Here is a 112,696-nt window from a genome sequence, read left to right as displayed (position 1 = left end):
GCGCGCCGTCGGCAGCCCAGATCGTGGTGCCCACCCCGATCCTCACTCACCTCGACATGCTCCGGATCCGCGAGCAGTCCGAGACACCGGTGCAGCGCTTCGAGATGCTGTACTCCCCGGTGTTCGACGACACCGAAGCGAACTCGGAAGCGCTCGCCGCCGCCATCGACGGTGTCGCCGACCGTATCACCGAGTTCGCGCGCATTACAGGCGGTATCGCGGTCCTGACCGACCGTCACGTGTCGGCCGACCGTACGCCGCTGCCGATGATCCTCACGATCGCGGCCGTGAACCAGCGACTCATCGACGACGGTGTGCGTCTTCGGGTATCCGTGATCGTCGAGTCCGGTCAGCTGTTCTCGTCGCACCATATCGCCGCGACCCTCGGCTTCGGTGCCGCTTCCGTCTACCCGCTGACAGTGCAGATGCGTGCCGAAGAGAAGTTCAGCGACGATGCCGACGCAGCGTTCCTGAAGTTCCGCAAAGCCGCAGAGAAGTCGCTCATGAAGACGATGGGTCGCGTGGGGCTGTGCACCGTCGAGTCGTACATCGGCGGCGAGTTCTTCGAGCCGAGCTACCTCGACACCGACGACGAGGTGCTGAGCCGGTGGTTCCCGAACGTCAGGACCCCGGTCGGCGGCGTGGGATTCGACACCATCGCACAAGCCGCCGCCGACTGGCACCGGCACGCCCTCGGTGTGCAGGGCGAGACCGACGTGCCACTCCTCGGACTGTTCAAAGAGCGCGCCGACGGCGCCGGTCACTCGTTCGGCACCACCGCGGTGCGCGGATTCGTCGACATGACCGAGGAAGCGGTCACCTTGCCGGTCGAGCAGGCAGGTGAAGCCGATCTGACCGATGCACTGCGCCTGCTACCGCTGCACCGTCTGTCCGACGCACACGGCCTCGACGACGACGCCTACCGCTACGGCGGGTTCCGCGCGCTCACTCCCGCCGAGATCGACGCATTCGACATCACCCCCGGTTACCGCGCCTTCGCACGCACGATCGCCGACGAACGCATGCACCGCCCCGCCGCATTGCGCGACGTGCTCACACTCCCCGCCGACATCACCTATATCACCGGCGCCGACGACTTCCAGCGCGAGATGGGTCGCTTCGCGCGGTACGGCAACAACTCGATGCTCGTGCGCGGGCTTTCCGCGTCCCGCGTCGGCGACAACGAGTTCGTGCTGCGCCTGACCGGACCGCTCTCCGACGACCACACCCGCCCCGAAGCTCTCGCGCAGTCGCTCGTCGCACGGTTCGGCGACACGATCATCGAATACCGCTGCTACGGAGACACACTCACCGTGCAGGCACTCGGGCAGGCCGCCGACTACCTCGGGCAGATCCGGCAGGCGCCGCAGAGCCTGCGGCTCGACCGGATCCAGCCGGCCCACGAGATCACCCGCACCCTCGCGTCCGGCGCAATGAGCCATGGCGCTCTCAACTCGAACGCTCACGAAGCAGTCGCACACGGCACCAACATGGTCGGCGGCATGTCGAACTGTGGTGAGGGCGGCGAACATATTTCCCGCTACGGGACCATCCGCGGCTCGCGGATCAAGCAGTTCGCCTCGGGCCGTTTCGGAGTATGGGCCGGGTACCTGGCCGATCCGATGCTCGAAGAGATCGAGATCAAGATCGCGCAGGGCGCCAAGCCGGGCGAGGGCGGTCAGCTTCCCGCGAAGAAGGTGACTGTCGAGATCGCCGCGGCGCGCGGCGCGACCCCGGGCGTCGAGCTGGTCTCGCCTCCCCCGCACCACGACACCTACTCGATCGAAGACCTCGCTCAGCTCATCCACGATGCTAAAGCGGCCCGCGTCCGGGTGATCGTCAAGCTCGTGTCCTCCGAAGGCATCGGCACCATTGCCGTCGGTGTCGCCAAGGCCGGCGCCGACGTCATCAACGTAGCCGGTAACACCGGTGGCACGGGTGCGGCCTCGGTGACCTCACTCAAGTATGCCGGCCGATCCGCCGAGATCGGTGTCGCCGAGGTACACCAGGCACTGTGCGCGAACGGATTGCGCGACAAGGTGATCCTGCGGTGCTCCGGCGCCCACCAGACCGCCTCCGACGTCCTGACCTCCGCGTTGCTCGGAGCCGACAGCTTCGAGTTCGGCACCACCGCGCTGATGATGCTCGGGTGCGTCATGGCGAAGAACTGCAACGTCAAATGTCCCGCGGGCCTGACCACCAATCCCGAGATGTTCAACGGCGATCCTCGGGCGATGGCGCAGTACCTGCTCAACATCGCGCACGAGACCCGAGAGTTGCTCGCGCGTTTGGGTCTGCCGTCGCTCCGCGACGCGCGCGGCCGCTCCGATCTGCTGCACCTGCTCGATCACCCGTCGAGCGTCGGTGAACTGGACCTGCGCGCCATGCTCGCAGTGGTGCCCGAGGTCCACATCGACAACCCGGTGTACCTGGAGAAGGACTACTCGCTCGACGACGAGTGGATCGCCGCCGTCAGCGGTGCGCTCGAACACAACGCGCTCACGGTGGCGCTCGGCAACGGCGTTCGCCTGACCAACAACAACAAGAGCGTCGGCGCGCAACTCGCGATCGACATCGAGCGTCTGCTCAACCACGAACAGTTCGGCGACGTGCCGTCTGCGCTCACCGACGAGCGTGGACGCCGATGGCTGCGCGACGGCACCGTCACGATCACCACCACCGGCTCTGCGGGCCTGTCGTTCGGGGCGTTCTGCAACGACGGCATGGTGCTCCGCCACACCGGCACTGCCAACGATGGTGTCGGCAAGGGCCAGTGCGGTGGGCAGATCGCGATCTCCTCGCCCGGAGGCGGCACGAACGACCGCGGGGGCAATGTACTGATCGGCAATTTCGCGCTGTTCGGAGCCACCGGCGGTCGCTTGTTCGTCCAAGGCGAGGCCGGTGACCGCTTCGCTGTCCGCAACTCCGGGGCGACCGCCGTCGTCGAAGGTGTCGGCGACTTCGCCTGTGAGTACATGACCAACGGTGCTGTGCTCAACATCGGCGGGTTCGGCAAGGGCGTCGGCAATGGCATGTCGGGCGGGTTCGTCTACCAGTACGACCCTGAAGGCCTGCTCGATGGCAAGGCCAGCGCCGATTCGATCGTGCTCGGCGCGATCACCGGCGACGACCCACAGGCCGCGATCCACAATACGACCGTGCTGCGGCTTCTGCACATGCACGTCGAGGCCACCGGGTCCGAGAAGGCCAGGTTCCTGATCGACAACTGGCAGGTCGAGCAGCAGCACTTTGCATACGGTATGCCCCGGGCGCTACTGCAGTACCAGGACTTCGACGAGATCCTCTCCGCCTCGACCCGCAAGGAACTCGCGGGCGAGGTCGCGGCAGCACTCGTCGCGCACCAAGTGCGCAAGTTCAAACAGAGCTACCGCTCCGGAGATCCCGTCGTGGGTGGTGTGACACCGGATGGCACCGATACCGAAGCGATGTACGCGCTGCTCAACAACTACACGGTGCTTGCCGCCGCGCAGGCGATGGCACTGCAGAAGGTGCCGGGCGCAGCCGGAGCCGACGACCCCGCGGTCCGGAAAGCTGCACGAAACTTGCTGCTCACCGAGGACTTCTTCCTCATCAGCAAGCTCGAACGCTATGCGCTGGAGGCAATCTCGGGCCATACCGATCTACAGCTGGCCGCACTCGTCGCCGACAAGCGTCTCGCCGACTACAAGCAGGCGCTCGCACTGCGCAACGTCCGGTCGGTCGATGCGCCGGGCACCTACGGGTGGATCCTGTGGCAGAGCCGCAAGAATCTGAACATCGCCGGTGATCTGCCCGGCTACGAGGAACTGTTCGCCCGCCACGCGGTGCCCGGTCTCGTCGCCCCGACCCTCGGAGTTCCCGCATGACCGCGCCATTCATTCCCGCGGACGCACCCTTCACCACCGACCAGCGCTCGTGGCTGGCCGGCTTCCTCGCGGGCATGCAGACCCGCCTGTTCTCCGGTGGTCCCGCCAGTGCTGTCGGGACCACCGGCTCGGCCCCAGCGCTGCACATCCTGTACGGATCGCAGACGGGTAATGCCGAATCGGTCGCCGAGGATGCCGCCGCGGCGGCACGCACGCACGGGTTCGCTCCCGTCGTCTCTGCACTCGACGACATCGATTCCGCGGCCTTCGCGTCGCTCGGCCGGGTCCTGATCGTCACGTCCACCTACGGCGAAGGCGAGATGCCCGACAACGCCGAGCTGTTCTGGGATTCGCTGTCGGCCGAATCCGCGCCGCGACTCGACGGTATGGACTTCGCGGTATTCGCTCTGGGCGACACCGGGTACGACGGGTTCTGCCAGGCAGGCAAGCTGATCGACATGCGGCTGGAGCAACTCGGAGCCACGCGCATCGTGCCGCGAGTCGACTGCGACGTCGAGTTCGAGGACGTTGCCGCAGTCTGGATCGCCGAGACTCTGCCCCTCGTCGCGGCCGTCGAAGGCATCACCGGTGACGGGGGCGCCACTGCTTCGGCAGAGCCCGCACCGGCACGAGCGAAGGCACAGTGGACGCGGAAGAATCCTTTTCCGGCCACACTCACCGTCAACCGTTTGCTCACGGGTGAAGGCTCCGCGAAAGAGATCCGGCACTTCGAGTTCGCACTTGCCGACTCCGGGATCGAGTACGAGGCAGGCGACGCACTGAATGTGGTTCCGGTCAACGACGCCGGACTCGTGCAATCGTTGGTCGACGCGCTCGGGCTCGATGGTGCGACGATCCCCGAAGGTCACGACGAGAGCCTCGAGCATCTTCTGATGTACCGGTACGAGATCACAGCGCCGAACGTCGATCTCCTCGAAGCGGTCGAAGAACGCACGGGCAACGAGGAACTCACCTACGTGCTTCGCCACGGCGACAAGGCGGCGCTCGACGAATGGCTCTGGGGCCGAGATATTCTCGATGTTCTGTCACTGAAGCCCGCTCCTGCTTTCTCATCGGAAGAGCTTCTCTCGGTCCTCAAACCGCTGCAGCACCGCGCCTATTCGATCTCGTCGAGTCCCCACAGCGCCGACGGATCGGTACACCTGACGGTCGCTGCCGTGCGATACGGCACCGACGAGCGTGAACGTCGCGGCGTGTGCTCGACGTTCCTGTCCGACCGCGCCGGCGAGAAACCGGTCGGGATCTTCGTGACGAAGAACAAGTCGTTCCGTGTTCCGTCCGACGACACCGCACCGATGATCATGGTCGGGCCTGGTACCGGCATCGCCCCGTTCCGCGGATTCCTGCAGGAACGCCGTGCCCGCGGTGCGACAGGGAAGAACTGGCTGCTGTTCGGTGACCAAAGGCGCAGCTGCGACTACATCTACGAGGACGAACTCGCGGATTTCGTCGCGTCCGGGCTGCTCACCCGCCTCGACCTGGCATTCTCCCGCGATCAGGCCCGGAAGATCTACGTCCAGACCCGGATGAAGGAGCACGGCGCCGAACTGTTCACGTGGCTCGAGGAGGGCGGCCACTTCTACATCTGCGGTGACGCATCGCGGATGGCGAAGGATGTCGACGTCGCACTCCACGAGGTCGTTGCCGAACACGGCAGCATGAGTGCAGAACAGGCTGCCGAGTACATCACTGCACTCAAGCGCGAGAAGCGATACATACGCGACGTCTACTGACACGCATCATGGCCGAATGTCACCTTCATCCACTCGAAGTGCACGAAGGTGACATTCGGCCATTTCGCCTCGGCAGATCAGCAGCCGGGCACTGCGCTGCCGTCGCCCTGGATGGCGAGCAGCGTGCAGAACGTCACGGCGGACACCTTCCACTGACCGTCTTCGAGAAGCGCCTCACCGGACTGGTCGGGTAGGACAGGTGCGCCGTTCATCAACAGAGTCCAGGAGACCGTCGCGGCGTCGTCCCCCGCGCTCGCGACACCTTCGACCGTTGCGGTGGTCGCGGTGGCCTGCGGATCTGCTGCCATCCCCTGCAGCGCGGGGAGGAACTCGTCACCGTTCTCGACGAGGCCCGCGCGTGTCTCCGGCGGTGTCGTTCCGTCGAAGAATGCGACCCAGGCATCGGTGACGGCCTGGGTCGTCTCCGCGTCGGCAGCTGCCCCAGCGGCTCCCGTGGTCTCCTCGGCGTCGGTGGTCTCCTCGGCCTCGGTCGTCGCGGTGGCAACCGTGGTGTCGTCGGTGCCATCCGACGAATCATCGCTGCTGCACGCGGCAACTCCGGCGAAGGCAACAGCGGCGATTCCGGCAACCGCCAATGCCCGGCGGATGGAAAGTGTGCGCACTAGGTGTTCCTTTCGAAGAGTGGACCCTCGTCCACGTGGATGGTGCAGGTGAGTCACGGTGCGGCGGGGTCCGCAGGAAGTCGCTCACTGAGCCGGGCGAATTCGTACGACTGGCGAGCCAGCCAGAACCTCAGGAATCCTGTGATCGAATACCTCAGGAAGACCGCGGATCCCACGACGCCGACGCCGATACCGAGCAACGCGATGATGATGGCGTCGCGCTGAACGAGCGCGTCGGAGGTGTTGTGCGACATGAGGTATGCCACGATCGTCAGTACCGGACCGAGAATCATCAGCGCGACACCGAGTTTCAACCACAGCCCGGACCGGCCGGCAGCGGGATCGGGGATCTTCAGTTCGGTCAGCTCGCGTGCGAACTTGTCGGCACGTGTTTCCGTGGCGGTCATGATGCACTTCCTAGGTAGAGGGACGCGAGCTCGTCGCCGAGTTCGTCCGGTGGACCTTCGATCTGAATTTCGCCACGGACGAGCACCGCGGCGTGGTCGGCGGTATGCAGCACCGCCGTGGCGAACTGTTCGACCACCAAGACCGCGACCCCCTGCCGCGCGGCCTCGGCGACGTGCTCGTACAGTTCGGCCACGATCCGCGGCGCCAGCCCCATCGACAGTTCATCGAGCATGAGTACTGCCGGATCGGTGGCCAGCCCGCGTGCCAGCGCGAGCATCTGCTGTTCGCCGCCGGACATCGTTCCCGCCGTCTGGGATACGCGCTTCCCGAGGATCGGGAATCGCGTGTAGGCAACCTCCTCGATCTCCTCGATCGAGCGGCCCGTGAACGTCATCATCACGAGGTTCTCGCGGACGGTGAGGTTGGGAAAGACTCCGCGCCCCTCGGGAATCAGGCAAACGCCGATCCGGGCGAGTTCGCGCGGCGAGACACCTGTCATGTCCCGGCCACCGAGCAGCAACTGGCCCGAACTGACGGGATGGGCGCCACACGCCACGCGCAGGGTCGTGGTCTTGCCCGCACCGTTGGGGCCGAGCAGCGCCACGATCTGCCCTGGCATCACGTTCACGTTCACGCTGCGCAGCACAGTGATCTTCCCGTAGGCGGCGGAGACGTCGCGCAGTTCGAGAATGGGGTTCATGTCGCTCCCAGGTACGCGGTGATGACTCGTTCGTCGCTACGAACCTCGTCGGGTGTGCCGACGCTGATGATCTTTCCGAGGTCGAGCACGTGGACGGTGTCGCACACCTCCATCACCAGTTCCATATCGTGTTCGACCAGGAGCACCGCTACGCCGTCGTCGGCGACCGTGCGCAGCAGTGCAGAGAAGCGTTCGGTTTCTTCCCGGTCCTGGCCGGCGGCTGGTTCGTCGAGGAGAAGAACGCTGGGCTTCGCTGCCAGGGCCCGTCCCACCTCGACGAGACGTCCCATGCCGGTGGACAGCGCATCCGCGGTCGTACCGGCGATACTGCGCAGATCGAGACGGTCGAGTAGTCCGTCGACGACCGTGGCCGCCATCTTCCGGTCGGGACCCATCTCGGCTGCGACGAGGAGGTTGTCTCGGACACTGAGCCGCCCGAACAGTTCGAGTCGTTGGAAGGTCCGGGACATCCCCAGCCGTGCGCGACGGGCAGGCCCGAGCCTGGTGATCTCGCGGCCGCCGAGAGCAACACTGCCGTTCACGGGCTTGCGCAGCCCTGAAATCACATCGAACAGCGTGCTTTTTCCCGCTCCGTTGGGGCCTATCAGTCCGGTGACATGCCCGGGCTCGGCCCGCAGGCCCACACCGTCGAGAGCTCTGCGTCCCCCGAATGCCACCGTGACGTTCTCAACCTCGAGTTGCGATGGCACGATCGAGCACCTCCTCGTCGTTCTCGTCCCACGGGCGTTGCAGTCCCCACCACTCGACGGGTATCTCCCGCTCCGAACCCGTCCGGGGGACTCGACTCGCACCCCATCCGAACGCGGCCGCTGCTGCGATCGCGATGCCGAGGACGAGCACGTACCCGTTGATCAGGTCTGCGAGCCGCAGCATCCACAGCGCAACGACGGCCACCGCGAGCAAACCCATCGCGAGCGGGTTGCGCAATGCACTGTCGAATCGTTCCCGCAGGGAGGGCACGACACCGTCGTCGACCGAGCCGGATCCGTATGCGAGTCCGGCCAGTGCCGGGAGGGTCTGAACGAAATTCTGTGTCGCGGGTATCAGTGCGACCAGTGCGTTCATCGGTCCGGCAATCATCGCGCCGGTGAACAGGCCGTTGCCGACGACACCGAGACCACCCACCACCGCGATCAGGAAGATGCCGAGACCCGCCACGAAGTTGAACTGTTCGGGTGCCACCGCTTGCAGTTGCATCCCGTACAGCGCCCCGCCGAGACCCGCGATCGCAGCCGAGATCGCGAACACCGATGTCTTCATCAGAAGCAGACTTCCACCGAAGGTTGCGTACGCGGTTTCGCTGTCGCGCAACGCAATCAGTCGGCGCCCCAGTTTTCCCCGTCGAACAGCTGCAACGAAGGCGGTCACCAGTGCCAGGCATACTGCCGCGAACACCGTCAGCTCTGCTGTGCTGTCGAGATGGAATCCGAACAGGCTGGGTCCGACCAGGTTCGCGGATCCCATATTGAAGAAGGCGAAGTCTCTGCCGAAGATCTCGAGTGACGCCATCGGGAAGATCCACCGGTCGAGTACCACGGCGATTGCGCCGGTCCCCAGCGCCAGATACACACCGGACAGCCGAAGCGCGGGCAGCGCCACGAGTGCACCGATCACGGCGGCAACCAGCATCGCCAAGGGTATCGCCCACCATTGACCTTCGGCGCCGAAGTTGGCGCACACGACGGCCCCGATTCCCGCAATTCCCAGTTGGGCAAGCGAGATCTGCCCGGCATAGCCGATGAGGGGCACCATCGATACGGCGATCACACCGAACGCGAAGATCTGACCGTAGGTGATCAGGTCTCCTTCACCGAGCACCGTGGCAAGCATGAGACCGAAGACGACGATGACCACAGCGAAGACGATCGTGCCCCGCACGGTGGGAACCGGAACCTGGGTGAGATTGCGTTCGCGCCCGCGCAGTTTCCGGTGCGGGAAGATGAGCAGTGCGATCAACAGCAGGATCGCGGGCGCTGCGAGTCGAAGACCCGGCAGATACTCGTTCTGCGGCAGGTAGCCGGCAAGATAGGCCTCCATACATCCGACGACGATCGCGCCGACGAACGTCATGGGCAGGCTCGTCAATCTGCCGAAGATCGCGGCCGCATATGCACTGACGATCAACAGCGACAGTTGCATTGCGTCCAGCGACACCATCGAGGCGATCAGTACCCCACCGAGAGCGGCGAGCATGGTGCCTACCACCCAGGCGACCCTGTTGGCCCGCACCGGATTCGCTCCGGTCAGACCGACGAGTGCACGGTCGTCGACGGTGGCCCGCATCTCGACGCCGGTGCGGGTGTTGAACAACAGAACGCGGAGGGCGAGCGCCACCGCTATGGCAATCACCATCGTGATTGCCTGATGCCAGCTGACCGTTGCCGAACCGATGTGGAACGGTGCCCGGTCGGCGAAGAAGCTCGGCAGTGACCGCGGTTCCATCGGGTCCCAGATCCACCGGGCAAGCGCGATGAGTCCGCTCAGCAGCGCAATCGTCATCACGAGTTTCTCGGCGTCACCGAGTCCCTGGACCGGCCGCATCAGCAGTTCGACGAGTATCCCGAACAACGGGGCCAGCACCACCAGAATGACGAGCAGCGCAAGCCATACGGGCCAATCCCAGCCGACGCTGAGCTGCCAGTAGGCGAACGCCGCCATCATTCCGGTCGCGCCGTGCGCGAAGTTGAAGACACCGGTGGTGGCGTAGGTGACCACCAATCCGCTGCTGATGATCGCGTAGATCGCGGCCGTCGACAGTCCGACTATCCCGAAAGCGATGAACTGGTCCATCATTCGAGGTCGTTCATGCTCTTGCCGACATCGGCGAGGGACAACGGCGGAGTCGATGTCCCGTCGGAGAGCTCACGCGCCGGGATGTCGCATCGATAGAGACCGTTGTCGGGTCCGAAATCTGCAGGCTCCCATCCATCGGACGTCGCACGCTCGACGTTGAAGCAAGGCTGCGGTGGGAGCGGTTCCGCCAGATCGTTGGCGACATGAAGTCCTCCGCCGGTCCACGCGGTTTCTTCACGGGCGTTCTCGTAGAGGCACTTTCGTGTCAGGTCGTCGCCACAGGCCGTGGCCGCTTTCGCGAAGAGCAGCCACGACGACCACGCGCGCATCGCGGGAAGTGTGATCTGGCTTCCGGGCGCATATTCGTCGAACAGCGCCTTCAGTTCTTCGACCGCAGGTTCATCGCTCTCGAGTGGGGCGACACCGCTGAGGTCGACGACGTTGTTCTGGTAGTCGGCAGATCTGCCCAACAACTGGATGAACTGGTCGTTGTACGCGTTGTTGTTGGCGTCGATCCAGTCGAGCTTGTAGTCCATGTTGGTGAGGGACTCTTCGAGCTTGGAGAGCGAGTCGAACGTGCCGAGGAAGACGAGGCCGCGGACACCGCTGGACTTGATTGCCTGAGCGTACGGCGTCCAGTCGGTCACGCCCGAGAGCGGGAACAGTTCGTCGTAGACGATGGTGGCACCGAGATCGACGAGTGTCTCCCGGTTGATGTCACCGATCAGTTTGGAGACCGCAGCGTCGCCGTTCAGCATGCCGATGGCGCCCTTGGATTCCGGGTATGCCTCGTCCATCAGCCAGGTACGAATACCGGCGTAGTTGTCGTAACCGGGAATCTTCGAAGGTGATGCCGCGACCTCGAGGTCGGCGCCGGCAGACTTCTCCTGCACGGACTGGGCGGGAAAACTCGGCAGCAGGCACTCGAGTCGCGTCTCGACGCCGAGTCCGTCCAACGCTGCGCCTCCCCCGACCAGGGCGAAGTCGTCACGACACGCTTCGATCATCCGCTGGCGTGGCTCCATGAGTTTCGAGTCGCGCGTATTGGCGACCAGCTCACGACCGTTGATTCCACCGGCCTCGTTGCACCACGAGGTGAACACCTTTGCGGTGTCGACGAATTCGGAGTTCTTGGTGAATCCGATGTCGGAGAACACTCCGACCTCGATCGAATCGGCTGTCACGCCTTGGGACGAGGCTGCGGACGCATCGCCCGGGCCGCATATCTCGGTCAGGTCGCCGAAGTTCGCTGTGGCTGCCGAGTCCGACTGGCCTGAGCCCGAGTCGATCTCCTCTGCGCCTTCCCTGCCACCACATCCGGTCGCGAGTACAGCGAGAGCCGCGAACGCCACGACCACCTTGTGTAATTTCAAGTTCGAGTCCTTCATCCGGGCCGTCGCCGGCCGTGTCGATGATTCGGGCTATCCCCACGCCCGGAAAATCTCAGGGAGAGTGCCCCATCGACAGAACGAATCGATGCCACCCGCCGCGCGTTGCTCAGAAATGCTGCCGTTTCGACCCCTCTGCCCCGTAGTCCCCCCGACCACATCGAGCGCATCCGGTCTGCGATCGACTCACATATGGTGCAACTCACATACTCGTATGTCAATAACGCAATTCTCATTCTTGAAATACGTTATTTCGCCGTGGATAAACTTTCCCTCCCGGTATGTTTTCGGTGGCACCCCCGAGCGCCGATCAGGTGTTGCGCCCGCCATTGACGCCGAGAATCTGCCCGGTGATGTAACCGGCCTCCTCGGAGATCAGGAACGAACAGGCAGCCGCGATGTCCTCGGGGCGGCCCGCCCTCCGCACCGGGGTTCGCTCGATGTGTTCCTCGATGGTGCCACCGAGCAAGCCTTTCCCCTCTGCGCGTCGCAACATCGGAGTGTTCACGAGTCCCGGCGGTACGGCATTGACGGTGATTCCTCGTGGGCCGTACTCGAGTGCAAGTGCCTTCGTGAGCCCGTTGACTCCCGACTTCGCCGCAACATAGGACGACATGAACGGCTGCCCCGAGTGGGTACTCGACGAAGAGATGTTGACGATGCGCCCCCAGCCGGCATCGATCATGTCCGGCAATACCGACTGCGTGCAGTGGAAGACACTGTGCAGGTTGACGTCGATTGCCCGCGACCACGTCTCCCAGGTGAGATTGACGAACCGCTTGTAGACCTCGACTCCGGCACCGTTGACCAGAATCGTCACAGGCCCCAGTCGCTCACGGACCTCGGCCAGCGCCGTGTCGATCTGACCACGATCGGTCACATCGACACGGTATTCGAGTTCCCCTCCCGACGGCGCGATATCGAACACGGCCACCTGATGCCCGTCCTTGCGCAACCGGGCGGCGACAGCCTTCCCGATCCCCGATCCGCCGCCGGTGACCACAGCAGTCCTCACGTCCATGGCTCATCCCCCACGATGGTCGTCCGCTGCATCAAGCGCCCGGATGTGGGATCGTACGATTCCGCACGATGCAGGATCCCGGTGTTGTCCCACAGGACGAAATCTCCGACCTCCCATTCATGCAGGTAGGAGAATTGTTCCTGCGTGCTCCACGCCAGTACCTCGTCGAGCAGCCTGCGACTTCGCTCCGGATCCATCCCGACGACATGATCCGCGGTCGCACCCACCACCAGCGAACGTCGCCCGTCACGACGGTCCCAGATCAGCGACGATTCGTTCTGAGGCAGCATCCGCCACAACGCGACCTGCTCGTCGGTGGGCTCCGGATACACGGTGCGCTGTGCGGCCTCGAAACTGTGGACGACCCGCAGCCCCTCGTATCTCTTCTTCTCGTGCTCGGACATGTTCTCGTACGCTGCGTACGTACTGGCAAACTCGGTTCTGCCTCCGACTTCGGCAACCTGCCGCGCCGTCAGCGTGGTGGCTTTCGCCGGGACCTTGTTCGTGGTGTCGTCGATGTGCCAGCTGAAGGTCCCCTTGAGGTACTGTGCCGCCGCAGTCTTGTCCGGGTCGAGCGAGACCGTCATGATCTTCTCGTTTCGCACCGGTTCCACCAGATCGCCGAGTCGCCGGCTGAAGGCGATCTGTGCGTCATCGTCGAGATGCAGTCCGCGGATGAGTACGACACCCCGCCACTTCAGGGCCTCGCCGATGCGGGCCGCGACGATGTCGTCGTCGAGAGTGTCCACTCCCCGGAATTCCGTACCGAACAACGGGGTGATTGCTACAGACTCCATGTCGGAGCATTCCTTTCACACAGGGTGAGGCAGGCCCGGGACGGCGGCGCTGCACCGCCCCGGGCAGGGAGTTCGAATCAGACGGTCACGCCAGCTTTGTCGAGACAGCGTTCGAGCGCCTCGAGGTACTCGGCGTTCCCATGGAACGGGCCCCTCACACCGATTGCCACTTCGAGAAACGGGCTGTACTCGTCGTTGACGTGGGTTTCCCAGCGTGTGATCTCGGCGTTGTCGTTCGTTTCGAGGAAGCTGTAGGAGAAGAAGCCCATCGACGTTCCGTCGGCAGTCGTTCCCTGCCACCGGGTCTTCCAGACAACTCCGTTGTCGGCAGGCCAGTACTTGAAGCTCGTGGGTTTCCAATCGGGGAAGACGAGGGAATAGGCTTTGGCCTCCATCGTCGCAGCCCGGCCGGTATCAGCGAGCGCTTCGCTGATCAGGATGACCTCGTCACCCGTGAAGTACGGCGAGGTGTAGATCGCGTCCTCTGCGAATTTCCACGCACTCTCGCCGTGTTCGTCGGTGTACTCTTCGCCGTCCTCCACGCCCTCGCGCAGGTATGCGTTCCGGTAGCTCTCGGCCAGTCGCCGGTGCTGGTTCATACGCTCTTCTGGAGACATCTACAGCCTTTCGAGTGAGTGTTTTCCGATTGAAATAGAACGTTATTCGGAGATCTGAACGTCTTCGTAGCTGCCGAGCATGGCGCTCTCGGAAAGCGCCATCTGGAGGTAGACGTCGATATGGGAGATCTTCCCGGCGTCGTCGAATTCGTAAATCGATACTGAATTGACCACGCTGGAGAAATCACCCACGCTGCTACGTTCCTCGAGCTCGAGGAAGACGACGTCCGGTGTTTCGGTGATGCGTCTGAAGGATCCTGCCCACTGCGACGAGCCGGCCCAGCCGGTGAGAAACTCGACGTATTCGGACCAGTTCATCACCTCCTTGAAGTTCCCGACCCGCACGAACCCGTCCGTGGCGACGAGCTCGGCGAGGGGCGCCCAGCTTTCCTTCGAGAAGCCCGGCTCTTTGGCGAGATCCACGAGAGACTTCATGAGCAGGCTGTATGCGAGCACAGTGCGTGCTCGTCCGGTGTAGTCGTCAGCGACGTCGGCGATTTCGCGCAGTTCCATGTGATTGCTCCTCGGGACGGTGTGGTGGGGCATCGACAGACAGGGCCACTCAGGCCTCGGCGGCTGCAGCGAGGTAGCGGTCGATCACCGAGTGGAAGTGCGCCACCACCACTTCTTCCGACACCAGCATCAAGTGATCGAGCGCCTCGTTCCGCAAGCCGCGCTGTTGGCGTGGCATCTGCTCGTAATCCTGATGGAGTGCGTCGAAATACTTGAACTCACCGGGTTCTTTCACCTCGATGGGCGTCGCCCGAAGTGCGCTCCTCATGTCTTCGGGCAGATACATGAAGCTGATGATCTGCCAGACACACCGGTTCGGATCTCCGTCCGGATCCGGCTGCGCGAGAATGACAGTGGCCTCTCCCGCGCGAACAGTCATGAAGAAGTTCGGGAACAGGACCCACCCGTGGTTGTCGCTCATCTGCGCGTCGGTGAGGTCCTCGACATCGAGACCGGAGTCGGTCAGTACCTCGCGGGTGGCCAGCTGCAGGATCGTTCTTGCGGTTACGCCCTCGGGGAAAGACAACGGTTGGCCGTCGACCCGGTAGCTGTTCACGATCTCCTCGAAGCGCGGAAGTACCCGCATCAGCGAAGGAAACGTCTCGGGCAGTTCACGAATCCCCTGGACCTGCTCCTCGGGACCGTACTCGTTGACGTGGGCGACCTCGAACGGCGAGCACGACACCGCGTGACGTTCGAGGAGCCGGTACCGGCTCTTTTCCGACTCGATCGTCATGACGCGCAACAACTGCGGATGAATTCCCGAGATGTGGTAACCCTCGGAGAAGGCGTCGACGACGACTTTCCAGTTGCAGTCGATCTTCTCCCGCACGTCCAGGACGGTGACCATCCGGTCGAGATGGTACGGCGCGAGCATCTCGAGCACTTCGGTGCCGAGATAGTCGGCGAGGGGCTCGGCGTTCGGGTCGGGGTTGAGAAAGATGAATCCTGCAGCGGTGTCCACCGACACCTGGATCAGCGAATTCTCTTTCTTGTCTATCGGATCGAGCGTCTTCTCCGCCAGGATCCCCTTGAGCGTGCCCTCGAGATCGTAGGACCACAGGTGGTATTGGCACAGGAAACCACGCTTGGAGTTCCCACTTCCGGTACACAGGGGATTCCCCCGATGCCTGCAGGCATTGACGAAGCCTCGGATCACGTCGTCCTTGCCTCGGACGACGATGTACGACTGGTCGAATAGCTGGTAAACCTTCCAGTCCCCCACCTCAGGCAAGTCCGCCTCACGACCGACCACCTGCCAGACCTTCATCCAGATCGATTCTCGCTCACGTTGCTGAACATCATGGGATACATAGCGATCCGTGGAAATCTCCATGTTGAATCGACCGGGTTCGAGATCGGCGATCCCAGGCGCGGTATCGACCCAGTCTCCCGGGCGATTCGACGTCACGGGCTGTGTGGACGTCATGACTGCACACTCCTTCTCATTCGACGAACGATGCGTTGCGACACAGATGTTGAAGCAGAGATGAAGCAGGGCGGGACAGCCGTACCGGCGCAGCTGAGCGTCGCTCACGCTGCTCGCGGGGCTGTTCGAGCAGAATCAATCACGTGATTGATTCCATATGATGCAGCTCACAAACGCGCTTGTCAATGCCCGACGACACAGATATCTCCGCCGCGCACCGCACACTGGTTCGACCTCGGACATGCCATGCTTGACGCAAAGTCCGCGCATTCCGGAGGTGTCCGTGTCGTCCGCGTCATCGCAGTTGGGTAGGCCGGTCGGCACCAAGAGCGAGCAAACACGGCGACGAATCCTCGACGCCGCGATGCGTTGCGTCGGAGAGGTCGGGTACTCACGGGCGACCATTCGCGAGATCGCGCGCTATGCGGACATCACGAGTGGCAGCCTCTACCACTACTTCCCCAACAAGGCCGAACTGGTGAAAGCCGCCTTCCTGGAGATCGCACAGGTGTCCGTGCCGCGCTTGTCCGCCGCGGCCGGTCGGGCCGACGGGGTTCTGAACAAGCTCGTGGCAGTACTCGACGAGGGAGCCGCACTCCTCGACGAAAACCCCTACTCAGTGGCGTTCGATCGGGCACTCAGAGTGGAGAGCGCCGAACATCTCCACTTGGGTGAGGACAGCGAATTGATCTTCACGTCGTTACGCAACGTGATCGCGGGAATCATCGAGCAGGCCGCGCGGGAGGGCGCACTCAACACCGACACCGCCGGGGCCACCGATGCGATCTTCACAGTGCTCCGCGGCCTGCACGACCACGCAGCGACGGCCACCCCCGAGCAATACCAAGCCACTCATCACGCCATCCGACTCATGATCCAGGGCACATTGTTCGACTATTCGCGCGTCGAGTCGCTCCACTCGACTACGACCTCGACCTCGACTACGACTACGACTACGACACAGACGTAGCGAAGACGACATGGATGCTCACGCACCCCCGACGGTTACGGCGTTCTACCGATCTCGGTGAGAGTGCTCCATCGTTCACGGTGGAGGTGAATCACTATCACGCAGGCCGGCGTTGGGACTTCACGTACTCGGCAATCGCCGACAACGGCGCGCCGCCCGCAGTCCCACAGTAGTAGGAGCGGGACCATAAATGCCCGCCCCACAGATACCGGGAAAGATGCTCCGCGTGATCACGCCGCAAGTGCCGCGATGACACCCCTTTGAGCGAATTCACCAGCTTCGACAGCTGCACGGTGGCAGGGAAGTCGACGAGCAGATGCACGTGGTCATCCTCGCCGTTGACTCCCGCAGTTCACATCCGAAGTCCGCACACACTTTCCGCATCACTTCCGCGCAGTCCGCCAAGATCGGGCCGGTGAACACACCGCGCCGATACTTTGTGACGAACACCAAATGTGCATGGCAGTCGCAAATCGCTTGTCTACCAACCCTGATAAGATCTTCCTCGCCCATGACACCAAATTCCATCGTCTGGGGTGTGCTCAAGCGATACCGCTACCGCGCCTACCCCACAGGGGAACAACACCATGCGTTGTCGCGACTGTTCGGGTGCTGCCGGGTGGTATTCAACGATGCCCTCGCTGCGAGAGAATCCGCCCGCAGGGCGGGCCGCCCGATCCCGGGCACGAGTTGTCGGCGGCGTTGACCGCCGCGAAAACAACTCCTGAGCGGGCGTGGCTGGCCGAGGTGTCTTCGGTGCCGTTGCAGCAGTCGCTGGCGGATCTGCATCGCGCGTATGCCAGTTTCTTCGATTCTCGTACCGGGAAGCGTAAGGGCCGTAAGGTTGGTGCGCCACGGTTCAAGAAGCGGACGCATCGCCAGTCCGCCCGGTTCACCCGCAACGCCGGGTTCGCAGTGCTCGAGCCGGGCGGGGGTACCGGGCTGGTGCGGTTGCCGAAGATCGGGCGGGTCCGGTACGAGTCGTCGCGGCCGTTGCCGGCGGATCCGTCGAGCGTGACGGTGATCGGCGAGGCGGACGGCCGGCATTATGTGTCCTTCGTCGTCGACGAGCCCGTGCCCGTGGTGGTGCCGCAGCCGGCGCCGGCCCGATGCGCGGGTATCGACGTCGGCCTCACTCACCTTGCGGTGATCGTCTACGACGACGGGACCCGTGAGAAGGTCGACAACCCTCGCTGGCTGCGGACGACGCAGCGGCGCCTGGCTCGTGCCCAACGGGCGTACTCGCGCACCGAGCGTGGGTCGAAGAACCAGGCGAAGGCTCGCCGGAAGGTCGCGGCGGCGCACCGGAAGGTGCGCGAGACCCGTCTGGACCACCATCACAAGCTGGCATTGAGGTTGATTCGCGAGAACCAAGCGGTCGCGCTCGAGGGGTTGTCGGTGGCGGGTTTGGCGCGCACGAGGGTGGCGAAGTCGGTGCATGATGCCGGCTGGTCGACGTTGACCCGGTTGATCAAGGAGAAGGCCGCCGAGCATGGCAGGCTGGTGCACACGATCGGTCAGTGGGAACCGACGTCGCAGGTGTGCGCATGTTGCGGGGTGCGGGACGGGAAGAAGCCGTTGGATGTGCGGGTGTGGGTGTGCCCGTCGTGTGGGTTGGTGCTGGATCGGGACTACAACGCCGCTGTGAATGTGATGCTCGCCGCCGGGCTGGTGGAGAGGGTAAACGCCTGTGGAGGGAGCGTAAGACGTGTGCTTTCATGCGCGGACCCGGTGAAGCAGGAACCCGCCGAACAGACCGCACCCTCTGGTGCGGCTGCGTAGGAATCCTCCGGGTTCACGCGGAGGAGGAAGTCAAGATCTTGGACGTTCCAAAGACCTCCGCGGAGCGGGTGCGGCTGCCTAAACTGGGCGGAAGCGACACGAGGAGCAGGTCGATGTCCGATCGCACCGCATCACGTACTCGGCAGGCGCCCGTTGCGGAAACGCCGGACGCCATACGCAACGTCGCGCTGGTCGGGTGCAGCGCCACGGGAAAGACCACACTCGCGGAATCACTGGCCTTCGCTTCGGGAGCGACCGGTCGTGCCGGTCGCGTGGTCGATGGCACCACGGTCTCCGATTACGAAGAGATCGAACAGCAGCACCGACGCTCGGTACAGCTGGCGGTACTACCCCTCGAATGGAGGGGCATCAAGATCAATTTGATCGACACACCCGGGCATCCCGACTTCGACGCCGAACTCCGCGCCGGGCTCCATGCGGCCGACGCAGCGGTCTTCGTCGTCTCGGCTACCGACGCCATCACCCCTGCCACTCGCGCGTTGTGGCGCGAGTGCGACGAAGAGGCGATTCCACGCGCAATAGTCGTGACCAAACTCGATATCGCGCGGCACAGCTACGACGAACTGCTCGAACAGTGCCATGAAGCGTTCGGACTCGGCCCCGATACCGTGCGCGCGTTGTTCTATCCGGTATTCGACGGGGACCGTCCGGTCGGGTCGATGGGCCTGCTGACCGGCCGCAGCTATGGTGAGCCCGGTCCGTGTCCGGTCTCGAACTCCGCACGCGAGAGCCTGGTGGAGGCGATCTCCGGTCAAGACGACACACTCATGGAGCGGTTCGTTTCCGGCGAAGAACTAGACCCGGAGTCCCTGCAGGACGGTCTCACCCGCGAAATCCTCGCATGCGCAATGCACCCCGCCGTTCCGGCGACCGAGAGCGGCGTGGGCGCGGTCGAACTGCTCGAACTGATCGTCACAGGATTCCCCGACCCCACCCACCGGCTGCGCGGCGCTCCCCCATGCGATCCGGACGCGCCCCTCGCGGCCCAGGTCGTGCGGGTAACCGGAGATTCGTATGTAGGACGAATCAGCTTGGTACGCGTCTACGCAGGAACGTTGCGGCCGGACACGTCGGCGGCGCTCACCGGGAGCGGCCACTCGGTGGAACGGATCCCCGCGCTGACGAACCCGTTCGGTAAGCAACAGCGACCCGTCGGCGAGGCCATCGCAGGTGATCTCGCATGTGTGGGCAAGCTCGCGACCGCACGCCCCGGTGACACCCTCCACGATCCTGATCACCCCGTCGATCTGGCGATGTGGCCAATTCCCGAGCCACTGCTGCCCCTGGCGATCGAGGCGCATTCACGCACCGACGACGACAAGCTGTCCCAGGCTCTGTCACGGTTGACGGCCGAGGATCCCGCCGTGCGGGTGGAGCAGAATCCCAACACCAATCAGGTGGTGTTGTGGTGCACCGGCGAGGCACACGCCGAACTGGTCGTCGACCGGCTGCGCAACAGGCACGGTGTGCAGGTCGATCTCGTCGAGCATCGTGTCGCGCTTCGTGAAACGTTCGCGGCCCCGGCCTCGGGGCACGGTCGTCTGGTGAAGCAGTCGGGGGGACACGGCCAGTACGCGGTATGCGACCTCGAGATCGAACCCCTCCCCGTGGGCAGCGGGGTCGTGTTCGAGGAACGCGTCGTCGGAGGGGCTGTTCCACGGCAGTTCATCCCGTCGGTGGAAAAGGGTGTTCGGGCACAGACCGCCAAGGGCGTCGCGACGGGGAATCCGATGGTGGATGTACGGGTCACGCTCGTCGACGGCAAGGCCCATTCGGTGGATTCGTCCGACGCCGCGTTCCAGGCAGCTGCCGGCCTGGCGCTTCGCGATGCTGCCTCCCACAGTGATACCTGCTTGCTCGAGCCTGTGGCCGCGGTTCAGGTGACCGTCCCCGAGGAGTATCTCGGGGCAGTGCTGGGCGATCTCTCTGCACGTCGCGGCCGGGTGCTGGGGACCGAGTCTCCCGATGCCGGGGTGGCGTTGCTACGCGCGGAGGTTCCCGAACTCGAACTCGGGCGTTATCCGATCGACCTGCGCGCGATCACCCAGGGCACCGCCGACTTCGCCCGCGGATATCTGCGCCATGAGCCGATGCCAGCACCTCTCGCGGCGCAGTACCTCGATGGGAACGCGCCGACTCGTTCGTGAGGCAGGTTTCCCTGCCTGGCGACTCGGGTACCGCCGGAACAGAAGATCCGCACGACGAAAGGAAAACCATGCCCGACCCCGATCGACGTGCACACGACAACGACCTGACCGGCGACAACCTGTCTCAGCTCCTCGACGACATGGAAGAAAACGTCAAGAAGGAACGAGACGACGAGGGAGTCCCGGGGAATCCCACCGACCGCGAGAACACCGAGAAGGTCGAACCGGACGACCAGGCGCCGTCCTGAATCGACGTCCTCAGCCGGCGAGGAACGCTCGTACGCAAGGAGCAACCGCCTCGACATCGACCGCATGACCTGGTGCGTCGATCGTGCACCGAGCGGCATGCGGAAGCGCGCTGGCGACCTCCTCTGCCGCAGCCGCGAAGAACCCGACCGGTAACGCAGGCATGTAAGGGTCGGGGGTGGACCGGGTGAGCACCATCGTCTCCTGCCCGATGCCCGCTAGGCGGTCCGAAGGCGGGCGGCCATTGCCGAGGATTTCCGCGTCGTAGGCAAGCGTCGGCGCGAGTGACAACAGCTCCTGCCAGAACGGCGCGGCCCGCGCACTTCGGATGTCGTCGTCGCCTGCCCCTCCCAACCGCATGAATGCGGCGACAGCATCGTCGGATCGACCTCGTGCGAGAGCGCGGTCGAGTTCGGCGCGGTAGGCCCGCCACCGTTCCACGGCGGCGGGGGCCACACTGTAGGGCAGGTCGTAAACCACGAGTCGCGTCACCGGAAGCCCTGCTGCAGCCGCCTCGAGGACCAGGGCCCCACCGGTCGAAGCGCCGAACAGGTGCGCTGCACCCCCGGCCGCGTCCAGGATCGCCGACAGATCGTCGAGTTCGCGCGAGACCCGGTAGGGCTGAGCATCTCCGCTTGCCGCGCGCCCACGCCGTGCGTAGTTGAACACGGTGAAGTCGCTCGCCAATGCCGGTGTGAGCACCGCGTTCTCTGATCCGTCGTCGAGCGCGCCACCCACGAGAACCACAGGTGGGCCGGTGCCCTCGCGTGTGTACGCGATCTTTGTACCGTCGGCGGACGTCACACGGCTGCCCATGTCCACCAAGGCTAACGTGATCCGGGTCCTCTACCGATCGAGTGTGATCGGCGATTTCAACGCCAACTCGGCGAGTCCGTCGACACGATATCCGGGCCAGCCGTGCAACATCTGCTTCCACCGGTCCGGCACGGCCGTCGCACCCCACCTGGCACCGACCAAACCACCGGCGATCGCTGCGGTGGTATCGGTGTCGCCACCTGCCCTCACGGCAGCCTCGAGCGCGTTCACGAGATGATGCGGTCCGGATGCATCCGTGTGCGTAATAGCCCACCACGCGACCTGCAGCGCGTGCACCACCCAACCGTTCTTGTCGAATACGGCTGCGGTGTCTGCCTTCTCGGATTCATCGAGGAGCGCTCCCCAGTACTCGGCAACGTCAGCGGGCGCACCGTCGAGGTACAGGCGGGCGCCGTCGAAGTTTCCGTGCAGCACAGCATGGCGGATTGCGTACGACCACAACCGGCACGCCTCGATGGCCTGCGGATCGTCGTGGGTCAGGGCGCTGATCTCGGCGGCTGCTGCGACGCACGCGTCGGCGTCGTGCAGGTAGGCGATACCGACGGGTGCGGTACGCATGAGTGATCCGTTCCCGGCCTTCCGTCCCGGAATGCCGCGAGCGCGCTGCCGCATGGCGACCGCCGACGCAGGTCGGGCAGAGAGCACAGCGGCGGTCTGGTTGCCGATGTCTTTCGGGCGGGTGTCGTACCAGCGCACGAACTGCGCAGCTACCGCATCGAGGCCGTCTCCGTGTCCGATCGGCAGGCCCGAGGCGGAGATCTCGGCGATCGCGAGGGTCATCGACGTGTCGTCGGTCCACTCCCCCGGCGCGAACGGGCCCAGCCCTCCGCCGATCATGTCGATCGGCGCATCCGGTCGCGGATAGGTGAATTCGTATCCGGCACCGAGCGCATCGCCCGCGGCAGTGGCCACGAGCACTCCCGCGACACGATCCTTCTGCTGCGCGTCCAGTTCCACAGTCTCCCCTTTGCTCAATATTGCGCTAATGAAGTTAGCGCATCTTTGATTCAATGTCTACGTGAGTACGAATCCGGGGACACCGAGCAAGCCCCTCACCGACTATCCGCGCCCCTCGGTCGCAGTCGACGTGGCCGTGCTGACCGTCGTCGACGAAACCCTGAAGGTGCTGGTGGTCGACCATCCACGAGGACGCGCACTACCTGGGACATTCCTGCATCCCGGTGAGCGTCTCGCCGACGCCGCACATCGCGCGCTCCACGACAAGGCGAGACTCGGGAGCGTGGAGTTCCACCAGATGGCGATGCTCGACGACCCCGCGCGCGACGACCGCGGCTGGGTACTGTCGATGGCGCACAGCGCAGCCGTGCCGTTCGAGCGCTTCCCCACCGGAGCTCAGCTGGTACCTGTCGATGACGCGAGCGGACTCGCGTTCGACCACTCCGAGGTCGTCGGCCTCGCCGTCGACGATCTGCGTCGCCGGTATGCGACGGCGGTCGATCCGTCGGGATTGATCGGCGACGAGTTCACCATCCTCGAACTGCGCCGCCTCTACGAGGTGATCTACGGTCGCAGATTCCCGAAGGACACCTTTCGACGCCACCTGTCGCACGGTGTCGACGCAACCGGCGAATTCAGTCGCGAAGGCGCGGGGAGGCCTGCGGAGCTCTACCGGAGAACAGGTGAGCCACTGCCTCCGAGTGCGGCATCGTTCCTCGCGAACCGGTCCGTCTGATGGGTGCGCGCATCTACGTTGTCACACATCCTGAAGCGACTCATCACGTCGAGGGTCTCGTCGGCGGCTGGTACGACTCCGCGCTCACCCCGCGCGGCGTGATCCACGCGCACGCGATCGCGGCACGACTGCGGGATCTCATTCCCACCGGTGCGTGCCCGGCTCTGTACACGTCGGACCTCGTCCGAGCCACCGAAACCGCACACCCCATCGCCGAAACCTTCGGCGTCGAACCCGTCCTCCTTCCGGACCTGAGGGAGAAGTCCTACGGCGTTGCGGGTGGGCGCCCGCAGGAGTGGTTCGCCGCCCATTTCGTCCCGCCGCCTCTCGTCGGGGAACGCTTGGATCACGACGAAGGAATCGAGGGCGCGGAATCGAAACTCGAATGTGTCACTCGTGTCTACCGGGCCATGGATCGAATCACGTCCGACAACGCGGAACATCGCATCATCGTCACTCATGGCGGCTCGCTCAGTTGGGTCGTTGCCGCCTGGCAGCGACTTCCGATCAGCGCGTGCGCGCATGTGGCCTATCGTGCCGATTCCGGCAGCATCACGGTGCTCGAGCAGGACGATGTCTTCCACAACCGCACTCTGCATACTCTCGGGGATCTCGGCCACATACTCTGACGCCGGCCTGTGGAGGGATCGATAGCAGCCGCGACCGCTGCCAGGGCACACGGGTGCCCTGGTGACGGGAGCTGTCTTTGTGTTCTGTTGCCGAACTACGCGACCAGATCCGGTCTGTTCCCCGGTATCGGTGTGCGGAACAGATCCACACTCGCCGGCGGAATGAACTGCGGCCTGCGTTCTTCGGTGACCTCGACGTCCCAGCCGGTGTGATGCATCAACCGGTGATGATGCCCGCACAACAGCACCAGATTATCCAGATCGGTGCTACCACCATCGACCCAATGATCGATGTGATGGGCATCGGCCCATGCCGGGGGTGTGGTGCACCCCGGAAAGGCGCATCCGCCGTCGCGGACCGCGAGGGCGCGTCGCTGCGCCGCGGTCGCGGACCGATACGTCCGTCCGTGCGCGAGCGGTACCCCGTGATCGTCGAGCAGGATGCGGGTGACCTGACAGTCGCAGGCGAGCATCCGGGCGGTGTCGAGGGAGAGTGGTCCGGCCCAGGGTTCGGTGGCGTAGCCGTGTTCGGAGCTGCGGGTGAACAGTTCTGTCACCGCAGCAGTGGTGGTGAGGTCGTGGATCGACGCGGTGATCGACAGGTGGGTGTCACACCGCCTTCGACGGGAACGACTCCGGTGGTCTCGACCAGGTGCAGCAACTGTGCGAAGGCATCGGCGTGGCGTTTCGACGCGGGCCGGTCATCTGTGATGCCGTTCGTCTCGGGGCGGGGTGCTGCCAGGGGTGAGAGCAGGTGCCGCAGGCGTGCGCCGGTGACCGCGTCGAGGTCGGCTTTGATCACGATGCGTCCGCGGAGGGTGGTGGAGACGAACAGTGCGTTGCGGTCGGTGTCTTCGCCCGGTGGTGGGCCGTCGCCGGTGCCGAAGAGGTGTTCGAGTCGGTGGATCAGTGCCCGCACGGTGGCTTTGGTGGCGATGTTCTGGCTGGCGTGGTCGAGCAGGATGGTGCGGGCTTTGGTGAAGTCGCAGGGGTTCATGGTTGTGGGGTAGTGCTGGCAGAAGTAGGCGATCTGCCGGGCTTTCTCGGCGTCCAGCAAGCCTGCCGAGTAGGCGGCGCGGACTTCGGGTTCGAGTCGCAGGAGTTGCGCGAGTGACGTGATGCGCTGGCATTCGCCGATTTCGAGGTGTGTGGCTGCGGCGAGCCAGTGTGCGGGGCTGCAGTAGTCGTGTTCTTTCACTGTGTCGCGTTCGACCATCGCGATGATCAGGTCCACCCGCTGCACTTGCAGGGCATGGATGTCGGCGGAGATGGCGAGTGTCTCGGCCATCAGTTGTGTGTCGTTGAGTTTCCAGAGTTCCCCACCCATGCTCGAATTCTATAGAACAAATATTCGACTGACAAGACGAAGAGGAACACTTGTTCGATTCAAGATGAATTTTCCGTCGACAGGAAGTACGCACGAACGGCCCCTTCCGTCAGGATGTGCTCACAAGCGCTGTCGCGATCTCCGCCGCCACCTGTACGTTCCCCAAGTACACCGCAATGTTCGTATCGAGCGTGGCACCGCCTGTGCCGCGGTGCATGTGGTCGAGCAGAAACGGCGTCAGATCCTTGCCCTGAACACCTGCCGCCGCCGCCTCCCGCTCCGCCTCGGCGAGCACCCGGTCATGCAGGGCCGGGTCCACCTGCTTGTCGGCAGCGACCGGATTGGCGATGAGCACAGCCGACCGCAACCCGAGATCGTCGCGGGCCCGGGCTACAGCGGCAGCAGCGTCCGATGACTCCGCAGCCTCGATCGAACACCCGCTGTCGCGCACGTAGTAGCCCGGGAAGCGGGTGGTGCGGTACCCCAGCACGATCACGCCGAGCGTTTCGAGTCGTTCGAGTGTGGCAGGCACGTCCAGGATGGATTTCACCCCCGCACTGACGATCAAAATCGGAATCGACGACAGCGCGACGAGATCTGCGCTCTCGTCGAACGTCGTCGCCGCACCGCGGTGGACACCACCGAGACCCCCTGTCGCGAACACTGCTATCCCGGCACGGTGCGCGAGCCACGCGGTCGAGGCCACGGTCGTTCCACCGTGCAGCCTCTTCACCGCAGCCGTGGGCAGGTCGCGGATCCCGGTCTTCACGGTCCCCGCATCCACGGCCTCGATCAGTTCGATCTGGTCGCGGGAGAGACCAACGGTGGGGACACCTGCAACCACTCCGACGGTCGCCGGAGTCACGCCTGCGTCTCGCAATGATCGTTCGGCCTCGAACGCAACCTCGAGGTTCCGCGGCCGCGACAGACCGTGTGTGAAAATCGTCGATTCGAGCGCCACCACGGGCCTGCCCTCCGCGACGGCCGCGCGCACCTCGTCGGCAACGACGATCGTTTCGGTCATACACCGACGATATGCGTCATCACTTTGCTCGGCGTCCCAAACGCGCCAGTACCCGCTCCTGTCGATCGTCGGAACCGGCTTCCGCACCGGGCTTGCAGACACCGTCCATGTAGAGGGAGTCGCCGAAGCTGTTCGCCCCGGCCTCGATCCGGTCGAGTTCGGCATCGGTGAAAGACACCGGGATTCCGGCGCCCTGCGCAATGTCCCAACGATGAACGAGCAGATCCCAGATGTAGAACTGCTCGAACGTCGCACCCAATGTCGTGGGGCCGAAGTATCCCTCGTACGGGGCGGAGACAAGCTCGTCGTCGGTCAGCAGCGCCGCGACGCGAGCGGTGTGCTCACGCCATCCCGCCGCGGGATCGTCGAGTTCGGGACGCTCACCGACATCGAGACCGCGACCGGTGAGGAATTCCCGTTGAGTGTCGACGATGTGGGCGACCACGTCGCGCGTGGTCCAGCCGTCGCAGGGCGATAGCCGGTCCCACGAACCGGGCGCGACGGCGCCGATGAGTGCGGTGAGCGGCGCGTTCGCCTCGTCGTGTCGGAGTGCTGTTGTATTCATGGACGCTGTACTCATGACGTGACAATATTCCCGCGCAAAGGATGCGGTATTGATGAAACCCGACACGGGCGACGATCAGGATCGACAGCCGATCGAACGCGCCCACCTGAACGACCCGGCCGACACATCCAGCAGGGTCTTCCGGTATTCGGCCGCACCCGAGCTCACTGCGTTGATGCGTCGGTACTGGATTCCGGTGTGGTCGGTGCCCGGCGGTGAAGAGTCCGTCCAGCGGGTTCTGCAGTACCCCGTGTGCCTTGCAGTGATCGCACAGGACTATGCGCGCTTCTACGGCATCACGTCGGGACTGTCCCGTACCACGCTCAGAGGCAATGGGTGGGCGGTCGGGGTGATGTTCACCCCGGCAGCAGGCCAGTTACTGACACGCACACCGGTCGCGGCTTTCACCGACCGGTTCGTCGATCTGCACGACATCTTCGGCGACGACGGCGTCCGCCTGACCGACGAGGTTCGTAGCGCGATGGCGACTTCGCCCCGTGCTCCCGAATCGCATCGCGCCGCAATGGACCTGTTCGACGACATGCTCCGGCCATATTCGTCGATCGACGACGAGGGGCGTTTGATCAACCAGGTGGTCGCATACGTCGAGGACAATTCCGACGTTCTTCGCGTCGAGCAGGTCCGAAGCGAGTTCGGCCTGTCGGAGCGGGCGCTGCAGCGGCTGGTACACCGCAGGATCGGGCTGACACCGAAATGGTTGATCCAGCGTCGCCGTCTCCAGGAAGCGGCGGGACGATTGCGTGAGCAGGCTATCCCCCTGGCCGAAATGGCCGCGCTGCTCGGGTATGCAGATCAACCGCATTTCGTACGCGACTTCGCGAAGGTCGTCGGCATGACACCGGCGGTCTTCGCGCAGCAGTACGGGCTCTGACCCGGTCGTCAGGGGGTTTCCCCGGTCGATTCTGTTTCGGCGCTCTCATGCTCGCCGATCGCCTTCGCACTGACGTGATCCGGGTACCAGGAGGTGAACTTGATGGCGCATATCATCGCCCCGGTCTGCAGCACCCAGCCGGTCCAGATGTTGTTGCTGTCGTCGAGAACGGCGTCGCCGTACCAGCCGGCGGCCGCCGCAACCGCGAATGCTACGGCCCATGCTGCAGTGATGATGTAGTTGGTCCTGATGAACAGTGGGGAATCCCAGTACTCGCGTTCGACCATGTCGCGCGCGTACTGGAGGGTGAAAGGCACCCGGATCAGCATCGACCCCACCGCAATGATCACCAGGGTGATGTTCGCGATCTCACCGATCCATTTCTCGAGCCATACCTGACCGTCGGTACTCAGGAAGAAATGCAGGACGAACAGGCCGGCAAAGAAGAGCACGTCGACGGCGCCGAGAAGCTTGAGATTCTTTCCCCGGATCCGATCGGCCACGACGAAGAACACCGAGATGGCGAGCGCCACCGCAGACACCCAGCCGGTGCTGCCGGGCCCTTCGAAGATGGCGAGGAAGATCCAGGGGGCGAGGCCTGTCAGCGGACCGTCGAGCACTTTGTCGACGATCGATGAACCCGCACCTTCCCCCGCCGATGGAGCGCGATTGCTTGTGGTGTTGTCAGCCATGGCTGCCTCGATGTCACGACAATGGGGCCCCGACCCTCATCCGAGGGTAGACCTGTTACTGCGGCCGAATGTCACATTCGTTCACTTCGACTGCATGACGGCCACATTCGGCCCACGTATCCTGACGCCATGGCAGCCGATGCGTCCACGCTCGAAGCACTGTTCGGCGACACCGGAGTCGCCGCGCTCGTCACCCTCAAACGTTCAGGCAGACCTCAGATCTCGAACATTCTCTACCATTACGATCACCGAACACACACGTTCTCCATCTCGATCACCGACTCTCGCGCGAAAACGAGGAACATGCGCCGCGACTCGCGCGTGAGCCTGTTCAAGGACTCTGCCGATGGTTGGGCGTACGCCGTCGCCGAGGGCAACGCCGAGTTGTCCGATATCGCACGCACTCCCCACGACGAGGCGGCCGAACAACTCGTCGCGCTCTACCGCAAGGTTCAGGGCGAGCATCCCGATTGGGACGAGTTCCGCGCCGCGATGGTCGACGAACACCGATTGGTACTGCGGGTACGTGTCGATCGGTTCTACGGCGCCGCGGGTCGATGACACCCCGCCGTCGGGTCGCTGGGGATCGATAGGCTCGGTTGTCCACACCGAGTTCTGAGGAGAACAGTGAGCACCCTGCAAACCCTGGACCGCGGCCTTCGCGCCTTGGAGATCGTCTCTCAACGGCCGGGTGGAATCTCGATCGCTGAACTCGCTGCGGAACTCGATGTCGCGCGTGCCATCAGCTATCGAATCGTCGCGACACTCGAGGCACATTCGCTCGTCGCTCGAACCGAGGATGGACGGATCAGGCTGTCAGCGGGGACGGCGATACTCGGTTTGCGTTTCCACCCCCGCCTGCGCGAGGTCGCCCAGCCTCTGCTGCGCGAGCTGGCGCAACAGACGTCCGCCACCGCGTTCCTTTCCATGCTGGAGGGTGACGAGTGCGTGGTGATCGCGGTGGCCGAGCCCGATTCGGGCATCCTGCGTGTGGGCTACCGGCTGGGCACGAGGCATCCCGTATCGCGGGGAGCGGCGGGTATCGCGATCCTCGCGGGGCGGCCCGCCTCCGAGTCCGACACCGATCAGGTGCGCCAGGCACGCCGGGACGGATTCAGCATCACTGCCGGCGAGCTCGAGCACGGCGCCGTGGGGGTCGCAGCCGGTGTGGGTACGCCGTTGGACCACGACGGACTGGGATTCGAGTCGAGCGTCGGCGTCGTCGCGATCGAAGGTCTCGACACCGACATCGCCGCGGCCGCAGTTGTGAAGATTGCCGCCCGGATCACTGCCTTGCTCGACGTCTGACCGGAACACGACCGGCCATCGAGGGGACGCTCACCGGAGCGTCCCCTTTTTCGTCGTGCCCATGTCCACGTAAGCACCGACCCCGCCTTGACGACACGATGTGACGGCCCTTACTCTGCAAATGTTCGTTCATCGAACAGATATGTCCACTATTAGTAACGCAGAGTTCACCGCCTGGAGAAGCCCATGACCAGTCCGTCGAGCGGAACCGTCCTCGAAGCCAGACGAGCGTCGACCGACGGCCGATGCCCCATCGACCACAGCGCCGTCACATCTCCCGGCGGTTGCCCGGTCTCGCCCCGCGCGGCCGCATTCGATCCATTCACCGGCCCCTACCAGAGCGACCCTGCAGCGTCACTCCGCTGGTCACGGGACGAGGAACCCGTCTTCTACAGCCCAGAACTCGACTACTGGGTGGTCACACGCTACGAAGACGTGAAAGCCGTCTTCCGCGACAACGAACTGTTCTCACCCGCGATCGCACTCGAAAAAATCACTCCCACCTCAGACGAGGCCAATTCTGTTCTTGCACAGTACGACTACGCGATGTCCCGGACGCTGGTCAACGAAGACGAACCGGCGCACATGCCGCGACGACGCGCCTTGATGGAACCGTTCACCCCTGCCGCGCTCGCCCACCACGAACCGATGGTGCGCCGATTGGCTCGCGAATACGTCGACCGCTTCGTCGATGCCGGGCGCGTCGACCTCGTCGACGAGATGCTCTGGGAGGTCCCGCTCACCGTGGCACTGCACTTCCTCGGTGTTCCCGAAGAAGACATGGATACGCTGCGCGAGTACTCGATCGCCCATACCGTCAACACCTGGGGACGGCCGGCACCCGAACAACAGGTTGCCGTGGCCGAGGCCGTCGGGAAATTCTGGCAGTTCGCCGGCACCGTCCTCGACAAGATGCGAAAGGACCCGAGTGGGCACGGCTGGATGCCCTTCGGCCTCCGCGTACAACAGGAACAGCCGGATGTCGTCACCGACTCCTACCTGCACTCGATGATGATGGCCGGCATCGTCGCCGCACACGAGACCACCGCCAACGCCTCTGCCAACGCCTTGCGGCTGCTGCTCGAGCACCGCGACGTGTGGGAGGAGATCTGCGCCGATCCCAGCCTGATCCCCAACGCGGTCGAGGAGTGCCTTCGCCACTCCGGCTCCGTCGCCGCGTGGCGACGCCTCGTCACTGCGGACACCACGATCGGCGGCGTCGACATCCCCGAGGGTGCAAAACTACTGATCGTCAACTCTTCGGCCAACCACGACGAACGCCACTTCGACCAGGCAGACGACTTCGATATCCGTCGCGACAACGCCAGCGACCACCTCACCTTCGGCTACGGCAGCCACCAGTGCATGGGCAAGAACCTTGCGCGCATGGAGATCCAGATCTTTCTGGAGGAACTGACCCGTCGCCTACCCCACATGGAACTGGTTCCCGACCAAGAATTCACGTATCTGCCCAACACCTCGTTCCGCGGACCGGACCACGTTCTGGTCCAATGGGATCCGGCCCGCAACCCGGAACGCGCCGACCCGGAACTGCTGTCTCTCCGACAGCCGGTCAAGATCGGGGAACCCTCGAAGAACACCATCGCCCGCACGATGACCGTCTCGGAACTCGAACACCTCGCCGACGACATCCTGCTGGTGACGCTGCGCGACACCTCGGGGCGACCATTGCCCAAATGGTCGGCCGGGTCGCACATCGACATCGACTGCGGCGCGGTGTCGCGGCAGTACTCACTGTGCGGCGACCGTGACGACCGCACCGCTCTGCAGATCGCGGTGCTCCACGATTCCGACAGTCGCGGAGGATCCCGTTGGGTGCACACCCAACTTGCCATCGGGACCACACTGCGTATGCGGGGGCCGCGTAACCATTTCAAACTCGATCCTGATGCCCGGCGATACGTGTTCGTCGCCGGCGGCATCGGAATCACCCCCGTGATCGCGATGGCCGACGAGGTCAAGGCCTCCGGAGGTGACTACGAGATCCACTACGCTGGGCGCTCGCGCACCTCCATGGCGTTCCTCGACCGCCTCGCACGCGACCACGGCGACCGTGTCCGGATCTATCCGAGCCACGAGGGCACCCGGATGGATCTCGCCGAACTCTTTGCGACCGCAGAGGACGGCACACAGGTGTACTCGTGCGGACCCGAACGCCTCCTCACGGCGCTGGCCGACGCGACCGCACATTGGCCGGACGACACCCTGCATGTCGAGCACTTCTCCTCGACCCTCGAAGCACTCGACCCGTCGAAGGAGCATGCATTCGAGGTTGTGCTGAAGGACTCCGGAATCACCGTCCCGGTCGCCGCCGACCAGACGGTGCTCCACGCACTTCGGGCCGCGAACATCGACGCGCAGAGCGACTGCGAAGAAGGCATCTGCGGCGCGTGTGAGGTACCCGTCCTCGACGGAGATGTCGACCACCGCGACCTGGTTCTCACCAAGACCGAGCGCCTCGCCGGAAAAACCATGATGACCTGCTGCTCCCGCGCCTGCGGCAGCACGCTGACCCTCCAGCTCTGAGCTACCCTTCCGAAAGGCAACCGCATGACCACCGTCGAGAATGCGAACATGCCGTCCGTTCCACCGGACGCAAGCGCACCGACCACCGGCACCCCGTTCAAACGGGTCCTGGCCGGCAGCATGGCCGGTGCAGTACTCGAATGGTACGACTTCGCGATCTACGGCATCCTCGCCGCGACCGTTCTCGGACCCCTGTTCTTCCCCAGCGGTAACGCCGTCGCCTCCCTCCTGATGGCTCTCGCGACACAAGGTCTCGGATTCGTGGCCCGCCCGCTCGGCGGCATCGTCTTCGGTCACCTCGGCGACAAATTCGGGCGCAAACCTGTTCTCGTAGCGACCTTCCTGATGCTCGGGGCGGCAACAGCCGCGATCGGCCTGCTTCCGACCTACGGTCAGATCGGTATCTGGGCGACCGTTGCGCTCGTAGTCCTGCGCATGATCCAAGGATTCGCACTGGGCGGCGAGTTCGGCGCTGCAGTCATCCTCGTCAGCGAATACGGTGAGCCAAAGCGGCGAGGATTCTGGGCCGCTTGGCCCCAGGCCGGCGCGCCGGCCGGTACCGTCCTGGCGACCGTCACAGTGGGCATCCTCGCGGTGGCCTTCCCCGGCGGTGCGTTCGACACATGGGGCTGGCGGGTCGCGTTCCTGCTGGCCGTGCCCCTGCTCGTAATCGGATTCCTGATCCGTCGCGGTGTCGAGGAGTCCCCCGTCTACCAAGCGGCGCAGGAGAAGAGCCAGACCGGTGCCGACACTTCCCAGGAGCGCTCCAGCATCATCGAGGCGCTGCGCAAGCCCCGTCCCATCCTGCACGGGCTCGGGATGCGGCTCGGTGAGAACATCGCGTTCTACGTCTACACGATCTTCGTCATCGCCTACGCGACCACCTACTTCGATTACACGCGCGGCGCGATCGTCACCACCGTCGCGTTCGCGTCGGTCTGCCAATTCGTCGGGATGATCGGCGGCGGCCGGTGGTCGGACCGCGTCGGACGCAAGGTCGCTATGCTCGTCCCCGCTATTTCGCTGGTCGTCTGGGCACCGATCTTCTTCTCGCTCGTGCACACCGAGAGCATGCTGGCGTTGGGTGTGGGTGTGTGCGTCGGTGCGCTGCTCCACGGCATGTTGGCGGGTCCCGAAGCCGCGTGGATCACCGAGCTTTTCCCCACGAAATACCGCTTCGCAGGCTCATCGCTCGTGTTCCAGGGGTCGTCGATCATCGCCGGCGCCCCCGCGCCGTTCATCGCGGTGTGGCTTGTCGACCGCTTCAGTGCCACAGCCGTAATCATCTACCTCATGATCACGATGGGGATCACCGTCCTCGCGGTGGCCACCAGTCGCGAGACGAAAGGCGTGGACCTCGGGAAGCTCGACGAACTCTACTGAGAGTTGCCCATCTCCACCCGCACCCCCACCAGCCGCACCTGCCGTTCGTGATCGAACCGGTCGAGCAGCGATACTGCTGCCGCCGCGATCGCCGAAGGATCTACTGTCGATTCGGGCAGCGCGCGGCTGGTGGTGTGGGTGGTGAACGGCGCGTACCGCACCTTCACCTCGACCCGGATCCCCGGTCGCTGTTCTGCGGCGATGTCCTCGGCAACCCGCTCGCTCAATCGGCGTACATGCTCGGCAACCTCGTCCCAGTCCGTGAGGTTGTGTTGGAACGTCGTTTCCCGACTGTGTGATCGCGCAATCCACGGTTCGCCCGACACCTCTGCGCTGCCCACTCCCCTACCGAGCCCCACGAGCCACGGCCCGGTCTTCGGACCGAATCGCGACGCCATCTCGTCGACAGAAGCGGTTGCCAATTCGCGAACAGTGTGAATTCCTAAGGCATCCAACTTCTTCGCGGTCTTCGAACCGATCCCCCACAACGCGCTCGTGCCCAGATCTCCCATCACCGCGAACCAATTGACGCGGGTCAAGGTGAATTGGCCCCGAGGTTTACCGAATCCGGTGGCGATCTTCGCGCGCAGCTTGTTGTCGCCGATCCCCACCGAGCAGTGCAGGCCGGTCGCGTCGAGCACCGACCGTCGCACCACCGTCGCGAACGTTTCGGGATCGTCGCTCTCCACTCCGAGGAATGCTTCGTCCCACCCCAGGACCTCGACTGTGATGCCCAGCTCGCGCAGAGCATCCATCACCCGTTGCGACATTTCGTTGTAGGCATCTGCGTCGACAGGCAGGAACACCGCGTCGGGTATCTTGCGGACCGCGACACGCAGCGGCATTCCCGACCGCACCCCGAACCTGCGGGCCGCGTACGACGCGGTCGACACCACGCCACGTTCGGTGGGGTCGCCGCGACCCCCGACCACCACCGGTTTTCCGGCAAGGTCGGGGTGACGGAGAACTTCGACGGCGGCAAGGAACTCGTCGAGGTCGACGTGCAGCACCCAATGCACATCGCACACGCTACCGTCGGAGTCGGAGGCCCGAACCCGATATTGTCACCAGCGTGACCGACCGCGATCAACTCCGGAGTCTTGTGCACGCCGAACGGACGGTGCTTGCGGACGACCTTGCGGAACTTCATTCTGCCCAGTGGGCATGTCGGTCGCTGTGCGGACAGTGGACGGTCGAGCAGGTCGTCGCGCATCTCACCGCGGTCGCAAGTGTGGGACCTGTGCGGTGGTTCGGAAGTGTCCTCGGCGCCCGCTTCGATACAGACCTCCACAACGCACGACGACTCGCAGAGCACCTCGGCACCACACCCGATGACACGCTCGCGAACTTTCGACGCGTGCTCACCAGTACCACGGCTCCGCTCGGCCCGACCGCGGCATGGCTGGGTGAGGTGGTGGTGCATGCACAGGACATTCGTCGCCCGCTCGGCATCTCCCGCACACCGGCAATCGCGGTAACCACAGAAGTTGCACGCTTCTATGCGCGAAAAGACTTCGCGGTGAACAGCAGAACCGCGGCCGAGGGACTGCGTCTCACCGCTACAGACAGCGATTTCACCGCGGGTTCAGGGCTCGAAGTCAGCGGACCGACACTGTCGTTGACGATGGCACTCGCCGGTCGCAGCACCTACTGCGACGACCTCACCGGGCCCGGTGCCGACATACTCCGCGCGCGCTGTCCATAACAGATCACCCCAGAATCCGCACTGCAATACACGCGGCGACCACGACGAGCGCCACCACCAGATCACCCGTCCCGAGTCGGGGCCAGGTCCGCGCAACAGGGCGCGGTCCGCGCACCGACAGAGCGTCCCCGAGGTCTCGCACCTGCCGCATCGACACCGACGCCACCGCACCGACCGCATCGATGACCTCATTCCACGACCCGCGCGGTGACGGGATCCCCGCTCGGCCACGAAGCCTTCGCGCCGCGAACAGCATGCGCAGTTCCCCGCGGATCGTCGGCAGTACGCGCAGCGCCAATGCGCACGTGGTCACCCATTCGTCGACGGGGACACGAAACATCCTCAGTGGTGCCAGCAGCACGGGAAGGGCATCGACGAGGTCGGACAACCGCGTCGTCCACCCCACCAGCGACGCAAGAACCAACAGCGCGACACCGAGCAGCGTCCCGCGGATGTACGCGTCGATACCACCACCCACCGCATTGATGACGCCGAAGAAGACCAGGAAAGCGAACACCCACCACGGGATGGTCGGCACCACACCGCGCGGAATGCGCGCGACGAGCAGACCCGCGAGGAGCACACCGACGATGACGCCGAGCCCCGCCCACGACGGCTGGAAACTCACCACCACCGACAGCACCGCGGCCGCAGTCACTTTCGTGCCCGCCCACACGCGGTGCAGGGGTGTCTCACGCGGAACCGGCCGCAGCAGGATGAGGGGACGGCGCTGACGCTGCTTCTTCATCACGCGGCCGCCTTCGTTCCGTCGTCGAGGACGGTGCCGTCCTCGAGGACCACGGTGCGCGAGCACACCTCTTCCATGCCGTGCAGGTCGTGGGAGATGACGATGATCGTGACGTGTTCGACGGTTCTCAGATGCACGAGGATCGAAATCAGTTCGCGGCGTCCCGCGGCATCGAGACCGGCAAGGGGCTCGTCGAGCACGAGCACACGCGGAGCACGCGACAGTTGGGCGGCGATCGCGACTCGTCGCATCTCACCACCGCTGAGCTGATCGATCGGGCGAACTGCGAGACCGGCGCTCAACCCCACCCGCTTCAGGACCGCGGCGACATACTGGTGGTCGGTGCGGTGGAGGCCCGCGACTTCGGATATTTCGCGAGCAACCGTGGGGCGCTGCAGCTGTAGCCGCGCCTGTTGGAACACGAGGCCGACCTCGCCGCGCACCCGTGCGGTGGGAGTGTCATGCACGGTGCAGGTGCCACTCGTGGGTCGCAGCAGACCCGCGATGGTCCACGCGAGGGTGGTCTTGCCGGACCCGTTGGCTCCGACCACCAGCACCCCCTCCCCGCGGCCGACGGTCAGCGACACATTGTGCAACGCGGTGTGTGCCCATGGGGTGCGCGCCGCATACGTGTGGGTGACCTCGCGAAGTTCGAGCACCGGGAGCCACTGCACCGGCGGTGCGGCCATGATCGCCTCGCGCCGCTGTTCGGGCGCCGGCGGCGCGACTGTATGCCCCCGATCCAGATGTACGACGCGGTCGGCGCGTGCAGTTTCGTCGTCCAGGTGGGTGATGAGCACGACTGTGGTGCCACCGGCAGCGATCTCGGCGAGCAGACCGACCAGTGCGGTGCGGCTGTCGGAGTCCACCATCGCGGTGATCTCGTCGGCGATGAGCAGTTTCGGAGTACGCGCGAGTGCGGCGGCCAACGCCAGGCGCTGCTGTTGCCCGCCGGAGAGGTCTTCGGTGGCGCGGTTTCCCATGCCTTCGAGTCCGACGCGGCCGAGCAGCGAGTCGATGTCGATGTCGCTGCTCGTTCCCCAGCGCAGATCCTCACCGACCGTACGGCCGAGCACCTGAGCTTCCGGATGTTGGAAGACCAGCACTGTTCCGCCCGGACTGCCGAGTCCCACCGGGCCGGGACGATCGACGAAACCCGAGGTGGGGTCGAGACCTGCCAGAATGCGAGCGAGTGTCGATTTCCCGGAGCCGTTGGCGCCGACGACTGCTACGAACTCGCCTTCGGCGATCGTCAGGTCCACGTTGCTCAACGCATCGACGGTTGTGCCGGGGTAGCGGTACGAGACCGAGTTCAGCTTCACGGGGAGCGGGCCGGGCTCACGCTCGGTTGTCCGTTGCGGCCATCCCGCCTGTTGCCGCGGCCAGGTACTGCGCTGTGCGACGGACGCGAACATCCCGAACGCCAGCAGTGCCGTCCCGACCACGCCGAGGACGACAGCACTGCCGATCCACAGCCACCAGTAGGTCACGAGGAAATCGATGGTCTCGTTCACTATGCGGCTGAGCTCGGTATCCGCCCCAGCGGCCTCGAACGCGGCAAGCATCCCGCGCATGGTGTTGACCAGTGCCTCGAGCAGCAGGACGCGGGTCTGTTCGAACACAACCAGGAGGCCGACGACCGCCGCCGCCACCGTCAGACCCATCGGTACCGAGCACGCGAAGATGACGAATACCGCCGATCGTCCCCAGCGGCGTTGCGCAAACCCCACGAGGGTGCCGATCGCCGCGAGCAGCACCACCGCCGCGACCGCGAACGGTCCGCCTGCGATCAGTGCTACGACACCCGCTGCGGTGGTGGCGGCGAAGACGGTGCGAACGCGGCCCGTGATGGCGAGAAACGCGACGGGTAGCGCCACCAGAACCTGCGCGATCCCGACCGGGATCAACCCTGCGACCACCGACAACACCGCCGTGAGTGCTCCGAACACTGCCGCAGCTGCGAGCTCCGGCGGCTGCAGTGGTCCTCTGGTTCTGGTTCTTGTCCCCGCGTTCACTGGGCCCAGTCTGCCAGCGTCGACGGGAGCTATTCGAAAGCGCGCTCGAGGGAGTCGAGTTCGGCGCCGAGGAGATCGAGCAGCCGTTCGAGTTTCGGCACGGTGCGGCTACAGGAGGTCAGACCGAACGCGATGTCGTCGTCGGTACTCGTACATGTGATGTTCAGGGCTTGCCCGTCGACGGGTACCGACAGCGGATATACCGCGTCGACGCGCGCACCGTTCCAGTACAGCGGATGGGCAGGGCCTGAAACATTCGAGATGATGATGTTGAACGGTGGTCGCAGCAGCGCGCGGTTCCCCGTGATCATGCCCACTGCAAGCGGTGCAACACCGAGCGCGCTGGTAGCCAGCCGCGACACCGACGGCATGCCCCTCATCGCGTCCTTGCCCTGGGTCGTGGATTCGCGGATCGTCACGAGTCGCTCGACAGGGTCCGCGGTGCCGGTGGCAAGGTTGCACATGAGCACGCCTACCTGATTCCCGGAACACTGCTTGTCCGGTCGCAGGCTCACCGGAACCATCGCCACAAGCGGTCTGTCGGGCAAGGCGTTCTGGTCGAGCAGGAACGAGCGCAATGCACCGGAGGACATCGCGAGCACGACGTCGTTGACGGTGGCCCCTGCTGCCGTCGCGACCGCACGCAATCTTTTCAGAGGCCACGTCCGTCCTGCACAGCGGCGCGCACCACTGATCGGGACATTGACGACGGTGTTGGGAGCTCGGAGAGACAAGGATCCGCCCCGGCCGCGCACCGCCCGGTCCACCGTCCCGCTCAAGGCAGGCACGAGGCCGAGTGCTTGGGAAGCCACGGCCCGTGCCGCCCCGATCACCGAGTCGGCCGGCGGCTGCAGCGTCTCCTCGGATCGAGCGGGCACCAGGGCGTCCACGGGAGCCCACGGTGCGGGCATGTCGATGCGGTCGGAGTCGGCGCTCATCGCGCGACGCAGCAGTTTCATTGCGCCGACGCCATCGGCCAGCGCGTGGTGGATCTTGGTGTAGACCGCGAATCGACCGTCCGCGAGGCCTTCGATCAGGTGCATCTCCCACAGTGGCCGGTCGCGGTTGAGGAGGGTGCCGTGCAGTCTCGACACCAGAGTCCACAGTTCGTCGTGGCCCCCGGGCGTGGGCAGGGCGTCGTAGCGCACGTGATAGGCCAGATCGAAGTCTTCGTCTTCCTCCCACGCCCACTGTCCGAGCGTCGCGAAGGATCGCACGGGACGTTTCCGCCACAGTGGGTCGGCGTCGGGTTCGCCGAGTGCCCTGTCGAATGCGGCACGCATATCGGGTGCGTCGCCACCGTCCGGTGGGGTGAAAAGTATCAGTCCACCCACGTGCATGGGGTGTTCGCGTGACTCTCCGAGGAGGAACATCGAGTCGGTCGGCAACATCGGCAGTCGAACTTGCACGTTTACCTCCGCTCGCTTTCGCGAGCCTGCTGTTGGCGGGCCCCCTGCAGCCCGACCGTGAAGTTATCCATCAGCGCTCCGGCGCTGGATGTGAATTGTCACCAGATTTACGCGAAACTGTGACCTGCAGCCAAGGGTCCAACGCCCTGATTCGGACATTTGCACCGCACTCCGCGCCTTCTGTGTCTCCTGTGGCCCGTGGGACTCCCACCTCCGCCTTACCCTGGGTGAGGTGAGTATCGAAGATGCCGGAACGGCCCCCACAGACGGACTCGCCGGATGGGCGCTCGATCTCATGGATCGGCTCGGCGGGATCGGCGCGGGCATCGCCATTGCGCTCGAGAACTTCTTCCCTCCGCTACCCAGCGAGGTGATCCTCCCGCTCGCGGGCTTCGCGGCGAGCCTCGGCAGCTTCACCCTGTTCGGTGCTCTCTTCTGGACCACACTCGGCTCGATCGTGGGAGCACTGGGGCTCTATTGCCTCGGACGCTGGGTCGGCGAGGCACGGATCCGCCGCGCAGTGGACCGTCTCCCCCTCGTCGACGTCGACGATCTGGATCGGACCACCGAATGGTTCCGGAGGCACGGCCGCAAAGCCGTGTTCTTCGGCCGGATGGTTCCCATCTTCCGCAGCCTCATTTCCATCCCGGCCGGTGTGACACGCATGCCGATCTGGCAGTTCACTGCGTTCACCACCGCGGGCAGCCTCATCTGGAACAGCATCTTCGTGATCGCCGGGTATCAGCTGGGCGAGAACTGGTACCGGGTCGAACCCTACGCGGAAACGTTGCAGTACATCGTGATCGCCGTTGTTGCGGTCGCTGTCCTCTGGGCCGTAGTGCGGCGCGTGCGGTCGCGAATGAAACTGGGTACCGAGGAATAGGATTCGGCGTTCCCCCGAGGTTTCGTATCGGGTAGCAGATACTGAGGGCACACCCACTCTCGCTCCGGAGGCACCCTCATGCGCCGACTCCCCGTTGCGCTGACCACGGTGTTCCTCGCACTCGCCACGGCGGGCGTGCGGCAGCAATGACGGCACGGCCCCCTCCACCGACGAATCCACCACGACCGCCGACTCCGGGTTCGGGGACGGACTCCAGAGCGTTCTCGACCGAGCATTCGCCGATTCCGGACTGCCGAACGGCGACGTCGCCACACTGGATCAGCTCGCGTCCATGACCAGCGGCATCCCCAGCTACACCTTCGACGATGAGTTCCAACAGCAGGTGTTCGCCGACCCGACGGCGCCGTGGACACCCGATCAGCTACTCGACCTTGTGCGGGGCGACCCACCCAACTTCGCGCCGGGCGAGCAATTCAAGTACTCGAATTCGAACACGATCGCTCTCGGCCTGGTGATCGAGCAGGTCAGTGGCCGACCCCTAGAGGACTACTTCCGCGAGGACCTCTTCGACCCCGTCGGCATGACGCAGACAACTCTGCCCACCGACGCGTCGCTCCCGCCCCCTCGTCTGCAGGGCATCACCGAGCAGGGGCAAGCGGAAGGGCAGACCGCCGATGCCACCGACTGGAACCCATCGTGGGGCTGGTCGGCCGGCGCCGTCACATCCACAATCGACGACCTCGAGATATGGGGACGCGCTCTCGGCACCGGCAAGGCATCCTGACCCCGGAAACCCAACGGTTGCGGCTGGATTCGTTTCAGTACAACCTGCCTCCTGCCACTCCCGAACGAGCCTACGGGCTCGGCCTCGGAATCGAGGAAGGCTGGGTGGGACACACCGGGGAACTGCCCGGATACAACACCTATGTGGGATATCTCCCCGAGACCCGGACGGTCCTCGCCGTGGCAGTCAACAGCGACATTCCGACGGCCGACGGTACCGAACCTGTCACCGTCGTCGTCGAGGAGTTGAAAGCAGCGCTTCGGTGATCGTGCCGATACAGCTCGTGGTTGCGCGAGCCGACGCACCGGGGCCAGGCACGCTCGGAGGCCGGATCGGCCCGGGTAGGACGTTTTCCCAGTCCTGGGCCGGGCACACTTTTCATCCGAGCGCAATGTAACGAAAAGAACACAGGGAACGACACCCCTGACGAGGCATGTAGAACAAAGGGGTTCATCGTGGCACACCAGCAGTTGCTGTTCATCGGACGTCCGGACGCGACCGAGGTCGCCCACTGGAGCACCTTGCGCGAGCTGGCTCCGCAGCGAGGGTGGGTTCCCACCCGCAAGTTCGAGCCCGGCAAAGTGACTTGGGCGGTCGCTGCAAGCAGCCTTCTGGCAGATCAGGCAGACGTCGTCGACGCGTTGCGCGAAGCCGACGTCCCCTGCACCACAGCACTCGACGCGATCAAGAACGCGTACAGCTGACACCAGAAGTGGGGATCCGGGCTCGGATCCCCACTTTCAGATACTCACGTGATGCCGCCCGACCGGCAGCACCAGCGGTTTCCCGGAGACAGGATCGTCGATCACGCGACTGTCGAGCCCGAACACCGCCGCGACCGTGTCGCTGGTGAGCACGTCCGACGGATCACCCGCCGCATACAGCCGACCGTCTGCGATCGCGACGAGGTAGTCGGCGTACCGAGCAGCGAGGTTCAGATCGTGCAACACCATGACGATCGTCGTGCCGCGGTCGCGATTGAGGTCGGTGAGCAGGTCCAGTACCTCCACCTGATGGCTCACGTCGAGGAAGGTAGTGGGTTCGTCGAGCAGCAACACGTCGGTCTGCTGCGCGAGGGCCATCGCGATCCACACCCGTTGACGCTGGCCACCGGACAGTTCGTCGACGGCGCGTTCGGCAAGTTCGGTGGTGTTCGTGGCGGCAAGCGCATCGGCGACGGCGGCGTCGTCCTCGCGGCTCCACCTCGACAGGACCCGCTGATGCGGGTGCCTGCCGCGGCCGACGAGGTCCGCGACGACGATCCCCTCCGGAGCGATCGGCGACTGCGGCAACAGGCCCAGGGTGCGAGCGAGTTTCTTCGCGGGGAGCCTGTGTACATCCTTGCCGTCGAGCAGGACATGTCCGCCGCGCGGTGCCAACAACCGCGACATCGAACGCAACAGCGTCGACTTGCCGCACGCATTCGCGCCGACGATGCACGTGATCATCCCGGAGGGTACGTCGAGATCGAGGTTCTCGACGACCGTCCGGTTGCCGTAGCCGAGTTCGAGGTTCTCGACCGTCAGAGTGTGCGATGCGGTCACAGCGAGCCTCCCGCGCGGTTGGAACAAATGATCAGGTAGACGAGATACGGAGCTCCGAGGGCACCGGTCACGACACCCACCGGGTAGCGGGTGCCGAACGCGTACTGGCCGACGAAGTCGGCGACGAGGACCAGCAACGCACCGACGAGCGCCGCCGGGACGAACAGCGACGTGCCCTGCCCCACGATGCGCGCGGCGATCGGGCCGGCGAGGAATGCGACGAACGCTATGGGCCCGGCTGCCGCGGTGGCGAACGCGATGAGTCCGACGGCGGCGACGATCGCCACTATGCGAGTGCGCTCCACGCGCACACCGAGTGCCTGCGCGGCATCGTCGCCGAGCTGGATCATCGACAGGTTGCGGGTCTGCGCCAACAGCACCGGACCGAGAATCGCGAGTGCGACGATCACGGGCACGGTCGCGCCCCACGTTGCCCCGTTGAGGCTCCCGGTCAACCAGCGCATCGTCTCCTGCAGATCCCATGCGGCCGCGGTGCTCAGCAGATACGAGGTGACGCTGTCGAGCATGGCTGCGATGCCGATTCCGATGAGGATCAGCCGCGTCCCCGCGACACCGCCTCGATACGACAGCGCGTAGATCAACAGCGCCACACCGAGCCCCGCGACGATCGCGAAGATCGACACCTGAGTGCTGCCGAGACCGAGCACGATGATCCCGAACGCGGCGGCGGCGCTCGCCCCTGCACTGATCCCGATGATGTCGGGACTCGCGAGCGGATTGCGCAGCATCGTCTGAAAGGTGATGCCGCCCAGACCGAAGCACACTCCCGCGACGACGGCGAGCACAGTGCGCGGCAGGCGGAGTCGGCCGACGGTGAACGTCGCGCCGGAGACGTTCTCGCCGAGGATCACGCGGACGATGTCGGACGGCGGATAGAACGTCTTCCCGAACATCAGGCTCGCCGCGAATGCGGAGAGGACGAGCGCGCCGAGGATTCCGATCACGATGCGTCGACGTCGCCCGCGACGCACTCGGCTTGCGGCGACCTCGTCGACGTCCGACTGGATGGTGGTGAGTGTGGCTGTCACAGTTCTCGGAGTTTCTGCCGGCGGACGATGTACACGAAGAACGGTGCGCCGATGAGCGCAGTGATGATGCCGACGTCGATCTCGCTGGGTCGCGCGACGATACGGCCGACGACGTCGGCGCCCGTGAGCAGCGCGGCACCCACCAGTGCGGAGAAGGGCAACAGCCAACGGTTGTCGACGCCGATCAGGAGCCGGCACAGGTGCGGCACGACGAGACCGACAAAGGCGATGGGTCCGGCGATCGCGGTCGCGGCGCCGCACAGCAGCACCGCTCCGAGCGAGGCGAGCCCACGTGCGAGCGCGACACGCTCGCCGAGGCCCGCGGCCATCTCGTCACCCAAGGCCAGGGAGTTCAGGCTGCGCGCCGACAGCAGGCAGATCACGAATCCTGCGATCAAGAATGGCATCGCTTGCCCGATCACGTCGAACGTCGCACCCCCCACACCGCCGATCTGCCACGAGCGCACGTTCCCCGCGATGTCGTTGCGCGGAAGGATTATCGCGGTGATGAACGACGAAAGGGCGGCCGCAGTAGCGGCTCCGGCGAGTGCGAGTTTGAGCGGTGTCGCTCCGCCTCGGCCGAGCGAACCGATCATGTAGACGAACACCGCGGTCACGCCTGCACCGAAGATCGCGACCCACAGCATGGCGGTCTGCGTCCACAGCCCGAACCACGCCATGCCTACGACCACCGCGAGCGACGCTCCCATGTTGACGCCGAGGATGCCGGGGTCGGCCAACGGGTTTCGGGTCACGCCCTGCATCACCGCACCTGCGAGTCCCAACGCCGCCCCGACGAGAAGTGCGAGTAGCGTCCGCGGGATTCTCTTCGCGATGGCGCCTTGCCCGATGTTGTCGGTCGACCCACCGAGCGCGGCGATGATGTCGGCCCACTCCACATCACGCGACCCGATGGTGACCGACGCAACGACCAGGAGCGCGAGTGCCCCGAGCAGAACGAGGAGCCACGCGGAGTTGCCGAGAGCCGAGCGCCGCGGAAGTGCGGCGCTCGGCGTCGGGGCTTGTTGTACGGAGGTCACTCCGCGTTGGTCTTGCTTGCTGCTTCGGCGAGCATGTCCACGTAGTCCGAGAGCACCCACGAGATGGCGAGCGGAGTCGGGTTCGCGGCGGTGCCGAGCGGGCCGGATCCGTCGAGGAAGACGATCGAGTCGTTGGCGACCGCGGGCATCTGCGACAGCAGTGGGTCTGCCTTCAGCGAGTCGACGAGTGATTGGTCGCCGTAGGTGACGATGATCTGGACGTCATCGAACACGTCGACCTGCTCGGCGCTGACCTTCTGCGAGAACTCGTCGCCGGTGGAGGCATCGGCGACGCTCTTCGGGGTGGCAAGTCCGAGGTCTTCGAAGAACGCGGCACGCGTGTCGTTGGCGGTGTAGAAGCTGACCTGGCTCAGGTCGGCGGTGTCGACGTGGGTGAGGAACATCGCCGCTTTGCCTTCGAGTTCCGGGTGAGAGGCGGCTTCGTCGGCGATCTCGCTCTCGAGACTCGCGATGAGCTCCTGGCCTTCTTGGGCCATGCCCATACCCTCGCTGTTGATCGCGATCATGTCGCGCCATGCAGTCGCCCAGGGGGCTTCGGGATACGCGATGACAGGAGCGATCTCGCTGAGGGTGTCGTAGTCCTCCTGCGTCAGTCCGGAGTAGCCGGCGAGGATGACGTCGGGGTCGGTATCGGACACGGCTTCGAAATCGATGCCGTCCGTCTCGTCGAACAGTACGGGGGTCTCGCCGCCGAGCTCCTCGAGCTTCTCCTCGACCCACGGGAGCATGCCGTTGCCGTCGTCGTCGCCGAAGTTCGCGGCGGCCATACCGACGGGCACGACACCGAGTGCGAGGGGCACTTCGTGGTTGGCCCACTGCACGGTGGCTACGCGCTCCGGCTTCTGCTCGAGTGTGGTGGTGCCGAGGGCATGCTCGATGGTGATCGGGTATTCGCCGGAGGCGGTGCCGGTGTTGCTCTCGGTGGTCTCCGAGTCGGAGCTACAGGCCGACAAGCCGAGTGTGACAGCGACCGCGGCCGCGGCCACTGCCAGGAAGCGCTGTGAACGCATGGGGGACGAACTCGCTTTCGTGCAGGGGGTGCCCACATCCGGACAGATCGGATATTAGGCGAGGTTTGCCTAAATCTAATCTTTGCCGTCCCGAGACGCAATCGCGCGATCGGGCCACCGGTTATCGCGATCGGGTCACGGCTCGTCGCCGTTCAGCCTGCGCGGAACGATGCCGGTGTCGCGCCCGTGACCCGCCTGAACGCCGCACCGAATGCGCTCGCCGAGCGATACCCGAGTTGCTCTGCGACTTCGCCCAGCTCGACGCCGTGTCCGAGGAGCATCACCGCGTGCTGCGCTCGCACTGCCGCCACCCAACGCCCGAAGCTGAGCCCCGTCTCCGCGCGGAACGCCCGAGTGACAGTGCGGCGGCTGACCCCGAGTTCCGTCGCCCAATCCGACAAGGTCCGCGGGTCACTGGGGTCCTCGCCGATCGCTTCGACGATGGGTCGCAACAACTGTGAGGCAGGCACCCGGACCAGCAGCTCATGCTCAGCGGGGACGAGCACGTCGATCACCATATTCTCCGTCAATGACCGCGATGCAGGCTGGAGCGAATCGTCGGCGAGGCGGTCGAGTAGCAGACGCAGCAACGGGGTCATCTCGACGGCCACCGGGCCATCGGACAGTGACGGCGCATGGTCGATGCCGAAATGCGCAGTGCGATACCACGTCCCCGTCGGCATGATGCCCCAGTGCAGCAGACCCGCCGGGATCCACAGTCCGATCGTCGGGGTGATGGTCCAGGTCTGAGAGCCGATCGTCGCGCTCGATGCGCCACGCTCGTTCCACAACAGCTCATGGGTGGGATGCGAGTGCGGCTCGAAACGGGTGTCGCTTCCGATCAGTTCGTCCATACCGGCGATCACGAACGGCACCTCGATCTCTCCTGCTGCGTAGACCGGCAGTGCCCTCGTCTCCACGACTCCTCCTCGCTTCCAGCTCTCGGGATCGATTATGTCGTCCTCGGTCGGCACGATCGATTCCGACCCGAACACTGGCCGTGCGGGAGACAATTGCCCGAACCCCTTCGACCGAAAGGCTCGATCGTGTCCGAGGTCAGTGAAACTTCCGTCCTGGTCGTCGGCGCCGGCCCTGTCGGGTTGACAGCCGCAATCGAACTACGCCGCCGGGGTGTCTCCGTCGTCGTCATCGACAAATTGAAGGCACCCACGCACTACGCCAAAGCCGTGGGGATCCAGCCTCGGACTCTCGAAGTGTGGGACGCGATGGGAGTGGCCCGACCCGCGCTCGATCTATCGACTCCGATGCACGGGCAGATCGTGTTCGTCAACGGCGACGAGGCAATGCGAGTCGAACTCGAACTACCCGACGATGTGCCGTATCACTTCACGTGCATGCCGCAGTATGCGACCGAAGAGGTACTCCGAAGGGCGCTGGCAGAACACGGCACGAAGGTGCGGTACGGCGTCGAACTCACCGGTTTCGAGCAGTCGTCACGAGGGGTCGTCGCCGCCCTGCGGAGCACGGACGGCACCGAGCACGTGTCGGCACGCTATCTCGTCGGCTGCGATGGGGCCCACAGCGCGACGCGCAAGGGATTGGGATCCTCGTTCGAGGGCGACGCGTTTCCCGAGGAGTACATGCTCGCCGATGTCGAACTGGATTGGTCGTTGCCCTCCGGATATGCCGTACGTGCAATGACGCAGGAGAATGGTTCCACGTCCGATCTGATGGTGTGCATCCCGCTACCGGGCGACCAGCGGTACCGCGTATCGTCGCTGGTCGCACCCGATCTGGCCACCACCAGAGGGGACGGCGCGGTCGCCCATGGCCTCGAGGGAAAGAACCCGCCGACTCTCGCCCACATCCAGGCCGTGCTGGACCGCCTGGCCCCGGAGCCCACACGCGCGCGAAACATGCGGTGGTCGTCGGTGTTTCGAATAAGCCACCGGATCGTAGGTAGTTACGGCGCCGGGCGCGTGTTCCTTGCGGGCGACGCCGCGCATATCCATCCGCCCACCGGCGCACAGGGTATGAACACGGGAATTCAGGACGCGTACAACCTCGGCTGGAAACTCGCGCTCGCCGTGACCGGAAATGCTGCCGACGGTCTGCTCGCGAGCTACGACGCCGAACGCCGACCGATCGGCGAGGACGTAGTGGGCCGCACCGTGCGACACGCACGCGAGGGTATCGGAAGCAGCGAGACCGACGTGGAGACAATCATTCTGCGGGAAGCCCAACTGTTGCTGAACTACCGGAACAGCACGATCGTCGGTGGCGCGGCACCTGGCGGCTGCCTCGCTCCTGGCAACCGGGCGCCCGACGCTCGCGAGCTGTGTCAGGATGCGGTGGCCGCACCACTGCGACTGCACGACCTGCTGCGCCACCCGGGACACACTGTGCTGTTGTGGGCCCCCACCGGGCCCGCCGTGAAGGAGTCGGCCGACCTCGCCGAAGACATCGCGGGTAGATTCGGAGGCCTGGTGCGCGGGTACGTTCTCACACCGGACCTCGCGCAGGCCGCCGACGGACGGGTGCTCCGCGACGAGCGGGGCAACGCAGCACGGATGTACGGGTTCGGTGCGCACCCGGAGATCGTCGTGGTACGACCCGACGGCTACGTGGGATTTCGCGGGCCCGGAGCGAGCATGACGACGCTCGTCGCACATCTCGCGAACGTCCTGCATATCGCGGAGTGACCTACGAGGACACCACCATCGGCACGATGAATTCTCGGGCGATCTCCGACAGCTGATGCTGATCGTCGAGGTCGACCAGATCGGTCGGGGCCATGAGGAACGATGCTGCGATCCGCACCATCATCTCCGCTGTGAGATCGACGTTCATCTCGCGCGAAATGGTGCCTGCCCGCTGTTCGCGGCGAAGCTGCCCCGCGACGAACTGCCGTGCGATCGCGAGCATCCGACCGTCATCGACGAGCGATCCTGCGAGGAGTGTCGGTTCGGCGTCGAGAAGACCACCGATCAACGAGTTGGTACGGATGGCCGTCAGCGAGCTCACGAATCCGAGGACGATGCGATCGGCGACGGTGCGTGCGGATCTGATATCGAGGAGGAACCGATCGAAATATCGACGAAATTCGCGCAGCAGCACCTGTTCGACGAGCGCATCCTTCGACTCGAATCTTCGGTAGAGCGTAACCCGTGACAGGTTCGCCCGTCTGGCGACCTCCTCCATCGACGAGCGCTGGATCCCGGAACGGCAGAACTGTTCGTGGGCCGCGTCCAGCAGGCGCGTGCGCACGGTGTCGGCCTCATCGGCGTTCTCGACAGCTTCGAGCAAGGCTCGCTCGAGCAGAGATTCCGAAGCCGCTGCTCGGGCGTGTGGTTGAGAATCCACGCTCACCTCCTGGGAATCCGAGGTTACACGTCGTTCCGTGCGGCAATTTCGGCAAAACTGCACACGTACGTCGTCACACCATGCTACAAAATGATACGCAGTAACGGATTTTGTAACCCTGTTTCTCTCTGCATCTCATCGGGGGTAGATGGCATGACCGATCTCAGTAGGCGAAAGATTCTGCAGGCCGGCGGAGCTCTGAGCGCTCTCAGCGCAATCGCGCTCGCGACGCCTGCCAACGCACAACCCTGGCGGTGGTCGCCGGCGGGCTCGATCCCGGGCACCGGTAGCGGCGCAGATCCGCGAACCGTCTGGGACACCGAAGCCGACCCGCTGGTCGCATCGCTTCTCGACCGAGGCGACGTACCCAGGGTCAATCAACTCCTCCGCACATGGACGAAGAACGGGCAGCCCCTGCCCGACGGACTTCCCGCCGACCTGAAGGATTTCATGGAGCGGGCGCGTCAACTGCCGGAGTGGGCAGACCGCGGCAAGCTCGAGACCGCGGTGCGTTTCAACGAGAAACGCGGCCTCTATCTCGGCGTCCTGTACGGCTTCGCGAGCGGCATGATGAGCACGGTGATCCCCAAAGAGGCTCTCGCCGTGTATTACTCGAAGGGCGGCGCCAACATGAAGCGCCGTATCTCGAAGACCGCGAAGCTGGGTTACGACATCGGCTCCCGTAACGCGTACCTCGACGACGGCGAGATGATCGTCACCGCCGTGAAAACCAGGCTCGTGCACGCTGCGGTACGCCACCTGCTGCCACAGTCGCCGCACTGGGAGGGGGCCGCACCCGAAGACATTCCGATCAGCCAGCACGACATGATGGTCACCTGGCACAGCCTGCCCACAACCGTCATGCGCGTGCTGAAGCAGTGGAAAGTGCCGATTCCGGGCGATGAGTCCGAGGGGTTCCTCCACTCCTGGCAGATCAGTGCCCACATGCTCGGCATCGAGGACCAGTACATCCCCGCGACATGGGACGACGCCGAATCCCAAGCTCGAGCGTCGCTCGACCCGGTCCTGGCACCCACCTCCGAAGGCCTCAAACTCGCCGACATGCTCCTCGATCTCGGCGCCGGACTCGATCTCACGCTCCTCAGCCGGCCGATCCTGGGCGCCCTGACGCGCTTCACACTCGGCGACGAAATCGCCAACTGGCTGAACATCCCCCGAGAGTTGCTGTGGGACAACCTCCTCAATGTGGCATGGGGCCCATTCATCGCGGTGCGCGAGGGGTTGCTTCCCCTGCCGTTGGCACCGGAAGCGTACTGGACCTTCGACGAACTGCTCCGCCAGTTCGTGCTGCTCTACATGTCCGAACTGAAGACGATCAGCATCGAGATTCCGGAATTCAACAACCCGAACTACCCCTGAGGGCTGTTCGCGCGCGCCTGCCGGTCTCCCGCGAGTGCTGTTCGTCTGCTGCCAGGATGAGACTGCCGCGCGCGCGAACCGATCTGCGTCAGCGAGGATCCGGCCCCTCCACCAATGGCAGCGACTCATCCGCGGTCCACGCATTGAGCGATCCGTCATACACCGCAACGTCGGAACGCCCAGCCACCGCGAGCGCATGTGCAAGACCCGACGCGGCGATACCACCACCGCAATATGTCACCGGGTGCACGTCCGGATCGAGCGCACCTGCCTTCTCGAACACCACCCGCAATTCGGCCGTCGGCTTCAGACGCCCGGTCGACGGATCGACGAGGTCACCGAACGGAATGTTGATGCTGCCCGGAATGTGCCCGCGGCGGGGGTACGACGGGCTCTCACCTCGATAGGTCGCCGGGTCGAGAGCGTTGATGATCAGGGTGTGCGGATCGTCGAGCGCACCGCGCACTTCGTCGGTGGAACGCAGCAGTTCGGGACGGCGGTGCGACGTGAAAGTGGCGGCGTGCGGGATGACCTGCTCGTCCGACACCGGGTAGCCCGACGCCGTCCAGGCGGGCAGCCCACCGTCGAGGACGGCAGCATCGTCGAACCCCTCCAGCCGCAGCTGCCACCAGAGACGGGCAGCCCAGATCCCACTCGACTGGTCGTACACCACCACCCTGCGGCCGTCCCCAATTCCGACTGCGCCGGCTGCCGTTGCGAAGCGTTCGGACGGCGCGGCGGTGAACGGCTGGGCGGCATGGTGATCGGAGAAGTCGGTGAACAGATCTGCATACACCGCACCCGGGATGTGGGCCTCGAGGTACGTGGCGAGACCGGGCTCGATATGCACCGACCCGTCCGGTGGCATCGTGAGGTGAGTGGTCGCATCGACGATGACCAGGTCTTCGTCGGCGAGCTGCTCGTACAGCCATTCCGGAGAGACAGTGTGCGGTTTCGGTTCACTCATCGGGTCCTCCTCAGCTCTCGGTACCTATCCAGTAGAGCATTGTTCGGGCTCGGGGCTCGTGTCACTCCTTGACCGCGTAGCCCATGTAGGAGATACCGGTGAATCTCGTTCGTCCGAAGTCCAGCCGCCTGCTCACCTCTCCCCACGGGAGACTGCCACGCGCGCCCCGCACCATGTCCAGTACCCGCAACGGATTCTTCGACCGTGGTCCGAGACCCACGATCTCTCCGACGCGGAGTCCGTGCCTGGTCATGACCTCCGCGAGCTCCTCCGGCCGCACACACATCGCCCAATCGTGGATCGGAGTGTCGAACAGCCGGGACCATCGCCACTCCTGCATGATCTTGATAGCGACGAGTCGGCTGGTCCAGGTCCGGTTGATGGTGTCGAACAAGAACAATCCTCCCGGTTCGAGCACCCGGAAAACCTCGCCGATCACCGCGTCCAGATCGGTGACATGCTCGAGCACATCGCAGCAATACACGACGTCGACCCAGGAATCGCGAACCGGCAGCATCTCGCCCCTACCGCGCAGATAGTCGATCTCGAGATTCCCCTCGGCCGCGTGTCTGCCCGCTGTAAGCAGGGAAACCCCCGACGGGTCGACACCGACAACACTGAATCCGATCCTCGCGAACTCTTCGGCAAGAAACCCACCACCCGACCCGACGTCGAGGGCACGCAGTCCTGTGTATTCGCAACCAATCTTCTTCTCGAGCACCTCGAGGAAATACGCGAAGCGACCCGATGTCAGGCTCCCGTGCAGCATGTTGAGGGGATTGTCCTCGTCCCACCACGCTGCACCTTCACGGTTGTACACATCGTTGTCGATGGGCACGGCAGTCACCTGCACATCCTCGAGGAGATCATCTCGCCCTGCCACCATCGCATGATCCGGCGATCGACATGTGCAATCAGGTGGGATCGACCCGGATCATCGCGATAATCCTCACCGTGCTCGCTACACCCCGGATCAGTTCAGGTAGACGACGACGTCGTCACCGCCGACACAGGTGACCACAGGGCTTCCCGAGCACTTCATGGTCTGGTTCTGCCCGGTGGCAGGCTCGCGCGCCTCTACTGTCACCAGCCCGTATCGCAGAGGCTGATCCAGATAGGAGCGACGCACTTCCTCGGCGAATTCACAGGACATGACCGGGTCTGCGACCGCGGCGCTGGTCACCTCAGGGCTGTCGAACGCGCTGGGGCACGAAGTCGCATTCTGCGGCACACTTTTCAGACCTTCCAGACCCGCGACAGGAGCCGAGGACGAAGTCGTAGCCGAGTCGCCGTCGCCCTCGCCCTGCTGCGAGAGCAGGAAGATCCCGACAACGACGATGGCGATCACAACAACAGCTGCTGCAATCTTCGGCATCGCAGAGTTCGAGGTCTTTCCCATTGTTCACAAGGTCCTTCGATCACCGGCCTGCACACGCAAACCGTCGAGCTCGTCGCGGCAAGCGACCGCGCAAGGTCGGCCGATGTAACCGACTGCATGTACGTTGTACCGTTCGCAAGACTAACGGTATCCATTGTTCGAACTACACGTCCGTGACCTGAGCCACGTGCGGCCCCGCAGGCCGTCGCGGCACCGTCGAGCAGGTCCGAGGTGGTTTGTCACGTCAGATCACGCCGCAGCGGAGCCACGACAGCCGCCGCCGATGCCACTGCCGCATACATCAGCAGCACGAGCGCACCGAGCGCGGGAGTGAGCAAGGTCGCCGCCCCCGACGACATCTCCCCCGCCATGGTGTCGCTCAGGAACGTGAAGTTCGTCAACGCCGATGTCGCCCCTCCCGGCATGAACGGATAGAGAGTGTTCAGGCCCGGCAGGATCATGAGCACCGGCTCGAGGAAGTAGAAGTACCCGAGCACGATCCCGGTCGCGACGAGTTGGCTGCGCACGAGCGCGCCGATCCCCACGCCCAGCAATGTGTAGATCGCTGCGGCCACTACAACGCGAGCGAGGACCGCCGCAAGACCTCCCGTCGTGGTGCCGAGGTCGATGCCCCTCGAGGCCGTGACCACCAACAGAGCAAGCGCCGCCGACGACGACATCAAGAACCCGAATGCGAGGCCGAAGATGCTGTAGACGAGCAGTTTTGCAGCGAGTACCGCGCCTCGCCGCGGAACCGCCAGGAAAGTGGTGCCGATGGTCTTGTGGCGGTACTCCCCTGTGACCGCAATCGTTCCGAACAGTGCGGGCACGAACAGCAACAGACCGGTGAAGCCCACCGCGATCGCCACCCCCTCCGGCGTATCGAGACCGGGCATCGGGGGCGACGCGTTCTCCGGCCCTACCAGTCCGAGCACACCGGTGAGTCCGGCACCGGACAGAACGGCCGCGACACACGCCCACAACGGTAAGCGCGTGGAGAACAGCCGGACGAACTCACCGCGGACCGCGCTCGTCATTTCACACCCGCCCTGTCGGTGAGGGAAAGGAAAGCCTCTTCGAGCGTGTTCCCCGTGGCCACGAGTTCGGAGAGTTCGCCCGTCCACGCGATGTGCCCGCGGTCGATGAGCACTACATCGTCGATGGTGTTCTGCAGTTCGGACAGCGCGTGGCTCGAGATCAGCACGGTGCCACCGCTTGCTGCGAACTCACGAAGGAATGTGCGCAACCATACGATTCCCGAGGGATCGAGACCGTTGGACGGTTCATCGAGGACCAGCACCTCGGGGTCGCCCAGAAGTGCGGTGGCCAGAGCGAGCCGCTGTCGCATTCCCGTCGAGTAAGCGCCGACGCGGCGGTCGGCGAACCGGTCGAGTTCGACCGAGTCGATTACCTCGCCGACTCGCTGCACCGGGTGGCCGCCGAGCGCGCAATAGGTGCGCAGGTGGGCACGGGCGGTGGTCGCGGGGTGCGCAGAGGCGATGTCGAGCACAGCACCGACCGTGCCCGTAGGAAACGGGAGGTCCACGTACGGGACCCCGCCGAACCGTGCGGTGCCCGCATCGGGCCGGATCAGGCCGAGGAGCATCCGCAGGGTGGTGGATTTGCCCGCTCCGTTGGGACCGAGGAATCCGGTCACTCGCCCGGACTCGGCGGTGAAGCTCGCGTCGACAACAGCATCGACCACGCCGAATCTTTTGGTCAGGCGCTCGACTGCAATGCCGGTCATGACGCCGAAGCTCCGTGAAGACCGCGAGCGAGTTCGACGGAGTGAGGGCTGCTGATGAGCAGTTCGTCGAACTCGCCGCCGGCTACGCGGCCGCGCAGCACGATGCGCAGCAATGGCTCACCTCGCTTCATGACGACGAGCCGTTTGGTGCCGCGGGGATGCGTGAAGGTGCCGACCTTGAGGAATCCGGAGATTGCAAGACCGTTCCGGACGCCGAGGACTTCGGAGGTCCACCCTGACAGCACCTCCACACGGATCATCGACGACCTCGGGATCGACAGGTGGGTGCGACGGACGAAGAGTGCTTCCCAGCCGGTGAAGGCGAGGTGCAGGGAAGATTCGGAATGCGATAGGTCGGCCATGGCGGCGGCCCTTCTGTCAGCGGTAACCTGGACTCGATAATGAGAACATTATCAGAGTGAGAACAATGGAGGAAAGGGCCAGATGGACGGCGAACCGTCGATAGCCGACGTCGTGCTGCACCCGGTACGGCTGCGGATCATCCAACAGCTCGGCGGTCGGAGTCTGACCACCGCAGAGCTCCGCAAGGAACTACCCGACGTCACCCAGGCCACGCTCTACCGCCACGTGTCCGCGTTGATCGACGCACAGGTCGTCACCGTCGTGGACGAACGACGCGTCCGCGGAACCATCGAACGCACGCTCGCGCTCGGCGAGCGCATGGCGCACGTGGGTCAAGACGATCTCGACGCCGTGAGCGACGCCGAACTACGCAACGCCTTCGTCTCGTTCCTCGGCATGCTCGGCAAAGAGTTCGACAAATTCATCGACAGCGGCGATCGAACCCTCAGGAACTACCTCGGATTCGGCGCGACACCGCTCTACGTCGACACCGACGACCTCGCCGAAATCCAGGCGAAATTCAGCGAAGTACTCGCCTCCTACCGGACCGAGAAGGACAACGCCGTCCGAATCACCTTCGGAACCACGTTGATCCCTACTCCCCCGGGGGAATCCTGATTACGGGTCGGCGTCGAGCCCGAGAGTCGCGATCTCGCCGATGCGGCAACACGTGAGCACGTCGCAGTTGTCGGACCTTACTGGCACCCTCGCCGACATGAGAGACGCTCGAATGAACAGGCACACACGATGACGGCCCGATCGGGTGAGGAATTCGATGCGGATCGCGCCGTGTCGGACATCGCAGCCGCCCTCGCTGTTTCACTCCCCACCTCCGGGCCCACCGCCGATGAGGGAGAACCGGTCACCGGCGAATGGACGATCACCCGGGGTGCCGGTTTCCTGCTGTTCCCGCTCTGGGAGAGCAACGACTTCGTCGGCGTATACGAACCGGAATGGAACGTCGCGGAGGAGGCAGCGGAAGGTCATCTCACGGCGTTGGTTGCGGAGTTGACCCGCAGCTGGGGCCCTCACCGCACCGTGACGATGGGGCCGGCACTGTGGCAGCCGCCCGCCACCGAACCCTTCCGCACCCTCGTCGCCAAGGATTGCCTCGGTGATCTGGCGGTCTGGGGTCCGGTCACCGAATCGAATTCCCGTTGGGTCGCGGTCTCGCTCAATCAATGCGACGGCGACGCCCCGATGATCCTGACCGCACTGATCACCGACAGTCCGATCGATCCGCTCGAGTAGTCCGGGGCCCGCCGTTCCCCCACCGGCCCTCTTCGGACTGGCACACTCGCGTCCATGAGCGATCGACCCGTCATCATCACTGTCACCGGCCATGCCGAACGCGAGTTCGCCCCGAACCGGTGCACGGTCGTACTCCGGGTGCACGCCGACGGCACGACGCGCGAGCACGCCGCCGACCCGGTCACCTCCGCGATCGCCACCCTGACCGACCTCGTCACCGAGCTGCGCGAACGCAACGACAGCCCTGTCGAACGATGGACGTTCGATCAGGTACGCCACAGCCGGCACCGCCCGTACAGCAAGGACGGCAAGACCCGCCCTTGGCGATATACATCGTCGGCGTCACTCACCGTGACGTTCCATGAGTTCGACGCGGTCGGCGCGTTCGTCGACGCCGCCTCCGAGGTCGAGGCCGTCGCGGTCGCCGACCTGAATTGGTGGATCACCCGCAAGGCCCGCGAGAAGCGGATGGCGAAGGTCCGCGACCTCGCAGTCCGCGATGCCCTCGCCAAAGCCAAGGGCTACACGACAAGCTTGGGCTACAGCGATTTCCGTGCTCTCGCCATCGCCGATCCAGGAATGCTGGGTCTTCAGCCGGGCCCGAGCCCAGGCGCAGGAGGTGCACCCATGATGCGGGCGATGCGTTCCGACATCGCGTCGGCGTCCGAGGAGGGCGGCGCCGGATTCGTCCTCGAACCCGACCGCATCACGCTCAGCGCCGACGTCGAAGCGCGATTCGAGGCGTCCTGACTCGGGAGATTCCGTACCGTGTCGGTGGGAGGCAGACATGACAATCAGCAGTTCGATCCTGCGCTTCGCCGGACCCTTCAACTCCGTCATCATGGCGGCCGCGGACCTTCCGATCATCGGCAGCCGCATCCGTGGCTACATCGCACCGATCACATACGTCGGTCGCAGATCCGGCAGGCTGATCACTTTGCCGGTCAGCTACCGGATCTCGGGCGACACCGTGAAGATCGGTGTCGCGATACCCGACCAGAAGTCATGGTGGCGCAACTTCCTCGGCGACGGCGCTCCCATCAGCATCCAGTTCGACGAGAAGCGGACAGGCCATGCAGTCGCCCGCCGCGACGACCGTGGTCGGGTCGAGGTCGTCCTCCAGCTCGACCCCGCGTGATCTTTGGCGGGTCGGTGTTCGCCCGGCGGACGAGATCCCACCGAGGTGTCCTCGAACGGGAGGTGTCCGGCCTACAGTTGGGCAGGCACCAGCAAACCGGGAGTCGTCGTGAACTCGAACGAGACGATGATGGCGTGGCGGGTAGCAGATCCGCGACCGATCCACGAGCACCCACTGGTCTTCGAATCCGGCCCGATTCCCACCGTGGGTCCGGACGAGTTGCTCATCGAAATTCAGGCCTGTGGAGTCTGCAGGACCGACCTGCACGTCTCGGAAGGCGACCTGCCCGTCCACCGGCGTCACGTGGTGCCCGGGCACGAGGTGGTAGGTACCGTGCACCGGACCGGCGAGGCGGTCAGCGGCTTTTCACCGGGCGACCGAGTCGGTGTCGCCTGGCTCCGGTACACCTGCGGACAATGCCGGTATTGCCTGCGCGGGCGCGAGAACCTCTGTCCCTATTCGCGATACACCGGATGGGACGACGACGGCGGATACGCCGAATACGTCACGGTCCCTGCAAAGTTCGCACTTCCACTCCCGGAGGGCTACGACGATGTCGAACTCGCGCCCTTGTTGTGCGCAGGAATCATCGGGTTCCGTGCATTGGAGCGCGCGGCCGTTCCGGAGGGCGGGCGCCTGGGCATCTACGGTTTCGGTGGTAGCGCCCATATTGCGGCGCAGGTGGCGATGCATCGAGGCGTGTCGGTTCATGTCATGACCAGGAGCGCCGATGCCCGCGCGCTCGCCGAGGAACTCGGCGCAGAGTCCGTGCAGGGCTCGGCCGACAGGCCTCCCGTCCCACTCGACGCCGCCATCGTGTTCGCACCGGTAGGAGATCTGGTCCCCACCGCACTCGAAGCACTCGACCGCGGTGGAATCCTCTCCCTGGCCGGCATCCATATGACCGACGTTCCTCGGCTGAATTACCAGCGGCACTTGTTCTGCGAGCGGGAGATCCGGTCGGTGACAGCCAATACACGCGACGACGCGCACACCTTCCTGCGTTTCGCCGGCGAGCATCGGATCCGGGTGAGCACGGTGCGCTACCGGCTGTCGGAAGCGGAGCGAGCATTGACGGATCTCGCCGACGACCGAGTCCGCGGCGCCGCCGTCCTGGTGCCCGACCACGAATAACCTCCGCCCGCGCTCGTGGTCGCGCCGTGCAGGCACACGCACCTGCCAGGGGTTGGGAGTCGGCCCACGTCTCGCCGAGGTTGTCACCGACCTCGCCACCGCAATCGATGTCCACTCCCGGATCCCCTCCGTCACTCGGCTCCGCCGGATGCAATTATGTGAGTTAGTCTAACCTAATCATCGGACCATCTTTCCCGACAGGAGCACACCGTGCACCCACGCCGTGTCGCACACACAGCACGCGCACTTCTTGCACTCGCACTACTGACCGCACTCACTGCCGCATGTACCAGTAGCGAGACTCCGATGAACGAAGAAACCCGAACCGTCACCGACCGATTCGGTGACGTCGAGGTGCCCGCCGATCCGCAGCGCGTCGTCGCTCTCGGCTGGCAGGAGGCAGACACCGTACTCGCTCTCGGCGTGCAACCCGTCGGCACCGCATCGTTCCCGCTCTCCCCCGACGGGCAGGTACCGTGGCAGACCGATCTGATCGAAGGTGAACCGACGCAGGTCGATACCACCCGAGCCGGCTTCGATGTGGTCGATCTCGACCTCGAATCCATCGCGGCGTTGCAGCCCGACCTCATCGTTGCGACGACATTCGCAGACCTCGAGACCTACCACGGCCGACTGAGCGAGATCGCACCCGTGGTCGGCCCGGAAAGCGCCACGTACCTGACGATCCCGTGGCAGGTCCAAGCTCGCCAGGTCGGTCGCGCACTCGGCCGCGAGGACGCCACCGAAACCCTCATCGACGACGTCCAGACCCACATCGACGATGCCGTCGCACGCAACCCCGAACTCGTCGGCGTGACCTACACACTCGGCATCGCCACACCCGTCGGCTACAAGGCAGTCAACGATCCCGACGATTTCAGCAGCGTCATCCTCGGCGAGTTCGGAATGACACTCACCGACACCATCAGCGCCCTACCCGATACCGGCGACGGTTCCGGATCGGCGACGCTCTCTCCCGAGAATGCGCACCAACTCGACAGCGACATCCTGCTGTTGAGTTTCTTCGCAGTGGGCGGGTCACAGCAGGCATTGTCGGATCCGGTCTTCACGTCGATTCCGGCCGTCGCCGACGGCCGGTACATCGACGTCGAGGCCGCATCCCTCACAGCGCTGCGCAATGCCTCGCCACTGTCGATCGACTACACGATCAGCGAATTGATCGAGGGACAGATCGCACCGAGCATTGCCTCGCACAACTGACACGCGACACTCCGGGGTGCACACACCCCGGAGTTGCCAGATGTCAGATCTCGATGTCGAGGTCGTCGGTCGCAAAGACGCCGCGCCCTGCCTCCATCGACGCCCGCGCCGCTTCGAGCCGAGCGACATCGATTCTCGTGTTCGATGTTCCGCGCTTCCAGTAGCCGAAGACCCGGATGCTGTCGGCAGGCAGCACGAGGTCGTCACGACAGCGGCGACGGATCTCTCGCACACCCTCGCGCTCCCCCGCCGCCCATACCGACGCCCCGGCCGGCACTTTCATCCCGGCGAACGCGGTTGCGAGAGGCCGATCGATGCCAGGTTCAGCGCGCTGCACGGTGACGTAATCCCTCCGATCCCCGAGTTCCCCCTCGGCGAGATCGATCTCGTCGTCGGGGGCGGCAGCGACGAGCACTGTCGGAGCCTCGATCGGAAGGCGAGTGAGGATCCGGATCGCCGCGGGTAGTGCCGAAGAGTCTGCCAGCAGGATGCGCGGCAACCCCGGCCCCGGAACCCGGTGTGGGCGCGGACCGGCGATCGGTACGACATCTCCCGTGCGCACCCGGCCGAGCCACCTCATCGCCGGCGACGATTCACGGTGACGGACGATGTCGAGCGCGACCGTCCTGCTCTCGATGTCCACGCCCGCGACGGTGTAGACCCGGGCGGTGGTCTCGGGCGCTCCGTCGATCCCCGCGAACTCCACCGACTGCTCCGGAACCGACAGTCGAACGGCAATGTTGGGTCCAGCCCAGTCCCGAAGTGAATGCGTTCCGGAGATCGTGCCGCTCACTCGGAGCAGTCCGGCCGCGCGATCGCCGACGGAGACGACAGTGAACGTCGCCTCCTCGAGCCCGGCTCGGTGTTCCGGTGCGCGCAGCACTTCCATCAGATCGGCGATCCGGTCGGCCGTGAACGGCGCCTCGTCCGGCATAGCAACCTCGTTCTTCGTCGTATGGATCCGTCAGATAATGTGAGTGAGTCTAACCTAACAACTGCTCCATGGGAGAATGCTCGGCATGTCCTCACCTGGACGACCTCGGCTCGTCACTCCCGAACGTCTCGTCGATGCCGGGATGCGTATCACGCTGCCCAAGTTGAGCATCCGAGCGATTGCCACAGATCTGGGAGTGAGCGAAATGTCCGTGTATCGCCATGTCGGCGACCTCGACGGACTGCACCGCATCGTCGCCGATGGAATCGTCGCGCGCGCCCCGCTACCGATGCCGACTGCCGACGATCCGGAGGATGCGCTCGTCGACCTTGCATTGGCTCTGCGCGATTTCGTGGTCGCAAACCCGGGGATCGGCAGATATCTCACCGCGCTCACACCGCGCTCCGAAGGCGCCTTGGGCGCGATCGACCGCAATCAGAGGCAGTTCGCAGACCGCTACGGCTGGGATCCGGCGGACGCAAGCATCGCATTGTCCGTCGTTGCCGAACACGCGGTGGCACTCGCGGAGATCAACCCGGTCTCACACCGCGCCGACAGAGATGACGTGCGCCCCTCGAGGGCCGACGGGTTCGACACGATCAACTCCGGAGCACGGAAGCTTGCACACCTCACACCTCGTGAGACATTCACGTGGTCGATGCGCGCGACCGCGCGCGGAGTGATCGCGATGCTCGGCACCGGGCTGTGACGCGTATCCGCGAGGATCCCGGCCATTCCCGCTCACGAGGAGTTCACCAGCGGTTGCGCACATCCTCGGCCCAGCCCACGATGCCGTCGATTCGCACCCGAGCTCCGGTGTCGTCCGCAACCGCGCCGGACCAGTGACCGAAACACTGATGGGTGCGGGACGCGAACACCAACAGGTCGGTGACGGATCTCTTCAGATGCAACGGCGTGAACGTGAGGTCTACGGTGTCACCGGTGACCCTCCACTGCGACATCCAGTCACCCGGATCATATGTCCACACCAGTTCTTCACTGATCTTCGACAGATTCCCGTCGACGACCAGCGCGTTCTCCACCGATCCTGTTCCCTCCGTCCACTTCCCGCCGGCCTGGATTCCGATCACCTTGCCGTCGATGCGGCCCGAGCCGGCACCCCAGTTCCAATGCACCGCGTACGGCCAGCGGCCGCGGCCGTGATCGAGCGTCGCCCACGACTGCCCAGCGGGCACCTCCGAGACAACACCGTCGATGCGGATCGTCCCGGTCGCAGGCCTGGCAACGTCCTTGACGGTGTAGTGGAAGCGCCGGTCGGTCCAGGGGACGACCACGCCGAGGCACTCGTGCCCCTCGGGCCGGTGCGCGAGGACATCGATCTCCACCCGCGCGCCGCGCGCCCGCAGCCGAGTCCCGCCGTCGACCTCGTCGATGTCGATCTGCAGCTTCCCGGTGCGGGACCGGACCGGGCCGTCACCGAGATTGCGCGGCAGTGTCGCGGTGCGGGGTAAACCGATGGCGTCATACGAGATCACGTCTCCGCTCTGGAGACTCAGAATCCAAATACCATGCACGGCAGCGTAACCGATGTCGGACACCACCAGCGTGATCACATGGGTCGGCGTGGTCACCGCCCAGTGTTCCCACCGCTTGTTGCGCCCCTTCCTGCCGCCGTGACCGATGCCGTCGGTCGTGATCAACTGTGTGCGCGTCCACCCCACCGCGCCGGGGTTCAGGCGCCCGTCGGACCGGGTCAAGCTGACGGGTTCGGTGATTTCCCGTTCCGGCACGGCCAGAGGTGACGGTGCTCCCCCGGCGGCGTGGTCGTGCCTGCCGCGCAGCCGCATGTTCGATGCACGAACCGCGGCGGGGTCGACCTTCAGTACCCGACGGTCGTAGGTCATCAGACCGTTCGTCTCTTCTTCGACGTCGGCGAGCTGGGTGTAGACGAAAGCTGCCAGCCCGTTCTCGACCGCCGGGCCGAGCTGGGTGTGCTGCAGGCGCAAGAACGCACGCTCGTAGCTCCACCGGTCGGTGAACTTGCGGTAGCCGAACTCCTTGTTGCTCCACACGTGCCCCGGAACCCGATAGGAGTACCCTCCGTACTCCGACAACACTGCAGCGCGTTCATCTGCAGCGTCCGCTCGCGACAGCCGGTACGGCCGGAAATACACGTGGCGACCGACCATGTCGCCGCCGCCTTGATCGTGCCAGCCACTGGCGTGGTCGACAGGCCGGGTGGGGTCGAGGTCCTTGATCCGCGACGTTGCGGTGACGGCGTCGAATTGGCCCCAGGCTTCGTTGAACGGCACCCACGCGGCAATGCTCGGAGTCGAACGCAGCAGCGCGACAGTCGCGTCGAGCTCCTCGAGGAATTCGGCACGCCCTTCGGCGTCCTGCCGTCCGAACCAGGTGTAGTGGGAGTCGTCCAACGTCACCGGAAGTGCGACCGACGCGGTGACCACGGCCTGCCAGTAACTGCGGCCACCGTTGACCATGTCCTGCCAGACCAGGACGCCCAACCGGTCGCAGTGGTGGTACCAGCGCAGCGGCTCGATCTTGATGTGCTTACGCAACATTGTGAAGCCGAGGTCCTTGGCCGTGGCGATGTCGTGGATGAGCGCTGCGTCCGAGGGTGCCGTGTAGAGGCCGTCGGGCCAGTATCCCTGGTCGAGGAGGCCTGCGTGCAGATACGGTTTGCCGTTGAGCAGCAGCCGGGTTCTCCCGGTCGCGTCGGGTCCGACACCGAACGAACGCATCCCGACATAGCTGGAGACTCGGTCGGAGCCGAGTGTGACCTCCACGTCGTACAGGAACGGGTCGTCCGGCGACCAGAGCCTCACGTCGTCGCCGAGCCGCAACTGCGTCGGCACGCCCACCCTCACGCTGCCGGACACGACGTCGTTGCCGTCTGCTCGGATGGTGACCTCGGCAGTGTCGCCGCCGTCACCGCCTGCCGCCACACGGACCTCGACTTCACCGGAGACCGGATCCGGCACGAGATCGAGCGCCGTGATCCAGCGCTGCGGTACCGATTCGAGCCAGACGGTTTGCCAGATCCCGGATTGCGGTGTGTACCAAATCCCTCCGTGCTCGAGCTTCTGCTTTCCCCGGCTGCGCCAGGAGCTGTCGGTGACGTCTCGGACTCTGACGACGAGTTCGTGACACTCACCGCGCAACGCATCGGTGATGTCGAGGACGAACGGCAGGTACCCGCCTCGATGCCCGCCGACGAGTGTGCCGTCGACCCACACCTCGCAGTCCTGGTCGACCGCCCCGAAATGGAGCAGTACACGATCCCGCACGAAACCGACGGGCAGCGTGACGGTTCGGCGGTACCAGAGTGCTTCATCGGGCCGCAGTGTCCGATTCACTCCCGACAACGGTGCTTCCGGCGAGAACGGCACCACAATCTCCCCGCCCCATTCGCGTGGTCGCTCGGTCACCGAGGCAGCGGTGATGACGTAGTCCCAGCGGCCGTTGAGATTCACATACGAGTCGCGGACGAGCTGGGGACGCGGATACTCGGGCAGGACACTATCCGCATCGAGGCTTTCACCCCATTCGGTGATCACAGTCGGCCCTCCAAAGACTCCGCTTCAGCTGTGCACACACCTCCGCGAACATAGTGGCCGACGCAGTTCTCACGCCGGTTGTGCGACGATTCGGCCTGTTGCCGGGCTACATCTGCCACTATGGGTGCATGTCAGGCCTGAAGATTCTGGGACGCGTGACCGGCTGGGCCTGCATAGCGATCGGAGGACTCCAGCTCGTCGGCGGAGTATCCGGGGAGCCCGGCATGACCGGGGATGCGACGGTGGACTCACACGTGCGTTTCATGGGCCCTGTCTTCGCGGGTTACGGCTTGGGGTGGCTCGATGCCGCGGCCACCCCCGAACCGAACCTCGACCGGATGCGGATCCTCGCTGGACTCATGGCTCTCGGGGGTGTCGGCCGGCTCGCGACCCGCTCCACGCTGGGCCGGCCGCACCGGTTCCACGATCTGTTACTCGCGGTGGAGCTCGCCTCCCCGGTGGTGGTAGAGGCACTGGCCCGGCGCGAGCGTGTTGCCCGTCAGCTGTGACCGTCGAGTTCATCGGCGATGAAGGCAGCCCACGACAGAACCCTCTCGGTATCGAATTGCGGGAACGACATGTAGTCGCGCGCGGCTACCGCCTCCGCAAGTTCGGAGACGTCTGCGGGTTTGCCCGGTTCGCCTTCACCCGATCCCCCGGAGAACAGCCAGACGAGCCGTTGTGTCAGATCGGGGGCATGACGTCTGCACGCGTCCCGCGCACCGGCAGACCATTCACCACCTTCCACTTCGCTCCCGATGACGACGGCCTCGAACTCTGTGGCCCGTTCGAGGTCGGACAGGGTACCCAGCGTCACCTCGAATCCCCGTTGGGTCAGCGACTCGGCGATGACCGACGCGGCCTGCCACGCAGTGCCTCGAGTGTTTTCGGTTGCGATGAGGACGGACATGCCCACCGGGTGCCCCGGCAACGAGGCGGGGAAACATCACCGTCACGCACGTCCGCCACGACGGCCGGCGCCGGGATCAGTCTTCGGTCACGTCGAGTACGACGTCGATGTTGCCACGTGTCGCGTTGGAGTACGGGCAGACCTGGTGGGCCTTCTCGGTGAGTTCGAGTGCCTTGTCGTGCGTGAGGTTCGGCAGTGTGACCTCGAGGGTCACGGCGAGCGCGAAACCGCCCGCATCGGTGGGGCCGATGCCGACGCGCGCGCCGACTGCCGAGTCGGTTGCGTCGGCGCCTTCCTGGCGCGCGACCATCTGCAGGGCTGAGTGGAAGCATGCCGCGTATCCCGCTGCGAACAGCTGCTCGGGGTTGGTACCCACGCCATCGCCGCCCATTTCGGTGGGGATCGAGAGGTCGAGGTCGAGCTTTCCGTCACCGGTGCGTGCGTGACCGTTGCGTCCTGCGCCGGTGGCCAGGGCTTCTGCGGTGTAGATGATGTTCATTTCGGGTCTACCCTTTCTCGGAGGTTCCGCCGGTTGCGTCCTGCAACGCGGCGGTCAGTCGGTGGAGCGTGTCCCGAAACGCGACCAGCTCGTCGACCTCGAGCCCGCTTGCGCGGGCGACGCAACCGGGGATGTCCTCTGCGTCCTCACGCAATGCGCGTCCGGCATCGGTGAGGTGCACGACGACTCTGCGCTCGTCGTCGCGTTGTCGCCTGCGTTCGACGAGGCCCGCGGCTTCGAGGCGTTTGAGCAGCGGCGAGAGAGTGCCGGTGTCGAGGTCGAGCGCGTTGCACAGGTCGTGTACGCCTCGTACGTCGCGTTCCCAGAGTGCAAGGAGCACGAGGTATTGCGGGTACGTGACGCCCAGCCGCTCGAGGTGCGGCCGGTACACGGCTGTGGTGGCGCGCGACGCCCGGTAGAGCGCGAAGCACACCTGCTGGTCAAGCGCGAAGTGATCGGACACGTGAATAAAAGTAGCGCACCGTTATATTGTGCGCAATAGAACGGTGCGCAATCTACTGGATGAAGTGGATCACGATGCGGGCCGGGCGGGGAAGGGCACCGCGGTCACAGCTGAGTCAGTCGTCGAATGGCATTGAGCGGCAGCCTCAACCACGTCGGCCGGTTCCGCGCCTCGTACACCACCTCGTAGACCGCTTTGTCCACCTCGTATGCGCGGAGCAGGACACCGGCCTCTCGCGGATCGGATCCGGCGGTAGCGGCGTAGCCGTCGCAGAACGCGGCTGAATTGCGTTGCGCCCACTCCCCTGCCCGGAACTCCCGCTGGGACGCGACGCCCTCGGTTTCACTTTCGCGCACCGAATGATGCGCCGCGTAGTCGAACGACCGCAACATTCCGGCCACATCACGCAGCACCGTGTCCGGCTTCCTCCGTTCGGCCAGCGGCTTCGCCGGCTCTCCCTCGAAGTCGATGAGCAGCCACCGCTCGGGTGTCCGCAGCACCTGACCCAGGTGCAGGTCGCCGTGGATGCGTTGCACCGAAATCGGATCCAGTGCCGCCACCTCCTCGAACAGCGCCCGCGCGCCGGGCACGAAAACCGCGAGTTCGTCCACTTCAGCGGCTGCGGCATCGAGCCGACGCACCATACCCGCAGCCAGATCCGATGCCGGGCGCTCCGAGACGCCGAGACCCTCTGCGAGATGAGCGTGGACCTCAGCGACCGCGACACCGATCCGGTGCGCCTCACCTGCGAAGTCGGTGCCGACCTCGTCGGCGCGCAAATCACCTTCGAGGAGCAGGTCGCGGACGCTTCCGAGTGCCATCGACCAACCGTCGGCGGAGTTCGCCGCAAAGTCCTGAACCATCGCGAGAGTGGTACGCACACCGTCGATATCCGCCTCGATCCATGCGCGGATCGGCGCCACCGACCGGCACTGCCCCGCGGCCAACGCGAGGTGGAGTTCGACATCGGGGTTGATCCCCAGCGTGACGCGGCGGAACATCTTGAGCAGCAACCGTTCCCCGAGTACCACCGACGTATTCGACTGTTCCACGCTCAGGGCTCGCCCCCGCATCTCCGGTGTGATCTCCGCGCCGGGCACGGTGTGCAGTTCGATGGAGCCGCGATTTCCACCACGCGCCAGGCTCTGCGCGTACAAACCGATGATCTCCTGGTCACGTAGCCCGTCGTAGACGAACACAGCGCGGCCCGTCGAGTCGTCCGGTGCTGCGATCGTCCACGGCGTCAGCTCGTCCGGCAGATGAGATCGATAACCGAGCGGCACCTGGTAGACATGCTCCGACGCAGCGTCGAACGTGATTGCCACGAGCAGATGGTCCGCGCCGAACCCAGCCTCCTCGATCAGCGGCTGCCGCAGTACGACTCTCACACCGGTGATCGCGTGCCCCTTCGCGGCAAACCAGCGCTGATGCGGTAGCCACTCCGCCAAGCCGGCTTCGAGGTCCGAATTCGGATACAACCGGTCGTTCTGCTCGATCATGGCTGCACCGCCGCTTCGGCCTCGCTGCTCACCGGATGCACTCCGGGACCTTCACTCGCGGGATCCGGCTGCAATGCGAACCAGAAGAACCCGTGCCCGGGCAGAGTGAGCATATATCCATCCTCCGTGATCGCCGGGAAAGGCACAGAGCCCGTGAGCTCCACCGGGATCCACCCGGCAAACCTCGACAGATCCAGGACCACGGCCTGCGGATACCGCGACAGGTTGTTCACGCAGAGGATCACGTCGCTGTAGTTGCGGCCCGGTCCTTGCTCCATTTCCCGCAGGTAGGACAGCACCGCGGGATTGGCGCTACCGAGTTCGGTGAACGCGGCCTTGCCGAACGCAGGATGTTGTCTTCGCACCTGGATCATCCGCCGTGTCCAGTGCAGAAGAGAGTTCGTCGAATTGAGTTGCGACTCGACATTGACCGCCTGGTACCCGTAGGTCTGGTCCATGATCGTCGGCAGATACAGCCGTGCTGGGTCGGCGCGGGAGAAACCCGCGTTGCGGTCGGGCGTCCACTGCATGGGGGTGCGTACCGAGTCGCGATCGCCGAGCCAGATGTTGTCGCCCATGCCGATTTCGTCACCGTAGTACAGCACCGGGGATCCGGGCAGGCTCAGCAGCAGCGCCGTGAACAATTCCAGTTGGTTACGGTCGTTCTCGAGCAGCGGAGCGAGACGTCGACGGATCCCGATGTTCGCCCGCATGCGTGGATCGGTGACGTACTCGGCATACATATAGTCGCGTTCCTCGTCGGTCACCATCTCGAGGGTCAGTTCGTCGTGGTTGCGCAGAAAGATTCCCCACTGAGCGGTCCGCGGTATCGGCGGCGTCTGGGCAAGGATCTCCGAGATGGGGAACCGACTCTGTCGTCGCACAGCCATGAAGATCCGCGGCATCAGCGGGAAATGGAAAGCCATGTGGCATTCGTCGCCGATCTCGGACTCGCCGAAATACTCGACCACGTCGGTCGGCCACTGATTCGCCTCCGCCAGCATGACCCGGCCCGGATACTCGGCGTCCATCACCGCTCGGCATTTCTTGAGGAAGGCGTGCGTCTCGGGCAGGTTCTCGCAGTTGGTGCCCTCGCGCTCGAACAAATATGGCACCGCGTCGAGGCGGAATCCGTCGATGCCGAGATCGAGCCAGAACCGCAGGACATCGAGCATCGCGTCCTGCACATCAGGGTTGTCGTAGTTCAGATCCGGTTGATGTGAGAAAAAGCGGTGCCAGAAGTACTGCTTGCGGACCGGGTCCCACGTCCAGTTCGATGTCTCCGTGTCGACGAAGATGATGCGCGCATCCTGGTATCCGGCATCGGAGTCCGACCACACGTAGAAATCACCGTAGGGGCCGTCCGGCTCTGCGCGCGAGTCCTGAAACCATGCATGGGTGTCGGACGTGTGGTTCATCACGAGGTCGGTGACCACACGGATACCTCGCTTGTGTGCCTCGTCGAGAAACGTCACGAAGTCCTCGACGGTACCGAATTCGGGCAGGATCGCTCGGAAATCGCGGATGTCGTAGCCGCCGTCGCGCAACGGCGAGTCGTAGAACGGAGGCAACCAGATGCAGTCGGCACCGAGCCATTCGATGTAGTCGAGCTTTTCCGCCAGCCCCCGCAGGTCACCGGTGCCGTCGTGATTCGAGTCGTTGAACGCGCGGACGAGCACCTCGTAGAACACCGCGGTCTTGAACCAATCCGGGTCGACGGGAAGACTGCGCGCGTGCGCGAAATCCTCGGAACGGGTCTCGACGATGTGCCCGTCCGCGGTGTGCTCCGGTTCTGCTGCGTGAGGGTCAAGGTGGGAGCTTTCCGCTGGCATGGCACCTCCGTGCTCGTCGCGTCGCAGGACAGACAGGAGGAGGGTTCCCCGTTGTCGGCGAATCCACACACCGTTGACTCGACAGCATGCGATCGCTGCCGATCGGTGCGGCCCACCCCGCACGAACGAAGACTGTGCGCTCAGCGCGACCACGTCGGGAGATCGATACACGACGGCGTGGCCGATTCGTGGGAGATCTCCTGTTCTGCCCGGTGCAGCGCGGTCGCGGTCGCGGCGGGTTCACCCGTCCCGGGGTTGCGGGCGTAGCGGGGGTGCGCGCCGGAGCTGATCTGGATCCCGATGCGGTGGCCGGCGGCGAACTCATGGAAGGTCGGCCACAGGCGGACCTCGACGATGCGGAATCCTTCCGAATCCGGTTCGGGATCGGTGTCTTTCGTTCCGACGGAGCCGATCCGGCGGATACCGTCGCAGACCGTCATCGCACGACCGTCCGGATGCACATCGCAGATGCGGACGAACAGGTCGGCGCTGGGCTGCGAGGAGCGGAATCGGATACGGGCGACAGGTTCCCCGGCGACGGTCAGCGGTTCGGCGAGGACGCCTCCGCGGAACACCACGACATCGGCCCGGCGTTCGTGTTCGGTGTTGTCCACCGGATCCGATTTCGGATCCAGACTCGGGCCGCCGAGGGCAGGAGTGGGATCGGAGGGGTCGTAGACATAGGTGGTGTTGCCACCAGCGGGTGCGTCGGATCCGAGCCCGCCGCTGGGCTGGAGGAACAGCGATTCGGTGGAGACGTCCCGGGGTGGCCACGTGGCCAGATCGTGCCATTCGTCGGCGCCGGTGCGGAACGCACGAACCGGTGCGACGCGTGTGGTGGTCGCGTCGGCGAACTGCTCCTTCAGGAACTCGACCGTCCCCGTGATCGTCGGCGCGGCCATCCCGCGGGACTGGTGAGCCCACGGCCCCACGGTCAGGCGCGGCGGCCTTCCGGCCTCGACGAGCTGGGCGTAGTTGCGGAGTTGCCAGGGCAGGAAGATGTCGTACCAGCCGGTGACCATGAAGATCGGCGCGGCGACCTCGGGAACGGAAGCGGTATGTGACTGCTGCGTCCAGTACTGGTCGGCGAGGTCCTCGCGGGCGACCCAGTCCTGGTACCAGCCCACCTGCCGTCCGTTCGCTGCGACGTCGCCGGCAGTCAGCGGCAGCACATCGAACGCCTTCCGCAGTTTGGAATCCGGGCCGCGTAGCCCCAGCAGCAGGGGCAGCAGCTCCCGGTGGTTCATGCGGTCCATCATTTGCGTCCAGCCCAGCGCATTGCGCATGGAGAAAGCGCCGTTGTCCCAGGTGATGGCACCGAAGTCGGGCATGGTGACGAGCAGGCAGAGCGCGTCCGGGGCGTTGTCGGGGTCGGTGTGTTCGAGTTCTGCCGCCACCGCCCACTGGGTGAATCCCATGTAGCTTGCGCCGTAGGTCGCGATCGGACCGGTGTGCCATGGCTGGGCGCGAACCCAGCGATGCGTGGCCATGCCGTCGCGCTGTTCGTCGATCTGCGGGATGAACTCTCCCCCGGACCCCCACGTGCCTCGGCAACTCTGGAACAAGACCCTGAAACCCTCGCGGGCAAGAGCCCGCGCCGAACCCGCCACCCCGCCGCTGCGCCCGTAGGGTCCGCGAATCACCACGGTGGGCAGGCGCGGATCGGTATCGCCGAGTGGGGTGATGAGGTCGGCGAGAAGAACGACACCGTCGTCCATCGGAACACGGAGATTCTTACGGACTTCGATGTCGTACGGTCCGGGTTCGAGCCCTGCGATGGTCTTGGCCTGAATCCAACGACCGAGACGTTGACGTAGTGTGCTCACACCATCGATACCCACCCCTACGATCCCCATGGTGGGTCAGTTTCGCCGAAATACCGTTCTGGGTCAATGACATACACGCTGCCGCCCCGGAGGGAGGCACCTCGATGCTCCGCAGCCCGATGACATACGAGATCCGAACGGGGATTTCGCGCCGCGGTGGATCGATGCTGCCGAGAGCTACTGTTCGTCGTCCGAATGACTCACGATGTTGACCACGGTGCCGTCCGGCGCGCGGACGAAGAATCGCCGCACACCCCACGGCTCGGTCGTCAGCGGATGGACTATCTCGAGCCCACGCCGTTTCGCCTCCTCGTAGGCAACCTCCACGTCGTCACCGACATGCACGGACAATGCCGAGTCCACCGGTGCTGTTTCGTCCCCGCTGACGAGCTGCACACTTGCACGCCCGTCCGGAGTACTGAACCGAGCGACCCATCCCAGATTCATCTCCTCGACGGTAAGCCCGAGATAGTCGGCGTAGAAGCTACGGGCTTTTTCGATACTCGGGACGTTCAGGTTTGCGGTGAGACCGGTGGGGCGCATGTCGGGAATCTCCTTCTGATTCGGCTGCGTTCCATCCGATTCCACTACAGGCACTGCCGTCCTCGTGGCGGTTCCGGCTCGTGCAGGACCGTCACCTGCTATCCGTGCCGATCAGTGCGCGCCCCCACCGACTCGCACGTTCCGTTTCGCCAGGTGCGAGGATCGTCCGCTTGTCGACAAGGAAACTCTCCGGCTCTGTCACGAGAGTGAAACCGGCCTTACGCAGTTTCTTACCGATCGACCTCGATGCTCGGCCGGTCAACAACGGGTTGGCGTCGAGTCTCGTATCGAACGCGGCGGCCTTCCCGGTGGCCTGTCCGAGGGAAGCGAGCCATTCGCGCACGCCGTCGCTCTCCGCGTCGGATTCGAGGGTGAGCGAATTGTCCGGTTTCTCGGCCGCTTCCACTGCACCGTGGCGGGTGGTGGGCCTACTCATCCCGTGCACGTGGGTAGGGCCGCCGACCACTACCAGGTCGTACGCGGTGAGATCTTCGTCCTTCGCGTCTGCTGCGGCGACAGTGGTCACCGCAGCAGCTTCTCCGATCCCCTGCGCAATCGCTTCCGCGACGTGACGGGTGTTCCCGTACATCGATTCGAAGATCACCAGAACTTTCATGGCGGACATCCTCTCGGCGGGAGAACTGCCGGTCCCGAGACGACCGGTAGTTCAATGCTAAGCCCCGGTGAGGACGTCATCCGCGGATATCCTCGTCAGCACCGGTTCGAGTTCATCCGTGTAGAACCTGAAATCTGGAGGCCCTGTTGTCCTCGACTCGACGTGTCGAGAAGGGTCTCGAGCCTCGCCGGCACGCTCTGCATCTTCGCGCCGCAGCGTAGCGCGGGTCGACGGCTACGGCTCGCTGAGGAACTCACCGATCATCCTGTAATGCAGCGGGAACCAGTGTGGCACCGACGAGCTCCTCCAGGTAGCCGGCGACACAGTCTTCGTCATTGCTCGGCAGGACGTGGTCGGCCAGTGCGAGGACTTCCGGCAGCGCGTTGGACGGACAGAGTGCCGTCCCCGCCCACATCAGCATCGGGATGTCGTTGATGGCGTCGCCAGCGACAGCAACCTCCTCCGCAGTGATCCCGTCGACCGCGCAGAGCTCGGCGAGCGCACTCGCTTTTGACACACCGGACGCCGCCATCTCGATGTACGGCGCGCCGGAGTGTGTCAGCTCGACACCGTCGATCCCAGCCGCCACTGCCGCCCGGTACAGCTCGGCACTGGGAACCTCCGGATGTCGGGCGACGATTTTCACCATCGGCTCGTCGATGTCGGGCAGCACTTCCGACAGCGCCATCTCGTGCGGATGCCGGTGGTGGTCGGCGAAGTCACACAACGCCGCGTACGCCCGCTCGGCAACGAAGCGGGTAGGGCCGACGTTCGCGAATACGACTCCGGGCAACAGCGTCCTCACCCGGTCCATCGCCGCTGCGGCCGACGCCACCGTAATCGGCGTCGTCGCGGTGATCACCGGGGTTCCATCGGCCAGGTCGAGAACCACAGCGCCGTTCGCGCAGATCGCCTTGCCGCGGAATCCGCACGACTGCGCCAGGTCGTGCACCGAATGCCGAGCGCGAGCCGTCGCCCACACCACCTCGACTCCCGACCGTCGCGCGTCTTCCATGGATTTCGCGGTGCGGGAAGAGATCGTGCGGTCCGACCGCAGCAGGGTGCCGTCGAGGTCCGTCGCGAGAAGCCGAATTTGCGTCACCTTCGCATGATGCCAGGGCAGCATATGCACCCACACTCGAGTGCCGGCTCGGCGGACGCCGTGAGCTGCGCAATGACATGGCACTGCGTGCTTCCCAGTCGAGTGGTGGGTAAGGCCGAGGTGTGCGGGGATCTGACGGTCACGGAACCGGAGTGGGGGCGAGGTCGTTTCCGGGCCCCACCATGCCGCAGTTCCCGGCCGGTAGTGCGCCTGCGAAGCGGTCGGTGAAAAATTGGGCCGTCTGCGCTTGGAACGGCATGAATGCCTCACTGTGCGAGAGCCGGTCGTACCGCGCGTAGGTGACGGCAACACCGCGTTCGCAGTACTGGTGCGCCAACCCTTCGACATCGGCGGTGATCATCACGGAATCCCCGGTGCCGTCGACATCCCCGACCGCCAGCAGCATCGGCACCCGCGGGGTACCTGCCGTGCCCATGATGTTGTCGTTGATGGCACGGACCACACCGGGGACGTCGAGCAGCGAAGTGTAGGGAGCCCGGAGCATCTCGGTGTCGGTCAATCCCGGGTATTTCGATGCGAATGCGTTGATGCACTGTGAACTGACCGTGTCGACGATCTGCTGCCCGTACGGGTTGAGAAATGCCGCGGTGTCGAGACCGTAGGTGCGCTGATACGCGACGATCAGTGCGGGGATGACCCCGGCCCAGCTCGCGCTGCCACTGACGTAGGGCAGGTTGTGGGCCAGGTTCACCGGAAGGCCACCCGCCGCCGCGCCGACGATGTTCAGTTCGGGCGCATACGTCGGTGCAACCTCGGCACCCCACTGGGTGGGCACCGAGCCGCCGGAGTAGCCGGCCAATCCCACCGGTGTCGATGCGGGAAGCCCCAGTACCGACTCCGCAGCACGCACCCCGTCGAGTGCCGCGTACGCGGACTGACGTCCGATGGTCCACTCGAGGTCCGGGCCCTCGTAATCCGGCACGACGACGGTGTATCCGGACGCGAGGTAGCCGGTGATCACGCCCTGCTCGAACGTGCCTGCCTGACTGTAGGTGCCGTTCCCGGTGAGGGTGTACGACGGATCGCACTCGGAACCGAGCGCGTCGTATGCCATGTGGTACGAAATCATCCGTGCCGGTCCGGGCCCCAAGGGTCGTAGGACCGTCGCGACCGTCGTGGTCGGTCGGTCGAACTGGTCGGTGGTGCGGTACAGCACCTGTGTGCTCGTGATCGGCGTGGCCTGATCATGGAACCCGTACGGCATCGTCCGGGTGTCGAGCACCGTGCCCGGTGCGACGTCGTCCAACGATCCGTCGTACGTGTAGAACGGGTCGGCCGACGGCAACGGAACCACCATCGGGGCCGAGGGCTGCGCGGTCGCGGTACCCGCACCGGTCGCCACCGCGGTGGAAAACAGGACAGCGGCGGTGAACACGGCGACAGCACAATTGCGTGCTGCGCAGAAGAACGAGCGGGCTCGGGGCATGATCGGCGCCTGTCTCGGACACGACCCGCGACCTGGGTCCCAGGTGGAGCGCTGTCCTGCCCTACATACTTGCCGATCCTGCCTCGGTTGTCGCAACAATCGAAGAATCGGTCGACAAGCCCGCGTATCCGAATGGGAAAACTGCTCCGCGCTAGACGGCTTCGTACGCTGCGGCGAGATCGATACGCAACCACCCGCCGTTCGGCCCCGCCTGATCCAGCGGATAGCCCGCGGGGATCGCGGTGCGCCGCAGGATGTCGAGTCGCTCTTCGTCGGTGAGGTCGGGGGCGACACCACGCAGCAGTACTGCGGCTTCGGCCGGAATGTCGTTCGTCATCGATGGATCGATCCGATCGAATCCGTACGTCATCCGCTCGTTGTACTCGGCGAGCGCGGTATCGATCGGGCGATACGGCGTGTCGGACGAGATGTATCCGTCAAGCGGCTCCCCCACCGACCACTCGAGCGCTGCTCGCAGCTCGGCCGCGGCTTCATCCACCACGCGTTCGAATGCCGGATCACTCAACCGGTCCGCAGCCGCAGCGTGGCCCATGATGCGCCCGCCCATGACGTCGAGGGGGTAGTGCACACCGAGCACGATCCGGCTGTTGCCCACCTCCGATGCTCTGGTGAGGATCTGCGGTGCCAATTCCGGAAGCATGTCCGCCAACAGGATGCCGGTCAGATACGAACTCGATGTATGGCCCGACGGGTACGAACTCGTCCCACCGACCTCGGCGTACGGATCGGCGGCGCCGCTGACTCCGTCACCGAAGTAGTAGTGGATCCGGTCGGGCGCCACCTCGAACGGCCGCGGATTGCTCCAGTGCTGTTTCTCCACGAGGGAGAGGTTCGCGATACCGATGGCGCGCCCGAGCTCACCTCCGAGGAGCGCTTGCGTCTTGGGCAGCCGCCCCTCGTGGAGCGCGGTACGGAACGCCGCGCCGAGCCCCTCGCCGAAACCGTCCGACAACGACACCAGTCGTTCGTGGTTGCTGTCGAACAGTGCCCGCTGCTGCGCGATGGCCGAGGCACCGTTGTTGATCTCCACGGTCCGGTCGAGGTTGCGTTGCATCAGGTCAGGTCGGGTGTCGCGGATCCCGGTGAATCCGTCCAGTACCGGGATGAAGGTGCCGCGCGCGGGAAAGTCGGACGGGTACGGACCGACAAGCTCCTGCAGGGTGTACGGCTCGGCGACCGGGGGCGCCGGGTCGGCGTGAGCGAGTGTCCCCGACAACGTCATCGTCGTTGCCACCGCGACGGCACCAGCGCATCTGAGGAGCTTCATCGAGTTGTCCCTTCCCGAACCTGGACGGCCGTTCGGGAGACTACCTACAACGTGCATGGAATGTATAGCTTCACTTCGCTCCTACCGGAGCGGCCATCGGGAAGAACTCGGATCATGCCGACGGATCGGTGATGCCGCGCAACAGCGTGAGTGTCTCGCGTAGGTCGTGCATGCGCCGGGCTCCGAGGTGCTCCGTCCAGTCCTTGTCGATTTCGGCTTCCTCGGTGCGGGCAACGGCAATCAGTTCCTCGCCGCGCGGCGAGATGCGGACGAGGCGAGCGCGGGCATCGGTTGGGTCGACTACTCGTTCGACGTATCCGGCTCGTTCGAGCTGGTCCACGAGATGCGTGGCGGTCTGCTTGGAGACCAGAGCTTGCTCGGCGAGTCCGGACAGCCTCGTCCCGTCGGGTCCGATCCGGGCAGCGATACGGGCCTGAGCGAGAGTGATCTCGAAGCCGGCTCCGCGAAGCGCACCGAAGACACGGCTCTCCGCATTGCGGTGCGCGGTGAACATCAGTACGGCGATATGCGGGTCGTCCGCCATGACACCCCTTGTCATCGATTCGAAGTTGAGACTAATATTAGTCCTAACTTCGAATCAATTCGATCGGAACCGATCATGAACATCGACGAAGTCTGGGCAGCCATCGACGACCATCGCGGACGTACAGCAGATCTACTCGAGACTCTCGATGATGCTGAGTGGCAGCATCCTTCGCTATGTCACGGATGGACGGTACGTGACGTGGCAGCACATCTGACTCTGCAACAGATCCGCGCCCGCGAGGCGATCGCCATGCTCCCACTCGCACTCCGGCACCCCGGAGGCACGAACTCGCTGATCCATCACTCCGCCATACAGAAGGCAGCTGTGCCGACCGAGCGGCTCATCGAAGAAATTCGAGCAATGATCGGCTCACGGAAGCACAACCTCGGACTCTCCCCTCGCGAACCCCTCGTCGATATTCTCGTCCACGGACAGGACATCACGATCCCGCTCGGCCGCGCGCTGAGCGTCTCGCCGGAGGTGGCCGCAGACGCCGCGACACACATCGCGTCCTACGGCACAGGATGGAAGTCGAAGGTGTTCCAGAAGAACCGATTCAGCGCATCGCAGCTCTGCGCGACCGACATCGCCTGGTCGACAGGCACCGGGCCTGAGATCCGAGGCCCGATGCTGACCCTCCTTCTGCTCCTCGCCGGTCGAGACGTCGATCTCGGTCCGCTGTCCGGCGAAGGCCTCACAACCGCACCCACGACGAAACCGGCTCCGCAGCACACACCCCCGGCGTGAGGATCGAGTGGGACGCCGACAGTCCGTTCACACAATGGACCTTCGACGAACCGAAGCGAATCGAGGGGTCCCGCCACCACCGGCAGGCTTCGGATACGTTCACCTGATGCAGATGCTCCGCACCGTGTCGATCATCTCGGTTCTGTGCACAGTACCGATCTGGTTGTTCGTCGTCCCGCAGTTGGTGTTCGCGGGGGTGGTCGAAGTCGGGGGCGGCATCGAGATCATGGTGGTTCTTCCGACCCTGCTCGGGCTACCCATCTCGTTCGCCGGAGCCATTGCCGGTGCCGTCTGCATCGTTCAGCGTCGCCTGCGCGGATGGGCGATGATCCTCATGGGAGTCGGTCAGATGGCAACGATCGCGCTGGCCGCCGCAATCATCGTGTGGGCGCTGGCCTTCGCGTCGACCGGCTGGGAACTGATCGTCCTGCCGTCAGCGCTGATGCTGGGCCAGGCCATTGTCGCTGCCGGACTGATCGGCATGTTCTCGGTGCGATATCGCTCGTCCAGCATCCGGCGTCCCACCGAGAATTGACGCCGGGCGAGACGTTACGCCCCGAAGATCTTGTCCACGAATTGTTTCCATGACTCACGGCCTGTAACACCGGTTCGGAGGCCCACGATCCTGGTCACGAACGTGGGATTTCCACGTGCCGGATTCGGAGCAGTCTTGATGTGGAGGGGACATGAGAAGATCTGCAGCAGTATGCTTGGTCGCTCTGGGGCTTGTGATTGCAGGCTGCGGGGGTGGTGCCGCATCGAACGGCGAGGCGGAGGCTTCGACTGCGACGACTACCGTCACGGTGGATGCCTCGACCGGTACCGCGTCCACGTCACAAACAGCCACATTGCCGTCCGCGACCGCCGCGCCGTCAACGGAACCCCACAGCGGTGTTGCCGTACCTGCCGCCGGGGAGGTTGTCAGTGAACCACCCGCTTCCGAGCAGGCGAACGACCCGGACGTTGCCAGTGGGGAACCGGTCGCCGGGCAAGCGGATACCAGCGAAGGCCCGAGAAGAAGCCTCGACCCCAATCCGTACGACTGCGTCGGCGATATCTGCCCCAATCCCTACTCGGATGCACCGCCCCCGGACCCGAACGCAGATCCGCAGAACCCGCAGATCTCGTGGTGTGGAACCGACAAGAATGTCCATAATCGCGGGGCGACGGTGTACGACGACGGGACCTGGACGCCGTGGTCACAGCAGTGCGCCGACGAGTTCGATGCCGTCAACAATCCCCCCAATCCTCCGGGAACGATGGGCGGCGGCGGAGCCGTGGCAGGTCCGTGCCATCCCGACGAAGAGGGATTGATCACCCACACCCCGGACATGCGAAAGCAACAGTGCTCGGGTGGGCATTGGGTCTACGTTCGTTGAACTCCTAGCGTTTCGCAGCATTCTGTAGAAGTGCCGCAACTTCGCGCTGCAGTTGCGGAGTGGGCACACCGACACTGTTGATCGTGTAGCGGGTCGCGACGTCACCGGAGCGATCGACCAGCGCTCGCGCTGCCACGGCGGGAGCGCCCTCTACAGCGAACAGGCCGAGAATCCCGTCGTCGATCAAACCCGCCATGGTGTCCCACTTGCCGTCGTCGGCGGTCTTGGAGAGCCGGTTGAGTTCATCGCCGAGGTCGCTCAGTCCGTGCAGGTCGAGAACAGGCCGATAGGCGGGAGTCGAGCCATAGAAGGAGATCTGTCGCCGTACCGCGGCCTTCGAGGCAGCGAGTTCTTCCTCCGTGTGTCCGGTGGCGATGAATCCGGATGCGATGATTTCGGGGTCGCGCTCCGGCGCGCCCGGCGCCCGCCGCCCGCGAGCAAGGGCAGGCAACGTCACTTCCCGCATGTATCGCTCGGTAGTGAAGGGGTGCAACAGGATACCGTCGGCAACGCGGCCTGCAGTCTCGGTCATCCTGGCGCCGACGGCGGCAAGGAGTACCTCGGGTGCGGGCTGTTCACTCGGAGGCCTGAACATGGGAGTCATGAGGGTGTGAGTGTAGAAGTCGCCGCGGAAATCCAGCTTCGCACCGGTGGCCCATGACTCCCAGATCGCCCGCATCGCCGAGACGAACTCGGCCATCCGCGGTACCGGCGAACTCCACGGCATCGAGAAGCGCTTCTCGATGTGCGGTTTGATCTGGCTGCCGAGACCGAGCGAAAGCCGTCCGCCGCTGTAGTCCTGCAGGGCCCGCCCCTGCACCGCAAGCGTCATCGGCGACCGCGCGAACGCCACCACGATGTTGGTCAGCAGGTCGACGCGGGTGGTCACTCCGGCGGCAATCGTCAAGTGGAGGATCGGATCAGAGGTGAGTTCGCTGAACGAGACCGCGTCGAATCCGCTCTCCTCGGCTTGGATCGCCATGTCGGCGACGTCGGCGAGTGCGCCGTCCCTGGAAGCGAGCGGTAGGACGACTTTCATACACACTCCTGCAACATCTCCGGGTCCGATCCGGAGTGAGCATATAACCCGCCTGAAGAGAAGGCCGAGCCAGATTTGACCGGCTCGACGGAGCATGATCGCACCGTACTGTGAACACGGAGGCAAAATGACACTCGGTAGCTCGATTCTGCGCCTAGCGCGCCCCGTCAATTCCGTCGTCGTCGCAGCGTCCGGGCTGCCTGTCATCGGACCCCGAATCCGCGGCGTCGTCGCCCCGATCACCTACACAGGCCGCAGATCCGGTCGGCCGTACACGCTGCCGGTCGGGTACCGAATCTCGGGCGATACCGTGACGATCCGTGCCGCAACGCCCCACGAGAAATCATGGTGGCGCAACTTCCTCGGAAATGGCGCCCCCATGCGAATCCAACTGGGGGAAGAACGTACCGGCCACGCTGTTGCGCACCGCGACGACCGCGGTCGCGCCGAGGTCACCCTGAAACTCGACCCCGCATGAATGCACAGGACCGGCCCGACATGCGCCTGCGGCCGCGTCGTTGGTCACCGCCTTCCTCGCCGGAGCGAGCGAAGCACGACGCCAGCACACCGCCTCTGCCACCAGTTCGGCGAATCACGCTGCCCGGTGCGGGCCCCGAGGATGTCGTCCTGGGTGCCGATGGGTTCGCCTACACCGGAATCGAGACCGGGGAGATACTGCGAGTCGACATCGACACCGGAGTTGTCACCGCGGCAGCTGACACCGGCGGCCGGCCACTGGGGCTTCACGCCGAGACCGACGGCGCACTGCTCATTTGCGACGCCGAGCGCGGACTATTGCGCTGGCCGGGCCCGGGACAGCCCGTCGAAGTGCTGGTCGACACGATCGACGACGAACCGCTGAGCTTCGCGAGCAATGTGGTGGCCGACCCGAGCGACGGAACGATCTACTTCACCGCATCCTCGCGTCGCTGGCCACTGGAGCAGTGGATGGCCGACCTCGTCGAGCACTCCGGGACCGGCCGGCTGTTCCGCCGGTCTCCCGACGGCTCGGTCGAGACCTTGCTCGACACTCTGCAATTCGCCAACGGTGTGGCGTTCACACCCGACCGCTCGGCGCTGATCGTCGCGGAGACCGCTGCCTATCGCCTCAACCGCTACTGGTTGCGCGGGCCCCGGTCCGGCAACAGAGAAACCCTGGTCGACAACCTGCCCGGCTTTCCCGACAACATCGCGCTCGGCAGCGACGGACTCATCTGGGTGACACTGGCATCGCCGCGAAACCCGGTACTCGACGCACTGCTCCCGTTACCGGGAATCCTCCGCCGAGCGATGTGGTCACTACCTGATCGACTCTTGCCCTCTCCTGCCCGCACCGCGTGGGTCCTCGGCGTCGGCCCCGACGGCACGATCATCCACGATCTGCAGCGGGACGGCGACGACTACGCAATGGTGACGGGAGTCGTCGAACACGAAGGCATCTTGATTCTCGGCAGTCTTCACGAGCATGCCATCGCGGTGACCTCCGTGCCCACCTGACGCTCAGCCGACGTGCTCGGCGGTCGTAAGATCCTTCCCACTAGTCTCCGACGCGACCCACGCAGCAACGATCGTGATGCCCGCGGTGATCGCAAGCAACAGGCTGAGCGGCAGGCTCGACCCGTCCGAAGTCGCCAGCAGACTCGCAGCAATCAGTGGAGTGAAGCCGGCACCGATCAGGCTCGAGAGCTGGTAGCCGAGCGACACCCCCGTGTAGCGGACTCCTGTGCCGAAGAGTTCCGACAGGAGCGGAGCGAGCGGCGCATACATCGCCGACTGGATGACCTGCCCGAGCAGCAGGCCGATCACCAGCAGCGTGGTGTCACCCGAGTTGATCAGCGCGTACAGCGGGAAGGCATACAGCACCGCCGCGGCTGCGCCGGTGAGGCTCACAGCCCGCCTGCCGATCCGGTCCGACAAGGTCGAGAAGCCCGGGATCGCGATGATCGACACCATCGACATCACAACGAGGACGCGCATGACCGTGGACGTGTCGTATCCGATGGTCTTCGTATACGAGATGATGTGCGAGGTGATCAGCGCAGTCAGCGCGAACGGACCGATTCCCACCGCGCATGCGAGGATCAGCGGCCTCGGAGTGCGTAAGAGTTGCAGCACAGGAGGTTTCGCCGCAGCGGCTTCCTTGGCCTTTTCCGCGGCATCCTCGAACACGGGGCTCTCCACCACGCTCATCCGGATGTAGAGGCCGATCACGAGCAACAGTGCGCTCGCGAGGAACGGAAGACGCCACCCCCACGAGTTGAACGACTCCTCGGGCAGCAGCGTCGCTATCATCACTGCCAGTGTGGACAGCAGAAAGCCGACAGGCGAGCCGAGCTGCATGAGCCCGGTCCAGAATCCGCGGCGACGGGGGTCGGCGTGCTCGGCGACCATCAACGCGGCACCACCCCACTCGCCGCCCACCGCGACGCCCTGCACCACGCGCATCGTCACGAGGAGGATGGGCGCCAGCACTCCGATCTGCTCGTATGTCGGTAGCACGCCGATTGCGAAGCTCGCGATACCCATCATGACCATCGTGATGACGAGCATCGACTTGCGGCCCAGTTTGTCGCCGAAGTGCCCGAAGATCAGACCACCGATCGGCCTCGCGACATAGCCGGCAGCAAGGGTTCCGAAGGCCGCGATGGTCGAGACCGCCGAGTTCGACGCGGGGAAGAACAGATCGCCCAGCACCAAGGCAGCCATCGTGCTGTAGAGCAAGAAGTCGTAGTACTCGATGGTCGTGCCCAGCAGGCTCGACAACGTGACCTTACGCAGTTGTGATCGATCGACCACCGCCTCGGCGTCACGAGACGAGTGCGGCCCTTCGACCGACGCCGGCAACCGTGGGTTCATTCATCACTCCGAATCACTAGTCGTGTCATGACTCACGTCACAACTGCGATCCTTTCGAACCATGCGAAGCAATTACATACAGGTTTCCGTTCAGCGGAAGCGAGGTTGGTCCTGACATGTCGGACCCGGATCGCGGCCCACACCTTCGCGCGGTGTGTTCGGTTCTGGTGGGGGTTCACCGGCTACGCGCTGGGGAGCCGCCCAATTCCCGTGCAAGCACATCGAATCGCGGGTGCCGCGACCACGCCGCACGATCCCCGATCACATAGAGGCGCTGCTTCGCCCTGCTCACGGCAACGTTTGCAAGGTTCGGCTTCGACGACGCCCACCGTTTCGCGCCTTCACGAGCCGGGTCGCCTCCCAACATGAGGACGACAACCTTCGCCTCCCGTCCCTGTGCGGTGTGCACGGTTCCGGCGGTGATCCCGTCGTACTGGGAGCGCAGCCCCGCAAGACGCCGCGCGACGTCCTTGAACGGACTGAGCACGATCACGTCGTTCATCGGAAGTTTCCTGCGCATCAGATCCTCGAGGAGTTCGACGAGGCGCTCGTATTCGGCTTGCACGAAGTGACCGTTCGACGTCCCGGTCACGTCGTACCACTGCGATGGCGGCAGTTCACCGCCCGGGGAGGGATTACCACCGTGGATCATCGTGCCGCCGTATGCGATGGTGTTGACGACGGAGAACATCGGCTCGGCGCAGCGCCGGTGCACCCGCAGCGGCGCCCCCACCCAGATCGGTTCGTCGTCGCCCGGCAGGGTGGTTCCCCAGCGAGTGAGTCGGTCGGCGATCGACTGTGTCGACGACCGTCCGGGCAACCACCGTTCGTCCACACCGAACGCACCCCGCACCGCCTGCTGCGCGCGGAACGGCAGGGTCACCACGGGTTCGAGTTGCAGCGGATCGCCCACGACGACGGTCCGCCGCGTCCTCCAGATCGCACCGACGGGGTTCTGCGGTGTCGCCTGCCCGGCTTCGTCGATGAGCAACCAGCCGAGGGCTTCACGTCCGAGTCCGCGAAACACCCGGTCGAAGGAAGCGAACGTCGTCGACACGAGCGGTACGACGAAGAACAATGCACGCCACGCATCGGCGACGGCAGCCGGATCCAGGTTGGGTGGCGCGTTTCCGGCGACGACGTCCATCGCCCCGTGCAAGCTCTGGCGCATCTGCTTGGGCACCTGCGCGAGGAAGTCCTTGTGCAGGTCCAGTGCGGCCACGAACAGTCGCGACCGTGCCTCGTTCAGTGCCTCGTCCGACCACGGCGCCGCCAGTTCCCGGGCCGGATCGCCGGTCCACTCGGGCCCAGGCATCGCACGGCCCCATCGCTGGCGCAACTCGTCGAGAGAACGGTCCAGCTCGTCTCGACGGCACCGAACAGCGTCGGATCGCTGGACAAGTTGATCGTGGGTGCCCTGCAGACCGACCAGGTTCTGGAGGGTCCGCTGATGGGCCGCGAACGCGTCGGTGTATTTCGCATCCCACAACGCGAGCGCGTCCGTCAAGCCGATGCGGTGAGACTGCCAGCGCCGACGTTGCTCGCGAACATTGCGGCCCATCCGCCACCACGCGACACGCTGCTCGTTGTGCGCGGCGAGTTCGTTTTCTACGGAGGCCCGGCCCTGCCGAAGGCGTTCGACTGCACCGCGTTGCACCACCTCGATATCTTCCGCGGACCGAAGTGCTTCCTCATGGGCCGCCACCTGGTCGAGGACTGCTCGCAGTTCGCTCTCGCGGTGTGCTCGTTCACGATACTGCTCGTAGCCGCACTGACGTTCATCGATCATCGCGGCGACAGCGTCTCGCGCGCTGCGATACTCGGTGACGGCGTTGTGCCACGATTTGGTCGGTCCGGTCGATTCGAGCTCCTTGATAATCGACTGAAGCCCTGGTCGAGGAGGCTTCCTTCCGGTGGCCTTGTCGTCGAACCACAGCGTGTTCGTAAATCCGGTGCGGTAGCTCTTACGTCCGAGCCGCGCTGCCGTCAATCCCCAGGCCTTCGAATCCTTGCCGGCGTTGCTCAGCAGCGCCGTTGCGATGTCTGAGAAGTAGTCGTTCGCGAACCGGTCGGAATCGATGGCGTCTGTCGCAGGCATCTCGAAGCTGATGTTCTCGACGGCGCCGTTGTTGGATGATGCCACCACGATCTCGAAGCCGTGGAATGCGTCGGTCCACCCTTGCACCACCCGCGTGTAGTCTCCGGCTTTCCAGCGGTGTGGCGTCGCGGCGAACGCAGCGGACGGGCTCGCGAGATGCGCAAGACGATCGGCGCGTTCGACGACGACCGCGGCGACGAGATCACGCAACAGCGTCGACTTCCCCGTCCCCGGCGGGCCGTTCACCGCGAAAATCCCCGCGCTGCTGCGCAGCTCGTCCATGATCGTGTTTACGGCGAATTGCTGCCCGAGCGCCAAAGGATGCTCGGGTTTACCGGGCCACCGGCCGGGCGGAATTGCCTCGGGTCGGCATGCCAGGAACGACGCCGCCGGTGCGGCACTGACGTCGACGCGCCGCGCCGTGTCGAGAGCCGCATCCTCGGTGAGGTAGTGCGCAAGTCCGGAACCGACGTCTCCGACGGCGACTCGACCGGCCACCATCTCCAGATCGGCGGCGATGAAACTGTTGAGAAAGTCGGTGCCGTCGACACCCTCGGACTGTTTGATCTCCACCGAACGGACACGGATCTCGGCACAGTCGATCATGCCTTCCACTCCCGCCAGCGCGGCGATGCGTCGGCGAATCGCGGCGAGCCGTTCGGCGTCCAGCGGCAGTCGGCATCCGCAACGCGGGTTGATGTGCTGTTCGTCGTCGAGAAGTTCGGCCAGGAGTTTCTGGGCTTCGCCCAGCCCGTGCAGCCAGGACCTCGAACTCGGGCCTGGGTCGCGGGTACGTCCGGCTGCCCATGCCAGCCCGGACAGCACTTCGGATCCGGGAACGGCACAGCCGTATCTGTCGACGACGACGGCGGCCAGCGCGCACTCCCCCGAGGGGCGCGGATCATAATTCTCGTCACCCGGTGTGAGGATCTCGTCGACAGCGGACCACACCTGGTCGACGCGATACACGCCGAAGTAGACGATGTGCTGCCGCTCGTAACCGGCGCGGCCCGGCGGTAGGCGCAACCTGTGGCCGTGTTCCCACGGCAGGAGATCGCGGTGCGTCACCTTCTCGACTGGCGATAGAGCGTCGAACCTGTCGACCTTCGGTACCTGCTGAGGGCTGAACAACTCCACCGCTCGCCAGAACTCGATGACGTCGCCCTGCCGACGATATTCCGTGTCCACCGCTCCCCCTCGCTGCGCATTCAAGATCGGTTGCGAGCCCTAGCGAAGGGTGCCGACACCGAGACGATCCAACCGAGGAATTGGCGGACACCACCCGAGACGCTAGTCTGTGGCCGATCGGACGAGGGGACCGATCGATGGGGGATCACGGGGATGACCGATACGCTCGAAGCCGACCTGCCACAAATCAGGTCGGTCTCACGCCAGCTCGATCTGCACGCCGAAGAGCTCTGCGAGATCGACACCTCACCGATGAGGGCTCGATCGGCGAGCGGATTCCTGCAGGTCTCGTCCGTCGCCGCCGCGCTCGGCAACGCCGAGGCAACCACCCGACGTGCCCTGTTGATTCTCGCCGATCGTGCATGGGCGCTGCACGACACCATGAACCGCGTGTGTGAGGACTACTCGCAAACCGAGAATTACTTCAGGGACGAGCTCGCGAGGGCAGTCTCCGCATGATTCCGTCGGTATCCGATGTCCGTCAATGGAATTGGTCCGCGCTTTCCGAGCAGGTGATCTCGACAGAGTCGGTCGCCACCCGTCTCGAAGACGCCCGCGACTCGATCCACACATCCACCAACGACCTCTGGTCCGCATGGACCGGTACCGTTGCCGATGCCGCGGCAGATCACCTGGACTGCGAACGCAAGTCCGACACCACAATCGCCTACGAACTGCGGGAGATCGCTGCCGCCACCCGCAGAGCCGACGAGGATCTCGCACATGCGGCCCGCGTGGCTCTCGACAGAATCGCCGCTGCTGAACGAGCCGGCTTCACGGTCAGCGACGGGGGTGTCGCTGCCGGGCCCGACTTCACCGGGGTCTACGACGGAGAGCCCGACGCTGCCGCTCACTGGAGCATGATCCAGGACGCATTGCGTGTGATCGGCGAGCTGGATGACGACCATGCGCGCCGCATCGGCGGCATCGTCTCGAACCTCATCGACGTCGCCCCACCACCGGCGACCTTCTCTCCCGACGAAGCCACCCACGACTGGGCCATGCTCAACGACGGCACGGTCACGTCAGAGGACCTGGCACGATTCACAACGAACCTCGCCGCAGCCGGACTCGATCCGCACTCTCTCGACGAGCTTTCGGCAGGGAAGGTCGTCACCGCTCTTCCCGCAGGCGCGTTCGACTACCTCGAGAACCTGTACGGCGAAGCGGGAGCAGCCGGCGTCATGGAGCTGCAGCAGCAACTCCTCGCCGACGGGAGTGCGTCAGCGCTCGACGCCCGCGACAGTCTCGCAAGCGGGATTCTCGCGCTGTCGAACGAACACGTACGCGACGTCAACGACGAGCGCGGCGGGTGGGATCGCCTACCGCAGGACGTCCGCGACCTCGTCGAAACCCGCCCGGGCGCGGTCCAGCTCGACGGCTACCAGGTTCCGCCCACCCTGTCCGCATTCATGGACACCCTGCCGCCTGACATCCGCAGCGAGCTCGAGTCCGAGCCTGGGGCCGCAGCCGCCGCGCACCGCAATGCACTCGCCAATTCAGGTCACGCCGCGTACATCGACTCGGTGATCCGCGGACGTGAATTCTGGGAGTTCGTCGGCACGGGGAACGGCACTCCCGGCGCCGAACTCGGCACGAAGCTCGTCGAATCTGCTGCATCGCAAGCATCCGTGATCGATACGACAGGTTCCGGCACCGGGCCGTACGACACCATCCCGATCACGGTCGGCCACGCCGGAGAATCAATGCTCGACGTCGCCACCAGCAACCACGACGTCAGTGCGCGCATGCTTGCCGGAGACCTGAATGGGGACGGCCGCACCGATATTCGACGCGACGACATCCTCACACCGCTGTTCACTCACAGCTGGGACGACGGCGGCGAATCCGCAGGGCGCCTCACCAACTGGATGACCCACGAGATGGGCGAGGCCCACGCGGCCGGCGACACCGCACGTGTCGACCGCGCGGAACTCGCCGCACTCCATCTGTCGCAGTATCTTTCGCACGAAGAGAACTTCGACCGATTGATGGATGTCCACGGCGAGAACACCTCGAGCATCGGTGAGGTGAATCCCGACTTGGTGCGAGCATTCGCCGATGGCTTGCACGGGTATATCCCGGAGTTGGTCGGGGCCGACGATACTGGCGTCTGGAGGGCCGATAGCCTCGAACCCGTCAACTCGTTCGGCCATGCTCAGAGGATTTTCACGCTCATGGCCACAGATTCGGATTCCAGTACCACGTTCGGTAGTGCCTCCACAACATTTGGGCGACACTTCGCCAGTGAATTCATAGAAGGTACGTCGAATAGTCCTGCCGCATACGCAGGCCGGCTACAAGCACTGGTCGATACTGGCATCTACAACGCGGCAGGCGAAAAGTTCAACGACCGAGAGAGTATCGAAGAGTATGCACAGCAACGTCGCAGCGATACCTACAACACGAACTACACTATCGTACGGAATCTCGTCGCACTGGACCCTCGTCTCAGCGGAACCGTTGGGCTACTGATGGATATCAACAGTTCTGCGATGCACGATGCATTTGTTCCGGCCTTCGAGTCCACTGAACGCTCTCCGTTCACGGGTGATTTCAGTCAGTACGGCGCGGCGAATTCCTACCACCTGCTCGAGCAGGCGGTCGCGCAGCACGGGATGCCCCAAGATCCCAGGATCCTGGAAAATCTCCGGGCGGAGGGGATAATCGGGATTGACGGCGGCCTGCGCTATCCGCCCAGCAGCGCGTCACTCCTCGATGCCACAGACGCAATCGACCAAGCACTCGACACATACGACATCGATTACAACAAGTTCCGCAGTTACTACATCGACGGATACGGCTACATTGCGCGCCCTGTCAGAGACAGTACATACCTGGAGTCTCCACGATGAGACTTACCCAACCCCACGCATTTGTCCGACTATTTGCAGTGTCGATCTGCGCAGTTGTCACCTTCGCATGCGCACCTCAGTCCTCCCCTCCCTATCCGGCTGAATCCGACCAATTCGCGAAGCTGAACGCCGATGCCACGATCATGACGTACCACTGGATTGCCCCACCCGACATCGATCTTGGCTCTCCCGAGATGCGGGTAGCACGTGCTTATTTCGAAAGCCGCGAGAACTACATTCGTACGGCTGATCTTGATGTCACCTATCCGGGTTTCGCCAGGTTGATCGAGGAGACCTCACAGTCGCTACCTCTCACCGGGACCACCTACATACACGTCCTCAGCATCACTCCCTCCACCGATGACCGTGGCAACAATGTCGACGTTGTGCACGTATGTCAGGATTTCATGCGGACTGCCAAGCCCTCCGATACCGGGTGGGTGCGTACGAAATCGCTGGCGTACCGAGCACTCCAGATCCGACGCACCGAACCACCACGTGACGACACTGGGCTGTTCGACTATGAACACTACCTTCCGTACCCTACCTGGGATGTCTTCAGCGGCTGGGAGGTTGAAACGATTCTTCCTGAGTGGAAGGGCAACGATGACCCCTGGAACACCTGCATGTGGGGCATCCCCGGCGTCAACCAGGACACGCCCCGACACGAAGAGCTCCTGGATTCGCCGGTCGTCGAACCGTTCTACCCTGGCTGGCCGACCCTCGCCGACGACGAGGAATAGGAACATGGGCTATATGACCGTCCCAAGACGGTTCACACCGACTCCGCGGCACGCACACCGTCGAGTGCCGCATACGCAGACTGCCGTCCGATGGCCCACTCGAGGTCGGGACCCTCGTAGTCCGGGACGACGACCGTGAATCCGGAAGCCCGGAAGCCCGGTAGCCCGGTAGCCCATGATCACGGCCTGTTCCAACGTGCCCGCCTGACTGTAGGTGTCGCTCCCGGTGAGGGTGTACGACGGATCGCATTCGGACCCGAGCGCGTCGTACGCCATGTGATACGAAATCAGCTTTGCCGGACCGGGCAGCAGCGGACGCAGGACCGTCGTGCTCGGGCGATCGAACTGGTCGGTCGTCCGATACAGCACCTGCTGTTGCCAACAATAGTGAACGAATATTTCGGCGGAGCTCATCGATCCGCCGGACGCCACACAGTTTTCTGCGCATCCCGCACGGTGCTGCCGTCGGATTGGCAGACCAGCATCGGCCTAGCGCAGGGTGCCGACAACCAACGCCACCTACCGTCAAATTGGCGGACACCAGCCGAGGCGCTAACCTGTGAGCCGATCGGACGAGGGGACCGATCGATGGGGGATCACGGGGATGACCGATACGCTCGAAGCCGACCTGCCACAAATCAGGTCGGTCTCACGCCAGTTCGATCTGCACGCCGAAGAGCTCTGCGAGATCGACACCTCACCGATGAGGACTCGCACCCACGACAAGGGAGACGAGCACTCCACGATGAAGACCCCATCCGTTCGGAAGCTCATCAACTTGATCGTCACCGCGACGCTAGCCATCGCCTTAGGAGCATGCGCAGGTTCAGACCCGCTGCCAGCGTCACCGCCTCCTGAGCCTGTCTCCTTCGCTGCACTCGATGCGGATGCAAAGTTGATGTCGCATCGCTGGATTGCGCCCGACAGTTTTTCTCTTGACTCACGAGAACTACGAGCGGTCCGTTCCTACATCGAAAGCGAAAGCACCTACGAACACACCGCTGATCCGGCCGCTGTCCATCCCGGATATTGGGACGTCCAAACTCCGCCGGAAGGCGTTGCGACGCCACAGTACGGGACGATCTACCACCACATACTCCTGGTCGAACCCGCCATCCACATGGGCGAACCCGTAACCGAGATATTCGTGTGCAGCGACTACATGCACACCGCAATATCCACAAGACACGGGTGGATCCGTGTGGCGACAAAGCGGTACACACCCCTTCGAGTACGACTATCCACCGACACCCCGACCGCCATTCCAATACTCGACTACGGACATCGACTTCCATATCCGACGTGGAATGTCTTCGAAGGCCTCGAAATTGAACGATTCATCGACGGCCGCATCGGTGAGAGCGGTCCGCGGACCGATTGTGATGAGAATATGCCGGGTTATACCCCGGAAACACCCCAAGAAGAGAACCTTCCCGCCGCCCCCGTCGTCGAACCGTTCTACCCCGGGTGGCCTACTGTCGTCGAGGACAGCAAGTAGCATGATCATCTCCGTACCGTCTCTCGCAGTGAAGAATTCGACCCAGATCCTCATCCGGGTCGCCGGCATCGCAACACTTGCCGCGGTCATGGGGGCGTGTGCCCCCGAGACCGCTCCACCGCTTCCACCGAAACCTGACCGCTTCGCCGCACTCGATGCCGACGCAAAGATCATGGCCCATCGCTGGACCGCACCAAACGGCATCGACCTCGACTCTGCAGAGATACAAGTGGCCCGAGGCTACATCGAGAGCGAGAGCAATTACGACCGCACCGCCGACCCCGCCACCCTCTACCCGGGATTCAACGACATCGCCGACGCCCAAAAATCGCCCCCGAGAACACGAACCGGCACCATGGACCACCACATACTCCAAGTTGAATCGACCACCCACCTGGGACTACCTGCCACCGAAGTCCATGTCTGCGACGTCTACATGCAAACTGCCATGCCCACCGACACGGGGTGGGCACGCTTGGAATCACTGTCCTACTCGTCGCTTCGTATCCAGCCATCCGGAACGGCAGAAGACACCATTGCTCCGGTTGGCAGCGAGCGCAGGCTTTCATATCCGGACTGGAACGTGTTCGACGGCTGGAAAGTCGAACGGTTCACGGACAAGCGGATGGGCGAGAACGACCCGTGGCGTGTGTGTATGACGCGACCGCCTGGATTCGATTACGATGCCCCGCTTGAGGAAACGCTTCCCGCCGCTCCCATCGTCGAACCGTTCTACCCCGGCTGGCCCACCCTCCCCGACGACAATGAGTAAGGACAGGAGCACACCCGATACAGCCACTACGGTGAAACATGCGATGCGAATCGCAATCCGGCTCGTCGCGCCCGCGACGCTGACCGCCGCCATCGCGGCGTGCGCACCGGCAGCGACTCCGCTACCTCCGCTTGAGCCTGACCCGTTTGCCGCGCTCGAAGCCGACGCACAAGTCATGTCGCACCGCTGGACCGCACCCGAGGGCATCGACCTTGACTCACCGGAGATCCAAGTGGCCCGAGGCTACATCGAAAGCGAAAACAACTACGACCGCACCGCCGACCCAGCCACCCTCTACCCTGGCTTCAACCACGTCGATCATGTCCAAGAATCACCGCCGACACCACGAACCGGCACAATCGACCACCACATCCTTCAAATAGAATCCACTAGCCACTTAGGCCGACCAGCCACAGAAGTCCACGTCTGCGACGTCTACATGCGAACTGCCATGCCGACCGACATCGGCTGGATACGCATGGAAACGCGCTTCTCCTCATCCCTGCGGATCCAGCAGAGTGATGAGGCGATTGAAAGTCGCCCCACTCTCGATTACGAGCATCGCCTGCCGTATCCCACCTGGAACATCTTCGACGGCTGGGAAGTCGAACGCTTCACCGACAAACGGATTGGCGAGAACGATCCGTGGCGCATCTGCAGAACAAGCATGCCGGGATACAACCGGGACACCCCTATAACAGAACAACTCGCCACAGCACCCGTCGTCGAACCGTTCTACCCCGGGTGGCCTACTATCGTCGACGACAGCAAGTAGCATGATCATCTCCGTACCGTCTCTCGCAGTGAATAATTCGACCCAGATGCTCATCTGGGTCGCTGGCATCGCAACACTTGCCGCAGTCATGAGGGCGTGTGCCCCCGAGACCGCTCCAACGCTTCCACCGGAACCTGACCGCTTCGCGGCGCTCGAAGCCGACGCGAAGATCATGTCGCACCTCCGGCCCTGCCACCCTCTATCCCGGTTACAAGGATGTCGCCTGCGCGTACAAGTCGGCGGTGACAATGCTCATAATCAAGGACTCCAACGCCGAGCCGACCCTCAGTTCAGCGCGCTGAAACCCGGCATCACAAGTACCGATATGACGTCGATCATTGGACGCAGCGGTAGACGGGAACGCTTCAGGACGGAGACGGAGAACTCCGCTGGTAAACCCCCAGCCCTCGAGACGCAGACTTGGTTGGCTCGACCGCGCATACCGCTGTCGAACCAACCCGATCTGTGATCGGTCAGAGGCGGTCGGTGAACACCGGGGACGAGCTGGTTCGTTCGATCCGGTCGAAATTCCCCGCTGCTTGAAAATCGGTGGTGTGCACCGCGAATGAGACAGCCGCAGGATTTCTTACCGCCCCTGGACAGAGATGTCGGCACGCATGGCCACGCCACCGTCGACGGCAAGCTTTCAGCCGGTACGACGCGACTTCGCTACGTGATGTCGGCATCCAGCGACGATTTGAGCTCCTCCGCATAGAAGCGGAAGAATCCGTCGACGTCCGGCCCGGCATTGACGAGCGCCAAGTGGTCGAACCCGGCATCCGCATACTTGCGGATCTGCTCCAGGTGACGTCCCGCGTCGGGGCCGTACGCAAAGCTCTCGGCAATGTCCGATTCACGGACGACGGATGCGGCTGCCTCGAAGTTGACCGGATTCGGTAGCTCTGCCTGGACCTTCCATCCTGTTGCCGAGAAGCGGAAGAGTGTGTGCGCGGACGTCAGCGCCGCCGCTTCCGTCGGCGCCCACGACAACGACACCTCTGCGTAACGCGGTCCGGTGCCGCCTGCTTCTTCGTACTTGGCGATCAGATCGGGGTCTGCGTCGGTGGTGAACAGCCCATCGCCCAGTTCGGCTGCCATTCGTACAGCCGGGCCACCCGACCCCGCGACCACGATCGGCGGCAACTCGTCGGGCAGGTCGAACACCCGTGCGTCTTCGAGTTGGATGTGCTGCCCGTTGTAGCTGTGGTAGCCACCGCTCCACAGCAATCGAATGACCTCGATCGACTCGCGGAGCATCTCTGTGCGGGTGGAGGCGGGAGGCCATCCGCGGCCCACGACGTGTTCGTTGAGACGCTCGCCGGTGCCGAGACCGAGCACGAATCTGTTGTCGGAGAGCAGGGCCGTCGTAGCTGCGGCTTGCGCGATGATGGCCGGATGGTAGCGAATGAACGGGCAGGTCACGCCGGTGGCGAGGACGAGGTTCGTTGTTTTCGCGGCGATTGCGGCGAGTACGGACCAGGCGAAGGCCGAATGGCCCTGATCGTGCAACCAAGGATGGTAGTGGTCGCTGATCTCGACGAAATCGAAGCCCGCTTCCTCGGCGCGCACCGCCTGGCGAACCAGTTCGTTCGGTGAGTATGCCTCCGCGAAGAGCTTGTATCCGATTCTCACAGGGGTCTCCTTCGCTCTGCCGCCCGCGCGCGGGTGTACCGCGCATGACTGTCGTTGTGGTGGGGCTACCCGCTGAGGCCGACTCTTGAACCACTGCCCGGTGGACATGCGGGAAAGTCCCGGAAAATCAGGCGGAGGTGCCGAGGATCGAGTCGACGGCGATGTAGAGGATCTCGATTTCTCGTTCGACAACGGAGTGGTCGGCGGGCAATGCTCGCTCGATCGAGAGTCCGTTGAGCACGGTGTTGAGAAATCTTGAATGCGCAACGATGTCGCCTTCGGGCAGTGCGCCTTCTTTGGCGAGAAGCGTGAGCCAATGCTCCACCCGGCGCTGGCCTTCGCTTGTCATTGCCAGGTATGCAGTTCGGATGTCGTCGGTAGGTTCGGGGACGACGAATGCATCGAAGAGTTTGATCCAGGCCTGTCTCGCCTGTTCGCCGACTTCCACCGCGAGCACCTGCCGCAGACATTGCACCAACCGGTCGCGGGCCGGTATCGACCGGTCGTGGATGATCTCGTTGTCGGGTGTGACCACGTCGTAGATCGTTTCCAGCACTGCGTCGCGTAACGCACGCTGCGTCGGAAAGTGGTGACGCAGCGACCCCATGCTCACCCGGGCTCGTGCCGCCACCGCTCGCACACTCAGCGTCGACGCCGGATCTTCGTCGATCATCTCGCATGCCGCGATGATGATCCTGGCTTTCGTATCGAGACCGCCCTGCTTGCGTTCCATCTCCTCCGCCCTTCCGCTACTAGCACGCCGCACTAGCACACTGTGCTAGTGTCGAACCATCCCGTAGATAGTACAGCGTGCTGGTTGCCGCCCATCCGGGTGGAGAAGACGATTCGACCTGTGCGTTCTGGAAGGAAAACATGAAGTCTCGCGCCCCGACCATCGCAATTGCACTGATGGGTCTGCTCGTCGCCGGCTGCGCACACACACCGGCACAGACGAACGCCGCGCCGGAAACCGAACTGCAATGGAGTCCGTGCCCCGACGGAGTGGAGAAGCCCGAAGACGGTCCGCCCCAATTGCAGTGCGCCGCTGTGGCCGTGCCACTGGACTACGGCGACCCAGAGGGAACACAGATCGATATTACGATCTCTCGGCTGTCTGCAGATAACCCGGACACCCGACACGGTGTGTTGCTGCTGAACCCGGGCGGCCCAGGCGGGACCGGTCTGGATCAGCCCAACTTCCTTGTATCGCAGGGTATACCGCCGAGCGTCCTGGATACCTACGACCTGATCGGCATGGACACCCGCGGTGTCGGGCACTCGTCGCCCGTGAGTTGCGGATTCACCGACGACCTGGAGTACTACGGTGCGGTCCCGCCCTACGCCTTCGACGAGGCAGCGTTCACCGAACAAGCCACCACCGCAGAGGAAGTCGCCCGCCGATGCCACGCCAACGACGACGGGCGACTACCCCACATCACCACGGCGAACATGGCCCGCGACCTGGATCGGATCCGGGAAGCACTCGGCGAGGAGAAGGCAAGCTTCCTCGGATACTCCTACGGATCCGCACTCGGTGCCGCGTATGCCTCGATGTTCCCGGACACTTCGGATCGAGTTGTTCTCGACAGCAACATCGGCGACACCCATCTCGATCACGACGGATTGCGCAGATACGCGCGCGGCATGGAGGAGACCTTCCCGGACTTCGCGAAATGGCTTGCCGAACGGCACGGTCAGTACGGCCTGGGTGAGACAGCACAGCAGGTGCGTAGCACCTACTTCACGATCGCGGAACGTCTCGACCGAACTCCGATGGACGGAATCAACGGTCGCGCGTTTCGATTGGCGACTTTCGTGACGCTGTACAACCCGGCCTCCTACGAGACGGCAGCACAAACCTGGAAGATGCTCCTGAACTCCGGCAATGCAGCGCCCGCAGACGAGCCGGCGGCCGGCAGTGGGCCGTCGCCCGCAGACAACAGCTGGTCGGTATTCCTCGCGGTGACGTGCAACGACGTCGAATGGCCCGACGATGCCGATACCTACCGGCGGGCAGTGAACGACGACCGCGAGACGTATCCGCTCTTCGGTGCTGCCGCCGCGAACATCATGCCGTGCGCGTTCTGGCAGGACACACCGGCCGAGCCTCCCGTGGCGATCGACGACGACGGCCCGACCAATGTCCTGATCGCGCAGAACCGGCGCGACCCCGTGACGCCACTGCGGGGAGGCGAGTTGCTCGACGACAAGTTCGGCGAGCGGTCACGGCTGCTGACCGTCGACGGTAGCGGACACGGTGTCTACGCCCTCGGCAACAATCCCTGCGCTCAGAGCATCATCACCGACTTTCTGGTCGAGGGCGTGTTGCCAGAACAGGACACTGCCTGCACCGCGGGTTGACCCTGCCGCAGGGGCACGGTGTTTCGTAGTGGTGAGCGACCCCACCGACTCGCGGACCTGAAAGACCGCACAACATGCGACGCTACCGATTGGAGTGCGAATGCCCATCGCAACGACCAACAGTTCTCTGCCCGCACTGATCGAAATCGAAGACTTCTTCGCCGATCCACACTTCTCCAGCCCCTCCATTTCGCCCGACGGAACCAGGCTGGCCTACTTGGCGCCGAAGTACGGGCGGCGCAACGTGTGGGTGCGCGGTATTCACGAGGATCACGACGACGCGGTCTGCGTCACGCACGACAGCAGGCGCGGCATCTCGATGTTCCACTGGACCGAAGACTCCCGTTGGTTGCTCTACCTGCAGGACACCGACGGTAACGAGGACTGGCACCTGTACCGCGTGGACCTGGAGGCACCGGATACACCGGCGGTCGATCTGACCCCGATGGCACCCGGCTCGCGGGTGTTCGGTGTCGAACCGATGCGAGCCTCACCGGGCAGTGTGCTGGTGTGGATGAACGAGCGGCCGATGTTCGTGGACACCTTTCGTGTCGACGTCGCTACCGGCAAAAGAGACTTGCACGTAGAACAATCCGACCCGGGCAGTGCCGTCCTGCTCGACCGCAACGGGTCCGCAGCCTTCCAGACGTTCGAGACCGAAGACGGCACCCTCGAGATCTCTAGTGTGGATCCGAACACCGGCGACCGGCGTCTCCTGCGCCGTCTCGGCGGAGGCGAGTATCCGCTGGGCATCTACCCGCAGATTGTCACACCGGACGGGTCGGGACTGGTGATCGGCAGCTACCAGGACTCCGACGACCTGCGACTTGTGCGCATCGACCGCGACACCGGCGAGGAGACCGTGGTCTGCGCCGTGGACGGGCACAGCTTGTGCACCATCGAGTTGCACGCCCCCGGCGTACTACCGCCGACGGTGTTCACCAGCCGCCGCACCGGTGAGGTGATCGCCGCCCGGTTCGTCGGGGACAGACCCCGTATCGAGATCGTCGATCCCCGCTATGCCGAGGTCTTTGCCCGGCTGGACTCACTCTCCGACGGCGTATTGGGAACGCTGTCGTCGGATGAAGCCGAGCAGCGCTGGGTCGCAACGTTCGTCCACGACCGGGAGCCGGCGGTCACCTGGCTCTACGACCACAGCAGCGGGGAGAGCCGAGAGCTGTTCCGGCCTTTTCCGCACCTGGACCCGGCCACATTGGCCCCGATGGAAGCTGTCGAGTTCCCCGCCCGAGACGGGTTGCCTCTGCACGCATTCCTGACACTTCCGGTCGGGATCGAGCCACGGAATCTACCGACCGTCCTGTTGGTCCACGGCGGGCCGTGGGCGCACGACAGCTGGGGATACAGCCCGGAGGCGCAACTACTGGCCAACCGGGGCTACGCCGTCCTGCAGGTCAACTTCCGGGGTTCGACAGGCTATGGGCGCCGACACGTCACGAGCGCCATCGGCGAATTCGCCGGAGCGATGCACCACGATCTCATCGACGCCACCGACTGGGCCGTCGCCCAGGGTTACGCCGACCCGAACCGTATCGGCATCTTCGGCGGCTCCTACGGTGGCTATGCAGCGCTCGTCGGTGTCACGGTCACTCCCGGCCATTTCGCCGCGGCCGTCGATTACGTGGGAATCTCCGATCTCGCGAACTTCCTGCGCTCGGTGCCCCCATTTGCACGGGCCCGTGCCGCCAACAACTGGTACCGCTACGTCGGCAATCCCGACGACCCCACCCAAGCCGCAGACATGGCCGCACGGTCGCCCATCAACATGGTCGAGAAGATCCGCACCCCTTTGTTGGTCGCTCAGGGCGCGAACGACGCCCGCGTCGTCCAAGCCGAATCCGACAACATCGTCGAGTCCCTGCGCGATCGCGGTATCTCGGTCGAGTACCTCCTGGCCGCGGATGAGGGACACGGCTTCGCGAACCCCGAGAACCGACTCCGGCTCTACCACGCCGTGGAACGTCACTTCGCCGACCACCTCGGTGGCCGATGCGACACGTCACAGTGACACCACGGCGACCGCCACAGCAATTGCAAGACCGGAACTCTTGACCATGCCCCTGGGGCACGGTTGACACTGTTCACAACAGACACCGAGACGCAGGAGACGACATGGGCTGGAGCACTCGCGAACTCTCCGAGCTCGCGGGTACGACGGTGAAGTCGGTACGTCACTATCACGACATCGGCCTGCTCGATCAGCCGCCGCGGGCATCCAACGGCTACAAGCAGTACGGCGTCGCACATCTCGTGCGGCTGTTGCAGATCAAACGCCTTACCGCACTCGGCTTCTCGCTCGCGCAGGTCGCCGCCATGGGTGAGGACATCGCGCATCCCGAGCAGTCGTTGCAGACATTGGATGCCGAACTGGCGGCCACCATCGATCGGCTCCAGCGGGCACGGATGGAGTTGAGGCTCATTCTGCGGCACTCCGCAAGACCTGATCTACCACCTGAACTGGCCCTCGCAGCCAATGCCGACGATCTTTCCGACGCCGACCGGTCATTCGCGACCTACCTGACAAGAGTGCTCAGCCCGTCCGCCCTCGATGCGTACGGCGAGCTGTTGCGTAGCCCCGCCACACCGACGTCCGCAGAATTCGACGCCTTGCCAGCCGACACCGACGAGCAAACACGAGCAGACCTGGCCCGACGAATGCTCCCGGAAGTCGAAGCTCTGACCGAGAAGTATCCCGACGCCTTCGACATCGCAGCTGCAGAGGATCAAGCAACTGCGCGCAAGGTCGGGGCCGTGATGTCAGAGCTCTACAACCCTGCACAGCTCGACGTCCTGCGCACAGTGGCACTGGCCCTCCACACAGACGAGAGCACTCACGACTGATGCGACACCCTCCCGAGAGGAGTTCGGTTTCCCGTGTTCGGACCTCGATATCGTGGCGCGCTGTCCCTGCCGCGACACACCGCTGCGACAGCCGTTGCGGGGTCGATCCTCATCGCTCTCGGCGCGTGTAGTTCCGCGTCAACGACACCGCAGGCCCAGCAACCCGAGCCGGAGCCATCGGCAGAGTTGCAACGCTTCTACGACCAGGACCTGACATTCGGCGCGTGCGATGGTTACGCCACGACCGCCGCCGACCAGGCCACTTTCACCAGCGACCCCGAGTTCCGCTGCGCGCGCCTCGAAGTGCCGCTCGACTACTACAATCCCGGCGGAGACACAGCGCAGATCGCCCTGCTCCAATCACCTGCGCGAGGCGAACCGATGGGGTCGCTGGTGCTCAACCCCGGCGGTCCTGGAGGGGCAGGCATGAGCATGGCCGCGGTTGGCGCCACCACACTGGGCGAGAGCCCGCTCACCGCGAACTTCGACCTGATCGGGTTCGACCCGCGCGGCGTCGGAGCCTCGACACCGGACATCGACTGCTTCACCGACGCCGAGATCGACGCGGGCGAAGCCGTGACGACCGTGCTTACCGGCTCCGGTTCGTGGACCGAAAGCGACACCCGAGCGCTCGTGGAACAATGCTCGCAACGATCCGGCGGCGACGAAGTGCTGTCCGCTGTGGGCACCCGCGACGCGGCACGCGACATGGACATCCTGCGCGCCGCACTCGGCGACGACAAGCTCAGCTACCTCGGACGCAGCTACGGCACGAGGCTCGGCGCGGTGTATGCCGAGATGTACCCCACCAACGTGCGGGCGATGGTCCTCGACGGTGCCGCCGATCCGCACCTGGGAACTGCCGAACGCCGCCTCACTCAATTCGCGGCGTTCCAGCAGTCTTTCGACGCTATGGCAACGGACTGCGCCAAAGCTCCGGACTGCCCGCTGGGCACCGATCCGGGCCGTGCCGTCGACGTGTTCCACAGCATCACACGCCCCCTCATCGAGAATCCGATCATCACCGCCGAAGGGCGCCGGATGGATTTCGACGCCGCCTACAGCGCTGTGATTGCCGGGCTGTACGACTCGCGGGCGTGGCCGGCCATCACCAAGGGAATCGGCGAACTGCGCGCGGGAAAACCCGAGACACTCGTGCGCATCACCGACGCATTCGGAAGCCGCGGTGAGGACGGTGTGTACCCGAACTACTCCGAAGCGAACTTCGCGATCAACTGCATGGACGAACAACGCAACACTCCGGAGCAGGAAATTGAGCTCAAGCGCCGGATCCAGGAGATCGCACCGTTCACCGACGCCGGGCTGGGCACCGACGGCGCGCGCGATCCCTGTGAATCCTGGCCTGCAGAGCCCACATTGAGCTACCCGTATGCCACCGACATCGACGGGCTGGCCGACACGCTGACCATTTCGATCACCGGCGACCCGGCCACACCGTACGACGCGGGGGCGAGCCTCGCCGACACCCTGGGCGGGAGCCTTCTCACCGTCGACGGAAAACAGCACACCATTGCATTCGACGGCACCAACGACTGTGTCGATGCCATCGTCGCCGACTACCTGGTCGATCTGAAGTCCCCGCCGGAAGACTCCCGCTGCAGCCTGTGAGGGGCATCCGCCACGGTTACCGCACAGACAGCGCCTCGATCAGTGCATCGTTCACCTGTGCTGCGGGGCTCATCGGCACGGTGTGATGGGTCGCTCCCTCGATGAGGATCGAACGCATCCGTCGAAACGCGCCGATCCGCGTGGCCAACCGCCGACTGTCGTGGACTCTGCTGTCGGCCGCAAGGATCACCGTCGTCTCTACGGCCAGTTCCTCGAGCGCTCTTACCTTGGGACGCTTGGGAACAACGGTCTTCGACGACGGGAAGTCCGCGGCTCCCTTGGCGAGGAGGTCGAGCCAGTCGTCGTCGAGGTCGTGTCCTCGAGTCTCCCAACGGATGAAGTCACGTTCGCGTTTGTCGCTGGGACGTAACAACACCGGTACAGCGTGGGCAAGGTAAGGGGCCCGCATGCCGGCGAAGCACGAATTGGGATCGAGCAACGCCAGGTGCCGCACTCTCCCCGGTTCGCGTAGTGCGTAGGCGAGGGCGATCATCGCGCCGTACGAGTGGCCGACAAGACCGAAGTCGCTCAGTCCCGCGGCCGCGGTGACAGTACCGAACCAGGACATCAGGTCGTCGACACACCGAACGGGTTTGCCATCGGCGACGCTTCGTCCGGGATCACCGAGCAGATCCACCGCGTAGACCCGGTAGTGATCTGCCAGGGCGGCGACGTTCGCGAACCACACGGTGGACGTCGCCCCCGCTCCTGGCAGAAGTACGATCGGTGGCGCGTCGGGGGGTCCGCACGTGTTCACCCGGGTGGTCCCGTATTCCGACACGAGATCGACGCTGGTGACCTCGACCGGCCACTTCCCGAGAACACGATCGTAGGCGCGGTAGAAGGCGTCACCTCGGGTTGTGGAGGCGAAATCGGCGGTCGACAGCGGTTGCATCCGAACTCCTCAAAATTAACTCGATGCATCGAGATACTTCGGTAATCGAGATAGTAGATTGTCGGAGAAACGTTGTCGATCACGAGGTACTGCGATGAACCCCGAGCGCAAGCCTGCCGAGGACGCACTGGAGACCGTGCATCGACTACGCGCATTGGTTGTCGATCTACATCTGCTCGGGGCGGAATTCGCTCGTACGCACGGAATGCACGCCACCGATCTTCGGGCACTGATCTGCCTTCTCGACGCAGAACGTAACAACCTCGAGGCGACGCCCACGTGGTTGCGAGAACAGCTTCACCTCAACTCGGCGTCGGTGACCGCGTTGATCGACCGCATGGAAAGGTCCGGGCATGTGCGCCGCGAGCGAGATGATCGAGACCGCAGAAAAGTTCTCCTCCACGTCACACCCGAAGCCATGCAACTGGGCCAATCGTTCTTCGGCCCGGTAATCGCGAACGCAACAACCGCCATCGGTACGTACAGCCCCGAGCAATTGCAGACGATCGGTAGCTTCCTGGCCGACATGCACCAGGCGATCTCCTCCCTTCATTCACTCGGATCCTGAGGTAGCAACCCGGGTTCACCTACATACTCGCGGCGTCCTCGCCTGCGGCGCGATGCTCGAGGATCTCCCCCATGTGGTCTTCGGCCCAGAATTTCAACTGCCGTACCGTCTCGTGAAGCGACAGGCCGAGAGCCGTCAACTCGTACGACACCGTCACCGGCACGGTTGCGACGGCCCTGCGGGAGATCAGCCCGTCCTGCTCGAGGTTGCGCAAGGTCTGCGACAGCATCTTCGGGCTCACCCCGGCCAGTGTCCGGGAGAGTTCCGAGTAGCGCATCGCGGCGGGCTCACCCGCGCAGTCCGGACCACTGCCGAGCGCCGACAGCACCAGCGTTACCCACTTGTCGGAAACACGACTCAGTAGTTGCTGACTGGGGCACACCGCGAGGAACGCGTTGTAGTCCTGTTTGGCGCGCTCGCGCTTCTGCGCCGCCGTCATGGTGACCATCGCAGGACTCCCGTCCACTCGGTAGTTACGCACCTTCAGGTAACTACTTCCCAATGGGTAGCGGCTTCAGCATAGTTGCAGGAGTCCGATCCGGACACGAGAACTTCACGAAAGGCGAATCCGCATGAGTATCACTTCTTCCCTTCTCGGCGGTACCTGGAACCTGGGCGACCACGCAGTCTCCCGGTTCGGCTACGGAGCAATGCAATTGGCCGGCCCGGGTGTGATGGGTCCGCCGGCGGACCGCGAGGGAGCGCTCGCCGTTCTGCGTGAGGCGGTCTCGCTGGGCATCACCCACATCGACACCGCCGACGCCTACGGTCCGAGAGTCACCAATGACCTCATCCACGAAGCGTTGCATCCGTACCCGGAATCACTTCTCATTGCAACGAAGGTCGGCGCGCTCCGAGACGACGACGGCGGCTGGCCACCGGCGCGCACCCCGGACGCGTTGCGCAGGCAGATCGATGCCAACCTCGAGGGCCTCGGAGTGCCCGCCCTCGACTTGGTGAATCTGCGCCTGGGCGACTTCTCCGGCCCGGTCGAGGAACCCATCACGGAGGCATTCTCGACACTGCTGGAACTCAGAGACCAGGGACTCATCCGTCACCTCGGCGTCAGCAACGCGACGTCGGCCCAAATCCGGGAGGCGCAGGCACTCGGGCCGATTGCCGGCGTGCAGAACATGTACAACCTTGCTCATCGACACGACGACGAACTCATCGACCGGTTGGCCGAGGAGGGTATTGCCTATGTGCCGTACTTCCCGCTCGGCGGGTTCACGCCACTGCAGTCCGACCGCCTTTCGGCCGTCGCATCGCGTCGAGGTGCTTCACCGATGGGTATCGCTCTCGCGTGGCTGCTGCAGCGGTCACCGAACATCCTGTTGATAGCGGGGACCTCGTCCGTGGAACACCTGCGGGACAACGTGGCCGGCGCTTCCATCGAGCTTTCGGAGCTCGATGTAGCCGAGCTCGACAGCATCGGTGGATAGTTCGACCGGAGCCACAATCCGGTGGACGAAGTCCAGGCGACTCATCGTCAGTGCGTCGCCACCGCAGGCCTGTCGACGCTCCCTGCGACGTCGGCGCGCTCAGTCTTGAGCCCTACCGCCCAGTCGATCAGTTGCGATACTTCGTCGGCCTCTCTGCAGAAGCTCGTCGGCCGGACGACCACAAGGGTGGCACCGGCGTCGCACAATGCGTGGGCCCTCTCTTCGGTGGCGTCGTAGTCGACGGTCCCGTCATCCCGACGTTGCGGCGAGACAGACACCTGCACGATCGGCGAAAGCGGATCGCGTCCGTGCTCTTCGAACGTGTCGCGGAGCAGTGCCACGCTGGCCGAGAACGACGGCATGTCTGCAGGGTTCACGGTCCAGCCGTCGGCAACCCGGGCGATCCGGTCGAAGTTGCGCTTGCTGGGGCCGAATCCGAAGATCACCGGCACACGCACCTGGGCGGGGAAGGGCAGCGAATGGAAGTCCTCGAAAGCGAAGTCGCGCCCCTGGAAGGATGCGGGCGCCTTCGTCCAGAGCTCGCGGCATGCTCGAACGGTATCTTCCATCCGGCCGAAGCGGGCGTCGAACGGCATGTTGGTGGCCGTGTACTCGGCTTCCTGCCAGCCGACGCCCATGCCGATTGCGGTACGGCCCCCGGAGATTGCGTCGAGTGTTGCGATCTGCTTTGCCAGCAGCACCGGTGGACGCACCGTCGCGATCAGCACCGATACGTTCAGCAGTACCCGCTCGGTTACCGCTGCCACCGACGAAAGAAGCGAAAGAGGCTCGTACCAATCGTGTTCCAGAGGGAACGGGAAGTTGTGCGTCTGCCTGCGCTCCGCGTGAGCGCGTGCGTTGAAACCGAGATGGTCGCCGGTGGATATCACATCGATTCCGGCGCGGTCCGCGCCCGCTGCCAAGTCGAGTACCGGGCGGATGGCACCGCCGTAGAGGTTCTCGGCTCCGAGGATGTTCAGTCCGACCTGCATAGTGTTCCTGTTCTGTAGCTGCGTTCGAATGACTTCTACTTGGTCATGCCCACGCGACGTACATCGAAGTTGCCCGGGGTCACCCACGGCATGTCTTCGTTTGCAGTCAGGCCGATCGCCGAGGCAACTTCCTGCCGCACCTCCGGCCTCGTCGGATCACCGTGCGCCCGCATGTACACGCCGGGGACGTTACGGGCCGCGACCTCCGTCAGGTCGAAAGTTCCACTCTGCGAGAGCGAAGCCGCAACGAATGCCTCATCGGATCCCGCTGGACGATCGGCCCGCTTGTTGCAGACAGTGCTGAACGTTTACGGGACGAGACCACAGCCGGCGACCACGGCACGGAGATACGGCCCGTGGATAGCCGCCGCGACGACCACGAAGACGGCCAGTTGGATGCCCAATACCGAGGCCGGGAGTACAGCAGATCCGACCCCGGACGGAGCCACGATGTGCCCGATTCGATCAGGGCCGGCAGCGTGCAACTTCATACCGAGCAGTGCACCTCCCGGCGCGGACGGCGGAGGGCCGGCGGGAGCGCCGAGTTTGAGCAGCGCGCTCGCGAGAGCGGGTGTGCCTGCGCGACTGCGCGCGGCGTTGTCTGCCGCGATCTCCAGATAGTGCGGGATGACGTCGACGATCGCCGACACCAGAGGAACTCGCCGCAACGGCCAGGCCACGGTGTCGAGGAGAGTCAGGACCAGGTGGTGGTGTTGACGCAGATGCGCCTGCTCGTGTGAGAGAACGGCCGCGAGCTCGTCCGGCTCGAGGGCTGCGCAGAGACCGTCGGAAATGACGATCCCGCCGGACCGTTTCGGCAGGGAGAATGCGATCGGCCGCGAGTCGTCGAGCAACAGGACGCGGTGCCCGTCGATAGAAGTGCTGCGCGCCCGGCCGGAAATACCTTGCGAGGCAGACCGTGTGGAGCGTGCGCGGCGCACCCACCGAGGCACTCCCACGCCGATGAGAGTCAGCAGGCCGAGCACCGGAAGGATGAGAAGCAGTAGGACCGGGATCGCGGTGTCCACGGTGTTCGAAGCGAATGGGTTGGCTGCGTCGAGGCACTGCTGGCATACATCAGCGAAAGGCGCGGGAAGAAGGCTCGGGCCGGTCACGGTCCAGGCCGCCATCAGGCTCAGTGATACCGGCGCCAGCAACCACAGCAGCAGGCTTCCGGTCAGAACGAGTATCGCTGTGCGCGGAATGCGCATCAGTAGCGGCGAAGCGGATCGCACAAGAGTCGGCCCGCCCACGGCGGCCACGATGACGACGCCTGCGACGAGAACTGGAATGAGTACGGTCATCTGTCGTCTCCGCGCTGTGCGAGGTAGTCGCGCAACCGCTGCACATCATCGGGATCGATTGCGTCGATGAAATGCACGATCGACGCGGCGCGATCGTTGCTGGTGGACAGCGCCTGCTCCATGAGCCGTGCTGCGTGCACCTCTCGCGTATGACGGGGCGTGTAGACCGTCGACCGTCCCTGTTTTTCCGGGAGTACGAGCCGCTTCCGTTCGAGGTTGGTCATGACGGTGGCGATCGTGGTGTAGGCCAGGTGATCTCCCAGATGAACGATCACCTGCCGGATGGTGGATGTTCCCCGGTCCCACAGCACGTCCATCACTTGCTGTTCCAGCGCGCCCAGCCGCACCGGCTCGGACGATCGGTCCGGCTGTTTTTGGGAAGTCATGACGTCACTACCTTCTGACCGGCGGGGAGGGGGCATGAGACCTGTCCCTGCAACCGCCAGATGACCGCCAGTGCGGACAACGCGAGCGCGGCAACCGCCAGAACCGGCTGGAGCGGCGCAAACCAGGTCAGGGCGCCTGTGTACCCGAGGGCGAGAAGGGCGATCTTGTTGCAGACCGGGCAGCCGACTGCGAACCAGGCCAACACTCCGGCTGCTCCGCCGATGCGGGCACTGGCGCGATCCGAACCGCCAGTACCTGTCCCACGCTCCGGCGTGTCCGCGCCGGCAGCACCCACGGAAGGACGGATATACGTGGCGATGAGAATTCCGGTCAGGATCGAGGTGATAACCCACACCGGGTAATTCCATGGCACCGGCGGGATCTCACGTGTGAACACCGGGTTCGGAATCAAGACGGTGGCAATCCCGACGAGCATGCCGACAACCACCGCAGCCACTGCCGCGGTGATCGCTTGCCTCGAACCCCACATGCCCAGCGCACGTGCAGCGAGACCGAGCGACGAGCGCTGTCTGCCGATCCAGTTCGTGATGCGACTCATGCTTCTACTATGCCCGATAGTCGACTACCTTACGTAGTCGACTATGTTTCATAGTAGAACTCGCCCAGGTCCTCGATTCGTCAGGAGCAGGAAGATCTCCGAACACACCACATCCATGCGTTCACGGCCGTGGAAGGTCATTGCCATCGGCGCGATCGTTGTTGCACTGCTCGCCATCGGCGCGGCAATCGGCGCACGGAACGACAGCGACAGCAACTCCGCGACGAACTCCCGGTCGGCCGAGGGAGCACAGCAGCTCGCAGACCTCGCCCGCCGCGGCGACAACGACCCGTTCGCCATCGGCGACGTCGACGCGCCCATCGTGATCATCGAATACGCGGACTTCACCTGCCCGTACTGCAGCGCTTTCGCTGTCGAGACATTCCCGACCCTATTCGAGAAATACATCGAACCCGGCCACGTCCGTCTCGAATGGCGCGACACCCCCATCCTCACCGAGCATTCCGAGAACACCGCGATAGCCGGACGTACGGCAGCCGAACAAGACTTGTTCTGGGAGTTCTATCACCGGATGTTCGAACACACACTTGCCGGATCGAAGGACTACAGTCGCGACACTCTGATCGGAGTCGCGGGCAAGGTGAACGGCATGGACATCGATGAGTTCACCGCATCGCTGGACGCCCCCGCGCTGGCCGACGCGGTGAGACGGGAAGGGGCCGAATCCCAATCGCTCGGAGTGACAGCGGTGCCGACTTTCATCGTCGGCAACGAGGTACTTCAGGGAGCGCAGCCCATCTACGTGTTCGAACAGATCCTCGACGAGCAACTCGGAGAAGACAACTGATGGATGTCGGATACCTGGGAGCGTTTCTCGGTGGCGTGCTGAGCTTGTTGTCACCGTGCTCGGTGATGCTCCTTCCCGCGTTCTTCGCCTACGCGTTCTCGCATCCGGCGACTCTGGTCGGACGGACAGGCGTGTTCTACCTCGGCCTGATCACCACGCTCGTCCCGCTGGGCGTGTTCGCCGGGACGGCGGGGGCCTTCTTCAATCAGAATCGAGGGCTGCTGCTGACCATCGTCGCCGGTGTGGTGATCGTCTTCGGGATCATTCAACTGGCGGGCATCCCGATTCCGGGTTTGTCGCGCAGCAGCCACAGCGGGGATGCGGGCCGCACCTGGACCGTTTTCCTACTGGGCACCGGGTACGGGGTCGCGGGGGTGTGCACGGGCCCGATCCTCGGCTCGGTCCTGATGATTGCCGCTGTGGGAGCGAACCCCGTCTACGGCGGCATTCTGCTTGCGATCTACGCGGCAGGCATGGCACTGCCGTTGCTTCTGCTCGCGCTCGTCTGGAAGCGATGGTCGAGCAGGCTCCGTGTTCTCCTCACGCCACGTGAACTCACCATAGGACGTTGGAGCAACAGCTGGCACGCGATCGTCGCCGGGGCATTGTCCGTCATCCTCGGCGGACTGCTGGTTCTCGTTGCTCGTGACCCTGAGATGGGCGGTCTGCTGCCCATCGCCGCCCAGTACCGGCTCGAGACGGGCGTGGCGGATGTGGGCAGAAATGTATCGAACGTCGTCGTTCTCGGTGCGTCTGCAGTTATCGCGGTGCTCGGTGCGGCGGTGTGGTCGTTGCAGCGCACCAGAAAGCGCACCTCCCGCGGCGGCACCTCCGAGAAGGTCGACCACTCATGACCGCGTCGCCCGGCTCATGACCGCGTCGCCCCGGGGTCACGATCGGAGACGGAGCCGTCGTGGCAGCCGGAGCTGTCGTCACCAAAGATGTCGCTGCGCGCACCATCGTCGGCGGGGTGCCCGCCAAAAAGATTCGAGACATCGACGCCTGAGGGCCTCGTTCGGTGGGGGCAACGACCGCACTGGGTTCGGCGATCGCCACACTTGCACGTCACCGACCAATCGAGCAGTTACATCACCTGCGAGCTCTGATCACAACGTGAATTACTCTGCGCTCGAACATCTCCCGATGACACGGCACGTCCAGGCGCCGCCCGCTGATACATTGACATGATGCTGCTCAGCCAACTGATGCAGGACGCGCTTGCTGCCACACCCGACAAACTCGCCCTCATATTCGAGGATGACGTGCTGTCGTATCGCGAGATGCACGACGCAATCGAACGTTCGGCCCAGGCACTACTGTCGCTCGGGATCGGCCGCGGCGATCGGGTGGCGATCTTCATGCGCAACCGGTGGGAGTACGTCGAGCTGTACTTCGCGTGCTTTCGCATCGGCGCGATCGCGGTACCGCTGAACCACCGGTTCCAGACCGACGAAGTCGTCTTCGCCATCACGCACTGCACGGCAAAGTTACTGCTCGCCGACCAAGCACTGCTGCCCGTAGTGCGGAAAGCGCCGAGCATGAGCTCTACCGCGCCGCGGGAATCCCGGTCGTCAGATTCCCGCGGCGCGCGGTGAGCGCGACTTCGAACGCCCATTCCTCGATGGCGACGAGTACGTTGTCGAACTCGGCGTGGCCAGGCTGGGCAACAGCTCGATCTCGTACGCATGGCGCATCCTCAACGGTGAGGATGTGGCGGCGACGGGCTCACATATTGTCGTGCATCTGGACGAAGCTGGAGCACCTGCACCGGTGCCCGTGAGCATGTGAACAATCTTGGAACCCTTTACAGCCGAGGAAGATCGATATCGATTCAGCCCTGGGACAAAGTTGAGGACGGGCCGTTGAAGGAACGCAAAGCGCCGTCGTACCGTGAATTGGCGAACACCCATCCCAGAGCACACGCGACCGTTCAGTCCACCCATATGCACCTCGGGCTCCTGCGGTAGAACCAGACCTGTCGGCTCCAGCGCCCCATCGCCTCCGCACAGACCTCGGTCCGTCGCACCTCCATCAACTGAGTCGGAGAAGGTGCCGTGTTGCTCGTTCCGACGGCTCGAAAACCCTCTCCGCCATTACGTCCCGTGCACCGCCAGCCGCCACTGCGGCAAAGCGCTCGAGCATCCCTGCATAGTGGCCGGCATCGAGAACGTCCTCGACGATGGTCACCCGCCCCCGTCCAGGCACTCGCGCGCGATCAACTCGATCAGCACGATGTTGAAGGCGTCCGGTTCATCGGGCTCACGCAAGATCGTGCGGCGGACGTTGTCCTGTGCGACGACCGCGCACTCCCCTTGTCGAATCGATACTGCGACGCGCGTGCCAAGGTGCCCTTGCCGGAACGCGAATCTCCTCGAAGCACCACGAGTATCGATTTGTTCAACGATGTCACGAGACAACAATAGTGGTCAGACATAGCAGCAAATTCACTGACGACGTCGCCTCTTCCAGCTCAGGGCACAGGGAGTTATGCTGAGACCGCACGACTGGCGAGGGTGGGCAACCACCGGGGAGTGCACGTAGAGCCGACATCGACCGCCTGGGTGTCTCTCGATTTCGATCGAGAGGACCAATCGTGACAGCCCAGATCGTCGATGGCCGCACCGTAGCGGCACAACTCGTCGACACCGTTACCAACGAGACCGCCCAGTTCGTCCACCAGCACGGCCGCCGCCCATGCCTGGCGACTGTGATTGTCGGCGACGATCCTGCCTCCCACACCTATGTCCGTATGAAGCGCAACCGGTGTGGGTCAGTGGGCATCGAGTCGCGCTACGTGGAACTCCCGATCGACACCACCACAACCACCCTCATCGCAGAGATCACTGCCCTGTCCGCGGATCCGACCGTCGACGGAATCCTGCTGCAGCACCCGGTTCCCGACCACATCGACGAACGCGCAGCGTTCGAGGCGATCGTCCCTGACAAGGACGTCGACGGCGTCACCATGCACAGTTTCGCTGCAATGGCCTTCAACGAGAATGGCTTCCACTCGTGCACCCCTGGCGGGATCCTTCGCCTACTCGACGCCTACGATGTCCCGCTGGCCGGCAGGCACGCAGTGGTGATCGGCCGCAGTCCGATCCTCGGAAAGCCCGTCGGGATGCTGCTCCTCGCGCGCGACGCGACGGTCACGTACTGCCATTCCCGAACCCGGGACCTGGCTGATCAGGTACGGCGTGCCGATATCGTCGTCGCCGCCGTGGGCCACCCTGAACTGATCCGCGGCGACTGGATCAAGGACGGCGCCGTGGTCATCGACGCGGGCTACAACCCGGGCAACATCGGCGACGTCGACTACTCCGGCGCAGCCGAGCGGGCGCGGCTCATCACGCCTGTACCCGGCGGGGTGGGTCCGATGACGATCGCGGTTCTCCTCGAGCAGACCCTCGCCGCCGCAAAAGCTGCCGAATACAGGTAGCTGCGCTATCCGGTTCTCGGGATACACCGGACCGTGACAGACTTACCGATGTGGAGCTGTTCCCGATGATCGAACCGTACGACTCGGGACACCTCGTTGTCTCTGATGGCAACTCGTTGTACTGGGAGACCATCGGCCTTCCGTCGGGCGTCCCCGTCGTCTATCTTCACGGAGGCCCTGGATCCGGCTGCACTCTGGGCATGCGTAGATTCTTCGACCCGGACGTGTTCCGCGCGGTGCTGTTCGATCAACGTGGCTGCGGGCGCAGCACGCCCCGTGCCGACGATCCCGACACGGATCTTTCCACGAACACCACCGCCCACCTCGTCGCCGACCTCGAGAAGCTCCGTGAACACCTCGGAATCGAGAGATGGGTCGTGGCCGGGGCATCGTGGGGCGTCTGCCTCGGACTGGCCTACGCGCAGACGCACCCCGAGCGAGTGATTGGGATGGCATTGGGCGCGATCGCCTCCGGTAGCCGCAAGGAAGTCGAATGGATCACCCGCGATATGCGGCGCATTTTCCCTCGTGAGTGGGAGCGGTTCGTCGAGCCGGTTCCGGAGGCCGATCGCGACGGCAATCTCGCGGCTGCCTACGCACAACTACTCGCCCACCCCGACGCCGATGTTCGTGAGAATGCCGCGTTGCACTGGTGCCAGTGGGAGGACACCCATACTTCACTCGTTCCCGGGTGGACGCCCTCCCCTCGCTACCAGGACCCCACCTTCCGAATGATGTTTGCGCGCCTGGTTACTCACTATTGG

General features: G+C 64.5%; 111 protein-coding genes, 3 pseudogenes and 1 riboswitch (2 of these 115 running past the window's edge). Of the genes and pseudogenes, 52 read left to right on the top strand and 62 right to left on the bottom strand.

Features of this window, described 5'->3' with window-relative positions:
• A protein-coding gene (locus ACTDXD_RS20260; RefSeq protein WP_440124050.1) for a glutamate synthase-related protein crosses the window boundary here: on the top strand, positions 1–3,866 show its 3' portion. Its footprint begins 1,618 nt before the window's first position; only the last 3,866 of its 5,484 coding nucleotides appear in the window; its start codon lies beyond the left edge, outside the window; the stop codon is at positions 3,864–3,866.
• The gene (locus tag ACTDXD_RS20255; protein ID WP_440124049.1) at positions 3,863–5,620 is read left to right on the top strand and encodes a sulfite reductase subunit alpha; all 1,758 of its coding nucleotides are present in this window, start codon (positions 3,863–3,865) and stop codon (positions 5,618–5,620) included. Before ACTDXD_RS20260 ends, ACTDXD_RS20255 begins: the two co-directional genes overlap by 4 nt.
• 77 nt (positions 5,621–5,697) lie before the next feature.
• Here ACTDXD_RS20255 and ACTDXD_RS20250 read toward each other — a convergent pair whose 3' ends face one another.
• From ACTDXD_RS20250 to ACTDXD_RS20200, 11 genes are all read right to left on the bottom strand, one after another.
• On the bottom strand, positions 5,698–6,243 hold the full coding sequence (locus ACTDXD_RS20250) for a hypothetical protein (RefSeq protein ID WP_440124048.1): 546 nt from the start codon (positions 6,241–6,243) through the stop codon (positions 5,698–5,700).
• 53 nt (positions 6,244–6,296) lie between these two features.
• Positions 6,297–6,650, bottom strand: coding sequence for a hypothetical protein (locus ACTDXD_RS20245; RefSeq protein WP_440124047.1), 354 nt, complete (start codon positions 6,648–6,650; stop codon positions 6,297–6,299).
• On the bottom strand, positions 6,647–7,351 hold the full coding sequence (locus tag ACTDXD_RS20240; protein ID WP_440124046.1) for an ABC transporter ATP-binding protein: 705 nt from the start codon (positions 7,349–7,351) through the stop codon (positions 6,647–6,649). The genes ACTDXD_RS20245 and ACTDXD_RS20240 overlap by 4 nt, the downstream gene beginning before the upstream one ends.
• A complete protein-coding gene (locus tag ACTDXD_RS20235) occupies positions 7,348–8,061 on the bottom strand; it encodes an ABC transporter ATP-binding protein (protein ID WP_440124045.1) in 714 nt (237 codons plus the stop codon). Before ACTDXD_RS20235 ends, ACTDXD_RS20240 begins: the two co-directional genes overlap by 4 nt.
• A complete protein-coding gene (locus ACTDXD_RS20230) occupies positions 8,039–10,162 on the bottom strand; it encodes a branched-chain amino acid ABC transporter permease (RefSeq protein WP_440127722.1) in 2,124 nt (707 codons plus the stop codon). Before ACTDXD_RS20230 ends, ACTDXD_RS20235 begins: the two co-directional genes overlap by 23 nt.
• A complete protein-coding gene (locus tag ACTDXD_RS20225; protein ID WP_440124044.1) occupies positions 10,162–11,553 on the bottom strand; it encodes an ABC transporter substrate-binding protein in 1,392 nt (463 codons plus the stop codon). The genes ACTDXD_RS20230 and ACTDXD_RS20225 overlap by 1 nt, the downstream gene beginning before the upstream one ends.
• Before the next feature lie 310 nt (positions 11,554–11,863).
• Complete coding sequence (locus ACTDXD_RS20220) at positions 11,864–12,568, bottom strand: SDR family NAD(P)-dependent oxidoreductase (RefSeq protein WP_440127721.1); 705 nt, start codon at positions 12,566–12,568, stop codon at positions 11,864–11,866.
• Positions 12,565–13,371 carry a TauD/TfdA dioxygenase family protein gene (locus ACTDXD_RS20215; RefSeq protein WP_440124043.1) on the bottom strand — a complete coding sequence of 269 codons (807 nt, stop codon included), beginning with the start codon at positions 13,369–13,371 and terminating at the stop codon, positions 12,565–12,567. Before ACTDXD_RS20215 ends, ACTDXD_RS20220 begins: the two co-directional genes overlap by 4 nt.
• A gap of 77 nt (positions 13,372–13,448) precedes the next feature.
• Positions 13,449–13,988, bottom strand: coding sequence for a hypothetical protein (locus ACTDXD_RS20210; RefSeq protein WP_440124042.1), 540 nt, complete (start codon positions 13,986–13,988; stop codon positions 13,449–13,451).
• A gap of 42 nt (positions 13,989–14,030) precedes the next feature.
• On the bottom strand, positions 14,031–14,501 hold the full coding sequence (locus tag ACTDXD_RS20205) for a hypothetical protein (protein ID WP_440124041.1): 471 nt from the start codon (positions 14,499–14,501) through the stop codon (positions 14,031–14,033).
• Positions 14,502–14,550: 49 nt separating this feature from the next.
• A complete protein-coding gene (locus ACTDXD_RS20200) occupies positions 14,551–15,930 on the bottom strand; it encodes an aromatic ring-hydroxylating oxygenase subunit alpha (RefSeq protein WP_440124040.1) in 1,380 nt (459 codons plus the stop codon).
• Between the two features lie 283 nt (positions 15,931–16,213).
• On the opposite strand from ACTDXD_RS20200, the gene ACTDXD_RS20195 reads away from it, so the two are divergent.
• Entirely contained in the window at positions 16,214–16,900 is a 687-nt protein-coding gene (locus tag ACTDXD_RS20195) for a TetR/AcrR family transcriptional regulator (RefSeq protein WP_440124039.1), read from the top strand.
• A 97-nt stretch (positions 16,901–16,997) separates the two neighbouring features.
• On the opposite strand, the pseudogene tnpA reads toward ACTDXD_RS20195, so the two are convergent.
• A pseudogene (tnpA, locus tag ACTDXD_RS20190) lies at positions 16,998–17,413 on the bottom strand (IS200/IS605 family transposase).
• On the opposite strand from tnpA, the gene ACTDXD_RS20185 reads away from it, so the two are divergent.
• The 4 genes from ACTDXD_RS20185 (at position 17,412) to ACTDXD_RS20170 (ending at position 21,098) form a co-directional block, all read left to right on the top strand.
• Positions 17,412–17,606 (top strand): helix-turn-helix domain-containing protein, encoded by a 195-nt coding sequence (locus tag ACTDXD_RS20185; RefSeq protein WP_440124038.1) that lies wholly within the window; start codon positions 17,412–17,414, stop codon positions 17,604–17,606. The pseudogene tnpA and the gene ACTDXD_RS20185 overlap by 2 nt on opposite strands.
• 41 nt (positions 17,607–17,647) lie before the next feature.
• Positions 17,648–18,682, top strand: a complete 1,035-nt coding sequence (locus tag ACTDXD_RS20180; RefSeq protein WP_440127720.1) for an RNA-guided endonuclease InsQ/TnpB family protein — start codon at positions 17,648–17,650, stop codon at positions 18,680–18,682.
• Positions 18,683–18,795: 113 nt separating this feature from the next.
• Positions 18,796–20,850: an elongation factor G-like protein EF-G2 gene (locus ACTDXD_RS20175; protein ID WP_440124037.1), complete on the top strand. Its 2,055-nt coding sequence runs from the start codon at positions 18,796–18,798 to the stop codon at positions 20,848–20,850.
• A gap of 68 nt (positions 20,851–20,918) precedes the next feature.
• Positions 20,919–21,098: a hypothetical protein gene (locus tag ACTDXD_RS20170; RefSeq protein ID WP_440124036.1), complete on the top strand. Its 180-nt coding sequence runs from the start codon at positions 20,919–20,921 to the stop codon at positions 21,096–21,098.
• A 10-nt stretch (positions 21,099–21,108) separates the two neighbouring features.
• Here ACTDXD_RS20170 and ACTDXD_RS20165 read toward each other — a convergent pair whose 3' ends face one another.
• On the bottom strand, positions 21,109–21,912 hold the full coding sequence (locus tag ACTDXD_RS20165; RefSeq protein ID WP_440124035.1) for an alpha/beta fold hydrolase: 804 nt from the start codon (positions 21,910–21,912) through the stop codon (positions 21,109–21,111).
• 30 nt (positions 21,913–21,942) lie between these two features.
• Positions 21,943–22,890, bottom strand: a complete 948-nt coding sequence (locus ACTDXD_RS20160; protein WP_440124034.1) for an ADP-ribosylglycohydrolase family protein — start codon at positions 22,888–22,890, stop codon at positions 21,943–21,945.
• Positions 22,891–22,951: 61 nt separating this feature from the next.
• On the opposite strand from ACTDXD_RS20160, the gene ACTDXD_RS20155 reads away from it, so the two are divergent.
• Entirely contained in the window at positions 22,952–23,626 is a 675-nt protein-coding gene (locus tag ACTDXD_RS20155; protein WP_440124033.1) for an NUDIX hydrolase, read from the top strand.
• Positions 23,626–24,255, top strand: coding sequence for a histidine phosphatase family protein (locus tag ACTDXD_RS20150; RefSeq protein ID WP_440124032.1), 630 nt, complete (start codon positions 23,626–23,628; stop codon positions 24,253–24,255). Before ACTDXD_RS20155 ends, ACTDXD_RS20150 begins: the two co-directional genes overlap by 1 nt.
• 95 nt (positions 24,256–24,350) lie before the next feature.
• Here the strand turns inward: ACTDXD_RS20150 and ACTDXD_RS20145 are convergent, their stop codons facing one another.
• The 4 genes from ACTDXD_RS20145 to ACTDXD_RS20130 form a co-directional block, all read right to left on the bottom strand.
• Entirely contained in the window at positions 24,351–24,812 is a 462-nt protein-coding gene (locus ACTDXD_RS20145) for an HNH endonuclease (RefSeq protein WP_440124031.1), read from the bottom strand.
• Positions 24,809–25,582, bottom strand: coding sequence for a DUF222 domain-containing protein (locus ACTDXD_RS20140; protein ID WP_440124030.1), 774 nt, complete (start codon positions 25,580–25,582; stop codon positions 24,809–24,811). The genes ACTDXD_RS20145 and ACTDXD_RS20140 overlap by 4 nt, the downstream gene beginning before the upstream one ends.
• Before the next feature lie 109 nt (positions 25,583–25,691).
• A complete protein-coding gene (locus tag ACTDXD_RS20135) occupies positions 25,692–26,606 on the bottom strand; it encodes a pseudouridine-5'-phosphate glycosidase (RefSeq protein ID WP_440124029.1) in 915 nt (304 codons plus the stop codon).
• Positions 26,607–26,625: 19 nt separating this feature from the next.
• On the bottom strand, positions 26,626–27,186 hold the full coding sequence (locus ACTDXD_RS20130; protein ID WP_440124028.1) for a maleylpyruvate isomerase family mycothiol-dependent enzyme: 561 nt from the start codon (positions 27,184–27,186) through the stop codon (positions 26,626–26,628).
• Between the two features lie 37 nt (positions 27,187–27,223).
• Between ACTDXD_RS20130 and ACTDXD_RS20125 the strand changes: the two genes are divergently transcribed.
• A complete protein-coding gene (locus tag ACTDXD_RS20125; protein WP_440124027.1) occupies positions 27,224–28,063 on the top strand; it encodes a helix-turn-helix domain-containing protein in 840 nt (279 codons plus the stop codon).
• Positions 28,064–28,071: 8 nt separating this feature from the next.
• Here the strand turns inward: ACTDXD_RS20125 and ACTDXD_RS20120 are convergent, their stop codons facing one another.
• Positions 28,072–28,755, bottom strand: a complete 684-nt coding sequence (locus tag ACTDXD_RS20120) for a hypothetical protein (protein WP_440124026.1) — start codon at positions 28,753–28,755, stop codon at positions 28,072–28,074.
• 129 nt (positions 28,756–28,884) lie between these two features.
• Here ACTDXD_RS20120 and ACTDXD_RS20115 point away from each other — a divergent pair, with 129 nt between their 5' ends.
• From ACTDXD_RS20115 to ACTDXD_RS20100, 4 genes are all read left to right on the top strand, one after another.
• The gene (locus ACTDXD_RS20115) at positions 28,885–29,316 is read left to right on the top strand and encodes a PPOX class F420-dependent oxidoreductase (protein WP_440124025.1); all 432 of its coding nucleotides are present in this window, start codon (positions 28,885–28,887) and stop codon (positions 29,314–29,316) included.
• A gap of 66 nt (positions 29,317–29,382) precedes the next feature.
• Positions 29,383–30,063 (top strand): IclR family transcriptional regulator, encoded by a 681-nt coding sequence (locus ACTDXD_RS20110; protein ID WP_440124024.1) that lies wholly within the window; start codon positions 29,383–29,385, stop codon positions 30,061–30,063.
• Between the two features lie 186 nt (positions 30,064–30,249).
• Positions 30,250–32,610: a cytochrome P450/oxidoreductase gene (locus ACTDXD_RS20105; RefSeq protein ID WP_440124023.1), complete on the top strand. Its 2,361-nt coding sequence runs from the start codon at positions 30,250–30,252 to the stop codon at positions 32,608–32,610.
• 48 nt (positions 32,611–32,658) lie between these two features.
• Positions 32,659–33,993, top strand: a complete 1,335-nt coding sequence (locus ACTDXD_RS20100) for an MFS transporter (RefSeq protein WP_440127719.1) — start codon at positions 32,659–32,661, stop codon at positions 33,991–33,993.
• Here the strand turns inward: ACTDXD_RS20100 and ACTDXD_RS20095 are convergent.
• Complete coding sequence (locus ACTDXD_RS20095; protein WP_440124022.1) at positions 33,987–35,012, bottom strand: DNA polymerase IV; 1,026 nt, start codon at positions 35,010–35,012, stop codon at positions 33,987–33,989. The genes ACTDXD_RS20100 and ACTDXD_RS20095 overlap by 7 nt on opposite strands.
• 53 nt (positions 35,013–35,065) lie before the next feature.
• Here ACTDXD_RS20095 and ACTDXD_RS20090 point away from each other — a divergent pair, with 53 nt between their 5' ends.
• Entirely contained in the window at positions 35,066–35,698 is a 633-nt protein-coding gene (locus tag ACTDXD_RS20090) for a maleylpyruvate isomerase family mycothiol-dependent enzyme (RefSeq protein ID WP_440124021.1), read from the top strand.
• A gap of 4 nt (positions 35,699–35,702) precedes the next feature.
• On the opposite strand, the gene ACTDXD_RS20085 is transcribed toward ACTDXD_RS20090, so the two are convergent.
• The 3 genes from ACTDXD_RS20085 to ACTDXD_RS20075 are packed head-to-tail and all read right to left on the bottom strand — an operon-like array spanning position 35,703 to position 39,852.
• Entirely contained in the window at positions 35,703–36,446 is a 744-nt protein-coding gene (locus ACTDXD_RS20085) for an energy-coupling factor transporter transmembrane component T family protein (RefSeq protein WP_440127718.1), read from the bottom strand.
• Positions 36,446–38,461, bottom strand: coding sequence for an ABC transporter ATP-binding protein (locus ACTDXD_RS20080; protein ID WP_440124020.1), 2,016 nt, complete (start codon positions 38,459–38,461; stop codon positions 36,446–36,448). Before ACTDXD_RS20080 ends, ACTDXD_RS20085 begins: the two co-directional genes overlap by 1 nt.
• Before the next feature lie 29 nt (positions 38,462–38,490).
• A complete protein-coding gene (locus tag ACTDXD_RS20075; protein ID WP_440127717.1) occupies positions 38,491–39,852 on the bottom strand; it encodes a WS/DGAT/MGAT family O-acyltransferase in 1,362 nt (453 codons plus the stop codon).
• A 313-nt stretch (positions 39,853–40,165) separates the two neighbouring features.
• Here ACTDXD_RS20075 and ACTDXD_RS20070 point away from each other — a divergent pair, with 313 nt between their 5' ends.
• From ACTDXD_RS20070 to ACTDXD_RS20055, 4 genes are all read left to right on the top strand, one after another.
• Entirely contained in the window at positions 40,166–40,753 is a 588-nt protein-coding gene (locus tag ACTDXD_RS20070; RefSeq protein WP_440127716.1) for a DedA family protein, read from the top strand.
• 292 nt (positions 40,754–41,045) lie between these two features.
• Positions 41,046–41,498, top strand: a complete 453-nt coding sequence (locus tag ACTDXD_RS20065) for a serine hydrolase domain-containing protein (protein WP_440124019.1) — start codon at positions 41,046–41,048, stop codon at positions 41,496–41,498.
• Positions 41,462–41,764 carry a serine hydrolase gene (locus tag ACTDXD_RS20060; protein ID WP_440124018.1) on the top strand — a complete coding sequence of 101 codons (303 nt, stop codon included), beginning with the start codon at positions 41,462–41,464 and terminating at the stop codon, positions 41,762–41,764. The genes ACTDXD_RS20065 and ACTDXD_RS20060 overlap by 37 nt, the downstream gene beginning before the upstream one ends.
• Positions 41,765–41,953: 189 nt before the next feature.
• Positions 41,954–42,202: a hypothetical protein gene (locus tag ACTDXD_RS20055; protein ID WP_440124017.1), complete on the top strand. Its 249-nt coding sequence runs from the start codon at positions 41,954–41,956 to the stop codon at positions 42,200–42,202.
• 36 nt (positions 42,203–42,238) lie between these two features.
• Here the strand turns inward: ACTDXD_RS20055 and ACTDXD_RS20050 are convergent, their stop codons facing one another.
• The 5 genes from ACTDXD_RS20050 to ACTDXD_RS20030 form a co-directional block, all read right to left on the bottom strand.
• The gene (locus ACTDXD_RS20050; RefSeq protein WP_440124016.1) at positions 42,239–43,042 is read right to left on the bottom strand and encodes an ABC transporter ATP-binding protein; all 804 of its coding nucleotides are present in this window, start codon (positions 43,040–43,042) and stop codon (positions 42,239–42,241) included.
• On the bottom strand, positions 43,039–44,091 hold the full coding sequence (locus tag ACTDXD_RS20045; RefSeq protein ID WP_440124015.1) for a FecCD family ABC transporter permease: 1,053 nt from the start codon (positions 44,089–44,091) through the stop codon (positions 43,039–43,041). The genes ACTDXD_RS20050 and ACTDXD_RS20045 overlap by 4 nt, the downstream gene beginning before the upstream one ends.
• Complete coding sequence (locus ACTDXD_RS20040; protein WP_440124014.1) at positions 44,088–45,131, bottom strand: FecCD family ABC transporter permease; 1,044 nt, start codon at positions 45,129–45,131, stop codon at positions 44,088–44,090. The genes ACTDXD_RS20045 and ACTDXD_RS20040 overlap by 4 nt, the downstream gene beginning before the upstream one ends.
• Positions 45,128–46,162, bottom strand: coding sequence for an iron-siderophore ABC transporter substrate-binding protein (locus ACTDXD_RS20035; RefSeq protein ID WP_440124013.1), 1,035 nt, complete (start codon positions 46,160–46,162; stop codon positions 45,128–45,130). Before ACTDXD_RS20035 ends, ACTDXD_RS20040 begins: the two co-directional genes overlap by 4 nt.
• 152 nt (positions 46,163–46,314) lie before the next feature.
• Positions 46,315–47,082, bottom strand: a complete 768-nt coding sequence (locus ACTDXD_RS20030; RefSeq protein WP_440124012.1) for an AraC family transcriptional regulator — start codon at positions 47,080–47,082, stop codon at positions 46,315–46,317.
• Positions 47,083–47,208: 126 nt separating this feature from the next.
• Between ACTDXD_RS20030 and ACTDXD_RS20025 the strand changes: the two genes are divergently transcribed.
• Positions 47,209–48,825 carry an FAD-dependent monooxygenase gene (locus ACTDXD_RS20025; protein WP_440124011.1) on the top strand — a complete coding sequence of 539 codons (1,617 nt, stop codon included), beginning with the start codon at positions 47,209–47,211 and terminating at the stop codon, positions 48,823–48,825.
• 1 nt (position 48,826) lies between these two features.
• On the opposite strand, the gene ACTDXD_RS20020 is transcribed toward ACTDXD_RS20025, so the two are convergent.
• Positions 48,827–49,486, bottom strand: coding sequence for a TetR/AcrR family transcriptional regulator (locus ACTDXD_RS20020; RefSeq protein ID WP_440124010.1), 660 nt, complete (start codon positions 49,484–49,486; stop codon positions 48,827–48,829).
• Between the two features lie 153 nt (positions 49,487–49,639).
• Here ACTDXD_RS20020 and ACTDXD_RS20015 point away from each other — a divergent pair, with 153 nt between their 5' ends.
• A complete protein-coding gene (locus ACTDXD_RS20015) occupies positions 49,640–50,866 on the top strand; it encodes an oxygenase MpaB family protein (protein ID WP_440124009.1) in 1,227 nt (408 codons plus the stop codon).
• An 88-nt stretch (positions 50,867–50,954) separates the two neighbouring features.
• Here ACTDXD_RS20015 and ACTDXD_RS20010 read toward each other — a convergent pair whose 3' ends face one another.
• The 6 genes from ACTDXD_RS20010 to ACTDXD_RS19985 all read right to left on the bottom strand — a co-directional run bounded on the left by ACTDXD_RS20010 (position 50,955) and on the right by ACTDXD_RS19985 (position 55,320).
• Complete coding sequence (locus ACTDXD_RS20010) at positions 50,955–51,833, bottom strand: sulfurtransferase (RefSeq protein ID WP_440124008.1); 879 nt, start codon at positions 51,831–51,833, stop codon at positions 50,955–50,957.
• A 61-nt stretch (positions 51,834–51,894) separates the two neighbouring features.
• Positions 51,895–52,680, bottom strand: coding sequence for a bifunctional 2-polyprenyl-6-hydroxyphenol methylase/3-demethylubiquinol 3-O-methyltransferase UbiG (gene ubiG, locus ACTDXD_RS20005; RefSeq protein ID WP_440124007.1), 786 nt, complete (start codon positions 52,678–52,680; stop codon positions 51,895–51,897).
• A gap of 126 nt (positions 52,681–52,806) precedes the next feature.
• Positions 52,807–53,232, bottom strand: a complete 426-nt coding sequence (locus ACTDXD_RS20000; RefSeq protein ID WP_440124006.1) for a serine/threonine protein kinase — start codon at positions 53,230–53,232, stop codon at positions 52,807–52,809.
• 218 nt (positions 53,233–53,450) lie between these two features.
• Complete coding sequence (locus ACTDXD_RS19995; RefSeq protein ID WP_440124005.1) at positions 53,451–54,248, bottom strand: hypothetical protein; 798 nt, start codon at positions 54,246–54,248, stop codon at positions 53,451–53,453.
• Complete coding sequence (locus ACTDXD_RS19990) at positions 54,245–54,958, bottom strand: ABC transporter ATP-binding protein (protein WP_440124004.1); 714 nt, start codon at positions 54,956–54,958, stop codon at positions 54,245–54,247. Before ACTDXD_RS19990 ends, ACTDXD_RS19995 begins: the two co-directional genes overlap by 4 nt.
• Positions 54,955–55,320, bottom strand: coding sequence for a hypothetical protein (locus tag ACTDXD_RS19985; protein ID WP_440124003.1), 366 nt, complete (start codon positions 55,318–55,320; stop codon positions 54,955–54,957). The genes ACTDXD_RS19990 and ACTDXD_RS19985 overlap by 4 nt, the downstream gene beginning before the upstream one ends.
• Before the next feature lie 82 nt (positions 55,321–55,402).
• Here ACTDXD_RS19985 and ACTDXD_RS19980 point away from each other — a divergent pair, with 82 nt between their 5' ends.
• From ACTDXD_RS19980 to ACTDXD_RS19955, 6 genes are all read left to right on the top strand, one after another.
• Entirely contained in the window at positions 55,403–55,939 is a 537-nt protein-coding gene (locus ACTDXD_RS19980; protein WP_440124002.1) for a helix-turn-helix domain-containing protein, read from the top strand.
• Between the two features lie 129 nt (positions 55,940–56,068).
• Positions 56,069–56,572 carry a hypothetical protein gene (locus ACTDXD_RS19975; RefSeq protein ID WP_440124001.1) on the top strand — a complete coding sequence of 168 codons (504 nt, stop codon included), beginning with the start codon at positions 56,069–56,071 and terminating at the stop codon, positions 56,570–56,572.
• Between the two features lie 54 nt (positions 56,573–56,626).
• Positions 56,627–57,322, top strand: a complete 696-nt coding sequence (locus ACTDXD_RS19970; protein WP_440124000.1) for an SIMPL domain-containing protein — start codon at positions 56,627–56,629, stop codon at positions 57,320–57,322.
• 37 nt (positions 57,323–57,359) lie between these two features.
• Complete coding sequence (locus ACTDXD_RS19965) at positions 57,360–57,710, top strand: hypothetical protein (protein WP_440123999.1); 351 nt, start codon at positions 57,360–57,362, stop codon at positions 57,708–57,710.
• A gap of 126 nt (positions 57,711–57,836) precedes the next feature.
• Complete coding sequence (locus tag ACTDXD_RS19960) at positions 57,837–58,844, top strand: zinc-binding alcohol dehydrogenase family protein (RefSeq protein WP_440127715.1); 1,008 nt, start codon at positions 57,837–57,839, stop codon at positions 58,842–58,844.
• A 306-nt stretch (positions 58,845–59,150) separates the two neighbouring features.
• Positions 59,151–60,065 (top strand): ABC transporter substrate-binding protein, encoded by a 915-nt coding sequence (locus tag ACTDXD_RS19955; protein WP_440123998.1) that lies wholly within the window; start codon positions 59,151–59,153, stop codon positions 60,063–60,065.
• 43 nt (positions 60,066–60,108) lie between these two features.
• Here the strand turns inward: ACTDXD_RS19955 and ACTDXD_RS19950 are convergent, their stop codons facing one another.
• Positions 60,109–60,999 (bottom strand): siderophore-interacting protein, encoded by an 891-nt coding sequence (locus ACTDXD_RS19950; protein WP_440123997.1) that lies wholly within the window; start codon positions 60,997–60,999, stop codon positions 60,109–60,111.
• Between the two features lie 85 nt (positions 61,000–61,084).
• Between ACTDXD_RS19950 and ACTDXD_RS19945 the strand changes: the two genes are divergently transcribed.
• The gene (locus tag ACTDXD_RS19945) at positions 61,085–61,708 is read left to right on the top strand and encodes a TetR/AcrR family transcriptional regulator (protein ID WP_440123996.1); all 624 of its coding nucleotides are present in this window, start codon (positions 61,085–61,087) and stop codon (positions 61,706–61,708) included.
• A gap of 43 nt (positions 61,709–61,751) precedes the next feature.
• Here the strand turns inward: ACTDXD_RS19945 and ACTDXD_RS19940 are convergent, their stop codons facing one another.
• Entirely contained in the window at positions 61,752–64,535 is a 2,784-nt protein-coding gene (locus tag ACTDXD_RS19940) for a DUF2804 family protein (RefSeq protein ID WP_440123995.1), read from the bottom strand.
• Between the two features lie 128 nt (positions 64,536–64,663).
• On the opposite strand from ACTDXD_RS19940, the gene ACTDXD_RS19935 reads away from it, so the two are divergent.
• On the top strand, positions 64,664–65,044 hold the full coding sequence (locus tag ACTDXD_RS19935; protein WP_440123994.1) for a DUF4345 domain-containing protein: 381 nt from the start codon (positions 64,664–64,666) through the stop codon (positions 65,042–65,044).
• Here the strand turns inward: ACTDXD_RS19935 and ACTDXD_RS19930 are convergent.
• From ACTDXD_RS19930 to ACTDXD_RS19875, 12 genes are all read right to left on the bottom strand, one after another.
• A complete protein-coding gene (locus ACTDXD_RS19930; protein WP_440123993.1) occupies positions 65,035–65,445 on the bottom strand; it encodes a flavodoxin domain-containing protein in 411 nt (136 codons plus the stop codon). The genes ACTDXD_RS19935 and ACTDXD_RS19930 overlap by 10 nt on opposite strands.
• A gap of 76 nt (positions 65,446–65,521) precedes the next feature.
• Positions 65,522–65,944 carry an organic hydroperoxide resistance protein gene (locus ACTDXD_RS19925; protein WP_440123992.1) on the bottom strand — a complete coding sequence of 141 codons (423 nt, stop codon included), beginning with the start codon at positions 65,942–65,944 and terminating at the stop codon, positions 65,522–65,524.
• A 7-nt stretch (positions 65,945–65,951) separates the two neighbouring features.
• Positions 65,952–66,407: a MarR family winged helix-turn-helix transcriptional regulator gene (locus tag ACTDXD_RS19920; RefSeq protein ID WP_440123991.1), complete on the bottom strand. Its 456-nt coding sequence runs from the start codon at positions 66,405–66,407 to the stop codon at positions 65,952–65,954.
• A gap of 104 nt (positions 66,408–66,511) precedes the next feature.
• Entirely contained in the window at positions 66,512–67,906 is a 1,395-nt protein-coding gene (locus ACTDXD_RS19915; RefSeq protein WP_440123990.1) for a maltokinase N-terminal cap-like domain-containing protein, read from the bottom strand.
• On the bottom strand, positions 67,903–69,738 hold the full coding sequence (treS, locus tag ACTDXD_RS19910) for a maltose alpha-D-glucosyltransferase (protein ID WP_440123989.1): 1,836 nt from the start codon (positions 69,736–69,738) through the stop codon (positions 67,903–67,905). Before treS ends, ACTDXD_RS19915 begins: the two co-directional genes overlap by 4 nt.
• A 140-nt stretch (positions 69,739–69,878) precedes the next feature.
• Entirely contained in the window at positions 69,879–71,594 is a 1,716-nt protein-coding gene (locus ACTDXD_RS19905) for a CocE/NonD family hydrolase (RefSeq protein WP_440123988.1), read from the bottom strand.
• Positions 71,595–71,741: 147 nt separating this feature from the next.
• Positions 71,742–72,107: a VOC family protein gene (locus ACTDXD_RS19900; protein ID WP_440123987.1), complete on the bottom strand. Its 366-nt coding sequence runs from the start codon at positions 72,105–72,107 to the stop codon at positions 71,742–71,744.
• Positions 72,108–72,198: 91 nt separating this feature from the next.
• Complete coding sequence (locus ACTDXD_RS19895) at positions 72,199–72,723, bottom strand: flavodoxin family protein (protein ID WP_440123986.1); 525 nt, start codon at positions 72,721–72,723, stop codon at positions 72,199–72,201.
• 253 nt (positions 72,724–72,976) lie between these two features.
• Positions 72,977–73,825, bottom strand: a complete 849-nt coding sequence (locus ACTDXD_RS19890; protein ID WP_440123985.1) for an HAD family hydrolase — start codon at positions 73,823–73,825, stop codon at positions 72,977–72,979.
• 139 nt (positions 73,826–73,964) lie between these two features.
• Positions 73,965–75,143, bottom strand: coding sequence for a lipase family protein (locus tag ACTDXD_RS19885; protein WP_440127714.1), 1,179 nt, complete (start codon positions 75,141–75,143; stop codon positions 73,965–73,967).
• Positions 75,144–75,423: 280 nt separating this feature from the next.
• A complete protein-coding gene (locus tag ACTDXD_RS19880; RefSeq protein WP_440123984.1) occupies positions 75,424–76,560 on the bottom strand; it encodes an acid phosphatase in 1,137 nt (378 codons plus the stop codon).
• A 112-nt stretch (positions 76,561–76,672) separates the two neighbouring features.
• Positions 76,673–77,104, bottom strand: coding sequence for a MarR family winged helix-turn-helix transcriptional regulator (locus ACTDXD_RS19875; protein ID WP_440127713.1), 432 nt, complete (start codon positions 77,102–77,104; stop codon positions 76,673–76,675).
• A 75-nt stretch (positions 77,105–77,179) separates the two neighbouring features.
• Between ACTDXD_RS19875 and ACTDXD_RS19870 the strand changes: the two genes are divergently transcribed.
• The 3 genes from ACTDXD_RS19870 (at position 77,180) to ACTDXD_RS19860 (ending at position 79,233) form a co-directional block, all read left to right on the top strand.
• Complete coding sequence (locus tag ACTDXD_RS19870) at positions 77,180–77,854, top strand: maleylpyruvate isomerase family mycothiol-dependent enzyme (RefSeq protein WP_440123983.1); 675 nt, start codon at positions 77,180–77,182, stop codon at positions 77,852–77,854.
• Positions 77,855–77,960: 106 nt separating this feature from the next.
• Complete coding sequence (locus ACTDXD_RS19865) at positions 77,961–78,389, top strand: hypothetical protein (RefSeq protein ID WP_440123982.1); 429 nt, start codon at positions 77,961–77,963, stop codon at positions 78,387–78,389.
• 151 nt (positions 78,390–78,540) lie between these two features.
• Entirely contained in the window at positions 78,541–79,233 is a 693-nt protein-coding gene (locus ACTDXD_RS19860) for a hypothetical protein (protein ID WP_440123981.1), read from the top strand.
• Positions 79,234–79,237: 4 nt separating this feature from the next.
• On the opposite strand, the gene ACTDXD_RS19855 is transcribed toward ACTDXD_RS19860, so the two are convergent.
• Positions 79,238–80,272, bottom strand: coding sequence for a TIGR03617 family F420-dependent LLM class oxidoreductase (locus ACTDXD_RS19855; RefSeq protein WP_440123980.1), 1,035 nt, complete (start codon positions 80,270–80,272; stop codon positions 79,238–79,240).
• A 127-nt stretch (positions 80,273–80,399) separates the two neighbouring features.
• Here ACTDXD_RS19855 and ACTDXD_RS19850 point away from each other — a divergent pair, with 127 nt between their 5' ends.
• Positions 80,400–80,750 (top strand): nitroreductase/quinone reductase family protein, encoded by a 351-nt coding sequence (locus tag ACTDXD_RS19850; RefSeq protein ID WP_440123979.1) that lies wholly within the window; start codon positions 80,400–80,402, stop codon positions 80,748–80,750.
• A complete protein-coding gene (locus tag ACTDXD_RS19845; RefSeq protein ID WP_440123978.1) occupies positions 80,747–81,769 on the top strand; it encodes an SMP-30/gluconolactonase/LRE family protein in 1,023 nt (340 codons plus the stop codon). The genes ACTDXD_RS19850 and ACTDXD_RS19845 overlap by 4 nt, the downstream gene beginning before the upstream one ends.
• Before the next feature lie 3 nt (positions 81,770–81,772).
• On the opposite strand, the gene ACTDXD_RS19840 is transcribed toward ACTDXD_RS19845, so the two are convergent.
• The gene (locus ACTDXD_RS19840) at positions 81,773–83,128 is read right to left on the bottom strand and encodes an MFS transporter (protein WP_440123977.1); all 1,356 of its coding nucleotides are present in this window, start codon (positions 83,126–83,128) and stop codon (positions 81,773–81,775) included.
• Positions 83,129–83,303: 175 nt separating this feature from the next.
• The gene (locus tag ACTDXD_RS19835; RefSeq protein ID WP_440123976.1) at positions 83,304–86,414 is read right to left on the bottom strand and encodes a DEAD/DEAH box helicase; all 3,111 of its coding nucleotides are present in this window, start codon (positions 86,412–86,414) and stop codon (positions 83,304–83,306) included.
• Between the two features lie 153 nt (positions 86,415–86,567).
• On the opposite strand from ACTDXD_RS19835, the gene ACTDXD_RS19830 reads away from it, so the two are divergent.
• From ACTDXD_RS19830 to ACTDXD_RS19820, 3 genes are all read left to right on the top strand, one after another.
• Complete coding sequence (locus ACTDXD_RS19830) at positions 86,568–86,873, top strand: hypothetical protein (RefSeq protein WP_440123975.1); 306 nt, start codon at positions 86,568–86,570, stop codon at positions 86,871–86,873.
• Entirely contained in the window at positions 86,870–89,269 is a 2,400-nt protein-coding gene (locus ACTDXD_RS19825; protein WP_440123974.1) for a TPR repeat region-containing protein, read from the top strand. Before ACTDXD_RS19830 ends, ACTDXD_RS19825 begins: the two co-directional genes overlap by 4 nt.
• A gap of 143 nt (positions 89,270–89,412) precedes the next feature.
• Entirely contained in the window at positions 89,413–90,012 is a 600-nt protein-coding gene (locus ACTDXD_RS19820; RefSeq protein ID WP_440123973.1) for a hypothetical protein, read from the top strand.
• A 38-nt stretch (positions 90,013–90,050) separates the two neighbouring features.
• On the opposite strand, the pseudogene ACTDXD_RS19815 reads toward ACTDXD_RS19820, so the two are convergent.
• Positions 90,051–90,384 (bottom strand): annotated as a pseudogene (locus ACTDXD_RS19815) (lipase family protein); the annotation flags it as partial.
• Between the two features lie 232 nt (positions 90,385–90,616).
• Here ACTDXD_RS19815 and ACTDXD_RS19810 point away from each other — a divergent pair.
• Genes ACTDXD_RS19810 through ACTDXD_RS19800 form a run of 3 tightly spaced genes read left to right on the top strand, consistent with a single transcriptional unit; the run spans position 90,617 to position 93,057 of the window.
• On the top strand, positions 90,617–91,510 hold the full coding sequence (locus ACTDXD_RS19810; protein ID WP_440123972.1) for a hypothetical protein: 894 nt from the start codon (positions 90,617–90,619) through the stop codon (positions 91,508–91,510).
• 28 nt (positions 91,511–91,538) lie between these two features.
• Positions 91,539–92,282: a hypothetical protein gene (locus tag ACTDXD_RS19805; protein ID WP_440123971.1), complete on the top strand. Its 744-nt coding sequence runs from the start codon at positions 91,539–91,541 to the stop codon at positions 92,280–92,282.
• A 31-nt stretch (positions 92,283–92,313) separates the two neighbouring features.
• Positions 92,314–93,057: a hypothetical protein gene (locus ACTDXD_RS19800; RefSeq protein ID WP_440123970.1), complete on the top strand. Its 744-nt coding sequence runs from the start codon at positions 92,314–92,316 to the stop codon at positions 93,055–93,057.
• A gap of 669 nt (positions 93,058–93,726) precedes the next feature.
• On the opposite strand, the gene ACTDXD_RS19795 is transcribed toward ACTDXD_RS19800, so the two are convergent.
• On the bottom strand, positions 93,727–94,689 hold the full coding sequence (locus tag ACTDXD_RS19795; RefSeq protein ID WP_440123969.1) for a TIGR03557 family F420-dependent LLM class oxidoreductase: 963 nt from the start codon (positions 94,687–94,689) through the stop codon (positions 93,727–93,729).
• A 127-nt stretch (positions 94,690–94,816) separates the two neighbouring features.
• A complete protein-coding gene (locus ACTDXD_RS19790; protein ID WP_440123968.1) occupies positions 94,817–95,422 on the bottom strand; it encodes a TetR family transcriptional regulator in 606 nt (201 codons plus the stop codon).
• Positions 95,423–95,562: 140 nt separating this feature from the next.
• Between ACTDXD_RS19790 and ACTDXD_RS19785 the strand changes: the two genes are divergently transcribed.
• The 4 genes from ACTDXD_RS19785 to ACTDXD_RS19770 all read left to right on the top strand — a co-directional run bounded on the left by ACTDXD_RS19785 (position 95,563) and on the right by ACTDXD_RS19770 (position 101,538).
• Positions 95,563–97,050, top strand: a complete 1,488-nt coding sequence (locus ACTDXD_RS19785; protein ID WP_440123967.1) for an alpha/beta hydrolase — start codon at positions 95,563–95,565, stop codon at positions 97,048–97,050.
• 100 nt (positions 97,051–97,150) lie between these two features.
• The gene (locus ACTDXD_RS19780; RefSeq protein WP_440123966.1) at positions 97,151–99,076 is read left to right on the top strand and encodes a S9 family peptidase; all 1,926 of its coding nucleotides are present in this window, start codon (positions 97,151–97,153) and stop codon (positions 99,074–99,076) included.
• Positions 99,077–99,180: 104 nt separating this feature from the next.
• Positions 99,181–99,909 (top strand): MerR family transcriptional regulator, encoded by a 729-nt coding sequence (locus tag ACTDXD_RS19775; protein ID WP_440123965.1) that lies wholly within the window; start codon positions 99,181–99,183, stop codon positions 99,907–99,909.
• 33 nt (positions 99,910–99,942) lie between these two features.
• Positions 99,943–101,538 carry an alpha/beta fold hydrolase gene (locus ACTDXD_RS19770; protein ID WP_440123964.1) on the top strand — a complete coding sequence of 532 codons (1,596 nt, stop codon included), beginning with the start codon at positions 99,943–99,945 and terminating at the stop codon, positions 101,536–101,538.
• A 16-nt stretch (positions 101,539–101,554) separates the two neighbouring features.
• Here ACTDXD_RS19770 and ACTDXD_RS19765 read toward each other — a convergent pair whose 3' ends face one another.
• Positions 101,555–102,433 carry an alpha/beta fold hydrolase gene (locus tag ACTDXD_RS19765; RefSeq protein ID WP_440123963.1) on the bottom strand — a complete coding sequence of 293 codons (879 nt, stop codon included), beginning with the start codon at positions 102,431–102,433 and terminating at the stop codon, positions 101,555–101,557.
• A gap of 94 nt (positions 102,434–102,527) precedes the next feature.
• Between ACTDXD_RS19765 and ACTDXD_RS19760 the strand changes: the two genes are divergently transcribed.
• Positions 102,528–103,001, top strand: a complete 474-nt coding sequence (locus ACTDXD_RS19760; RefSeq protein WP_440123962.1) for a MarR family winged helix-turn-helix transcriptional regulator — start codon at positions 102,528–102,530, stop codon at positions 102,999–103,001.
• Positions 103,002–103,020: 19 nt separating this feature from the next.
• Here ACTDXD_RS19760 and ACTDXD_RS19755 read toward each other — a convergent pair whose 3' ends face one another.
• Positions 103,021–103,449: a winged helix-turn-helix transcriptional regulator gene (locus ACTDXD_RS19755; protein ID WP_440123961.1), complete on the bottom strand. Its 429-nt coding sequence runs from the start codon at positions 103,447–103,449 to the stop codon at positions 103,021–103,023.
• A gap of 124 nt (positions 103,450–103,573) precedes the next feature.
• Here ACTDXD_RS19755 and ACTDXD_RS19750 point away from each other — a divergent pair, with 124 nt between their 5' ends.
• Entirely contained in the window at positions 103,574–104,443 is an 870-nt protein-coding gene (locus ACTDXD_RS19750; RefSeq protein WP_440123960.1) for an oxidoreductase, read from the top strand.
• 47 nt (positions 104,444–104,490) lie between these two features.
• Here the strand turns inward: ACTDXD_RS19750 and ACTDXD_RS19745 are convergent, their stop codons facing one another.
• The 5 genes from ACTDXD_RS19745 to ACTDXD_RS19725 all read right to left on the bottom strand — a co-directional run bounded on the left by ACTDXD_RS19745 (position 104,491) and on the right by ACTDXD_RS19725 (position 107,685).
• Complete coding sequence (locus ACTDXD_RS19745; protein ID WP_440123959.1) at positions 104,491–105,435, bottom strand: TIGR03619 family F420-dependent LLM class oxidoreductase; 945 nt, start codon at positions 105,433–105,435, stop codon at positions 104,491–104,493.
• 35 nt (positions 105,436–105,470) lie between these two features.
• Positions 105,471–105,614, bottom strand: a complete 144-nt coding sequence (locus tag ACTDXD_RS19740) for a hypothetical protein (protein ID WP_440123958.1) — start codon at positions 105,612–105,614, stop codon at positions 105,471–105,473.
• A gap of 129 nt (positions 105,615–105,743) precedes the next feature.
• Entirely contained in the window at positions 105,744–106,739 is a 996-nt protein-coding gene (locus ACTDXD_RS19735) for a M56 family metallopeptidase (RefSeq protein WP_440123957.1), read from the bottom strand.
• Positions 106,736–107,125, bottom strand: a complete 390-nt coding sequence (locus ACTDXD_RS19730; protein ID WP_440123956.1) for a BlaI/MecI/CopY family transcriptional regulator — start codon at positions 107,123–107,125, stop codon at positions 106,736–106,738. The genes ACTDXD_RS19735 and ACTDXD_RS19730 overlap by 4 nt, the downstream gene beginning before the upstream one ends.
• On the bottom strand, positions 107,122–107,685 hold the full coding sequence (locus ACTDXD_RS19725; protein ID WP_440123955.1) for a hypothetical protein: 564 nt from the start codon (positions 107,683–107,685) through the stop codon (positions 107,122–107,124). Before ACTDXD_RS19725 ends, ACTDXD_RS19730 begins: the two co-directional genes overlap by 4 nt.
• 115 nt (positions 107,686–107,800) lie before the next feature.
• Here ACTDXD_RS19725 and ACTDXD_RS19720 point away from each other — a divergent pair, with 115 nt between their 5' ends.
• From ACTDXD_RS19720 to pip, 6 genes and pseudogenes are all read left to right on the top strand, one after another.
• Positions 107,801–108,493, top strand: a complete 693-nt coding sequence (locus ACTDXD_RS19720) for a DsbA family protein (RefSeq protein ID WP_440123954.1) — start codon at positions 107,801–107,803, stop codon at positions 108,491–108,493.
• A complete protein-coding gene (locus ACTDXD_RS19715) occupies positions 108,493–109,347 on the top strand; it encodes a cytochrome c biogenesis CcdA family protein (protein ID WP_440123953.1) in 855 nt (284 codons plus the stop codon). The genes ACTDXD_RS19720 and ACTDXD_RS19715 overlap by 1 nt, the downstream gene beginning before the upstream one ends.
• Positions 109,348–109,376: 29 nt before the next feature.
• Positions 109,377–109,499, top strand: a pseudogene (locus ACTDXD_RS19710) (acyltransferase); the annotation flags it as partial.
• Between the two features lie 178 nt (positions 109,500–109,677).
• The gene (locus ACTDXD_RS19705; protein ID WP_440123952.1) at positions 109,678–110,088 is read left to right on the top strand and encodes an AMP-binding protein; all 411 of its coding nucleotides are present in this window, start codon (positions 109,678–109,680) and stop codon (positions 110,086–110,088) included.
• 895 nt (positions 110,089–110,983) lie between these two features.
• A riboswitch (ZMP/ZTP riboswitch) is annotated at positions 110,984–111,063 on the top strand.
• Between the two features lie 23 nt (positions 111,064–111,086).
• Positions 111,087–111,932, top strand: coding sequence for a bifunctional 5,10-methylenetetrahydrofolate dehydrogenase/5,10-methenyltetrahydrofolate cyclohydrolase (locus tag ACTDXD_RS19700; protein ID WP_440123951.1), 846 nt, complete (start codon positions 111,087–111,089; stop codon positions 111,930–111,932).
• A gap of 65 nt (positions 111,933–111,997) precedes the next feature.
• A protein-coding gene (gene pip / locus ACTDXD_RS19695; protein ID WP_440127712.1) for a prolyl aminopeptidase crosses the window boundary here: on the top strand, positions 111,998–112,696 show its 5' portion. 276 nt of this gene lie beyond the right edge of the window; the window shows 699 of its 975 coding nt (coding positions 1–699); the start codon lies at positions 111,998–112,000; the stop codon falls past the right edge of the window.

Source organism: Rhodococcus sp. SJ-3, from assembly GCF_051918125.1.
Classification (GTDB): domain Bacteria; phylum Actinomycetota; class Actinomycetes; order Mycobacteriales; family Mycobacteriaceae; genus Rhodococcus.
Note: the sequence above shows the minus strand (reverse complement) of the source record. Positions and strands in the feature narration are given on the sequence as shown.

What these genes read in the sequence shown, in the direction of transcription:
- ACTDXD_RS20255 (WP_440124049.1), top strand. Translation starts at nt 3,863, where the DNA reads ATGACCGCGCCATTCATTCCCGCGGACGCACCCTTCACCACCGACCAG.
- ACTDXD_RS20245 (WP_440124047.1), bottom strand. Translation starts at nt 6,650, where the DNA reads ATGACCGCCACGGAAACACGTGCCGACAAGTTCGCACGCGAGCTGACC.
- ACTDXD_RS20240 (WP_440124046.1), bottom strand. Translation starts at nt 7,351, where the DNA reads ATGAACCCCATTCTCGAACTGCGCGACGTCTCCGCCGCCTACGGGAAG.
- ACTDXD_RS20230 (WP_440127722.1), bottom strand. Translation starts at nt 10,162, where the DNA reads ATGGACCAGTTCATCGCTTTCGGGATAGTCGGACTGTCGACGGCCGCG.
- ACTDXD_RS20225 (WP_440124044.1), bottom strand. Translation starts at nt 11,553, where the DNA reads ATGAAGGACTCGAACTTGAAATTACACAAGGTGGTCGTGGCGTTCGCG.
- ACTDXD_RS20215 (WP_440124043.1), bottom strand. Translation starts at nt 13,371, where the DNA reads ATGGAGTCTGTAGCAATCACCCCGTTGTTCGGTACGGAATTCCGGGGA.
- ACTDXD_RS20210 (WP_440124042.1), bottom strand. Translation starts at nt 13,988, where the DNA reads ATGTCTCCAGAAGAGCGTATGAACCAGCACCGGCGACTGGCCGAGAGC.
- ACTDXD_RS20205 (WP_440124041.1), bottom strand. Translation starts at nt 14,501, where the DNA reads ATGGAACTGCGCGAAATCGCCGACGTCGCTGACGACTACACCGGACGA.
- ACTDXD_RS20200 (WP_440124040.1), bottom strand. Translation starts at nt 15,930, where the DNA reads ATGACGTCCACACAGCCCGTGACGTCGAATCGCCCGGGAGACTGGGTC.
- ACTDXD_RS20185 (WP_440124038.1), top strand. Translation starts at nt 17,412, where the DNA reads ATGACACCAAATTCCATCGTCTGGGGTGTGCTCAAGCGATACCGCTAC.
- ACTDXD_RS20175 (WP_440124037.1), top strand. Translation starts at nt 18,796, where the DNA reads ATGTCCGATCGCACCGCATCACGTACTCGGCAGGCGCCCGTTGCGGAA.
- ACTDXD_RS20170 (WP_440124036.1), top strand. Translation starts at nt 20,919, where the DNA reads ATGCCCGACCCCGATCGACGTGCACACGACAACGACCTGACCGGCGAC.
- ACTDXD_RS20165 (WP_440124035.1), bottom strand. Translation starts at nt 21,912, where the DNA reads ATGGGCAGCCGTGTGACGTCCGCCGACGGTACAAAGATCGCGTACACA.
- ACTDXD_RS20150 (WP_440124032.1), top strand. Translation starts at nt 23,626, where the DNA reads ATGGGTGCGCGCATCTACGTTGTCACACATCCTGAAGCGACTCATCAC.
- ACTDXD_RS20140 (WP_440124030.1), bottom strand. Translation starts at nt 25,582, where the DNA reads ATGGGTGGGGAACTCTGGAAACTCAACGACACACAACTGATGGCCGAG.
- ACTDXD_RS20135 (WP_440124029.1), bottom strand. Translation starts at nt 26,606, where the DNA reads ATGACCGAAACGATCGTCGTTGCCGACGAGGTGCGCGCGGCCGTCGCG.
- ACTDXD_RS20130 (WP_440124028.1), bottom strand. Translation starts at nt 27,186, where the DNA reads ATGAGTACAGCGTCCATGAATACAACAGCACTCCGACACGACGAGGCG.
- ACTDXD_RS20125 (WP_440124027.1), top strand. Translation starts at nt 27,224, where the DNA reads ATGAAACCCGACACGGGCGACGATCAGGATCGACAGCCGATCGAACGC.
- ACTDXD_RS20120 (WP_440124026.1), bottom strand. Translation starts at nt 28,755, where the DNA reads ATGGCTGACAACACCACAAGCAATCGCGCTCCATCGGCGGGGGAAGGT.
- ACTDXD_RS20115 (WP_440124025.1), top strand. Translation starts at nt 28,885, where the DNA reads ATGGCAGCCGATGCGTCCACGCTCGAAGCACTGTTCGGCGACACCGGA.
- ACTDXD_RS20105 (WP_440124023.1), top strand. Translation starts at nt 30,250, where the DNA reads ATGACCAGTCCGTCGAGCGGAACCGTCCTCGAAGCCAGACGAGCGTCG.
- ACTDXD_RS20100 (WP_440127719.1), top strand. Translation starts at nt 32,659, where the DNA reads ATGCCGTCCGTTCCACCGGACGCAAGCGCACCGACCACCGGCACCCCG.
- ACTDXD_RS20085 (WP_440127718.1), bottom strand. Translation starts at nt 36,446, where the DNA reads ATGAAGAAGCAGCGTCAGCGCCGTCCCCTCATCCTGCTGCGGCCGGTT.
- ACTDXD_RS20075 (WP_440127717.1), bottom strand. Translation starts at nt 39,852, where the DNA reads ATGTTGCCGACCGACTCGATGTTCCTCCTCGGAGAGTCACGCGAACAC.
- ACTDXD_RS20070 (WP_440127716.1), top strand. Translation starts at nt 40,166, where the DNA reads ATGGATCGGCTCGGCGGGATCGGCGCGGGCATCGCCATTGCGCTCGAG.
- ACTDXD_RS20065 (WP_440124019.1), top strand. Translation starts at nt 41,046, where the DNA reads ATGACCAGCGGCATCCCCAGCTACACCTTCGACGATGAGTTCCAACAG.
- ACTDXD_RS20060 (WP_440124018.1), top strand. Translation starts at nt 41,462, where the DNA reads ATGGGGACGCGCTCTCGGCACCGGCAAGGCATCCTGACCCCGGAAACC.
- ACTDXD_RS20035 (WP_440124013.1), bottom strand. Translation starts at nt 46,162, where the DNA reads ATGCGTTCACAGCGCTTCCTGGCAGTGGCCGCGGCCGCGGTCGCTGTC.
- ACTDXD_RS20015 (WP_440124009.1), top strand. Translation starts at nt 49,640, where the DNA reads ATGACCGATCTCAGTAGGCGAAAGATTCTGCAGGCCGGCGGAGCTCTG.
- ACTDXD_RS20010 (WP_440124008.1), bottom strand. Translation starts at nt 51,833, where the DNA reads ATGAGTGAACCGAAACCGCACACTGTCTCTCCGGAATGGCTGTACGAG.
- ACTDXD_RS20000 (WP_440124006.1), bottom strand. Translation starts at nt 53,232, where the DNA reads ATGGGAAAGACCTCGAACTCTGCGATGCCGAAGATTGCAGCAGCTGTT.
- ACTDXD_RS19995 (WP_440124005.1), bottom strand. Translation starts at nt 54,248, where the DNA reads ATGACGAGCGCGGTCCGCGGTGAGTTCGTCCGGCTGTTCTCCACGCGC.
- ACTDXD_RS19990 (WP_440124004.1), bottom strand. Translation starts at nt 54,958, where the DNA reads ATGACCGGCATTGCAGTCGAGCGCCTGACCAAAAGATTCGGCGTGGTC.
- ACTDXD_RS19985 (WP_440124003.1), bottom strand. Translation starts at nt 55,320, where the DNA reads ATGGCCGACCTATCGCATTCCGAATCTTCCCTGCACCTCGCCTTCACC.
- ACTDXD_RS19980 (WP_440124002.1), top strand. Translation starts at nt 55,403, where the DNA reads ATGGACGGCGAACCGTCGATAGCCGACGTCGTGCTGCACCCGGTACGG.
- ACTDXD_RS19975 (WP_440124001.1), top strand. Translation starts at nt 56,069, where the DNA reads ATGACGGCCCGATCGGGTGAGGAATTCGATGCGGATCGCGCCGTGTCG.
- ACTDXD_RS19970 (WP_440124000.1), top strand. Translation starts at nt 56,627, where the DNA reads ATGAGCGATCGACCCGTCATCATCACTGTCACCGGCCATGCCGAACGC.
- ACTDXD_RS19965 (WP_440123999.1), top strand. Translation starts at nt 57,360, where the DNA reads ATGACAATCAGCAGTTCGATCCTGCGCTTCGCCGGACCCTTCAACTCC.
- ACTDXD_RS19960 (WP_440127715.1), top strand. Translation starts at nt 57,837, where the DNA reads ATGATGGCGTGGCGGGTAGCAGATCCGCGACCGATCCACGAGCACCCA.
- ACTDXD_RS19955 (WP_440123998.1), top strand. Translation starts at nt 59,151, where the DNA reads ATGAACGAAGAAACCCGAACCGTCACCGACCGATTCGGTGACGTCGAG.
- ACTDXD_RS19950 (WP_440123997.1), bottom strand. Translation starts at nt 60,999, where the DNA reads ATGCCGGACGAGGCGCCGTTCACGGCCGACCGGATCGCCGATCTGATG.
- ACTDXD_RS19945 (WP_440123996.1), top strand. Translation starts at nt 61,085, where the DNA reads ATGTCCTCACCTGGACGACCTCGGCTCGTCACTCCCGAACGTCTCGTC.
- ACTDXD_RS19935 (WP_440123994.1), top strand. Translation starts at nt 64,664, where the DNA reads ATGTCAGGCCTGAAGATTCTGGGACGCGTGACCGGCTGGGCCTGCATA.
- ACTDXD_RS19930 (WP_440123993.1), bottom strand. Translation starts at nt 65,445, where the DNA reads ATGTCCGTCCTCATCGCAACCGAAAACACTCGAGGCACTGCGTGGCAG.
- ACTDXD_RS19925 (WP_440123992.1), bottom strand. Translation starts at nt 65,944, where the DNA reads ATGAACATCATCTACACCGCAGAAGCCCTGGCCACCGGCGCAGGACGC.
- ACTDXD_RS19915 (WP_440123990.1), bottom strand. Translation starts at nt 67,906, where the DNA reads ATGATCGAGCAGAACGACCGGTTGTATCCGAATTCGGACCTCGAAGCC.
- treS (WP_440123989.1), bottom strand. Translation starts at nt 69,738, where the DNA reads ATGCCAGCGGAAAGCTCCCACCTTGACCCTCACGCAGCAGAACCGGAG.
- ACTDXD_RS19905 (WP_440123988.1), bottom strand. Translation starts at nt 71,594, where the DNA reads ATGGGGATCGTAGGGGTGGGTATCGATGGTGTGAGCACACTACGTCAA.
- ACTDXD_RS19900 (WP_440123987.1), bottom strand. Translation starts at nt 72,107, where the DNA reads ATGCGCCCCACCGGTCTCACCGCAAACCTGAACGTCCCGAGTATCGAA.
- ACTDXD_RS19895 (WP_440123986.1), bottom strand. Translation starts at nt 72,723, where the DNA reads ATGAAAGTTCTGGTGATCTTCGAATCGATGTACGGGAACACCCGTCAC.
- ACTDXD_RS19885 (WP_440127714.1), bottom strand. Translation starts at nt 75,143, where the DNA reads ATGGTGGTTCCGTTGCCGTCGGCCGACCCGTTCTACACGTACGACGGA.
- ACTDXD_RS19880 (WP_440123984.1), bottom strand. Translation starts at nt 76,560, where the DNA reads ATGAAGCTCCTCAGATGCGCTGGTGCCGTCGCGGTGGCAACGACGATG.
- ACTDXD_RS19875 (WP_440127713.1), bottom strand. Translation starts at nt 77,104, where the DNA reads ATGGCGGACGACCCGCATATCGCCGTACTGATGTTCACCGCGCACCGC.
- ACTDXD_RS19870 (WP_440123983.1), top strand. Translation starts at nt 77,180, where the DNA reads ATGAACATCGACGAAGTCTGGGCAGCCATCGACGACCATCGCGGACGT.
- ACTDXD_RS19865 (WP_440123982.1), top strand. Translation starts at nt 77,961, where the DNA reads ATGCAGATGCTCCGCACCGTGTCGATCATCTCGGTTCTGTGCACAGTA.
- ACTDXD_RS19860 (WP_440123981.1), top strand. Translation starts at nt 78,541, where the DNA reads ATGAGAAGATCTGCAGCAGTATGCTTGGTCGCTCTGGGGCTTGTGATT.
- ACTDXD_RS19855 (WP_440123980.1), bottom strand. Translation starts at nt 80,272, where the DNA reads ATGAAAGTCGTCCTACCGCTCGCTTCCAGGGACGGCGCACTCGCCGAC.
- ACTDXD_RS19850 (WP_440123979.1), top strand. Translation starts at nt 80,400, where the DNA reads ATGACACTCGGTAGCTCGATTCTGCGCCTAGCGCGCCCCGTCAATTCC.
- ACTDXD_RS19845 (WP_440123978.1), top strand. Translation starts at nt 80,747, where the DNA reads ATGAATGCACAGGACCGGCCCGACATGCGCCTGCGGCCGCGTCGTTGG.
- ACTDXD_RS19840 (WP_440123977.1), bottom strand. Translation starts at nt 83,128, where the DNA reads ATGAACCCACGGTTGCCGGCGTCGGTCGAAGGGCCGCACTCGTCTCGT.
- ACTDXD_RS19830 (WP_440123975.1), top strand. Translation starts at nt 86,568, where the DNA reads ATGACCGATACGCTCGAAGCCGACCTGCCACAAATCAGGTCGGTCTCA.
- ACTDXD_RS19825 (WP_440123974.1), top strand. Translation starts at nt 86,870, where the DNA reads ATGATTCCGTCGGTATCCGATGTCCGTCAATGGAATTGGTCCGCGCTT.
- ACTDXD_RS19820 (WP_440123973.1), top strand. Translation starts at nt 89,413, where the DNA reads ATGACGTACCACTGGATTGCCCCACCCGACATCGATCTTGGCTCTCCC.
- ACTDXD_RS19810 (WP_440123972.1), top strand. Translation starts at nt 90,617, where the DNA reads ATGACCGATACGCTCGAAGCCGACCTGCCACAAATCAGGTCGGTCTCA.
- ACTDXD_RS19790 (WP_440123968.1), bottom strand. Translation starts at nt 95,422, where the DNA reads ATGGAACGCAAGCAGGGCGGTCTCGATACGAAAGCCAGGATCATCATC.
- ACTDXD_RS19785 (WP_440123967.1), top strand. Translation starts at nt 95,563, where the DNA reads ATGAAGTCTCGCGCCCCGACCATCGCAATTGCACTGATGGGTCTGCTC.
- ACTDXD_RS19780 (WP_440123966.1), top strand. Translation starts at nt 97,151, where the DNA reads ATGCCCATCGCAACGACCAACAGTTCTCTGCCCGCACTGATCGAAATC.
- ACTDXD_RS19775 (WP_440123965.1), top strand. Translation starts at nt 99,181, where the DNA reads ATGGGCTGGAGCACTCGCGAACTCTCCGAGCTCGCGGGTACGACGGTG.
- ACTDXD_RS19765 (WP_440123963.1), bottom strand. Translation starts at nt 102,433, where the DNA reads ATGCAACCGCTGTCGACCGCCGATTTCGCCTCCACAACCCGAGGTGAC.
- ACTDXD_RS19760 (WP_440123962.1), top strand. Translation starts at nt 102,528, where the DNA reads ATGAACCCCGAGCGCAAGCCTGCCGAGGACGCACTGGAGACCGTGCAT.
- ACTDXD_RS19755 (WP_440123961.1), bottom strand. Translation starts at nt 103,449, where the DNA reads ATGGTCACCATGACGGCGGCGCAGAAGCGCGAGCGCGCCAAACAGGAC.
- ACTDXD_RS19750 (WP_440123960.1), top strand. Translation starts at nt 103,574, where the DNA reads ATGAGTATCACTTCTTCCCTTCTCGGCGGTACCTGGAACCTGGGCGAC.
- ACTDXD_RS19745 (WP_440123959.1), bottom strand. Translation starts at nt 105,435, where the DNA reads ATGCAGGTCGGACTGAACATCCTCGGAGCCGAGAACCTCTACGGCGGT.
- ACTDXD_RS19735 (WP_440123957.1), bottom strand. Translation starts at nt 106,739, where the DNA reads ATGACCGTACTCATTCCAGTTCTCGTCGCAGGCGTCGTCATCGTGGCC.
- ACTDXD_RS19730 (WP_440123956.1), bottom strand. Translation starts at nt 107,125, where the DNA reads ATGACTTCCCAAAAACAGCCGGACCGATCGTCCGAGCCGGTGCGGCTG.
- ACTDXD_RS19725 (WP_440123955.1), bottom strand. Translation starts at nt 107,685, where the DNA reads ATGAGTCGCATCACGAACTGGATCGGCAGACAGCGCTCGTCGCTCGGT.
- ACTDXD_RS19720 (WP_440123954.1), top strand. Translation starts at nt 107,801, where the DNA reads ATGCGTTCACGGCCGTGGAAGGTCATTGCCATCGGCGCGATCGTTGTT.
- ACTDXD_RS19715 (WP_440123953.1), top strand. Translation starts at nt 108,493, where the DNA reads ATGGATGTCGGATACCTGGGAGCGTTTCTCGGTGGCGTGCTGAGCTTG.
- ACTDXD_RS19705 (WP_440123952.1), top strand. Translation starts at nt 109,678, where the DNA reads ATGATGCTGCTCAGCCAACTGATGCAGGACGCGCTTGCTGCCACACCC.